Origin of the sequence: Paenibacillus paridis (genome assembly GCF_006345825.1) — a bacterium.
Classification (GTDB): Bacteria; Bacillota; Bacilli; order Paenibacillales; family Paenibacillaceae; genus Pristimantibacillus; species Pristimantibacillus paridis.
Map to the genome: position 1 here is coordinate 1,554,420 of NZ_VCIX01000092.1, position 115,343 is coordinate 1,669,762.

General features: G+C 45.6%; 95 protein-coding genes and 1 pseudogene (2 of these 96 cut by a window edge). 21 read left to right on the forward strand and 75 right to left on the reverse strand.

Annotated elements, in window-relative coordinates; translation table 11 throughout:
- From FJQ58_RS28845 to FJQ58_RS28900, 12 genes and pseudogenes are all read right to left on the reverse strand, one after another.
- Positions 1-320, reverse strand: the beginning of a protein-coding gene (locus tag FJQ58_RS28845; RefSeq protein WP_139998777.1) for a response regulator. The gene continues 1,291 nt to the left of window position 1, outside the view; the window shows 320 of its 1,611 coding nt (coding positions 1-320); its start codon is at positions 318-320; its stop codon lies off the left edge, out of view.
- Positions 313-2,136 carry a cache domain-containing sensor histidine kinase gene (locus FJQ58_RS28850; RefSeq protein ID WP_162341829.1) on the reverse strand — a complete coding sequence of 608 codons (1,824 nt, stop codon included), beginning with the start codon at positions 2,134-2,136 and terminating at the stop codon, positions 313-315. Before FJQ58_RS28850 ends, FJQ58_RS28845 begins: the two co-directional genes overlap by 8 nt.
- Positions 2,137-2,228: 92 nt before the next feature.
- Positions 2,229-4,697 carry a family 43 glycosylhydrolase gene (locus tag FJQ58_RS28855; RefSeq protein WP_238404380.1) on the reverse strand — a complete coding sequence of 823 codons (2,469 nt, stop codon included), beginning with the start codon at positions 4,695-4,697 and terminating at the stop codon, positions 2,229-2,231.
- A 77-nt stretch (positions 4,698-4,774) separates the two neighbouring features.
- Positions 4,775-5,842, reverse strand: a complete 1,068-nt coding sequence (locus FJQ58_RS28860) for a GntR family transcriptional regulator (RefSeq protein WP_139998783.1) — start codon at positions 5,840-5,842, stop codon at positions 4,775-4,777.
- 333 nt (positions 5,843-6,175) lie between these two features.
- Entirely contained in the window at positions 6,176-6,664 is a 489-nt protein-coding gene (locus FJQ58_RS28865) for an imm68 putative immunity domain-containing protein (RefSeq protein ID WP_139998786.1), read from the reverse strand.
- 218 nt (positions 6,665-6,882) lie between these two features.
- A complete protein-coding gene (locus tag FJQ58_RS28870; protein ID WP_139998787.1) occupies positions 6,883-7,353 on the reverse strand; it encodes a hypothetical protein in 471 nt (156 codons plus the stop codon).
- A gap of 644 nt (positions 7,354-7,997) precedes the next feature.
- Positions 7,998-8,765, reverse strand: coding sequence for an ABC transporter permease (locus FJQ58_RS28875; protein WP_139998789.1), 768 nt, complete (start codon positions 8,763-8,765; stop codon positions 7,998-8,000).
- Positions 8,766-9,527: an ABC transporter ATP-binding protein gene (locus FJQ58_RS28880; RefSeq protein WP_139998791.1), complete on the reverse strand. Its 762-nt coding sequence runs from the start codon at positions 9,525-9,527 to the stop codon at positions 8,766-8,768. It abuts the gene before it with no gap.
- A gap of 85 nt (positions 9,528-9,612) precedes the next feature.
- Positions 9,613-9,877, reverse strand: a pseudogene (locus tag FJQ58_RS28885) (DUF1048 domain-containing protein); the annotation flags it as partial.
- A 2-nt stretch (positions 9,878-9,879) separates the two neighbouring features.
- Positions 9,880-10,251, reverse strand: coding sequence for a DUF1048 domain-containing protein (locus tag FJQ58_RS28890; RefSeq protein WP_139998795.1), 372 nt, complete (start codon positions 10,249-10,251; stop codon positions 9,880-9,882).
- A 2-nt stretch (positions 10,252-10,253) separates the two neighbouring features.
- Positions 10,254-10,559, reverse strand: a complete 306-nt coding sequence (locus tag FJQ58_RS28895) for a PadR family transcriptional regulator (protein WP_140000190.1) — start codon at positions 10,557-10,559, stop codon at positions 10,254-10,256.
- 340 nt (positions 10,560-10,899) lie between these two features.
- Positions 10,900-11,610, reverse strand: coding sequence for an SDR family NAD(P)-dependent oxidoreductase (locus FJQ58_RS28900; RefSeq protein WP_139998797.1), 711 nt, complete (start codon positions 11,608-11,610; stop codon positions 10,900-10,902).
- A gap of 103 nt (positions 11,611-11,713) precedes the next feature.
- On the opposite strand from FJQ58_RS28900, the gene FJQ58_RS28905 reads away from it, so the two are divergent.
- The 3 genes from FJQ58_RS28905 (at position 11,714) to FJQ58_RS28915 (ending at position 13,876) form a co-directional block, all read left to right on the forward strand.
- Positions 11,714-12,073: a MerR family transcriptional regulator gene (locus tag FJQ58_RS28905; protein ID WP_139998799.1), complete on the forward strand. Its 360-nt coding sequence runs from the start codon at positions 11,714-11,716 to the stop codon at positions 12,071-12,073.
- Positions 12,074-12,232: 159 nt separating this feature from the next.
- Positions 12,233-12,634 carry a MerR family transcriptional regulator gene (locus FJQ58_RS28910; RefSeq protein WP_139998801.1) on the forward strand — a complete coding sequence of 134 codons (402 nt, stop codon included), beginning with the start codon at positions 12,233-12,235 and terminating at the stop codon, positions 12,632-12,634.
- Between the two features lie 180 nt (positions 12,635-12,814).
- Complete coding sequence (locus FJQ58_RS28915) at positions 12,815-13,876, forward strand: NAD(P)-dependent alcohol dehydrogenase (protein WP_140000192.1); 1,062 nt, start codon at positions 12,815-12,817, stop codon at positions 13,874-13,876.
- Between the two features lie 107 nt (positions 13,877-13,983).
- Here FJQ58_RS28915 and ndk read toward each other — a convergent pair whose 3' ends face one another.
- From ndk to ppsA, 4 genes are all read right to left on the reverse strand, one after another.
- Positions 13,984-14,403, reverse strand: a complete 420-nt coding sequence (gene ndk, locus FJQ58_RS28920) for a nucleoside-diphosphate kinase (protein ID WP_139998803.1) — start codon at positions 14,401-14,403, stop codon at positions 13,984-13,986.
- 24 nt (positions 14,404-14,427) lie between these two features.
- Entirely contained in the window at positions 14,428-17,184 is a 2,757-nt protein-coding gene (gene ppdK, locus FJQ58_RS28925; protein WP_139998805.1) for a pyruvate, phosphate dikinase, read from the reverse strand.
- Positions 17,126-17,314 (reverse strand): GapA-binding peptide SR1P, encoded by a 189-nt coding sequence (locus tag FJQ58_RS28930; RefSeq protein ID WP_238404381.1) that lies wholly within the window; start codon positions 17,312-17,314, stop codon positions 17,126-17,128. The genes ppdK and FJQ58_RS28930 overlap by 59 nt, the downstream gene beginning before the upstream one ends.
- Before the next feature lie 390 nt (positions 17,315-17,704).
- Positions 17,705-20,305 (reverse strand): phosphoenolpyruvate synthase, encoded by a 2,601-nt coding sequence (ppsA, locus tag FJQ58_RS28935; protein WP_139998807.1) that lies wholly within the window; start codon positions 20,303-20,305, stop codon positions 17,705-17,707.
- A gap of 370 nt (positions 20,306-20,675) precedes the next feature.
- Here ppsA and FJQ58_RS28940 point away from each other — a divergent pair, with 370 nt between their 5' ends.
- Positions 20,676-21,131: a GNAT family N-acetyltransferase gene (locus FJQ58_RS28940; RefSeq protein ID WP_139998809.1), complete on the forward strand. Its 456-nt coding sequence runs from the start codon at positions 20,676-20,678 to the stop codon at positions 21,129-21,131.
- A 187-nt stretch (positions 21,132-21,318) separates the two neighbouring features.
- Here the strand turns inward: FJQ58_RS28940 and FJQ58_RS28945 are convergent, their stop codons facing one another.
- On the reverse strand, positions 21,319-25,542 hold the full coding sequence (locus FJQ58_RS28945; RefSeq protein WP_139998811.1) for an ankyrin repeat domain-containing protein: 4,224 nt from the start codon (positions 25,540-25,542) through the stop codon (positions 21,319-21,321).
- Positions 25,543-25,829: 287 nt separating this feature from the next.
- On the opposite strand from FJQ58_RS28945, the gene FJQ58_RS28950 reads away from it, so the two are divergent.
- The gene (locus FJQ58_RS28950; RefSeq protein WP_139998813.1) at positions 25,830-26,201 is read left to right on the forward strand and encodes a DUF6713 family protein; all 372 of its coding nucleotides are present in this window, start codon (positions 25,830-25,832) and stop codon (positions 26,199-26,201) included.
- 88 nt (positions 26,202-26,289) lie between these two features.
- Here FJQ58_RS28950 and FJQ58_RS28955 read toward each other — a convergent pair whose 3' ends face one another.
- Positions 26,290-27,177: a LysR family transcriptional regulator gene (locus FJQ58_RS28955; protein ID WP_139998815.1), complete on the reverse strand. Its 888-nt coding sequence runs from the start codon at positions 27,175-27,177 to the stop codon at positions 26,290-26,292.
- Positions 27,178-27,291: 114 nt separating this feature from the next.
- Here FJQ58_RS28955 and FJQ58_RS28960 point away from each other — a divergent pair, with 114 nt between their 5' ends.
- Positions 27,292-28,677, forward strand: coding sequence for an MFS transporter (locus FJQ58_RS28960; protein ID WP_139998817.1), 1,386 nt, complete (start codon positions 27,292-27,294; stop codon positions 28,675-28,677).
- A gap of 123 nt (positions 28,678-28,800) precedes the next feature.
- On the opposite strand, the gene FJQ58_RS28965 is transcribed toward FJQ58_RS28960, so the two are convergent.
- The 3 genes from FJQ58_RS28965 to FJQ58_RS28975 form a co-directional block, all read right to left on the reverse strand.
- Positions 28,801-29,823, reverse strand: coding sequence for a leucine-rich repeat domain-containing protein (locus FJQ58_RS28965; protein WP_140000196.1), 1,023 nt, complete (start codon positions 29,821-29,823; stop codon positions 28,801-28,803).
- Between the two features lie 962 nt (positions 29,824-30,785).
- Positions 30,786-31,043: a CPCC family cysteine-rich protein gene (locus FJQ58_RS28970; RefSeq protein WP_139998819.1), complete on the reverse strand. Its 258-nt coding sequence runs from the start codon at positions 31,041-31,043 to the stop codon at positions 30,786-30,788.
- A 42-nt stretch (positions 31,044-31,085) separates the two neighbouring features.
- Positions 31,086-31,670 (reverse strand): GNAT family N-acetyltransferase, encoded by a 585-nt coding sequence (locus tag FJQ58_RS28975; protein ID WP_202915346.1) that lies wholly within the window; start codon positions 31,668-31,670, stop codon positions 31,086-31,088.
- A gap of 171 nt (positions 31,671-31,841) precedes the next feature.
- Between FJQ58_RS28975 and pdxR the strand changes: the two genes are divergently transcribed.
- Positions 31,842-33,308: a MocR-like pyridoxine biosynthesis transcription factor PdxR gene (gene pdxR / locus FJQ58_RS28980; protein WP_238404382.1), complete on the forward strand. Its 1,467-nt coding sequence runs from the start codon at positions 31,842-31,844 to the stop codon at positions 33,306-33,308.
- 164 nt (positions 33,309-33,472) lie between these two features.
- Here the strand turns inward: pdxR and FJQ58_RS28985 are convergent, their stop codons facing one another.
- From FJQ58_RS28985 to FJQ58_RS29000, 4 genes are all read right to left on the reverse strand, one after another.
- Complete coding sequence (locus FJQ58_RS28985; RefSeq protein WP_139998823.1) at positions 33,473-36,679, reverse strand: bifunctional cytochrome P450/NADPH--P450 reductase; 3,207 nt, start codon at positions 36,677-36,679, stop codon at positions 33,473-33,475.
- Between the two features lie 29 nt (positions 36,680-36,708).
- Entirely contained in the window at positions 36,709-37,272 is a 564-nt protein-coding gene (locus tag FJQ58_RS28990; protein WP_139998825.1) for a TetR/AcrR family transcriptional regulator, read from the reverse strand.
- A gap of 258 nt (positions 37,273-37,530) precedes the next feature.
- On the reverse strand, positions 37,531-38,499 hold the full coding sequence (locus tag FJQ58_RS28995) for a copper amine oxidase N-terminal domain-containing protein (RefSeq protein ID WP_139998827.1): 969 nt from the start codon (positions 38,497-38,499) through the stop codon (positions 37,531-37,533).
- Positions 38,500-38,674: 175 nt separating this feature from the next.
- A complete protein-coding gene (locus FJQ58_RS29000) occupies positions 38,675-39,418 on the reverse strand; it encodes an SDR family oxidoreductase (RefSeq protein WP_139998829.1) in 744 nt (247 codons plus the stop codon).
- 183 nt (positions 39,419-39,601) lie between these two features.
- On the opposite strand from FJQ58_RS29000, the gene FJQ58_RS29005 reads away from it, so the two are divergent.
- On the forward strand, positions 39,602-40,177 hold the full coding sequence (locus tag FJQ58_RS29005) for a TetR/AcrR family transcriptional regulator (protein WP_139998831.1): 576 nt from the start codon (positions 39,602-39,604) through the stop codon (positions 40,175-40,177).
- A 163-nt stretch (positions 40,178-40,340) separates the two neighbouring features.
- On the opposite strand, the gene FJQ58_RS29010 is transcribed toward FJQ58_RS29005, so the two are convergent.
- The 4 genes from FJQ58_RS29010 to uvrA all read right to left on the reverse strand — a co-directional run bounded on the left by FJQ58_RS29010 (position 40,341) and on the right by uvrA (position 47,963).
- Complete coding sequence (locus FJQ58_RS29010; protein ID WP_139998833.1) at positions 40,341-41,819, reverse strand: Lsa family ABC-F type ribosomal protection protein; 1,479 nt, start codon at positions 41,817-41,819, stop codon at positions 40,341-40,343.
- Positions 41,820-42,174: 355 nt separating this feature from the next.
- Positions 42,175-43,647 (reverse strand): protein adenylyltransferase SelO, encoded by a 1,473-nt coding sequence (locus FJQ58_RS29015; protein ID WP_139998835.1) that lies wholly within the window; start codon positions 43,645-43,647, stop codon positions 42,175-42,177.
- Positions 43,648-43,874: 227 nt separating this feature from the next.
- Positions 43,875-45,401 carry an MDR family MFS transporter gene (locus tag FJQ58_RS29020; protein WP_202915347.1) on the reverse strand — a complete coding sequence of 509 codons (1,527 nt, stop codon included), beginning with the start codon at positions 45,399-45,401 and terminating at the stop codon, positions 43,875-43,877.
- 57 nt (positions 45,402-45,458) lie between these two features.
- A complete protein-coding gene (gene uvrA, locus FJQ58_RS29025) occupies positions 45,459-47,963 on the reverse strand; it encodes an excinuclease ABC subunit UvrA (RefSeq protein ID WP_139998837.1) in 2,505 nt (834 codons plus the stop codon).
- Between the two features lie 209 nt (positions 47,964-48,172).
- On the opposite strand from uvrA, the gene FJQ58_RS29030 reads away from it, so the two are divergent.
- Positions 48,173-48,670, forward strand: coding sequence for a MarR family winged helix-turn-helix transcriptional regulator (locus tag FJQ58_RS29030; RefSeq protein WP_420799866.1), 498 nt, complete (start codon positions 48,173-48,175; stop codon positions 48,668-48,670).
- A gap of 109 nt (positions 48,671-48,779) precedes the next feature.
- Here the strand turns inward: FJQ58_RS29030 and FJQ58_RS29035 are convergent, their stop codons facing one another.
- The gene (locus FJQ58_RS29035) at positions 48,780-52,667 is read right to left on the reverse strand and encodes a discoidin domain-containing protein (RefSeq protein ID WP_139998839.1); all 3,888 of its coding nucleotides are present in this window, start codon (positions 52,665-52,667) and stop codon (positions 48,780-48,782) included.
- A gap of 674 nt (positions 52,668-53,341) precedes the next feature.
- Between FJQ58_RS29035 and FJQ58_RS29040 the strand changes: the two genes are divergently transcribed.
- The 3 genes from FJQ58_RS29040 to cydS are packed head-to-tail and all read left to right on the forward strand — an operon-like array spanning position 53,342 to position 55,838.
- The gene (locus FJQ58_RS29040) at positions 53,342-54,694 is read left to right on the forward strand and encodes a cytochrome ubiquinol oxidase subunit I (RefSeq protein WP_139998841.1); all 1,353 of its coding nucleotides are present in this window, start codon (positions 53,342-53,344) and stop codon (positions 54,692-54,694) included.
- A complete protein-coding gene (locus FJQ58_RS29045) occupies positions 54,691-55,704 on the forward strand; it encodes a cytochrome d ubiquinol oxidase subunit II (RefSeq protein ID WP_139998843.1) in 1,014 nt (337 codons plus the stop codon). The genes FJQ58_RS29040 and FJQ58_RS29045 overlap by 4 nt, the downstream gene beginning before the upstream one ends.
- 29 nt (positions 55,705-55,733) lie before the next feature.
- Entirely contained in the window at positions 55,734-55,838 is a 105-nt protein-coding gene (gene cydS / locus FJQ58_RS33455; protein ID WP_420799867.1) for a cytochrome bd oxidase small subunit CydS family protein, read from the forward strand.
- A gap of 49 nt (positions 55,839-55,887) precedes the next feature.
- Here the strand turns inward: cydS and FJQ58_RS29050 are convergent, their stop codons facing one another.
- Positions 55,888-56,241 carry a c-type cytochrome gene (locus FJQ58_RS29050; protein ID WP_139998845.1) on the reverse strand — a complete coding sequence of 118 codons (354 nt, stop codon included), beginning with the start codon at positions 56,239-56,241 and terminating at the stop codon, positions 55,888-55,890.
- 285 nt (positions 56,242-56,526) lie between these two features.
- Between FJQ58_RS29050 and FJQ58_RS29055 the strand changes: the two genes are divergently transcribed.
- On the forward strand, positions 56,527-58,296 hold the full coding sequence (locus FJQ58_RS29055; RefSeq protein ID WP_274382345.1) for a glycoside hydrolase family 2 protein: 1,770 nt from the start codon (positions 56,527-56,529) through the stop codon (positions 58,294-58,296).
- A 68-nt stretch (positions 58,297-58,364) separates the two neighbouring features.
- On the opposite strand, the gene FJQ58_RS29060 is transcribed toward FJQ58_RS29055, so the two are convergent.
- The 7 genes from FJQ58_RS29060 to FJQ58_RS29090 form a co-directional block, all read right to left on the reverse strand.
- On the reverse strand, positions 58,365-58,886 hold the full coding sequence (locus FJQ58_RS29060; RefSeq protein ID WP_139998847.1) for an ABC transporter permease: 522 nt from the start codon (positions 58,884-58,886) through the stop codon (positions 58,365-58,367).
- A gap of 148 nt (positions 58,887-59,034) precedes the next feature.
- Positions 59,035-60,132 carry a tetratricopeptide repeat-containing glycosyltransferase family 2 protein gene (locus FJQ58_RS29065; RefSeq protein WP_139998849.1) on the reverse strand — a complete coding sequence of 366 codons (1,098 nt, stop codon included), beginning with the start codon at positions 60,130-60,132 and terminating at the stop codon, positions 59,035-59,037.
- 233 nt (positions 60,133-60,365) lie between these two features.
- On the reverse strand, positions 60,366-61,499 hold the full coding sequence (locus tag FJQ58_RS29070) for a WD40/YVTN/BNR-like repeat-containing protein (protein WP_139998852.1): 1,134 nt from the start codon (positions 61,497-61,499) through the stop codon (positions 60,366-60,368).
- Between the two features lie 154 nt (positions 61,500-61,653).
- Complete coding sequence (locus tag FJQ58_RS29075) at positions 61,654-62,220, reverse strand: hypothetical protein (protein WP_139998855.1); 567 nt, start codon at positions 62,218-62,220, stop codon at positions 61,654-61,656.
- An 18-nt stretch (positions 62,221-62,238) separates the two neighbouring features.
- Positions 62,239-63,156 (reverse strand): MBL fold metallo-hydrolase, encoded by a 918-nt coding sequence (locus FJQ58_RS29080; protein ID WP_238404383.1) that lies wholly within the window; start codon positions 63,154-63,156, stop codon positions 62,239-62,241.
- 65 nt (positions 63,157-63,221) lie between these two features.
- Positions 63,222-63,911: a Crp/Fnr family transcriptional regulator gene (locus FJQ58_RS29085; protein WP_139998859.1), complete on the reverse strand. Its 690-nt coding sequence runs from the start codon at positions 63,909-63,911 to the stop codon at positions 63,222-63,224.
- Between the two features lie 204 nt (positions 63,912-64,115).
- Entirely contained in the window at positions 64,116-66,356 is a 2,241-nt protein-coding gene (locus tag FJQ58_RS29090) for a family 14 glycosylhydrolase (RefSeq protein WP_420799872.1), read from the reverse strand.
- 309 nt (positions 66,357-66,665) lie between these two features.
- Here FJQ58_RS29090 and FJQ58_RS29095 point away from each other — a divergent pair, with 309 nt between their 5' ends.
- Complete coding sequence (locus FJQ58_RS29095; RefSeq protein WP_139998863.1) at positions 66,666-67,079, forward strand: hypothetical protein; 414 nt, start codon at positions 66,666-66,668, stop codon at positions 67,077-67,079.
- Positions 67,080-67,156: 77 nt separating this feature from the next.
- Here the strand turns inward: FJQ58_RS29095 and FJQ58_RS29100 are convergent, their stop codons facing one another.
- The gene (locus FJQ58_RS29100; RefSeq protein WP_139998865.1) at positions 67,157-68,953 is read right to left on the reverse strand and encodes an SgrR family transcriptional regulator; all 1,797 of its coding nucleotides are present in this window, start codon (positions 68,951-68,953) and stop codon (positions 67,157-67,159) included.
- Between the two features lie 126 nt (positions 68,954-69,079).
- Between FJQ58_RS29100 and FJQ58_RS29105 the strand changes: the two genes are divergently transcribed.
- On the forward strand, positions 69,080-69,262 hold the full coding sequence (locus tag FJQ58_RS29105) for a hypothetical protein (protein WP_139998867.1): 183 nt from the start codon (positions 69,080-69,082) through the stop codon (positions 69,260-69,262).
- Between the two features lie 42 nt (positions 69,263-69,304).
- Here the strand turns inward: FJQ58_RS29105 and FJQ58_RS29110 are convergent, their stop codons facing one another.
- The 3 genes from FJQ58_RS29110 to FJQ58_RS29120 all read right to left on the reverse strand — a co-directional run bounded on the left by FJQ58_RS29110 (position 69,305) and on the right by FJQ58_RS29120 (position 71,338).
- Positions 69,305-69,946 (reverse strand): Bax inhibitor-1/YccA family protein, encoded by a 642-nt coding sequence (locus FJQ58_RS29110; protein WP_139998869.1) that lies wholly within the window; start codon positions 69,944-69,946, stop codon positions 69,305-69,307.
- A gap of 127 nt (positions 69,947-70,073) precedes the next feature.
- Positions 70,074-70,889 (reverse strand): N-acetyltransferase, encoded by an 816-nt coding sequence (locus tag FJQ58_RS29115; RefSeq protein ID WP_139998871.1) that lies wholly within the window; start codon positions 70,887-70,889, stop codon positions 70,074-70,076.
- Between the two features lie 41 nt (positions 70,890-70,930).
- Positions 70,931-71,338 (reverse strand): TerB family tellurite resistance protein, encoded by a 408-nt coding sequence (locus FJQ58_RS29120; RefSeq protein ID WP_139998873.1) that lies wholly within the window; start codon positions 71,336-71,338, stop codon positions 70,931-70,933.
- A 145-nt stretch (positions 71,339-71,483) separates the two neighbouring features.
- On the opposite strand from FJQ58_RS29120, the gene FJQ58_RS29125 reads away from it, so the two are divergent.
- A complete protein-coding gene (locus tag FJQ58_RS29125; protein WP_139998875.1) occupies positions 71,484-72,389 on the forward strand; it encodes a YihY/virulence factor BrkB family protein in 906 nt (301 codons plus the stop codon).
- Between the two features lie 101 nt (positions 72,390-72,490).
- Positions 72,491-73,315 (forward strand): alpha/beta hydrolase, encoded by an 825-nt coding sequence (locus FJQ58_RS29130; protein ID WP_238404384.1) that lies wholly within the window; start codon positions 72,491-72,493, stop codon positions 73,313-73,315.
- A gap of 66 nt (positions 73,316-73,381) precedes the next feature.
- Here the strand turns inward: FJQ58_RS29130 and FJQ58_RS29135 are convergent, their stop codons facing one another.
- The 16 genes from FJQ58_RS29135 to FJQ58_RS29210 form a co-directional block, all read right to left on the reverse strand.
- Positions 73,382-74,641 (reverse strand): MFS transporter, encoded by a 1,260-nt coding sequence (locus tag FJQ58_RS29135; RefSeq protein WP_139998877.1) that lies wholly within the window; start codon positions 74,639-74,641, stop codon positions 73,382-73,384.
- A gap of 54 nt (positions 74,642-74,695) precedes the next feature.
- The gene (locus FJQ58_RS29140; protein ID WP_139998879.1) at positions 74,696-75,136 is read right to left on the reverse strand and encodes an Rrf2 family transcriptional regulator; all 441 of its coding nucleotides are present in this window, start codon (positions 75,134-75,136) and stop codon (positions 74,696-74,698) included.
- A gap of 112 nt (positions 75,137-75,248) precedes the next feature.
- Entirely contained in the window at positions 75,249-75,758 is a 510-nt protein-coding gene (locus FJQ58_RS29145) for a hypothetical protein (protein WP_139998881.1), read from the reverse strand.
- 248 nt (positions 75,759-76,006) lie between these two features.
- The gene (locus FJQ58_RS29150; RefSeq protein WP_139998883.1) at positions 76,007-77,449 is read right to left on the reverse strand and encodes a bifunctional 2-methylcitrate dehydratase/aconitate hydratase; all 1,443 of its coding nucleotides are present in this window, start codon (positions 77,447-77,449) and stop codon (positions 76,007-76,009) included.
- A gap of 23 nt (positions 77,450-77,472) precedes the next feature.
- Entirely contained in the window at positions 77,473-78,594 is a 1,122-nt protein-coding gene (prpC, locus tag FJQ58_RS29155; protein WP_139998885.1) for a bifunctional 2-methylcitrate synthase/citrate synthase, read from the reverse strand.
- A complete protein-coding gene (prpB, locus tag FJQ58_RS29160; RefSeq protein WP_139998887.1) occupies positions 78,584-79,483 on the reverse strand; it encodes a methylisocitrate lyase in 900 nt (299 codons plus the stop codon). Before prpB ends, prpC begins: the two co-directional genes overlap by 11 nt.
- Before the next feature lie 27 nt (positions 79,484-79,510).
- The gene (locus FJQ58_RS29165; RefSeq protein WP_139998889.1) at positions 79,511-80,653 is read right to left on the reverse strand and encodes an acyl-CoA dehydrogenase family protein; all 1,143 of its coding nucleotides are present in this window, start codon (positions 80,651-80,653) and stop codon (positions 79,511-79,513) included.
- Positions 80,654-80,678: 25 nt separating this feature from the next.
- On the reverse strand, positions 80,679-81,554 hold the full coding sequence (locus tag FJQ58_RS29170; RefSeq protein ID WP_238404385.1) for a 3-hydroxybutyryl-CoA dehydrogenase: 876 nt from the start codon (positions 81,552-81,554) through the stop codon (positions 80,679-80,681).
- Positions 81,555-81,570: 16 nt separating this feature from the next.
- Positions 81,571-82,743, reverse strand: a complete 1,173-nt coding sequence (locus tag FJQ58_RS29175; protein WP_139998891.1) for an acetyl-CoA C-acetyltransferase — start codon at positions 82,741-82,743, stop codon at positions 81,571-81,573.
- Positions 82,744-82,757: 14 nt separating this feature from the next.
- Entirely contained in the window at positions 82,758-83,912 is a 1,155-nt protein-coding gene (locus tag FJQ58_RS29180) for an acyl-CoA dehydrogenase family protein (protein WP_139998893.1), read from the reverse strand.
- A gap of 183 nt (positions 83,913-84,095) precedes the next feature.
- Complete coding sequence (locus tag FJQ58_RS29185) at positions 84,096-85,052, reverse strand: TIGR03943 family putative permease subunit (protein ID WP_139998895.1); 957 nt, start codon at positions 85,050-85,052, stop codon at positions 84,096-84,098.
- Complete coding sequence (locus FJQ58_RS29190; RefSeq protein ID WP_238404449.1) at positions 85,049-85,918, reverse strand: permease; 870 nt, start codon at positions 85,916-85,918, stop codon at positions 85,049-85,051. Before FJQ58_RS29190 ends, FJQ58_RS29185 begins: the two co-directional genes overlap by 4 nt.
- Before the next feature lie 81 nt (positions 85,919-85,999).
- On the reverse strand, positions 86,000-87,571 hold the full coding sequence (locus tag FJQ58_RS29195; RefSeq protein ID WP_140000210.1) for an ATP-binding cassette domain-containing protein: 1,572 nt from the start codon (positions 87,569-87,571) through the stop codon (positions 86,000-86,002).
- 129 nt (positions 87,572-87,700) lie between these two features.
- The gene (nasC, locus tag FJQ58_RS29200) at positions 87,701-89,848 is read right to left on the reverse strand and encodes an assimilatory nitrate reductase catalytic subunit NasC (protein ID WP_139998899.1); all 2,148 of its coding nucleotides are present in this window, start codon (positions 89,846-89,848) and stop codon (positions 87,701-87,703) included.
- On the reverse strand, positions 89,836-91,965 hold the full coding sequence (nirB, locus tag FJQ58_RS29205; protein ID WP_139998901.1) for a nitrite reductase large subunit NirB: 2,130 nt from the start codon (positions 91,963-91,965) through the stop codon (positions 89,836-89,838). The genes nasC and nirB overlap by 13 nt, the downstream gene beginning before the upstream one ends.
- A 27-nt stretch (positions 91,966-91,992) precedes the next feature.
- On the reverse strand, positions 91,993-93,294 hold the full coding sequence (locus FJQ58_RS29210; protein ID WP_139998903.1) for a molybdopterin molybdotransferase MoeA: 1,302 nt from the start codon (positions 93,292-93,294) through the stop codon (positions 91,993-91,995).
- A 388-nt stretch (positions 93,295-93,682) separates the two neighbouring features.
- Here FJQ58_RS29210 and FJQ58_RS29215 point away from each other — a divergent pair, with 388 nt between their 5' ends.
- Positions 93,683-94,924, forward strand: coding sequence for a nitrate/nitrite transporter (locus FJQ58_RS29215; RefSeq protein ID WP_139998905.1), 1,242 nt, complete (start codon positions 93,683-93,685; stop codon positions 94,922-94,924).
- A gap of 70 nt (positions 94,925-94,994) precedes the next feature.
- Here FJQ58_RS29215 and FJQ58_RS29220 read toward each other — a convergent pair whose 3' ends face one another.
- The 9 genes from FJQ58_RS29220 to FJQ58_RS29260 form a co-directional block, all read right to left on the reverse strand.
- The gene (locus FJQ58_RS29220; RefSeq protein ID WP_139998907.1) at positions 94,995-97,256 is read right to left on the reverse strand and encodes a M56 family metallopeptidase; all 2,262 of its coding nucleotides are present in this window, start codon (positions 97,254-97,256) and stop codon (positions 94,995-94,997) included.
- Positions 97,253-97,630 (reverse strand): BlaI/MecI/CopY family transcriptional regulator, encoded by a 378-nt coding sequence (locus FJQ58_RS29225; RefSeq protein ID WP_139998909.1) that lies wholly within the window; start codon positions 97,628-97,630, stop codon positions 97,253-97,255. Before FJQ58_RS29225 ends, FJQ58_RS29220 begins: the two co-directional genes overlap by 4 nt.
- Positions 97,631-97,757: 127 nt before the next feature.
- The gene (locus FJQ58_RS29230; protein ID WP_139998911.1) at positions 97,758-97,961 is read right to left on the reverse strand and encodes a CLC_0170 family protein; all 204 of its coding nucleotides are present in this window, start codon (positions 97,959-97,961) and stop codon (positions 97,758-97,760) included.
- A gap of 34 nt (positions 97,962-97,995) precedes the next feature.
- Complete coding sequence (locus FJQ58_RS29235; protein ID WP_238404387.1) at positions 97,996-99,234, reverse strand: Ger(x)C family spore germination protein; 1,239 nt, start codon at positions 99,232-99,234, stop codon at positions 97,996-97,998.
- Positions 99,203-100,321: a GerAB/ArcD/ProY family transporter gene (locus tag FJQ58_RS29240; RefSeq protein WP_139998913.1), complete on the reverse strand. Its 1,119-nt coding sequence runs from the start codon at positions 100,319-100,321 to the stop codon at positions 99,203-99,205. Before FJQ58_RS29240 ends, FJQ58_RS29235 begins: the two co-directional genes overlap by 32 nt.
- Positions 100,322-100,327: 6 nt before the next feature.
- A complete protein-coding gene (locus tag FJQ58_RS29245) occupies positions 100,328-101,953 on the reverse strand; it encodes a spore germination protein (protein WP_139998915.1) in 1,626 nt (541 codons plus the stop codon).
- Between the two features lie 186 nt (positions 101,954-102,139).
- Complete coding sequence (gene rpiA / locus FJQ58_RS29250; protein ID WP_139998917.1) at positions 102,140-102,811, reverse strand: ribose-5-phosphate isomerase RpiA; 672 nt, start codon at positions 102,809-102,811, stop codon at positions 102,140-102,142.
- A 35-nt stretch (positions 102,812-102,846) separates the two neighbouring features.
- Complete coding sequence (locus FJQ58_RS29255) at positions 102,847-103,458, reverse strand: DUF1349 domain-containing protein (protein WP_139998919.1); 612 nt, start codon at positions 103,456-103,458, stop codon at positions 102,847-102,849.
- A gap of 67 nt (positions 103,459-103,525) precedes the next feature.
- On the reverse strand, positions 103,526-104,149 hold the full coding sequence (locus FJQ58_RS29260; RefSeq protein WP_202915348.1) for a pyridoxamine 5'-phosphate oxidase family protein: 624 nt from the start codon (positions 104,147-104,149) through the stop codon (positions 103,526-103,528).
- 351 nt (positions 104,150-104,500) lie between these two features.
- Between FJQ58_RS29260 and FJQ58_RS29265 the strand changes: the two genes are divergently transcribed.
- Positions 104,501-104,791: a hypothetical protein gene (locus FJQ58_RS29265; RefSeq protein WP_139998923.1), complete on the forward strand. Its 291-nt coding sequence runs from the start codon at positions 104,501-104,503 to the stop codon at positions 104,789-104,791.
- A gap of 136 nt (positions 104,792-104,927) precedes the next feature.
- On the opposite strand, the gene FJQ58_RS29270 is transcribed toward FJQ58_RS29265, so the two are convergent.
- The 4 genes from FJQ58_RS29270 to FJQ58_RS29285 all read right to left on the reverse strand — a co-directional run bounded on the left by FJQ58_RS29270 (position 104,928) and on the right by FJQ58_RS29285 (position 110,212).
- On the reverse strand, positions 104,928-106,565 hold the full coding sequence (locus FJQ58_RS29270; RefSeq protein WP_162341831.1) for a GGDEF domain-containing response regulator: 1,638 nt from the start codon (positions 106,563-106,565) through the stop codon (positions 104,928-104,930).
- A gap of 18 nt (positions 106,566-106,583) precedes the next feature.
- Complete coding sequence (locus tag FJQ58_RS29275) at positions 106,584-109,421, reverse strand: ATP-binding protein (protein ID WP_139998927.1); 2,838 nt, start codon at positions 109,419-109,421, stop codon at positions 106,584-106,586.
- Positions 109,414-109,779 (reverse strand): response regulator transcription factor, encoded by a 366-nt coding sequence (locus tag FJQ58_RS29280; protein ID WP_139998928.1) that lies wholly within the window; start codon positions 109,777-109,779, stop codon positions 109,414-109,416. Before FJQ58_RS29280 ends, FJQ58_RS29275 begins: the two co-directional genes overlap by 8 nt.
- 166 nt (positions 109,780-109,945) lie before the next feature.
- Entirely contained in the window at positions 109,946-110,212 is a 267-nt protein-coding gene (locus tag FJQ58_RS29285; RefSeq protein ID WP_175598030.1) for a CD3324 family protein, read from the reverse strand.
- Between the two features lie 604 nt (positions 110,213-110,816).
- On the opposite strand from FJQ58_RS29285, the gene FJQ58_RS29290 reads away from it, so the two are divergent.
- Entirely contained in the window at positions 110,817-111,317 is a 501-nt protein-coding gene (locus FJQ58_RS29290) for a C40 family peptidase (protein WP_139998932.1), read from the forward strand.
- Positions 111,318-111,385: 68 nt separating this feature from the next.
- Here the strand turns inward: FJQ58_RS29290 and FJQ58_RS29295 are convergent, their stop codons facing one another.
- A complete protein-coding gene (locus tag FJQ58_RS29295; protein WP_139998934.1) occupies positions 111,386-112,165 on the reverse strand; it encodes a Cof-type HAD-IIB family hydrolase in 780 nt (259 codons plus the stop codon).
- A 137-nt stretch (positions 112,166-112,302) separates the two neighbouring features.
- Positions 112,303-113,010 (reverse strand): RNA polymerase sigma factor, encoded by a 708-nt coding sequence (locus FJQ58_RS29300; RefSeq protein ID WP_139998936.1) that lies wholly within the window; start codon positions 113,008-113,010, stop codon positions 112,303-112,305.
- Between the two features lie 182 nt (positions 113,011-113,192).
- Between FJQ58_RS29300 and FJQ58_RS29305 the strand changes: the two genes are divergently transcribed.
- Positions 113,193-113,777, forward strand: coding sequence for an ATP-dependent Clp protease proteolytic subunit (locus tag FJQ58_RS29305; RefSeq protein WP_139998938.1), 585 nt, complete (start codon positions 113,193-113,195; stop codon positions 113,775-113,777).
- On the opposite strand, the gene FJQ58_RS29310 is transcribed toward FJQ58_RS29305, so the two are convergent.
- Positions 113,770-114,666, reverse strand: a complete 897-nt coding sequence (locus tag FJQ58_RS29310) for an NAD(P)/FAD-dependent oxidoreductase (protein WP_139998940.1) — start codon at positions 114,664-114,666, stop codon at positions 113,770-113,772. The two genes, FJQ58_RS29305 and FJQ58_RS29310, sit on opposite strands and share 8 nt — an antisense overlap.
- Before the next feature lie 143 nt (positions 114,667-114,809).
- On the reverse strand, positions 114,810-115,343 hold the 3' portion of the coding sequence (locus FJQ58_RS29315) for an EamA family transporter (protein WP_139998942.1). Its footprint extends 411 nt past the window's final position; the window shows 534 of its 945 coding nt (coding positions 412-945); its start codon lies off the right edge, out of view; its stop codon occupies positions 114,810-114,812.

Sequence of the window (115,343 nt, forward strand, 5' to 3'; positions counted from 1 at the left end):
TTGGATTTGATCAGATAATCGGTTGTGCCGAGCCTGAGCGCTTTCTGCGCATATTCGAAGTCTTGCAGACAGGTAAGCAGGATCAGCTTTGCCTCCCGGTCAATCGTACGTACCTGCGCAATCAGCTCCATACCGTCCATGACGGGCATCTTAATATCCGTGATCAGCACGTCGGGAGTTAACTCCTGGAATGCTTGCAGCCCCTCTTTGCCATTGCTGGCTTCCCCCACAACCTGAAAACCGATGCTCTCCCAATCGATCATGGCTTTAATCCCGTAGCGGACCAAGTGCTCGTCATCGACAATGAGTACCTTATACATGGCTGCTTTCCTCCTTCATGATGGGCAGTGTGATTGTCACCGTGGTGCCGAAGCCTACCTTGCTCGTAATGTTTAGACCGAACTCTTTGCCGCAAATCAGCTTAATTCGCTCCTCGACGTTGGAGAGGCCGACACCTAGAAACGATGCGCTCTTCGTCAGCTCTTCAGCCTGATCATCGTACAGCTCCGGCATATCTGCCTCGAAGCCATGGCCATTATCCTCGATTATGAACATCAATCGGCTATCTAAGAGACAGCAGCGGATATGAATGACAGCGCCCTCGCTGCGGTCCGCGAAGCCGTGGAGAACGGCGTTTTCCACAATTGGCTGCAAAATGACTTTCGGTAAGCGGTATGATTTTACTTGCTCCTCGATGTCATAGACGACCTCAATCCGGCCAGCTGCGCGCAAATTTTGGATGCCCATATAACATTCCACATGCTCTAGCTCCTCCTGCACCATCACCGTGTCACTGCCCTTGCCGATGCTGATATGGAGCAGCCTGGACAGAAGGCGCGCCATCTCTGCCGCTTGGTTCGCTTTCTGGAACAAAGCGGTCCACTTGATCGCATCGAGCGTATTGTACAGAAAATGAGGATTGATTTGCGCTTCCAGCGCTTTCACCTCGGCGATCCGTTTGTTGTTCTGCTCCTGATAGACCGCCTGCAGCAATTCCTCGATCCGGCCGACCATATCGTTGAAGTGGTATTCCAGACTGCCAATTTCATCAATACGCTTCTCATCTCGCTGGATTCGCGTCGCCATATTGCCGATGTGGACCTGCTTCATCGCTTTCACCATCCGTTTCAGCGGGCTGGAAACCGAACTGGCCATTGCATATGCCGCAACGATGGAGAACAAGGCGCATACGGCAAGCAAAATCGCAATGACCTGAATAACCTGGTCCGAATCTTTATAAAGACTGGAGCGCTCGATCACATGCACGACCCGCCAATCATTACTTTTGAGCTGCTGATAGTTGACGAGCACTTCCTTCCCTTTGTAGTGGGCAACGAAGCTGTCTTCTCTTCCATCGCGCAGCAGCATGGCAGCTTCTTCCGCATTGAACCAGTTCTCCAAAGGAGTAAACAGCATCTCTTTGTCGCCATGGGACAAGATAAGACCGTTTTCATTCATGACGAAGCTTTCCGTTCGAAGATCGCTTGCAGCATTGTTGCGCAAAATCTCGCTTAGCATCTCCTCGCGGATGTCCAGCACGACGGCCATGCCTAGTTGGCGGCCATCATGAATATTGAACACTTGCTTGGAGACGGAGAATACGATTTCCTTATGACTGTCCGCTGTATCGGAGTAATAACCCTGCCGGGTTGGAAACCAAACAAAGTCGTTTCCAGCGCCCATCGTCTTGCTATAGAAATTTTTTTTCAGCTCAGCCTGGTCATCCCAACGAAAAATACCTTTGATATACATGGAATCGGTGACGAAGGAGACCGACTTGAACTCCGGGGAAACGGCAGTGAAATACGCGAGCTTGGATGTCAGCGAAATATGCTCGGCAACCGCCTCGTCCCGCTGGTTGATACGGTGCAGCAGCGACATGATCTCCGAATTGGTAATCATCTGCATGACGATATCCTTATAGCCTGAGAAGCGGATATCGATGTTCTCCGCGGTCTGCCTGATCAGTTGCCTGGACGCATCCGTCACTTTTTTGTCGATTGCATTTTTAGTTATGGAATACGAGACTGCACCCAGTACCAAGAGCGGAATCAGTGTAATAGCTGCGAGCAGCAGCAGCCATTTGTACATAATGCTGGATCGTAATTGTATTCTGCCTTTCCCCAAAGCCCCCATGTTTACCATCTCCGTATCTGTTCTATCGAACAAAGAAAGACCCGGCCGCAAGGCAGGATCCGTCTTTGGTCGTTCTCTTCTTTCCTATGTTTCTATGGGTACAAGATGACGTTATCGAACGATGTACTCTTGTATGCCGTTCTCAAGCCGATCTTCCCGTGGGTGAACGCCGTTGGCGAATGGTCATTGTAATCCAGTTTCGGCGTCGTCATATCGCCCACGTATACCTTAATATTCGTACCGTTCACGACGACCTTCATCTTATGCCAAGTATTTATGGCAAGCGGTGTTGTGAATCCGGCCAAATTGCTCCAGTTGTAATTTTGCTTGCCAAGGTAGACACCGTCTGTCTTGATGTAGGCGTAGTAGCCCTGTAAGAAGTCGGCATTGCCTTGTCCTCTCTCCAGCCCGTTCGCCGGATTTTTCCCTCTGACGATGATGCCAGCATCTCCACCGCTTTCATTCATGCGAATATCGGATTCAATCGTGTAATTCGCCCAGTTGTCATTGCCGATTGTCGTTTTGGCGAACGTGCCGCTTGCCGAATGATATTGACCGCCGCTGACCGACCAACTGCCTTCCCAGCGCTTCCAGCCTTCGCTGTTGTTGTCGTCGAAGTTATCGTTCATGCTCGGAACGGCCTCATACTTGTGGAACTTCATGCTGGCAAAATCTGCTTCTCCCGTCACGAATTCCACTCTGAGCTCCTTCAGCCCTTGCGTCATCGGGATGTTCGTTACGGTGGTTGAACGCCATGTATCCCAGCCGCCGGTATTCGGGATGGAGACCACACCTGTCAGGGCAGTCGAACCGTCCCAGAGGCGAATGCCTACACCGTTCATTGTTGTCGCCATTCGAAACGTGACATCATACGCGCCTGTTGCCGCGACATTCACCCGGTATTTCAGCCACTCTCCGGTTTGGTTCCAGCCCACGTTGTAACCGCCCTCTGGATTGGCGCGAATATCTACCGCATCGCTGCGGTACTGACCGCCGAGATTAGCTGGCGTTAAGTCATGGTAACCGACTCCTTCGCCGCCGCTCATGTAGTGGACAGCCTCGATTTTACCAGGAATCGGTTTGTACGCATCCCAATCGCTGCTTCCCCCTGCCTGGTTGCTATAGGCGACATAAGCGAAATCCGCATGGGTGTCTTCGGATACATAACCAACTTTCCCGCCTCCCAAATTGGCGGAACTGGTCACTTTCAACATATTGTCTACGTAAATTTTGAACGTGCTCCCAAATTTATCCACTCGAATGTTATGCCACTTACTGTAATCAAAGCCGGCGGGCAGAGCTGCATTCACCCAGCCTTGGGAAACGCCGCCAACGACCATATGCGTCTCTAGTCTGTTGTTTTTGGAGCTTAGCATGGCTACGCCGTAATTGTTCTCATCCACGTAAGAGAAGGTTGCGCCATATCTTGGAGAAGCGCTTGTCCCTCTCCCCATCTGCTTTGCATGAAATTCAGCTGTATAATTGCTAGCTGCAGCCGCATTCGTAATTTGTTTGTAAGCTGTTGTAGTACCGATAGTATCCTGCCACATGAGCTCTTGATTGTAAATTCCCCATGTTCCGCCGTTGACATTGGTCCAGCTTGTTCCAATCGTCGTCCTGTTGAATCGATCCTGGAAAGCCGGCAGCGCCGGATCAGGCTGTGAAGTCGTCGTAGGTCCCAGCACGTTCATCTTGTCCCCGTTCCAGACGACCCGGTCCATATTAATACTGCGAATCGGCCAACCTTCAGGGGTAAAGCCTCTCCAGTCATGGTAGAACATGTACATGGAATCCAGATCCGGACCTGTCACCAAGCCGTTATGCCCAAGGCCGATGGTTGGACCCTCTGTCGAGATGAGCACCGGATTTTGGTTTTGCACGGGCACGAAGCCGGTCAACGGATTGTCGCTTACCGCATAGTCGACCCGATAAGCTGGGCTATGGACATGATTGCCGGTATAGGTCATATAATATTTTCCGTTTCGCTTGACGACGGTTGCTCCCTCCGTCCATCCGCCATTCACAGAGGCGCCAGTGTTGAAACCAGGGCCGAACGTATACGGGTCGCTCATGCGATGCGCAACCATCTGTCCAAGCTCTGCGCGATAGAAGTACCACTGGCCGTCATCGTCAATGAAGACGTGGCCGTCAATAGTCAGCCCTTTATTGGGAGTCTGGACGATAAATGGCCCTGTCGGGCTTTCGCTTCTCAGCACATAATGGCCGCCGCCTCCTGGTGAGGTATACATATAGAAGTAGCCGTTCCAGTAGATGACCTCCGGAGCATAAGCCGCTTTCGTGAGCAGGTCTGTCGCCACCAATCCAGCATAGGTCCAATTGACCAGATCGGTAGAGCTCCAGGCTTTGATGCCAATCTCGGAATCCTTGGTGCTGACATACAAATAATAGACGCCTTTGAATTTTAGAATGTACGGATCGCCGGAGCCATAGGTCGGCCATTCATTGCTGAGCGGCCTTGGGTTCTGGTACGCAGTTGCCAGCGAAGCAGGAAGCATAAGACATAAAACGAGGAGCGCTAACAGAAGCTTTGATTTGTTCATAATGTTCTCCCTTTCCATCGGTTGATGTAATCGTTTTCATATTACGCCTACATCGTACCACCATGGCTCCTCCGGTTTTATATCTTATTAAGTATATTTTTGTGAAAAAGCGTAACGGGCACCGCCACTCTTCTTGGCTTGTAAATGCCTTGAACTTGCTCAAGCAGAAGCTCGATCGTCACTCTGCACATCTCCTCCACATTTTGCTTCACGTAGCTTACATCCACCCATTCGGACTGGTCGAAGCTTACGAGCTCCACCCTTCTGCCAGCGTGCGGATTCATCGCATCCATTGCGCGGCGGGTATGGCCTGTAAGCTCCGCATTGCAGGTGAATACCGCTGTTATGTCGGGATTATCCTGAAGGAATTCCTGAATGATAGAGACGCTTCTCCCAGTTGTAATGTCCTTAATATTAAGCGTGCACCATAAAGTTTTGTGGATGGGCAGATTGCGTTCCAGAAATGCTTTCTCGAAACCGGCAGCCCGGTCTGCCGTAGCGGAATTGGTCACTTTAACGGTCACAAACGCGATGTGCTCGTGGCCTTTGCCAAGCAAATAGCCGACCGCTCGGCAAGCTCCGTCCAAATTGTCTGCGGCAACGCTGTACGTCTCAATTTCCTTCATATAGCGGTCAATCATTACAAGTGGGAATCGATTCAGCGTTAACCGCAATAGATCATTACTGTACATTTCTTGTTCGATAGGGAAGATAATAAGACCCTTCACCCGAAGCAGCAGTAAATCATCAATTGCCTTGCTCTCTTCAAGCGGGGATTCCTGTGTAATCTTTACGAGCAAATAATAGCCGCTTTCTCTTACATATTGTTCAATTGCATTCATAATGCGCTGGTCGACCTTGGTTTTCATGCTAGGCAAAATCAGCCCGATGAAACCTTTATGGCGGCTCATGGCAGACAGATCCTCATGAGTCGCGTTGACGAATGTGCCTTTGCCACGATGCCGGATGAGAATGCCTTCCTCGGCCAGACCATTTATCGCGTTTTTGGATGTAATTTGGCTGACATGATAGTGCTCGGCCAGATCCTTCTCCGATGGAATCCGGTCCCCCGGCCTAAGTTGTCCCGTGCGAATCTGAAACCGGATATCTTCTTGTATTTTCTTATAAAGTGGAAGCGATTTCATATTAACCCCTCGTTACGCTCTTGTTATCTTGCAGAATCAGTGTGATCAAGTGTTGCTCCGGTAGAATTATAACATGATCTTTGTCCATTTCCGCTGCAATGGCGTAAGCAAGAACCGTTTTTGCCTTGAAAAACTCAACGCCTGTTTCTTGAGTGAGCGAGGAGAATAGGACTGAACACCGGACACAATCGCCGACTGCTTTTCCTTTACAAATAACACGCACTAAAGCTTTATTGCTATCGAGGATAGGTTTGACTTATCGGGTCTATCTGTAAATCATCCGGGGTTGTGCTAAATACCCGAATTTCCCCATACTCAAAAGCTAAGCGCAATTTATAACAGCTCATCTGCGATTAATTTTGCCATTTCCGCAAGCTCCCTCATATCATCGGACGGAACAAGTTCAGCTAAATCGTAAGACAGCGGATGACGGGAAAACTTGTTCAATTCATCTTGAAGCAGCCTTCTTTTTTCTTCAGAGGCATCAATGTAAAGTTTGCGCGGCTGCCTAGCCTTATCCAAATCATGCAAATCGACATAACCTGACTTAAGACTCTCCAACACAATGGCTGACAGGTCGATTAGTGCGCCGCAGGCAATATCAAGTTCCACCCGAAACTTGCCGTTAGCACTTTTCATATCAAATCCAATAGTTCCACCGCTTTGCAAGTCCCCTTCAGAAAGCAGAGTATCGAAACCCAAGTCCTTTAAAATATGATCAAGCGACACCTCTGTTGGCTCCAATTGTTCCAAATAATCTAGTAATGCCAGCGAATCATCGGAACCGCCAATTAAATCTCCCCACCATTTGCTTATGTACATGTTTATCTCCACTTTCTTTTGAGGATGAATTAGTAGTTTAATCTAGATATCGTTTCCTTAGAAATCTTTTCACTGTATAAAACCTTCATTTTGTTTCCAATATAGTAATGTCTATTTCATAATTTAGAAAATGCTTATTTCGTGGTATATGGAGAGAGGAAAGACGATACAATTCATGCCGGTCAGTTCATGCTGAAGCTTACGACCTAAGGTTACATTCATTTTGAAAGATAAAAGTCTTCCCAATGATCTCTTGTGTTCTGTGATTGTGGATTAGCAGGAATGATATTTTTTTCCGTTGGCAAGTAAAAATAATTGTTCTGGCTATGCTTTTGCAAACCTGAAATTTTCTTTAAATCCTTTTGAAATGATCGATAAAAAGATTGTATCTGTTTGTTGGGATTCTTGGATATCATACGCATTTGTATAAGTTCTCGACTTTTGGATGTTTCCCTGCCGCCTTTAACTTCAATAGAATAAAAGCTTGGTAAATCGTAAAAATATCCAAATTCATCGATTTGTGATAGATCTTGTATGTCGTAGCAGGAGAAGAAAAAAGAGTTATAGGCAGTATTGTTAAAATAACTGGCGAACAAATCGATTTTTTCATTTTCAAAAGATAAATATTGACGGTCACCCTGTGCGTTAACAAATAGCTCGGCATATAGAGTAACTCCATGACTCAACATTGCGTTATGACTTTCAGTAAGAAAATCTATAACAGGCATTGAAATATTAAAATAGATAGCTATGCAAGTTTCCTCCTCATCCAAAATATAAATTAATAATGCGTTATTGAAATTAAAATCCCACTATACCAAACGAATCTTAAACAGAATAAATTTACTCTGCCTCTTTTCGTATATATGATCGTAACTATCAGACCTATCCAGCGTAAATCAACAATCATCATTTTGCAAATTAAGGATATTGTATTGATGCTAATCATGTTTAATTTCAAATTTACTTAAATCATTTTCACCTCTTTTTTCATCGCTCCTTTCTTTCATAACCATAAAAAAAAGCCCCCCATTTTAGAGAGGGAAATTAGTCTTAACTTACCGCTTAGTTAGTTATATTTTGAAATTCGGTGTTCATCTTCTCACCATTTCAAATAGCCAATTAGTCCTTCTATACTATCGTTATTTACCTTTCAAATTCGTTCCGATATCGCGAACCGCATTGGCCTATTCCTGCAGGCGGTAGTCCGCACCGTGTATGAAGGTTGTATCCTATCTGACCTTATCCCACTAAAGCGATCTGTCTGCATTTACGGTCTCCCCGTAGTCGCGGTCTCCACCCGCTGACAGCGCGATTTACCAAATTCCCCAAATTACATCCGCTTCTTATACGCCTTCATCGCAAAGATATATGCCACGACCATGATACCGATGCACCATGCGAGAGCGACCCATATATCATTGCCCACCAGCTGACCTGACAGCAGCGCACGAATGGCTTCCACGATCGAAGTGACCGGTTGGTTTTCAGCAAAGACGCGAACGACAGTCGGCATCGACTCAGTCGGAACAAACGCAGAGCTGATAAACGGCAGGAAGATAAGTGGGTACGAAAACGCGCTTGCGCCTTCCACCGATTTTGCGGTTAGTCCGGCAATCGCCGCGACCCAAGTCAAAGCCAGTGTAAACAGCACGAGTATACCGGCTACAGCGAGCCAAGGCAGCACCCCTGACGATGATCGAAAGCCCATGATGAGCGCTACAATAATAATGACGATCACAGAAATGACGTTGGATACCACCGAGGTCAGCACATGCCCCCATAGCACGGCGGAACGCGAGATCGGCATGGAGTGGAACCGCTCGATTATGCCACGTTGCTTATCCAGAAATAGGCGGTAAGCTGTATAAGATATGCCGCTTGCAATCGCAATCAGCAGGATACCAGGCAACAGGTAGTTCACATAATTCTCCGTACCGGTTTGGATTGCACCGCCAAACACATAGACGAACAGCAGCATCATCGCAATTGGAGTGATACACACCGTGATGATAGTGTCCAAGCTGCGGGAGATATGGCGCATCGAGCGCCCAAGCATAACGCCTAAATCGCTGAAAAAATGTTTTTTAATCGTCTCCATTTACATGGCCTCCTTCTTGCCGATGATTGCGAGGAAGATATCCTCTAATGACGGCTGTTTTTCAACATACTCTACCTTCGCTTGCGGGAACAGCTTTTTCAGCTCCGCGAGCGTGCCGTTCGCAATAATTCTGCCTTCGTGCAGAATAGCAATACGGTCAGCAAGCTGTTCCGCCTCCTCCAAATACTGCGTGGTGAGGAATATCGTCGTACCTCCAGCGGCAAGCTCTTTGACCATCTTCCATACCTCCAGGCGTGCCTCGGGGTCAAGTCCGGTTGTCGGCTCGTCAAGGAAAACGATCTGTGGTGTTCCCACGAGGCTCAGGGCGATATCGAGCCTACGGCGCATACCACCTGAATAAGTGGAGGCCTTGCGGTCGGCAGCCTCTGTCAGACCAAAGCGCTTAAGCAAGTCTTCTGCAACCTGACGCGGATTTTTGAGGTATCTTAGCTTTGCAATCATGATTAGATTTTCCCGTCCGGTCAATATTTCATCCACTGCGGCAAATTGCCCGGTCAGACTGATCGCTTGTCGTACATGATCGGGGTTGGAAGTAACATCGAATCCATTTACTTTTATGGTTCCGCTGTCCGGCTTGAGCAGCGTGGTGAGGATTTTGACCGCGGTTGTCTTGCCGGCGCCATTGGAGCCGAGCAAGGCAAAAATACTGCCCTGCTCCACCTCGAAATTAACACCCTTTAGGACTTGATGCTGCTTGTAAGACTTTTGCAGCCCCTTTACTTGGATTGCAAGGTTTTTCATATAGTATCGCTCCCCCCTCCGATTTTGTTCTTCATATCGTGGTTTAATTTTTTGCGGAAGTTATCGGTCCATTTTCTCGTATCGCGCAAAAGCTCATCGCAGAAGTGGGCAACATCTTGGCCCGTCACGTCAAGAACGTGCTTGCCGTCTGCCGCGCTGGCTTCAAACAACTCAATCAAATCGCGCTGAATTTTCAACATGTCGGAGCCGTCTCCTACTGCAAAACCCCACATGTATCCATGGATTTTTTCAAATACAAACCGATAGTCTTCAGGCAGCGCTTTTACCCTTTCCATTTGCTCCCTATAATCTTTCTTATCTCCAATCATTTTTTTGATAAGCTCCAGCATCGTTAGTTCTCCTCCTTATTAAATTTTTTCATTATCTCTTTGTTTAGTTTTTCTCGCAGTGATTCCGTATTGGTAACCGATGCGCGCATAAACTCGTCACTAAATTTGCCGACATCACTGCCTATAACATCAAGAACCTGTCTGCCCTCTGCCGCGCTTTCTTCAAAAAAATCGACTAAGTTTCTGAACATCGTTAAATCAGTAAATATCGTCATGTCACCGCCTGGGGGGCCAACGCTGAACATATAATGTTGAATTTTGCTGAACGCAAATCGATAATCTTTCGGAAGGGCGTCAACTCGCTTCATGAATTGCTTATAAACCCGTTTTTCTTCCAAGTCGCCAATTAACAATTTAATAATAGAATCCAGCATTGTTATTGCTCCTCCTTTAATTGATTCATTTTCGATGAAACAAATTCCCATTTTCCCCAGAACCTTTGAAGTTCCTCGCGTCCCGCGTCGTTGAGCGTGAAAAATTTTCGCGGCGGCCCCATGTCCGAGGGCTTTTTGGTGATCTCTACCAGCTTGTTTTTTTCAATTCGGATTAGGATGGTGTACACCGTTCCCTCCACAACATCTGTGAAGCCAAGGGCATTCAGCTGCCGCGTGATTTCGTAGCCGTAGGTTTCGTTGCGGCTTATAATTTCAAGTACGCAGCCCTCAAGCACACCTTTGAGCATTTCAGTTAAGTTTTCCAGCGCAATCACTCCTAGCTACTCTGTATGACTGGTATTTCGTGTTACTTAGTACCTCTACATAGTATAACGTAGTAGTGCGTTTGTCAACACGTTTGCTCTGAAATTTAATTTTATCTAAAATGCAAGATGCTTACTGGCAACCAGCCCAAGTTCGGCCACTTTGGGCTAGCTTTGTCCGAAATCATGCACACCCTAATTCAGCTAAGGATATATTTTATCGTCTTTCGCGTTGTACAAGAACATATATTCATTAAAAAACCGCGCAAAAGCGCGGCTTTTTAATGAATATATGTTTTAGTTCTCCGACCACGGCAGCTGTGGATTACCAGGCGTACACGCCCTTCTCATCCAAGAATTCGCCATTATGATTTTTGCCATCTGTCGCATAACCTACAATAATCGCGGCAGCGGCTTCTTTCGATTTGCCGCCTTCCGCATTGCCGTTAAGATCTGTTGATGTGAAACCAGGCGTTACAGCAAATACTTGAGCTCTTTTGTTTCTGAGTTCATAAGCCATCGAAACGGTCATGGCATTGTTGGCCGTTTTGGATGAGTTATAGTCGAATGCGTTTAAAGCAAATCCTGCGTTTTTCATATGATCCAGTGAAGCCATATCGGTTGATACATTGACGATTGTGCCTTCGTTATCTTTGATGAACGGAAATAAACGCTGGTTCAAACGGAACATACCGAAAAAATTGACTTCAAAGGCGTTTCTCAGATCCTCTTCATTGGTTTCCGTAAAAGAGCTGGAGAAAGCGCCAGGCATACCAGCATTATTGATCAGAAGATTTAAGTCCTGATAATTCTTAGTAATCGTATTGGTTGCGCGTTCGATGCTTTTCAAGTCACCCATGTCGATTTGTACAAATGCTATGTCCAGCCCCTTGGAGGTTAACTCGGAAACGGCAGCTTCGCCCCGTTCGGCGCTGCGTGCGCCAAGGATGACTTTCCAGCCTGCTTCACCTAACTGCTTAACAATTTCGTATCCAATTCCTTTATTTGCTCCAGTAACAAAAGCGGTCTTTTTCATGCGAATCCTTCTTTCTCTCATTTATTTATGATTTAACAATTTATAAGATACAATGCTACACTTAGTGTAGGTCAACTATAAATTTATTAAAAAGAGGGATAGCATGTTAACGATTGGAGAAGTAGCGAAGAAAGTCGAGATCGCTATTGGAGCGATCCGCTTTTATGAAAGAAAAGGGTTGTTGAAGCCTGCAGCGCGAAGCGATCAAAATAACCGCCTGTATTCGGATGATGATTTGAATTGGCTGGTTTTTATCAAATGCCTTCGCGAAACCGGGATGAGTGTGGAGGATATCAAAAAGTATTACGATAAGGTAAATGAAGGAACCTCCACCCTGCCGGAAAGAATTAAACTGATTCAAGATCAAAGGCAAAAGCTGCTGAAGGATATCGAGGAGAAGGAAGCGCAGCTCGTTCATTTGGATAACAAACTGCAGCGCTATTACCGGGGTGAAAATTATTAATCTAAGCCGTGTCCTATAGACTAAGCTCCGAAACTCACTGGATATTCTATAGCACAAGATAAAAAAGTGGTGTTGCATTAAAGTGGACTTTAAGGTCTATAATAAATAGGATTCTTAAGGAAATGGATCAAAATTATCAATAAGATTTTGGAGGATACTATGGAATTTCATATAAAAGAAGCAGCAGATAAGATTGGTTTGCCAGCACATACACTGCGATATTATGAACAAGAGGGCCTTCTCCCTTTTATCAAAAGAGATGAACATGGTAACCGTATTTTTAACGATTCCGATTTATTATGGTTAGAACTTATTGTATGTTTGCGAAAAACGGACATCCCTCTCTCCGAATTACGTGAAATTGTGGAACTAACGAAAGAGGGAGACGGAACTGCTTTGCAACGAAAACTGATATTTGAGAAACATAAAGCGAAAATGATGGAGAAAAAAAGAGATATGGATAACGCTTTTGCCAAGATTGAATTGAAAATAGAATATTACGACGAATTGGAAAAGAAATACGATGAAGAAAATGTTAATGAAGAACGATATGCAAAATGAAATGCAATGAACACTGCTCTCTTTTCTCGCCCATCATTTTTTCAAAAAATGCTTGCCTTAAAGTTGACTTTAACGATTAAGCTATTCTTGTAGCTTTTAAATCTATGAAAAAAAAGTTGATGGATGCGGATCATATCTTCAATTAACTTTTTTTATCGACAGAAAGGTTTGTGTAATTATATGTGCATTAATCACAAAGGCGAGATTACGACACGTGTTTTGAGTGTTCCAAGTGCAAAAGCATCATTTGTAAAGACTACGATTGAACGGAGAGAATTGCGTCCGCACGATATCTTAATTGATATAAAGTTTAGTGGCATTTGCCATTCTGATCTTCACAGCGCATACGGCGAGTGGGGAGGCGGAATCTTCCCGATGGTTCCTGGACATGAGATCGCCGGTGTCGTAGCAGCTGTTGGAACAGATGTGAGTAAATTTGTTGTTGGCGACCGTGTAGGCGTTGGTTGCTTTGTTGATTCCTGTGGAGAATGCGAATACTGTCTGAGCGGCGAGGAGCAATTTTGCACGAAAGGCGTTATCAATACCTATAACAGTTTAGACTTTGATGGAAATCCAACATATGGCGGATATAGTCAAAAAATCGTTGTAACGGAAGGTTTCGTTGTCCGGATTCCAGACAGTCTGAATATGGATGTAGCAAGCCCGTTATTATGCGCCGGTATTACCACATATTCTCCTCTAAAGCATTGGAACGCTGGTCCTGGCAAGAAGGTTGCCATCTTGGGAATGGGCGGTCTCGGGCACGTAGCCATCCAATTTGCTCATGCTTTGGGTGCGGAAGTAACCGTATTGAGTCGCTCTAATGATAAGAAAGATGAAGCATTGAAATTTGGCGCAGATCACTTCTACGCGACGAGTGATTCTGATACATTTAGACAATTAGCAGGTTGTTTTGATCTAATCTTAAACACAGTGTCTGCAAATCTGGATGTTGATGCGTATTTGTCGCTCCTTCGAATTGATGGAACGCTTGTAAATGTTGGAGCACCTTCCGAATCGGACAACTTTCATGTATTTTCATTAATTATGGGTCGTCGCAGCATAGCTGGCTCGCTGGTAGGTGGGATTCGTGAGACACAAGAAATGCTCGATTTTGCAGCTGAACACGGCATTGCCCCTATGATTGAAGTGATCAATGCCGATCAAGTGGGAGAATCGTATGAGCGTATCCTCAAAAGTGATGTACGGTATCGGTTCGTAATTGACATTTCTACTCTGTAACAGGAGATGATGCTTGCTGCCATTATAAATCTGAACCGATAAAAAGAATAAAACCATCGTTTTGAACAAAGCTTGTTCAAAACGATGGTTTTTGTTATTAAAATGCATCAAGATACCAATACCGGCTGCTTACCAAAAAATAGTTGAATCTCCCTTTCTGCACTCTCAATGGAATCAGATCCATGAATGATATTACTGGCAATGTCGGTCGCAAAGTCTCCCCGAATCGTTCCTACATCAGCGTCAACAGGATTTGTTGCACCAATCAAAACTCTTGATTGTTTTACGGCATTTCTGCCTTCCCAAACCATAGCGAATACTGGACCGACAGAAATAAAATCCACCAATTCCTGAAAAAACGGTTTTTCTTTTAAATCCGAATAATGTTCTTCTGCTTTCTCTTTCGGTACCGTCATTAATTTGGCATCGGTCAAAATGAAGCCCTTCCGCTCAAACCTTATAACAATTTCGCCAATAAGACCTCTGCTGACTCCATCCGGTTTAACCATAATAAATGTTTGTTCCATGTGTATTCCTCCATTAATAGTTAGTTATACGGCAGGCAAAACATTGTTCTCATCTTTAAACTGTATAACTGCTTGAGCTGCTGCAATTCGAGCTAAAGGAATTCGATATGGCGAGCAGCTCACATAATCCAAACCCGCGTTATGGCAGAACATGATGGACTGGCGATCGCCGCCATGCTCCCCACAGATGCCTGTTTTGATACGAGGCTTTACGCTGCGCCCCGAAGCAACGGCCATTTCAATCAGTTGTCCGACGCCTTCGTGATCCAGCACTTCAAAAGGATTATGTGGCAAAATGTTATGATCAAGATAATGGGCAAGGAATTTATGCTCTGCATCATCACGACTGTATCCATAAGTCATTTGAGTTAAATCATTGGTGCCGAAAGAAAAGAAATCGGCTTGCGCAGCTATCTTTTTAGCCGTCAATGCCGCGCGCGGCACTTCAATCATGGTACCTACTTTATACGGGCAGGCCTGTATTTTTTCTTTGCCAAGCACTTGCAGCGCTACTTTATCAACGAGTTCCCGCATCGCTCTTAATTCAGCCACATCTCCTACCAATGGAATCATTAGTTCAGGGATGACTTCTACCCCTTCGTCCAAACAACGGGAGAATGCCTTGAATATAGCTTCGATCTGCATATCATAGATTTCCGGATATACGATGCCGACTCTGCATCCGCGCTGTCCCAGCATAGGATTTTTTTCTTGCAATGCCTCCGTCTTCAGAATGAATGCGCTTAACTGTTGTTGTTTCAGCCGTGATGCCTCTTTATCTTCAGTAAGTACAGCTAACTGTTCTTCACGCTCTAGCTGGAGCATTTGTTCGCGTAGTTCATCGAGATTAGGCAAAAATTCATGAAGCGGTGGATCCAATAGCCGAATCGTCACGGGAAGCCCTGACATCTCCTTGAACAGTTCAAGAAAATCGGATAGCTGCATCGGGAGAATTTCTTCCAGTACCGCCTTTCGTTCATCAATTGAATCCGCAAGTATCATCCGCTGCACTACCGGCAGCCTAAAGGGTGAAAAGAACATATGCTCTGTTCGGCATAAGCCGATCCCTTCAGCTCCAAGTTTCCTGGCCACGGCTGCATCATGGGGAGTATCTGCATTAGCTAATACCTTTAACTTTCGAATTTCATCGCTCCAACGAAGTATTTCTTCAAGCTCGATCGACATTTCCGCTTCATGCAAGGATACTTTGCCTTCGATAATTCGGCCTGTACCGCCGTCCAGTGTAATCCAATCTCCTTCATGGATAACTGAAGAAGCAACATACATCGCCTTGGTTACCGGATCAATTCGGACAGCCTCGCATCCGCACACACAAGACTTCCCCATTCCGCGAGCCACTACCGCTGCATGGCTTGTCAATCCTCCTCTGCTGGTTAACACCCCTTCCGAAACGAGCATGCCTTGGATATCCTCGGGAGTCGTTTCCTGTCTTGCCAGAATCACTTTTTTACCGGCTTTGCTCCATGCCACGGCTTGGTCGGTATCGAATACAAGTTGGCCTGTCGACGCTCCCGGAGAAGCTGCCAAACCAACAGCTAAAACATTTTGAATTTGGGATTCATTTAAACCTCTGTGCAGGAGTTGATCGAGATGTGAGGGCTCAATCCGCAGGATGGCCTCTTCCTTCGTTATCACTTGTTCGTGCACGAATTCTACTGCTAATCTTACAGCCGCTTGGGCATTTCGTTTACCGCTTCTAGTTTGGAGTATGTACAGCTTACCCTGCTCAATCGTAAACTCGATATCTTGCATATCTTTAAAATGCCGTTCTAGACGTTTAGCGACTTCGACTAGCTGTTCAAATGCTTCAGGCATGGCTGCTTCTAATCGAAGGATGGGAAGAGGGGTTCTAATTCCGGCTACCACATCTTCGCCTTGCGCGTTAAAGAGAAACTCGCCATATAATTCGTTAGCGCCAGTAGAAGGATTTCTGGAGAAAAGCACGCCGGTTCCGCTCGTTTCGCCTGTATTTCCAAAAACCATGTTTTGAATAGTAACAGCCGTCCCTTGCTTATCTGATATGTGGTTTATTTTCCGATAGTATTTTGCTCTAGGATTGTGCCAAGACTTGAACACCGCTTCAATCGCAAGCAGCAATTGTTCGTGTGGATCTTGAGGAAAAGGCCGTCCAGCCTGCTCGATCACACATTTCTTATACCGGTCGACGATCTGTCGTAATGCCGCTTCCGTTAGGTCTTGTTCATGATCAAGCCCTTCTTCCCGGAGAAGCGCTGTGAGCTGATATTCAAAAAAATGATGTCCGATGCCAAATACGACGTTGCCAAACATTTGAATTAACCTTCTATAGCAATCGTAAGCAAATCGAGGATTTTTCGTTATGGCGGCAAGTCCTCGAACCGTTTCATCATTCAATCCTAAATTTAGAATGGTGTCCATCATACCGGGCATAGAGGTCACTGAGCCTGAACGAACCGATACTAGCAACGGGGAAAGGGGATCACCCAACCGTTGTCCTTTTTGCTTCTCTAATCTTCCCAACGCTTCAAATAGTTGATCTTTTAATAAATCATCGATCTTATATCCGCGATTGAAAAATCGTAAACAAGCTTCTGTCGTTATCGTAAATCCTGGCGGAACAGGCATACCGGCTCTAGTCATCTCTGCAAGGTTTGCCCCTTTGCCTCCTAGCAGCGAACGCATTTTGCCGTCACCCTCGTTAAAATCAAAAACCCATTTTGCACTAGTCAAATTCTCTCGCTCCTTCAATTTCGCTTTTGCAGCCTTCAGAGCATTCACCATAGAAACGCTTTACGCGATTTGTTGGAAGAGTCGCGATTAACGAGTCGCATCTTTTACAAATTACGTAACCAAGCTCCAAACCGTCTTTCTTTTTGTTACTGCCGTTCATTTCAACGCTTTGGTATTCCATTAGTACTCCGCCTCCTGAAGACCGTTTAATTTCTTGCAAAATGCGCCAAGGAGCATTCAAGCCATGGGGGTAATTCATGACTCTTCGTTTAATGTGATTATCATTTGACGCCTCTCACCCATATAATACAACACAATTATTAATTAGTACACACTATATAATTAAAAATATACGAAACAGACGAATTTTTGACTTTTGGATTCAAATGTTCGTCACAATAGAAGATAAGTCCATATCAAAAAACTTATTTGGCTATATCCCAACGTCAAAACGATATTCGTATGGGCAACCTATAAAGTCGCTTGACAAAAAAAAGCAGCCCTTCGGCTGCTGCATTTTGAGGTACATATAAAGAAATCAAATTTTGATAGAAGATTTAATATTCATTCATTACAATATTTCGATATAGCCATCTGTTCCATGTACTCGAATTCGCTGCCCATCTTTTATTAGCTTGGTAGCATTCTCCACTCCAACAACTGCTGGCAGACCATATTCTCGCGCGATCACTGCTCCATGAGTCATCAGTCCGCCCACTTCGGTGACTAGTCCTTTAATGGATACAAACAATGGTGTCCAGCCTGGATCTGTAAAGGAGGTTATTAAAATATCTCCATCTTCTAGATCTGTATCTTCCATACTTAAGATGACACGTGCGCGTCCCTCAACCACGCCGGCGGAAACAGGTAGCCCTACAATAGCGTCGGCTGGAAGATTTTCTCGTGCGTACTTCCCGGCGATGATCTCACCATCGGACGTCATAACGCGTGGAGGAGTTAATTTTTCGAATAATTTGTACTCGCTTTTTCGTCTGTTGATGATTTGGTTATCCAATATATTCGTGCGTACGACATCACGAAGTTCATCAAACGAGAGATAGTAAATATCTTCTCTGTCATGAATGATGCCCGCATGTACGAGTTGTTCGGCTTCTCTCAGTAAAGCCTGTTTATAAACGAAGTAGCGATTAATCATACCGTATTTGGGATACTCACGATATCCGATGTACGTTCGTATGATGCTGATCATCCGTTTGGTCTCTTCTGCTTTTTGTACACCGCCTGGCAGTTGATTTAATCGATGCAATAACTCTTGTTCTTTTTCTAACGCTTCCTGCCGCCCCTGCTCAAATTTACGTTTGCCGGTATTAGGCTCAAGGTTTTTAATGTTACCTAGAATCATCGGGACAAGCGTAAGCGGTTTTTCGGACCAACGTGCTTTAGAGATATCGATTTCTCCAGCACATCGCATACCGTATTTATGAAGATAAGCATTGATCGCGTCCTTCGATTCTTGTCCGCCGTCAAACTTAACGAGTTCATCCAGAAAACGATCATCTTTAACTTGCTGTAAATAATCAATGACTTCTGGATAAGGACGAATCTTATCTGCAACATCCAATAGCGCCAATCCCATTTCCGAAGTAATATTGTTTGGTACGGATTGAGAAAGCTTGTCTGCTGCGTTTTTTTCACCAAGCCACTCGTTCATTTTTTCATTGATCCACGATGAGGCATTCATAGCAGCCATAAATACGCTTGTACTTTGCGGGTCAAATAAAAGCTTCTTTAATTCAAGGATGTCTTCTTGAATAAAATCAATTAAATCCGATCCTGATTTCGTTTGGATATTTTGTTTTAATTTCTCTATCGATGTTTGATTACTCTTAATTAAATCAGTAACGATTGAAGGATCGATTTCGACTTGCGCCAACTTTGTTGTATTGCCTCTGCTGCGCTTCGGTGCTTTTTCGTCATCCGGTAACGATTTAATAAAATCTCCTCTCTCTAAAACGGTCGTGAGTGCGTCTTTTATGAGCGGATCGGATTGTCCCACGTTATCAAATAACATTACTCTGTTGGTAGGCGAAGCCAGCATAGGCGTAACATCAACAAACAACCTTCCACCGGCTTTACGCATAGGTGCAGGAGTTATTAATAAGTAGAAAGATAACCCCAGAGGTGTGATGGGGTCGGTCATCATTTGTTGATGACCCACAGATAAATAAACGTGATTATCTTGATCATTCGCTTCCGGAATCGGATATAATGTCGTGATTGGCCGACTTTGGACAATATAAAATGAATGATCGACTAGACACCATTCGATATCTTGCGGGCAGCCAAAATAAGCTTCGATCTGTCTACCCATTCGTGCAAGCTGTAAAATTTGTTGTTCGGTGAGCGTTTGAGCCTTTTGCTGTGGGGGATTGATTTGCTGAATCTCTGTTCCGCCTTCTTTTAGTCCGTAGATAGCTAATTTTTTGGTTGCGATTATCTTACTGACGATGACCTCATCCTGAACTTTATAACTATCAGCAGAGACCAAACCAGAGACCAGTGCTTCTCCAAGTCCAAAACTAGCATCGATGGATAACAGCTTTCGGTTAGACGTAATCGGATCAGCAGTAAATAAAATTCCAGAAGCCTGTGGGAAAACCATCCTTTGAATGATTACGGAGATAAAAACTTCCCTGTGGTCAAATCCATTTTGCATCCGGTAAATGACTGCTCGATCCGTAAATAGAGATGCCCAACATTTGCTAATATGCTGCATGATTGCTTCGTGGCCAAGGATGTTTAAGTATGTGTCTTGTTGGCCAGCAAAAGAGGCATGTGGCAGATCTTCAGCAGTTGCACTAGACCGCACGGCATAAGCATGTTCATGGCCAACGTGTGAGAGATAATGAGTAACTGCTTCCATAACATCTGAAGGAATCTCTATATTCATAATGAGTTGTCGAATCTTTTGGCTGATTTCATTAATTTGATCTCGATCTTTTACTTTTAGCATGGATAATTGAACCAACAAAGCATGATACGTTTCATTTTGTTCAATGGCTTTTTGATATCCTACAGTCGTAACACAAAATCCTTCGGGAACTGCTATTCCTTTAATTTTAGATAACGTCCCTAAATTCAACCCTTTTCCGCCGACGAGCGAAAGCTGCGTTTTATCCATTTCTTGAAAACCGATAACCAAAGTATTCATTTAACATCGCTCCTTATTATAAAACTGAAAAAAGGTTTGACAAAAACGTACCGGCGTGATAAATTAAATATATAAGATAGATAATTTATGTCTAAACACATTAATTTAATCGCGTCCTTATTATATCATCGTGTATTTTTATATGCAATATGAAAGAACCTGATGAATGAATCAGGTTCTTTTTTTGATTTCTATGATCAGTACACTCGTTTATTACTCTTTTTATGAAATCCCCTTCTCTCTTTTCAATAAAGCATCTCCTTCATCCACTCATCCGAGAACTCTATTTTCATTGCATTTACAACAATAATAATTTTGTGTATGCTTGAACTGTATTGAATTATTGAAGAAAGCATTGGGAGTGAATCGTATGGATATAAAAATCGATGATTTAACAGGAACCGAAATCATAGCATTGATCAAGGAGCATCTACAGAACATGTTTGAAAATTCTCCTCCTGAGAGTGTGCATGCATTAAATTTGGATGAATTAACATCGCCTGAAATTACTTTCTTCAGCATTTGGGAACAAAACGAGCTTTTGGGCTGTGGCGCTATTAAAGAATTGGATAAACAACATGGTGAAATTAAGTCCATGCGTACTTCTACCAAGTATCTAAGGAAGGGCGTCGCATCAAATATGCTCGCCCATATTATTGAGGAATCCAAACGGAGAGGCTATCGGCGATTAAGCTTGGAGACCGGATCCATGGCGTCTTTCGAACCAGCTATAAAATTATATAAACAATTTGGATTTGAACAATGTAGTCCGTTTGCGAATTACACCGAAGACCCCTACAGCGTCTTTATGACAAAAGAATTATAAGTGTAACAATGGTTCTATTGGTAATGGATAATGATAGTTACTTTCTCGAACTTATTTGAAGATGTACAGAGGGTAAAATAAGCCCCGGACTACTGACCGGGGCTAATTCAACCAATCTTCTCACCATGTTGGAATAGCAAGCACTGAATTGGAGAAAAAGCTGGAATATTTGCATCTTATTTAAAAATTAACTTCGCTTTATGATTTCGGTTATTTTGAGTGGATTAAGATGGTCTACCGTCAGACTGACTTCTTCTTGATGCACGATAATCAAGTCCATGGTAGCCTTCTTCAGGAGATTAATCAATGTCTCCATTATTTCGGAATCATCGTTAGAATTAGGCGTGAGCTTGAATGTGATTTGTCCAAAATGGGCTTGAGGAACCTTATATTTCACCATATAGGACATATTGTTCACCAAAGTTTCCAACTTGCAGGTTGAGTCTATCGATACGTGAATATTACTAAACATTGTTTTCGATAACTGATTCTGCAATTGAACCTGTTCCCATCTTAAAATATCCTCAAGCGGCATCACTTCGCGAAATTTCCTTCCGCGCATTTCATGGTGGGCTAGAATTTCTTCACTAAACAAAGCAAACTCACTTTCTTCTGCTTTGAACGGTACAGTCAGCTTCTTGGGATAATGCCTCTCATTATAAAGCTGTTGGTGTTTTTTGCCTTCCTCCATCGGCTCGTAAGCATCATAAGGCAGAGCAATCACCGCGACATCCTGGTACGTTCCCGTTCGGGAAACCATCAAATCATCACTAAGCGGATAATCCTTTTTCAGCTTTAGTGCGTTTTCCTCCTCTAGTTCCGTCATTGCCCCTGAGAATGGATGATAATTGTTCGAGTTATGTCCACCGCTTGTGCTTAATCCCATCATCCCGCGCCCTTCGCCTTGCCGCTCGGCTAACAGCATATTGCCGTCCTCGTCAAACGGGACAACGCCCTGATAATTAATCTTGGCGCTCAGCATTCGCTGAAGCAATTCCCGCACAGGCACTTTAATTGTTAAAGTGTTGCCCGATGCCTCGCAATGCTGTTTATCCAAGTTCAATGACCGTGACAATGTGCTTGAAACAAGTTCGAGCTTATCCTTCTCGTTTGATTGATCATTAACTTTAATTTGAACGTAATCTTCATCAATCGTTCTTACCTCGATACTGTATTCCTGGAGCTTATTCTTATTATTGAGTACAGAGCTCTCTGTAGCCCCTTTACCAGTAACGGGATGGATCGCTCCATTCTTTAAGAAAAAGTCTTCGTTCTGTGCAGAAGTGAGCAGCGTTTCCATTTCATGCTTGAGCAGCGCATCCCGAACTTCCTTTACATTGTTAAATGATCCGTGCCCTTGAGGGGAATCCGGAGCATGTTCCTGACCGTCAAGCATTACTTTGAAATCAGATAACGGGTCCAGTTCGTCCATGGACATTTCGAGGCTGTCTTTATCCACATAGTGCGTATTGCCCAAAGCCCCCGCTAGTGCGGTAATTGCGGCGGAATGCGTGCCATCAGCACGGCGGTTATGGTTCAGCCTGGTTTTTAATGTAAGCTCATCCTTGGAAAGAAGCGCCGTCGTATATTCGCTCTTGTTTTCCAAAATAAGCTTTTGCAGCAAATTGATATCCGTCACTTCTCTTGGAATAACGGCAATGCCTTTATGCGGAACGATATTGTTGGTATACATCACATTCAGCAGCTCAACGATCTCTGATTTTTCGCTGTTTCTCGCAATATCAAGTGCACTCTTCACAATAAAAGGCACTTTTGCCGCTTCAGGATGTTCCATGAAAAAGTTCTCAACTGCCAGCAAATCTCCTTCTATTATGCTTTTCTTCAACTCCGCCAACTTCATGGTGACATTCTCCGATTGCTGATTAGAATCGTGGGGTTTGCGAATGGTGTCCATATAGCGGATATCCAGTGGCAATGATCCTCCAATGGAAGCTTCCATGAAATAAAACTTTTGAAAAATGTTGGCTACAGCCTGCTTGGACTTTAATTCCTGCTCCATTGGTATGTTTAGTTCCTTCGCCTGCTTCAGCGGTTCCAAGATCTGCAGCTGCGCCTTTTCCGGCAATTGATCGAAATGACGCATAATGAAGCTAGCTGTGGCTTTTTTGAAGTTTTTCCCTACCGCTACTTCATCCGAAAGGTTAAAAGAATATTTTTTTATTTCGCCGCTCGACTTATCGCTATAGGTATAGTGAATTTTCGAATCCTGCGTGTGTACCTTTTCAGGTTTGCCGCTTTCGAACTCGATCATGATTTTCATATCTGAATCTAGCTCAATCGTACGTTCGTGCTGCGCCCCCCAGTCCTCGCCCTTCACGACCAAATGCTTTGCATGGAGCGGCTCGGCTTCCATGAAATCATCCACGTTCATAATAAATTCTGGATTGGTGGTGCTATTCAGCGATTTTGGCGTTGGAAGCTTGTCCTTGATTGTGCCCGTACTGTGATAATTATAATAATGCGATTGGTTCGCTTGGTCGGACTCGGTATTCAACCCTTTGCTTTTGATCCCTTTGACATTTTGTACGCGATCCTGCGACATAAGACTTCCATCTTGCATAATAACATCATAAATAGCAGGATCGGTTAAGGCATGCTTCATGTAATAAGGTATCTGCTGCGCTAGCTTGAAGAACTCCGCTCTCAACTGTTGAAGCTCAGGGTGGTCGTGCAGCTCTTTAGCTGCGCTTCGTTCTCCGTAGGCTGCATTGCGTTCGGAGGCTTCGACTAAATCAATGCCTACATGTTTTTTTACTTTTTTAATCGCATGACGGCCGCCGATGATTTTCTGTAAAGTGGTAATCAACTTTAGTGATTTATCTTCCAATAGTTCTTCGCGTATTTTAGGCTTGCGAACGGCCTTTCCATCGCCAAGATTTTCAATCTCGTACATCGTGTCGGAGGATTCAAATAACCCCACTAAATCCCCATGCCCATTTTCCTGTAGAAACTGTTTCAGGCTCATCTCTAAGCTTTTGGCTTTTGCATGCTTGTGAAGCTCAACGTATACCTTACCGACGGCGACAACATTTTGTTCAGGAACTAGTGCTAGAAAATCCCGAAACGCATCCTTCTGTTCCGTTAGGCAACCAAGCATGTGAGCCACGTTCGATGCGGTTTCTTCCTCGTTATCCCATGTAAGTTCAGAAATGAGTTGTTTTGACTGCTTCAGTACATTCTGGTGGCCTTCTTTCACGCTGCGGCGAATGGCCGTTCCTAACGTCACGGCATTGCTGCTGTTCAACGTGGTGAAATCTAATTTTTTGACGATGGTTCTACTCTCGACAGGATGGCCTAGCAGCAATTCTACTACGTCGGTATACTTACGGTCAGCTGCCGCATCCAATGCTGTCCTCCATTGCATCTTCGGTATTTCCGGGTACTCCGTATCTTCATCATTTTGTCCGTTAGATTCCGTGATTTGAGGGACAGCCAACTCTTCTTTGCTTTCTTCGAATTGACCATCGTCGGAAATTTCGAAATCTTGCACATCAACGTCTTCATCATTCTGTTCACTATCCGTATCCGTATCCGTTTCATTGCCCCCATTCGACGACAGGTAGGCGAGGTTCGGATTGGCATGCATGGATAATAAATATTCAACGACATCGATATGGCCTTCTAACGCAGCGTTTATTAGTGCAGAACCTGAATGACCATCGGTTCCAGAAACAGCGTCTATCTTAGCGCCATGGATCACCAATAATTTGACAAGCTCGAGCTTCCCTTCGCCCGCTGCTTCATATAAGGGCAGTTGATCAAGAAAGCCAGGTCCGTTAACATCGGCTCCAGCGTCAATCAATGCCTTAACCATCCCTATGCTGCTCTCATATATTGCGTGGCTAAGCATGGTGTTCATTCCCAACTTCGCGTTTAAATCCACACCGCTTTTCAATAGCTCCGTCAGCATATCTTCACGATCCGCTTCAATACATCGAAAGGCTAAAATAACCTTGTTTTTCGGTGCAACAATCATCAATAGATTCCGATTAACAATTATTTTCAGCAACAAATCGATTAAGTTAAGATGATTGCTCACGTAACTAATTACTGATGTCAAATAGTTGTCGGTTACATCATCAGAATAGTTTTGGAGGATTTCTTGTACTACTGCAAACTTACCCTCCTTAACAGCTGCAACTAAAGCAATATCCTTGTTTATCAACTGATTGACAGGGGAGGAGCTGTTCTCTGATTTTCCGGCTTGCTGTTTCATCAGCTTCATTACAGCATGATTGCCGATTGTCTGTTGCAAATGATTTATCTGTTCATCGGTTAGATTTGACGGTGGTTTACTCTCGTTTATTGGAGTTTCACTTTTGTTGACAAGATCGGAATCCTTATTTTCTGCTTGCTTCGTTGAATGGGAGACCTGAGGCGATGGTTTCATCGTGGATTCCCCTTTCTAAAAACCAAATTTAAAAGCAAAGGAATTTTTCTATCCAGAAAAAGAGCATGTACACCCATGTTTTACCATAGATTACCATAGTTTAAAAAGGAAGAACACCAAAATTGTTTCATGTCGTAATCCAATACATCATTCTCACAAGGAATGATGCTGTAGGTGATTTGAAGTTACCTTTCTGAATGCTTTTCGTATTACCATATGGATTTAATTTGCTTTGTTCTTCGATTAACCGTAATAAAAGTTTGTTATATAATTTTAGGAGGTCTGTGATGCCTGATTTGTTGCTGTTGCTATTCTTGTTTAATTTATCTCTATTTCTCCTGCATGAAATGGATGCAATCCGACGTTCGGAGTGGAAACTGTTTATGGTTTTAAAACAAATGGATGATGCAAAAGCCTATAAAGTGTTCACCCTTATCCATCTCCCGTTATACACTATCATTCTTGCTTTTCTATTTAGCCAATATCAAATGATTATGTTTTGGTTTCTAGACATCTTTTTTATAATTCATGCGATCCTGCATTTGTTTTTCGAAAAGCATTCCAGTAATGAATTTAAAAATACATTCTCTCGATTTATCATCTATCCAATGGGAATCATTGCTGCCATCCATTTATTCTTGTTGATTACGGATATATGATATGTTACTTTTAGCAACGCTCAAATAACCAAAGAATCATCGTCAATGCTGAATAACGATGGTTCTTTGGTTTGAATTCGTTTTTTATTTAAATGGTTTGTTTGGAAATTGTCTCGAAATATTCGATAACGATCTCTCGGAACTCCTGAGCTGCCCGTGAAATGTAACGACTCTTGTGCCAAAGCAAAGCGATTTCCCTTACCAATTCGTGATTCTCTATTTGGAGATATGTGATATTTACCGTTGTAAGTCTTGCCGTACTCGGAATAAAGGCTATGCCGATTTCTGCTTCCACAAGCGAGCTTAACCTTGCCGGTTCATCTCCCTCGTACACATAATTGGGAACAAATCCAACCGATTTGCAAATAGAGTCCACTAGATCACGAGTACCATAGCCCCTCTTTACACCGACAAACCATTCATCTCTAAGTTCTGATAGGGATACGCTCTTTCGTTCTGCTAACCGATGCCCCTTTGGTACGGCTACAAGGATAGGGTCGATATATACGATTTGACACTCTATATCATCCCCTTGAATAGGTGGAGAAGACAAACAGAAATCGATCTCTCCTCTATATAGAAGCGTAACCATTTCAAGCGTGGTCAGCATTTGTACATGATAATGGATATATGGCCATTTTTTCCGAAACTCACGAAGGATATTGGGCAACGCGCTTGCTGTGGTCACAGCCAGTTCAAGCTTGCCATGTTCGGGGCTGGTTAAATCGCTAATTTCCTGCTTTCCCTGTTCCAATTCAAACAAAGCCTTTTCTGCACGGCGAAGGAATTTGCTTCCAAACTCATTTAATCGCAGCTTCCTTCCAATTCGATCGAATAATGGGACTCCTACATCCTCTTCTAAGCGTTGAATCGTTTTGCTTAAAGACGATTGAGTGACATGTAGACTTCGCGCAGCTTCAGTCACATGTTCCAAGCGTGCAACCGCTAAAAAATATTTTAATTGAAGTAATTCCATATCAATATCCTCCACTCATTCCTTTAAATCAATGAAATCATAACATAAAATGCGTTGGAATAAATATATGATTTCAATTACCATGACATTAATAAGCTATTGGGGGAATCATACATGAGTGTTAAAAACAGATGGTTAATGATTTCAGTCGGGCTCGGGATATTATTGAATCCTTTGAACTCTTCTATGATTGCTGTTGCTATTGCAAGACTGCAAACGGTATATCAGCTGGATTTTACCGTTGTTTCTTGGATTATATTTTCTTTTTATATTGCCAGTGCTGTCGCTCAGCCTGTAATGGGAAAAGCCAGTGATTTATTCGGTCGCAAGAAAATATTTCTAATCGGACTTGTTGTTGCCTTTGCTGCATCATTACTAGCACCGTTATCGCCAAACTTTGGATGGCTTATCGTGTTTCGGATTGTTCAGTCCATCGGAACAAGCATGATGGTTTCAGTTGGAATGGCCATTGTTCGGATTCACGTTACGGAGAAACAAGCGAGTGCGCTGTCCATTTTGTCCATATTCCTCTCTGGAGCGGCAGCTATTGGTCCATTTGTTGGTGGGGTTTTGATTCACTGGTGGGATTGGCCTGCGATCTTTTTAGTGAATATTCCGTTTGCATTGTTGAGCTTTATATTAGGCTGGAGGAATATCCCCAAGGACAAGCCTTCATCCTCTATTGCCTCCAACATGACATTTCACAAATGGCTTAATTTAGTCGATGCGCCAGGTGTTATGCTTTTCACTGTAGGTCTGGTTGCTTTGCTTGTTGGATTACTGTCAGCAAAATCATCGGGGTATGTCTCATACGGACATGTCATGGTCGGCTTGTTTGGCCTTCTTTCTCTATGGGCATTTATACGGCATGAGTTAAAAGCGGCATCACCGTTTATACCTTTACGCACCTTTGCTAAGCATCCTGCGCTGACTTGGGTCAATATCGAATTCATACTCGTTAACATACTTTATTACTCGCTTTTTTTTGGACTTCCTTCCTACTTGCAGACGGTACGTCATGTCAGCGAAATCCATACCGGAATTCTCATGCTAAGCTTAGGTTTGTGCTCGCTTATTGTTTCTCCGGTAGCAGGACGCTGGATTGATAAATCCGGAGCTCGACCGGCATTGATGCTATCTGGAATATTGATGGCATTTGGGTCAATATGGATCATGACTTTAAATCAAGCTTCACCGGTAATCAGTGTTTGTTTGGCGTTAGCTGCATTCGGTATTAGCAACGGATTAAACAATGTCGGTATGCAAGCTGCGTTGTTCAAAAGTGCACCGAAAGAGATGATTGGAGTAGCATCTGGCGTATTTATGACCTCGAGATACTTGGGAACGATCCTATCTTCCTTGTTGTTAAGCATTTTAATGGGAAACCAGTTCACTGCTGGGGGATTTCGACTGCTTGGTGCTATCCTCACTGTAATTGCATTGTCCTTGGTATACATGAGCTGGCGGCGCCGGGAGTCAGCGCAATTGGAAGTGTCATAAGCTCTAGAACAATGGAATATTCGGGTCCATTTTTACCCTAAGGAGGACAATAATGGAGATCCATTTATTGTCCTCCTTTCTCATATCTAACAGGAAAAGCGAAGATAGGATTACGCGGAATAGCTATCTTAATATGCGTGAAAGATGGAGGATGTCCATCGATTGTTTTCTTTTTTCTATAGGGATATTTTCAAGGAGGATATGTTCTTTACCTGCTTCAATCATGATTTTGCGCAAGGCGGCAATACGTCCCTTATTAAAATCTATAAACTGAAAATCCAATTGCTTTAATTCAGGCATTGTTGCCAGCCACGCAAACGCCTCAGCCTTTAAAGCCGGGTTAATCTCCGATAATACTAAATGTTCCAAATGAGTGGCCTTTTGCAATGAATGAATCTCTTGCAAGGATTTCATGGATTCGAGCTCAAGTTCTTTGAGCTTCTCCATGTGGGAGAAATCGCACAGCTGTTTCACTCTGGATAAAGCAAGGCCAAGGAAATGCAATTGCTTAAATTCACCGATCGATGAGATGTCCTCCAATTTGTTAATGGCCGATAGCTTTAGCATCTTCAGCATGGGGAAGTTACGTGCGTCTATCTCACAATTGATGCTGCAGTTGTTGATTAGCATATATTCAAGTGGAAGGCGCTCGGCAAAATTCAGTTGATGGATTGTCGCTTTTAGAATCAAACTTCTCAAATGATAACATTCTGAGAGCGGCGACAAGTCTTTGAACTTTCCATCCAGTTCCAAATAGCTTAGCTGTTTGAACGCGGTCAAAAACGCAAGAGATATTGACTTTGCAGCTCTTATCCTCAGAAAGTCCAGGTTATGGAGGGCTTGCAGCTTGCTTAGATTTTGGCTCTGCATGATGTTCAAATGCAAGGCTTTGATATGCTTTAATCCTGCTAATGTGTCAATCCATTCCTCGGTATACTCTCCTTTACTGGCCGTACTCCCGATATTCAGAATTAAATCCGGTCGTTTAGCAAAAAGCAACTCATCTAGCTCAATCAGATCAGACAGCTTGTCTGCACCAAATACAAAACCGATGGAAGCTCTCCGCCGCAACAATAAGGCAGCTTCCTGCATCTTCGGAATTGTCCAAGGAACGCCATTCATGGAATGAATCCATGGTTCACTCATCAATCTACCCCCTCAATCAAGTGTTCATGATTATCGCTTATTTGTGTCATTTCATCATACGCCTCAGTTTTTCATATAATTTATGATTTAAGTAAGCATACAACCTAGGGAGCCAGTAGAAAATGCCAATGACCAAGGCTGTTATTAGCGTTGTTAGCACACCCATTCGAACAGTTAAAGTCCCCTTAGAAATAAAGATAGACATCAAAATAAAATAAATTATGCTGACAATCCAAATGCCGGTCTTAAAAAATAGCTGAATCCCAACCATCCTTCCTCTTGTTATTTAACCAAAAACCGTGCTGCAGCTAGCAGTACGGTTTTTGATTGGCTTTTCGCTGAATTCATTATAAAATTTTAAGAGAAAAAGGTCTGCGGCCTTTTTACCTAATTGTGACAAACAGTCCTAGTGGCATCTACTGCTGTTCGACTTCGATGGTCATTTTACTTATTTCGTAAATTTGGCAGAAATAGCAAAAACGGATGAATATAGATTGATTGATCAAAAAATAGATTTAATCTATCCCAAGGCCCCAATTGACCTGGATATGGCTAGGTTTTGGAGAAGTAGATCTATTTTTTAGATCTATTCAGGCGGAAATCGCCAATTGGGATGAAATAGGTCTAAAAAATAGACCTAATTCAGCTCAACGGCTTCAAATGGGTAGCTTATGGCTGATTTCTGTAAAAATAGATCTATTTTTTAGATCTAATCTGGCGGAAATCGCCAATTGGGATGAAATAGGTCTAAAAAATAGACCTAATCTAGCCCTGTGGCTTCAAATGAGTAGCTTATGGCTAGGTTATAAGATATGAGAAGCGGTAAGATCGATCGGGAGAAATGAAGGGTTAGGCTTAGTCTCGAGAGTCTTACCTTTACAAGTCTTAGTCTATCTAAGAATCTGGCTGCAACAGCGACTTCATAGAATGATCTACTCAAACAGCGCCTAAAACGAGAAACATTAATTCTGATTATATTGTTGTTCAATATCCAATGGTTCTCGGACCATAGCTTTGAATTTCTGCTTACATACCCCATACTCTTTGTAGTTCTTTCTTGCTTGTGTCAATGAAATATGGTTTGCGCCAATATTTCTATCAGGTTGATCATGGGCGACAGCATCATACTGCCAAAAACAAACATCACAAATATCCACGATTACCTCATCATTGCTTTCAACAGTGAAATATTCACAGCAAGGGCACTGTAATCTCTTCATCTTCAACTGCTCCTATCAAATGGATTGGATCTGGCCACATCGTTATTGAGAGATAAATGCTTCCAACTTTACTTTGACCGAAGGCCACTCCTGATTGGTAATGCTGTAGATCACCGTATCGCGAATGTATCCGTCATTCAGCACGCGATGATTGCGCAGCACCCCTTCTTTTACGGCGCCGATGCGTTCAATAGCTGCTTGGGACCTTGTATTGCGAAGATCTGCTTTTAGCTGCACTCTAATCATTCCCCGTTGTTCAAATGCTTCGCGCAGCAGCAAATACTTGCACTCCGTATTTATCTTTGTCCGCCAAACGCTCGGATTCATCCACGTATAGCCGATTTCCAAGCCACGATTCTCATCAGATATATCGAAAAACCGGGTGCTCCCTACGATTTTATCCTGCTCCAAATCCCAGATAGCATAAGGGATACAGGTTCCCGCTGCCTCTTCTTTTTTTGCATGTTCAATATACTGCTCGGCGTCAGCTAACGTAGAAATCCCTTTTAAGGGTACGCCCCAAATCGGGGTATCCTTTGCAGCTTTTAGCAGCAGCTCAGCATGATGCTTCTCCAACAAGATCAGTTTGGCGCGAGCTCCTTGCAATACGAATGGCTCAGTTGTCATGATGGGTGTCCTCCTATTTAGTATTTGATTCTTTCGAGGTTTTGTGAGATTGTTGTCATTATATGACGAGTATTGGCTCACTGGTAGATCCAATTTCACTAAATTTGATTAGACCACTTCATCATCCGAAAGGAAACAGACATGTTTATTTATATTGCTTTGGAGCCCTATATGGCACAATACTCTACCAAGTATGAGATGTTATACCATGCCCTGAAAAATACAATCGTACAAGGCAAATTGGCCAATGGGGTTAGGCTGCCTTCCAGTCGGGAATTAGCGCGGATGTATGGATTTTCACGTGGTACGGTCTCCAATGTGCTTGAAGCGCTCACGGCCGAAGGGTATGTTACTGCTGTGGTCGGCAGCGGTACTTTCGTCAATTTTCAGTCCGCCAGTGCGCCAGTGCTCCCTCCCATCAAAAAAAAGGTTCGCTTATCTGAATGGGGAGAGCGGCTTAGAACTCCAACAATTAAGGAATGGGAAGCAGCAAACTCTACGCAGAGTCCAAAAACCTCTCATCACGCATCAAAAGTAGATACATGGAGTACAAAAAGAAACGGGACGGTTTCTTTTCAACTGGGGATAACCGAGATGAGCCCTTTTTCAAAGGAAGCTTGGAATCGTTGCTTGCATGAAGAAGCAAGATCGATGACTGAGAAAGCTACCGTCGATGCGCATCAGCCGCTTGGCGTAATGGTGCTGCGGGAAGCTATCGCCAAACATTTGCAGCGTAACCGTGGGATTGTGGCGAATGCTGATCAGATTGCGATCGTAAACGGATCGATGCAAGCCATTGCCCTTTTGACGCAGCTTTTAACAGGTTCTGGGGATGCAGTCGTTGCTGAATGTCCCGGGTATCGCGGGATAAAGACAGCTGTACTTGCTTCAGGAGCAAAGCTGATTGAAGGCGAAGTCGATAACCAGGGACTTATTCCACAATCCTGGGATGCCAGGATGCTATTCGTCACACCGAATCGGCAATACCCGACCGGAGCGGTGCTGAGCTTGGAGCGAAGGCAACAATTGCTCTCATGGGCTGCCGAACAAAGTGCATTTATTATCGAGGATGAATATGACAGCGAATTCCGTCATCGAGGCAAGCCGATCGAGACGTTTAAAAGCTTGGACAAATCGACCGAACTCGTAATCTATACAGGCACCTTTTCCAAAACAATGATGACGGATATAAGGCTTGGCTTTGTCGTGCTCCCGACTGTTTTAGTCGAGCCTTTTACCAGCGCGAAGTCGTTATATGAACCGCATCCAAGCGCTATTCTAGAGCAACGAGCATTGGCCGCGTTTATGGGCAGCGGGCTATATGAACGCCATTTGCGAAGAATGAAGCGAATATACAGCCATAAATTTTCGCTTTTGCGCGACATGTTGAAACGTAAGCCCGTTCCGATTCGTTGGATCGATGGGGACGCTGGCTTGCATATTTTCGGATGGTGGTCAGGAACGAAGGAGCAATATGAGACTTATGAAAAAGATTGCCGGGAAGCAGGCGTTGAGTGGGTGCGAGATCGAACAAGCCACGATAAAATAGGCATAAGCCTAGGTTTTTCGCATCTCCAGGACGAGGAGCTGATCTTAGGAATAGGAAGAATGATCGAGGTTTGGGAGCGAATGAGCTGAGACTTTAAGTCAACGATAGATAAAATAAAGCCTGCGCACTTCGATTCACAATCGATGTGCGCAGGTCGCGTTTGGCCATAGGCACGGATCGTTTTAAACAGAAAAACTGTACCAGAAGATAATGGCATTTTTCAATAAAATGATTTGGTTACGCATAGCTCTGATTACCCTGCCCACACGTCTTTGGCATAACGCCCTTCTGCTTGGAGTTCGTTTAACCATGAATTCGCCTCATTCTGCCCTGCTCCGTGTACATGCTGGTAAGCTTGCATGAGGGTCTTTTCTACATCAGGCGCCATTTTGCTACCGTCACCGCATATATAAAGCCGTCCCTCATCGGTTAAAATCCTAATCAGCTCGATGCTGTTTTGCTCCATTAAATGCTGGACATAACAGTTAGAGGATTCATCGACACGGGAGAAAGCGATATGGAGCGTGACAATGCCATCCTTTTCATATTGCTTTAATTCTTCGCGGTAGAGAAAATCAGATTCATTCCTGCAGCCGAAATAAAGATGGGCTTCGCCAAGCTCTACTCCTTGCTTCTTGAGGGCTGCTCTTGCCTGCAAGAACCCCCTGAACGGAGCAACGCCTGTTCCCGGTCCGACCATGACAATTGGTACGGCTGCATCGGCCGGCAGCTGAAAACCGGATTCCGGTGTGCGAATAAACATAAGAAGCTGTTCGCCTACCCTTTGATTGGCCAGATAGGTGGACGCCACACCGTGATATTGTCCATTGCCGCTCCATGCGGGTGCATTCAAAACAGCGACCGTCATGCTTGCTTGATCTTGGTGATGCCGAGGTGAGCTTGAGATAGAATAATATCTGGGCTTAAGCGCAGGCAGCAACTCTAAGAATGTCCCAAATGGTAGTTCACAGGCTTCGTATTTTTCTAGCAGATCGAGCATGGTCACGCGTTGTCTCAAAACCTGTTGTCGATAGCTATCCTCTTCTAGCATCGCCTCCAATTCGCGTTTGTGCGGCGGGCATACCGTATAAGCGGCGAGAACACGCAGCTGCGCACGTGTGGCGGGTTCCTGCAGCTCTATGCTGTTCTTCAATATTTCTCGAAGATTTACAGGCTGCTCTAACGGAAGGTGCACCGGATGGCGTCCGTTTGCCGACAAAATCAACTGATCGTTTCCGTCAAGCTTGAACCGGCGTAGGATTCGATTGACATTTGAAATATTGTTGCTCGGAAGCACTCCGATGTGATCCCCTTCTTGATAATTCATTCCAGCTGGCAATGCCATTTCAATATGGCGCGTGCTTCGTCCGCTGTCTTCCGACTGAAGCTCACGGTTTGCCACAATTGCAGCATAAGCTGCACCGTATGTTCGTGCCAGCGGTAAGGTAGGGACGCCATCTACAAATTGAACGGACAATGAAGCCTGTGTTTTTTCTGCCTTTGCCTCTTTGTCCATTTTCAGGTCAAAAGCAGTCAAAATATCCTTCCATAGCCGTTCTTGCCAATCGTCAACCTCCTTCTCAAAATCACCGCCAGCGTCAGCTTCTCCCCGAGCGGATAGCCTAGTCGCCCCCTTCTGATCAAGCTGTTCATCCATCCATTTGGGAATGTTTTGATAAGTATTCGACCAATTGCGGTCTCCACAGCCCAATACCGCATAGCTAACACCGTTCAAATCGCCAGGCTGAGTCTGTTCCAGCCAATTAACGAAATTCGCAGCATTTTGTGGAGGCTTTCCGTTATAGGTTGCAGTGATGATCAGAAGAGCGCCTTCCTTCGGAAGCCTGCCCATCCAGTCATTTAAAGGACCGACCTCGCTCTGCACGCCATACATGCGTGCTGTATCGGCAAGCTCCCTCGCAATTCGCTCAGCCGTTCCTAAATTCGAGCCATAAAGCACGAGCAGAGGCAAACGTTCTGCACCTATGATTGTGCTTTCGTAAGATGATGGTTTTTTCTGTAATTCCTTTACCACGTTTTCTCTCTTAATTGGCATCTCTTGCTGTAGTATGCTTGCTGCCTGTTTATTTGGCCGCATTTTCACTTGGATATTGAAATCGCCTGGTTTAAGGGTTAGTGTCTGCTTTACATCCAACTGGTAGTTTTGAAAGTCGATGAGCTCAAAATGCTGCAAAACCATCCCCAGTACCAGTGTCGCTTCATAAAGCGCAAACTGCATTCCAATGCAGGCCCGTTCACCGTTACCAAACGGTTTGTACGCATGATTCGGCACTTTGGAGGGATCGGCGAACCGTTCGGGTCGGAACTCGTCCGCGTCTTCTCCCCATGCGTCTTTATCCCGATGAAGCTGTGGCAGAAGAACACTGACGGTCTCCCCTTTTTTCATAGGGTACTGCCCTCCAATCACGGTATCTTCTTTCGCATAGAGATCAAATCCCGGCGCAGTGGGCCACAGACGCAAGGATTCGTTCAGAATCATTCGGACGTATTTGAGCTGGAGGACCTCTTCATAGGAAGGAGTGGATTGAGTCAGCACTCGATCCACTTCCTCATAGGCCTGCTTTAGGGATTCTGGATTTTTCAACAAGAAGTACAGGGCGAAAGACAATAAACCGCTTGTTGTTTCATGTCCGGCTATGAGAAAGGTAATGATTTGATAACGGATGTTCTCGTCATCGAGCTTCTCTCCCGTATCTGGGTCTACTCCGCTTAACATGCGGGCGAGTAAGTCGTTCTCGCCATCAATACCGCTCGCCTTGCGTTCATCAATGATTTGGTCTACCAATGAAAACATGGTCTGAATATCCTTTTGGAACTGCTTTTTCGTTTTCACCATCAACAGATTTTGTATGCCAAGTCGTGAGCTTTTTAGCATTGCTTCATTGAGCGCGCGTACCATGCTTACGATAAACGGGCTGTGATTCTCTCTGTAGAAGCTGTTAAAACGGTAATTAAATCCACAGAGCCCAATGGTGTCCAGCGTAAGCCTGGTCATGTCATCAGGCACGTCAATGCTCTCCTTCGGATTTAGGCGGCTCCATTTCTGGATTAACTGCTGAGCAATGTCCACCATCATCGAATGATATCCCTTCATCGCATGCTGGCTGAAGGTTGGCAATAGAATATTATGGGCCTTTCGCCAGTTAGGCTCGGCCGTTCTGCTCGTGAACAAGCCATCTCCGCCAAAAGCGCGCACATTCTCCAGTTCGTTATACACGTACTTGTCAAAGCGCGTAACATCGCAAACTTCTGCTACCAGCTGATGCCCTGAAATGACGAGACTGGAGAAGCCTGGACCCGTTAAACGATATATTGGACCCAATTCTTCAGCCAGCTTGCCAAGGGACAGAGTCGGTTTTTCCTTATCAATTAGAGGCAAGTTGCCAAGCGGTCCGTAGGTTTTGGGCTGCGGAACGTTGCTTATTCCAGCTTCTTTCATTGTTTACCTCCTCTGAATGAATCATCAATTTAAGTTTTAACCCCGTGAAAGAGCGTATCGATCACCAGCTTGGCAGCGGAATTTTTGGCGATATTGCCTTGCTGCACTTGCTGCCAGGTCAGAATAAGCAGTGAATACAAAACATTTAAAATCCATTCCGTGTCCAGATCCTGCCGCAGGGTTCCTGCTTGCTGCAAGGACCGGATGGCATTTCGAATCGGTTCCAATATTTTATTTTCGGCTGCAAGCATTTCCTCGTTGTAGTACAACGAAGCATCGTGAGTAAGGAAATGAATCTTATCTCCTAGTGGAATTAATGCTTCTATGAGAGCCGGAATGTAGCTGTTCCCATCCTTTTCATCTTGCGATAGGCAGCTCATCGTGTCTCCCACGACTTGAACAGCTCTTAAGCCAAGCTGAAGCATAAGCTGATCTCTGCTCTCCACATACCGGTGTAATGTTGCAATACCGATACCGGCATGCTCGGCAATCTCATTCAATGAAGCCGTCGGCTTCTCGACAAGCAGCTCTGTTGCTGAATCTAGAATGGCATGAAGCTTGGCTTCTTTTGCCGTAATTCTCGGTTTATCCATTGGGCATTCCTTCTTTCATTACTTTAAAAATGATAGATAAAACTATCATTTAATAGAATTATAAACCATTAATGAACGGATTTCAAATCTTGAGCTTCCGATCTACTTCTTAACAATAGAATAATGCAGATAATTGTTAACAAACAAAAAAACTAGGACCCCTAAAGTGGTCCTAGTTTTTTAAAGTGTTAATCATGAACAACACAATAGATTAAGTTAGCAGTGATTTGAAGTCCTATTGAAAACAGAATTTAAGTGTTATTTAGATTCAATGAGTCCAGTTGTTGTTAGATCTTCAATGTTCAGATACATGGTACCTTTATATTTTTTTACACGAATGTCACTTAAAGTAAAGTCGCCATCCTTGGCCTTCTTGTACTCCGCCGTTAAATTAATATCCAATCTGACAATTTCGAAGCCGACATATTTGCCGATCGTAATGATGTTGGCACTGCTATTGCCAAGATTGCTCACGCCTTCGATTTCAGACAGCATAGATAATGAAATCCATCCCTTGCTCATCAGCGGCGGCAATGCTTCTTTCTTCTCTGCTGCAGCAACATAATTGGCGTCAAAATAATCCGGATATCCTTTATATCCTGGTTCTTTGGATTCCTTCTCTGTTGGTGGCACTCCAACAATACGGAAACTAGGGAAATTTGCAATCGTCTTGGTAATGGAATCGATCTCGGCTAATTCTCTTTGGGTATTCAAGGCGTTCGATGCAGCGGGACCTATCGATATTACTCCGTCGGCACTGAAATATAACGGGATACCGTCAATAGTATATGAAGCCCCTTTAAAGGATGGACTATTAATTTGAATCACATTCGCTTCTGCTGACCAATAAACGGAGTTACCTGTTGCTTCCCCAACGATCCGAATTGGGATGTACGTGTTACCATTTTGCGTGAAAGGTTCTGCTTGCAATGCTTTCTTCTGGCCGTTCACATAGGCTGTTTTGCTACCAAGCGTAAATGTTATCTTTAAATCATCTTTTTTTCCCGTTACTTGTTTAAGTTTTGCATCATAAATGATTTCCATTTTCAAATTTCCAAACAATTCTCTGAAGGGAACGAAGGAAACACCATTCTTGCTTACTGATTTAGATTTGAGTGGGACTCCATCTACAAAAATATAAGCTCCTTTATTTGCAGCTGATACAGGAATAATACCTAAACTGAACAATAAAACGAAAATCATAGCAGTAATCGACAATCTCTTCAAAAAAACGCCTCCAGAACTAGATTTAATTTCCACTATTTACTATCTTACTATGATTTGGAACTCTGTCAATAAAATAGTTAGTTATTTTGTCGAAATGCGTCTCAATTATTCAATACACTTCTGAATTCCCCCAAAAAAGAGGTTAACCCAACTGCAGGTTAACCTCATCAATCGTTTACATACTCTGTGCTGTCGGCCTGATCACGATCTCGTTAATTCCGGTATCTTCCGGCTCATGAATGGCGTATGCGATCGCTCCGGCGATCCGATATGGCGAAATGCTTAGGCTACTGAAATGTGAAGCCATTGCTTGAACTTCAGGACTTTTGACGGTATTTATTAGCTCAGAATCGGTAATTCCCGGGGATATGATCGTTGAGCGAATATTAGAGGTTGGGGATTCTTCCTGGCGCAGTCCTTCCGAAATGGCTCTAACGGCAAATTTGGTAGCACTATAGACAGCTGATGTCGGACTTACCGAATGTCCGGCAACCGATGAAACGTTGATGATATGCCCGTTTTGCTGTTCCCTCATAGCTGGCAGAACCGCAGCAATGCCATACAGCACGCCTTTTATATTCACGTCAATCATATGCTCCCATTCCTCAACTCTTAATTCATTTAGACGTGAAACGGGCATGACTCCGGCATTATTCACAAGCACATCAATGCGGCCATATTGCTTTAAAGTAAACTGTGCCAGCTCTTGCATATCTTGTTGCGAGGTTACGTCTGTCGTGAAATAAACCGCTTCTCCGCCTTCTTGTTTAATATCGTTGACGATAGCTTGCAGACGGTCCTCTCTTCTTGCCGCCAACACGATTTTCGCTCCCTGCTTGGCCAGTAATTTAGCTGTGGCTTCCCCAATTCCACTGGATGCTCCCGTGATGATGACTACTTTAGCTGTCGTGTTTTCCAATGTTATCTGCCCCTTCGAAATCAATATTCGAACGAAATTTATTCAACAATTGTTGTATAATTGGCGTTCGTTGATTATCATTATATCGAGACGGACAGGATATTCAATCGCTAAACGGATCGTATATGTTCCATACTCAACATCATGAACCAAACTGTTGAGTAACTAGGGAGGAAAATATAGATGAGAACCACTACTAAAATAGATCGACGTATCGTAAAGACGAAAGAAGCGATCAACAAGGCATTTTTGGAGCTTTTTTCCGAAAAAGACTTTCAGCACCTTACGATTAATGATATCTCGGAACGAGCGAATGTAAATCGGGGTACTGTTTATCTCCACTACACGGATAAATACGACCTGCTTGATAAATGCATTGAAGATCATTTAAATCAACTGATTGCTTTCTGCAGCCTCGATGAGAACAACCCGGGCAACACAACGCTAAATAGCGATTTAACCCCTATTTTTATTTATTTCGAGGGAAATTTCACTTTCTTCTCTTCGTTGTTCGCGCACCAAAGAACGTTTGTTTTCCGCGAGCGCCTACTAGCGTTTATCACATTGAACGTTAAAAAGAAACTTGAAATGCAAAACTTAGATTCGAAAATCGATCATGAGCTTAATGCCCATTTTATGGCTTCGGCCTTTGTTGGAATCGTGGAATGGTGGATACAGCATGCGATGCCGCACCCTCCTTCCTTTATGGCGGATCAGTTACGGAGATTGTTTGAGAAAAATGACATTTATGCGGAATAAAATATTAGCGAGCCATTTGCTAGTCGCCTAGATATCAATAAAGTAACCTATGGAACATCCGGTTTTGAGGCTTTCAACGTAATAGCGCTGGAGGTCATCTTTAAGATGACTTCCAGACTGCCGTTTCACAACCACGGGATTGCTTCCCAATGTTAAATAAAAATTACAGCTTAACAATCTTTGTTGCGATGTTATTGCAAAATTCCCTGTCATGCTCCACAAACAAAATGGTAGGTGCGTATTCCAGCAGCAGCTCTTCAATTTGCATGCGCGAAATAATGTCAATAAAGTTGAGCGGTTCGTCCCAAATATGCAAATGAACTTGTTCGCTTAAACTTTTTGCAATAAGCACCTTCTTCTTTTGGCCTCCGCTGAAGGCGGAAATATCTTTTTCGAACTGAGTTCTGGAAAAATCAAGCTTTCTTAAAATCGATTTAAAAAGGCTCTCGTCAATTCCGCTGCTGGCAGCATAGTCGGACAAACTGCCTTGAAGATGGGAGGTATCCTGTGACACATAGGATATCTTCAACAGGCTATCCTTCCGGCAGGTGCCCGTATAGCTTAGCTCCTCCCCGCAAAGTAGCTTGATTATGCTTGATTTGCCAGAGCCGTTCTGGCCGGAAAGAGCAATGCGCTCACCTAGCTCAATCGTAAAACTCACATCGGTACATACTTTTCGTTCGCCGTAAAAAATCGAAACCTGATCCAGTTCAGCAAGCTGGCTTTTATGAAAAGCAAGCTGTGAAATCTCGAGTCCTTCCGCATTTTCGATATTTTTAAGGAGCTTAGACTTTTCATCGATAGCCGATTGCTGCCGCTGCTCAATGTTTTTGGAACGTTTCATCATTTTAGCGGCCTTATGGCCAATATAGCCTTTATCAACCTTAGAGCCGGAGTTTCTTGTACCGTTTTTTGTTTTTTCCACTTCGTGTGACCAGTTCCCTGTCCGCCTAGCGGAATTCGACAAGCGTTTAATGTCTTTTCTAAGTTTTTCGTTCTCGGCAAGCTCAAAGTTGTCTTGTCTTTGTTTGTTTTCCCACCAACTTGAAAAATTCCCTTTTTGAATTTCAATGTTTGTTTTATTGATAGATATAATATGGTCTACGCAGTTATCTAGAAATGACCTGTCATGAGAAACCAAAATATAGCCGCTTTTTGAATTGAGATAATCGCTGACCAGTTTTCTGGCATTCATGTCCAGATGATTAGTCGGTTCATCAATCAGCAGAAAGCTATTTTCCTTGATGAATAATGCAGCCAGCAGCACTTTCGTTTGTTCTCCGTTCGACAATGAAACAAAGGGCCGATACAACACATCTTCAGAAACCTTAAGCAAAGAAAGCTCTCGCATAAGCTGCCAGTGGATATAATCGGGGAAAATGTCAGTGATCACATCAATCGTATTGTTTTCCTTATTCTCTACTGGGAAAGGAAAATACTCAAAGGTGACCTTAGCCGAAATAGTGCCGCTGTATTCGTATTTGCCAAGCAGCAGCTGGAGAAAGGTCGTTTTCCCTCTGCCGTTTCTTCCTGTAAATCCTAATTTCCAATCGGTATCGATTTGAAAATTCACGTTTTCAAATATGTTATCGTAGCTGCCCTCATAGGCGAACGTAAGGTTTGTAACATTAATTAATGACATGAAATCATCCTCCTGTATAGAAAATAAAAGAGCTACAAGAAAGTTACTTTCTTGTAGCTCAAATAAATACAGCAAATCCAACCCATTATAGGGTCAGAAAAGGATATCGTTTGAGTGAAAAGAAGTAGTAACTTTCTTGCATATAAACAATAAAACAAACGAAATAAACCAATCGCTTTTGTTGTTTTATTTTTTATATTGATCGCAAGAAAATTTCTACATTATTCTTTTCAGCTCCATTCATTAAATTAGGAGTAGTCTATCATATCTTTTTTTCAATATCAAGTTCCCCATTGCATGGATATTGTTATACATATGGCCTGCTTCTGTTTGGTGCTTGAAGCTGCTGCAACAATCAGGTGCCGCAATAGGTTTGGTAATTTTGGTTGGAGTCCACTGGCAATGTGGCATATTCAGCCTGCTCAGCCGTGTGTGCGTATGGATTCGCAAGAGCCGCAAGCAGCCGTTCCATCACGCTAAAATCTCCTAGCACAGCTGCTTCCAGCGCCTCTTCGACTCTATGGTTGCGCGGGATCAGAGCGGGATTGCTCTTGCGCATCAATTGAAGCGACGATTCTTTTGATTGCTGCTGCTTCCCAAGTCTTTCTTGCCATAACGCATACCAGTTTACAAACTCCGACGTTTCGAATAAAGCCTCTCCTGACAGCTTATCAAATGTTAATGCTCGGAAGGTATTGGTGTAGTCCGCACCATGCTGCTGCATGATCGTAAGCAAGCGTTCAATCAGCGTTTTATCTTCGGAATCCTCATTGAAAAGGCCCAGTTTCGCCTTCATTCCCGTCAGCCATTTAAGCTGATACAAATCAATAAATTCGGAAAGCGCCTCTTCGGCCAAGGCTATAGCCTGCTGCTCATTGTCATGCAGCAAAGGCAACAGTGCTTCGGCAAGTCTTGCCAAATTCCAAGCAGCAATTGGAGGTTGATTCCCATAAGCGTAACGGCCATGAGAGTCAATGGAACTGAATACCGTTGCAGGGTCATAAGCATCCATGAAGGCACAAGGCCCATAATCAATGGTTTCTCCGCTCAGTGCCATGTTGTCGGTGTTCATGACACCGTGAATAAAGCCAACGAGCTGCCATTTGGCAATCAGTGCAGCTTGGCGCTTAATCACCTTTTGCAATAGGGCTAGATAGCGGTTCTGATCAGGGTCTACGTCCGGGAAATGCCGCTGCAAGGTGTAATCTGCCAGTGCCTGAAGCTCTTCTGTCGTCCCCCATTGGGCTGCAAATTGAAAGGTGCCAACGCGAATATGACTAGAAGCCACCCTTGTTAAAATGGCACCGGGCTCCTCGGTTCCACGGTAAATGGATTCACCGGTAGTCACGACCGCAAGACTTCGCGTTGTCGCAATGCCAAGCGCATGCATAGCTTCGCTAATGATGTACTCGCGAAGCATGGGTCCCAGTGCCGCACGCCCATCGCCACCACGGGAGTATGGCGTTTTGCCTGAGCCCTTCAGCTGAATGTCAAACCGCTCGCCTATCGGCGTGATCTGCTCACCTAGCAACAAAGCCCGGCCGTCGCCTAACCGATTAAAATGACCGAATTGATGTCCCGCATAGGCTTGAGCAAGCGGCATGGCTCCTTCCGGCGTTTGGTTTCCAGCGAGCGAAGCTATGCCTTCCTTGCTTTGCAACGCTTCAGCGTTCAATCCAAGTGATGCTGCCAGCGTATCATTAAAAATGATTAGCTTTGGTGAACGTACGGGATTTAAGTCGAGGCTTGTGTAAAGGGTTTGCGGCAGACGTGCATAGCTATTGTCAAAGTTCCATCCCGAATCTATGATTGCATTAGTATCTGTCATTGGATCTCCTTTTATAGGCAAATGAAATGTAGTGATTTACGATTAATATCACAGCCTGTTAGCTTGTATAGTGTATACTTTGATTGTTTTATTATACCCTTTTCATGCTGAGTTTACAGATTTTATTCTATGAATGCTAGTAGATTTCACTTTAAAGACTAATCGCACAAAAACAACCCTCATCTCATGAAGAAGACGAGGGTTGGCCGTTTTTGTCGCGTTTCGATTTAATGAGAAGCGGTGTATTCTTCCAACTCGGAAGCCGGGTCGAATTTTTCTTTGCTCATGGCCAAAGCAGCAATGAGAGCAATGACAGACGGTATGAGTGCCCAAGCAAAAGTATGGACAAGCGATGAGGACAAGGCCTCTGTTATTTTATCAAGAATCTGAGGAGGAATGTTATCGCGCGTATCCGGTGTTAAAATTTGACTCGGATCGCTTAGGTCAATGCTTCCATTTGCTTGTTCTCCACTGTCGAACATGGAAGAGAGTTTATTCGTAAATACATGACTTTGAATTATGCCGAATACGGTAATGCCAAGCGTCATTCCAAGCTCACGCGTAAAGCTTAGGGTCGAACTGGCAGACCCCCGCTGCCTTGCTGCAAACCCATGAATGGCTGCATTGCTGAGTACTGAAAATGACGAACCGATGCCTAGACCGACCAAGACCATATAAATAGTAACTAATAGCCGTGAAGAATCGGTTGTCAGCGTGGCTAGCAATGCAATCCCAACAACAAGCAGCGCTAAGGTGGATATCATGATAGTACGGTAATTAAACTTGGCAAGTAAAAATCCGCCGCCAGCAGCCGTAACTACGGAACCGAGCATCATTGGAAGTAGGACAAGTGCTGAGCTCGTTGCCGAGCCTCCAAAAACACCCTGGATAAAGATTGGGATATAGACGGAAGCGGTAATAAAGGCAGCTCCACTGAATAAAGCCATCAGATTGCTTGTGGTGTAAAGCCGGTTCTTGAACATGCCGAAGGTAATGATCGGTTCTTGCGCACGGCGTTCGATAAATATAAAACCAACGATAAGCACTGCGAATGCAAAGAACAATCCAATGATCATACTGGAGTTCCAAGCATACTCCTTGCCGCCAAGTTCAATGGCAAACATAAGGCAAAGGATAGAGGCGACAAGCGCAAATGCACCAAGATAGTCGATTTTTTGCTTGGAATGTACGATTGATTCTTTGTAGAAGAAAACAATCATCCCAAATGCGATAAGTCCAATGGGCAGGTTGATATAGAATATCCAAGACCAATGAACATAATCCGTAATATAGCCGCCGATTAGGGGGCCGAAAATGCTGGAAATGCCATAGGCGGTACCAAATAAACCGCCGATCTTGCCCCGTTTTTCCGGAGCGACTACATCGAACATGATCGTAAATGCGATCGGAACGAGCGCACCGCCCCCAATGCCCTGGATCGCGCGATAAATGCTGAGTTGCACGATTGATTCTGCTGTACCGCATAAAGCAGAACCAAGCATAAATACAATAATTCCGAAGATGAAAAAGCGCTTGCGGCCATACATATCGGAAAGTTTACCGAAGATGGGCATGCCAGCCATTTCTGCTACCATATATGCAGACGTTACCCACATTAATTTGTCAAAGCCGCCTAAGTCGCCGACGATGGTTCCGATTGCAGTTGCTGTTATCGTATTATCCATCGAAGCCATAAGCGTGGCCAGCAGCAAAGCCACGATAATTACTGCTACATTATTTTTTTTAGCCAACATCCATTTGTAACCTCCACATTCCTCTGCTTGCTTAACCAATGTTAAATTAGCCAGTCATTAAAGCCCTTCTGCCAAAATCCGTCTCAGGAACATGCCCGTATAAGAAGCAGAAACTTCCGCTACCTGTTCTGGCGTGCCTGTGGCTACCAGCTTACCGCCGGCTGCTCCGCCTTCTGGGCCGATATCGATCACCCAATCCGACTCTCGGATTAGTTCCAAGCTATGCTCGACAATAACGACTGTATTTCCTGAATCGACCAGCTTATTTAGCAATACTTGAAGCTGTTTAATATCTGAGGGATGGAGTCCGGTCGTCGGTTCATCCAGCAGATAGAGGGTGTGATTTTTGGAAGGCTTGCTAAGCTCTTTCGCCAATCTGATTCGCTGCCCTTCACCGCCGGATAAGGTTTTGACCGACTGTCCCCACTTCAAATAACCAAGCCCAACCTCGCACAGCATCGAGATCAGACCGGATATTTTGCTCTCCGATTGCAAGATAGGCAGGCTTTCCTGAACCGACATGTTCAAAAGGTCCGAAATGGAGAAGCCTTCGTACTGTACCTCCAGCACTTCGTCCGTAAACCTGCGACCTTTGCAATCATGGCACTTCACCTCTAAATCGGGCAAGAAATTCATATCAATGGAAAGCACGCCGAGGCCCTGGCATGTCTCGCATCGTCCGCCAGGCGTATTAAAAGAAAAATGCTTTGAGGTCAGCTTACGTCTCTTCGCTTCCGGCAATCCAGCAAACAGCTGTCGCAAATGGGTAAATACCTCCGTATAGGTCGCGACATTCGAGCGCTGCATTCTGCCCATTGGCGTCTGGTCAAAGATGACGATATGGCCGACATGCTCTAAGCCTGCGATCTGATTGAAGCCTTTTGGTTCCTTTTTCATTGTATTTCCTTGCGCTAAAACATCGAATACAAGCGTAGATTTACCTGATCCCGATACTCCGGTTACGGACACCAAGCTGCCTAACGGAAAAGCTACCAAGGGGATATCGATATTTCTAATTTGCGCTCCCTGAATCGTAATTTGCTTTCCATTTCCCTCACGTCGCAAGCGTGTTGGAATTTCCCGTCCTTCTTCGCGTAAATAAGCTCCTGTCACCGATTCCGAGCTCGCCATCAAATCCTCCACGCTGCCTTCACCTACAACGGTTCCTCCATAAACGCCTGCACCCGGACCTATATCGATGATATGATCGGCAGCACGCATCATTTCGATATCATGCTCGATCACAAGCACGGTATTGCCGAGATCACGCAGCTCCTGAAGCACGCGAATGAGCCCAACAGTATCCCGGGGATGAAGACCGGTCGTTGGTTCGTCAAGAATATAGAGTACGCCTGTCAGTCCCGAGCCAAGAAGCGAAGCAAGCCGCAGGCGCTGTGCTTCTCCGCCGGACAACGTAACGGTTTGGCGGTTCAGGGACAGATAGCCGAGCCCGACATCCATAATTCTTTTGAGCCTTATGGGCATGTCTTGAAGGATCGGTTCAAGCAGATGAAGACCTTCAGCGGGCAATTCAGCCTCCAGTCCTCTTGTCCATGCGTATACCTCGCCAAGAGACCACCCGGATACATCAGAGATCGTTGCGTCAGCCACTTGAACAAGGCGAATTTCTAGCTTCAGGCGCGCTCCAAGGCAATCCGGGCAAAGCTGCTCATGAAAGAAACCTCCGTCTTTTTCTTGGGCGCCAGCCTCCCCTTCTTTCTCCTTGTAACGCCGCCATAATCCGGGTATGACGCCTTCGAATTTCGTGCCTTGAACCGGTTTGACATTCGGATAATGACGTTTGAACGCCTCGCTCTCGACTCCGTAGTACAGCAAATCCCGTTGAATTTCACCGAACTCCTTCAAAGGTTGATCAGGATCAAGGTCAAAGCCGTAATGCTTGGCTGCCGCCAGGAGTATTCGGATTTGAATATCGCGATGGACGCCGTTCAGCGAAGCAACTCCCCCGCCGCGCAAACTAAGCTCCGGATGAAAAACAGCTGCTTTATTGATGCTTGCCACATGTCCAAGTCCGCTGCAGGAGCCGCATGCTCCCTCCGGTTTATTAAAGGAGAAGTGCGACATTCCAAGCTTTTCAAGCTCTGCATGGCAATGAGGACATTTTATGGTCTGACGACCCATACTCTCGTCTTCTTCAGCCATTAGACCCGCAGGTTCAAAGGTTGGCGGAATGCTGCCGCTGCAGGATAAGCAAATTCGCGCTCCGAGCCTCGAGAAGATAAAACGGACGTACGTATAAATATCTGTTACAGTGCCAACTGTCGAGCGCGGATTACGGTTCGTTACATGCTGCCCGACGCTAATGGACGGAGACAAGCCTTCAATCGACTCGACTTTAGGCTTACGAATGGAATCTGACGCCAAGCCCATGGACTCCATATACTGTCTTTGGCATTCTCTCTGGAGGGTATCCATCGCCAACGTCGATTTGCCTGAGCCTGATGGGCCTGTCAGAACAACAAGCTTGTATTTCGGAATCGATAGCGAGATACTCTTCAGGTTGTTTTCCCGCGCACCTTTAATCACAATCGTGTCTTTCACAATAACGCCTCCTCGTGTATCTTTTCGAATGGATCCATTTCGAAACTAGCGGTACAACTGCTTTTTTACTAAGTAAAAGCTTAGTAACTTTGCATTTCAGTCCTGTTTTCGTTAAAATTAATTTGATTAAACAAATGAATGTCTAGTATCTTGAATACAAAGTATCTCGATGGTCGAGATAAATTATATCTTAAAAGGAGGGTTGTTATTTGTCAAGCCATGGAGGACAAGATCAACCAACAGAGCTGCAAGAAAATTTCACTCTGCGCATGCGGGGATTGGGCTCTCGCACGGTCTTATATCAGCAAAACGTAGCGGCTTCCCTAGGTTTATACAATAATGATTTTTTATCCGTCGATATTTTGCGTGAGAAAGGCCCGATTACCGCTGGCGAGCTCTCCAAGCTAACCGGGCTAGCTACGGGAAGCGTAACCTCATTAATCGATAGATTGGAAAAGAACGGCTTTGTCCGCAGGGAGAATGATCCCAACGACCGTCGCAAAGTCATCATTGTCCCTATGTATGAGAATAGAGAAGAAATCAGCAATACGTACCTGCCCCTTCATGCCGAAATGGTCAAGCTTGCTTCCTCTTATAGCGACGAAGAACTTTTGCTCATTACGCAATTTTTAGACCGGGCAAGTGCGGTCCTTGAGGATCAAATTCAATACCTTAGCTCCAAGACAAACGGCAAGTCTTCTTCTTGAAGCTTGCTATCATCAACAAAAAGGACGGTACGCCGATCAGTCAAATGACCTCGGGTATCGTCCTTCTTACCAGTATGCTTTAATGTTAGTCTACCTATTAGGAATTCACTTAATTAATGATTAGGCCAAAACCATTTTGAATGTAGTTTACGTTAGGATGTGCGATATTGCTGGTCGTCAAATTGTTGAACGTGGCTGAACCATTGCCTGTATAGGTATAGATAGCCGCGCCTGGATGTGGCGAGGTAAACCGGGAAGTTAGAATTCCGTCACGTCCAGTTCCATTAATGTTAATGTTGTTAAATACGATATTTTCAAAGCCGCCGCCATAACCAAACTGGATAGCACTGCGCTGCGTGTTGATAATATCGATATTGGTGAACGTTACATTTTTGATGGAATCGTTGGATGCCTCCAAATCGATGGCCCCTCGCTCCCCGTTATAAAGGTCTTTACTGGTTCCGCTGTTAATAATCGTCGTATCCGAGAAAAGAATGCCTGTGTTGTTCTGGAAATGATAACCCGGGAACACCGTGTTCATTCTAATGCCGGAACCGCCGACGGTATCGATGATCAGGTTATTTGTAGCTTTATGCCCGCCTCCTCCGAAAAATGCAATGCCTGCTGCACGCCAGTTATTCTCAATCGTATTGAATGAGAAGGTATTGTTGACGCCTGCCCTTGCACCATTGACGTTACTCGTCCAGACAGCAAGGCCGTCATCTCCGTTATTTCGTACGCTGCTGTTGCGTACGGTCGAATTGCTCGTTCCCTGGGCGAAATTCACCCCATCCGCAAGGTTGTTCCGAATCCGGCTGTTTTCAATGATGAGTCCATCGGCATAAATGGCAGGTGTATGCGCGTAATCCCCTACCCAGAACCCGCACTCAAAATGTTCAACCCAGACGTTGTGCACCTTTGAATTTTTACCGAAATTGTCCATAAATCCTTTGTAAATCGCATTCTCATGATAACGCGACCGTAGTTTCGAATTCATATAGATATGGCTAAAATCAAGCTTGCCCTCAACCCGGAAGGAAATGCCTCCCGATGCCGAATTTGGATTGGTAAACTGGATGTTTGTATGCCATATGCCAGCACCTACGATTGTAATGTCATTGATCATATTGCTGACAGAGCCTATCTTCCACATGTTTCCAAGATGGAATGTTCCTTCAGGAATATACAAGGTTTTGCTTCCTGCGACAGCGGCAGTTACCGCAGCTTCAAAGGCTGCAAGATCATCTAAGCTATCATTAGCGATTGCTCCGAAATCGGTAACAGAAACCGAATTGGCCGGACGTGCGATTGCTGCAGGCACGGGTTCGATTTCGATGAAATCGACGCCATATTCAAGGTTATCCGCATTGCTCTTCTGGATTCGGATCGTATCGCCAGGCTGGAGCGGTGTGTCCATTTTAAAATGTACCTCGTCAAATCGGAAGAGCGGACGTCCACCGGCAGGCGTATCTGCAGGCTGATCGCTCGAGAAATACTGCCAGTTGTAATACGATGTCAAAGGCACGGTCTTGGCTTTCACTCCATTGACATATACGTCAAGCGAGCCGTTTAGACCCATGCCATCTGCCGAGTCTGGCATCGTGAATCTCATCGTTACGCCGGCGCCTCCCTCTCCTTGTCTAACAGACCACTCGAGATAGGAACCACTCCCAGGCAGTGCTACATAGCGCTGCCCGGAAGCCTCCGATGCAATGAAGGCTTGATCGAATGTAGGCGCAGATTGCAGCGTTGCGCCTCCGCCTCTAGTTGCATCGTCGGTATCATACCTGGTATAAGGCATGCTCGCCCCACGGGCAGAATAAACGACCAATGCCGTTGAGCTCACATTATTGGGTTGCTTGATGGCGAGTTCATTGGCATCTGCTGCAACTGTCGTGGTAACCGTATAGCTGCCAGTGGCTGCTGTCCATGCTCCGGGAATGGAGAGGTTGACAGAAGCTCCGGCTGCTAAAGCGCCATTATATGAGCCATTAAAGGTTTGGATCGTCGAGCCTGCTGAATTTTTCAGAGCAACAGCAACGCCATGTGAACCGCTTGCTGTTGCAATGTTTCCGATATTTTTCAAGCTCACGTTAAAAGCTACAGAATTATTAGCTACAGGATTGCTTGGAGTCCACGAAACCTCTCCGACTAGATCGGCACTTGCGACAGGAGCGACAATTAGCGGCGTTGCGTTCGTGTAGCTGTTATTCGCTTCGTTTTGCTCGATAATCAAATTGTTCTCATCGACCTTAGCGTTGACCGAATAGGTGGCAGCTGCTTTCGTGCCGGCATTCAGATTTACAGATGCCGAAGCGCCAGCAGCCAGAGCGCCTACGTTTGCAGAGCCCGCAAGTTCGTTGTTTAAGTAGAAGTTCACGGTCGTTGCAGCGGAGCTGGCATTTCCGTTATTTTTAACGGTTGCGTTGAGCGTGATCGTGTTAGTCTCAATGGGAGAAACAGGCGACCAGGTCATTCCTGTAATCTGGAGATCAGGGTTCGTTCCTGGCGAGCCGAATACTTGGAACTCAGCAATTTGGCCAGCCGAAGCGCCTGTATTCGCCGTTATGCTCAATTGTAATCGTTTAACCGTTGCACTTACTGGTATCGTCACCGTATTGCCAGTGGATGGATTAAACGTGTACGTTTGCGATGAGACTAGGTTACTGAAGGTAGTTGTATTCTGATTGTGGCCAAGCACTTGAATCGTTTGTGTGCGAGCAGCCCATGAGGAGGATGGATTTAACTTTAGCACAATAGACGTAATATCATGGTTGGCACCCAGATCAAGCGTGAGCGTGCTTGATGCTGCACCACCTTCCCAATAAGTTGTGTTGTTGTTGTCATTAGCGTTTGCTGCCACGAAGGAAAGCGTGGTTGAAGATGCAGTAATGGGTTTGCCCACGGCAAGGTTATCACCTGGGAGCGGTGTAACTGTAGGTGCAACCGTAGGAGTTGGGGTTGGAGCTATTGTCGGAACTGGCGTTGCCGTAGATGTTGGTGTTGGAGTAGGTGCAACTGTAGGTGTCGGAGTCACAGTTGGACTAGGCGTTACAGTAGTCGTGGAAATGGTGATTTGATCAAGGTTAATGTTGCCGGTATCACCGGCGTCGTATTTATATGCGATGGTGTTGCTGCCTGCATTCAGATTTAGTGCCTCTACTTTATTGCCCCATGTATCCCAGTTCGCTAGATTAGGCAGCGAGGACTGGCGAATTTTCGTGCCGTTAACGTAGACGCTGATTGTGCTGGCACTGCCATTTGCATTGGCGTATTTAAGCGTTACATCACGGTTTCCTGCGGAGGCTACGTTTACCGTGAAGGTTGTTGTCGCCCCTTGCGTCCAGTAGCCGTCAACAAAGCCTGTTCCGGAGTAACCGGTATGGTCCGTGTTTACTTTCGCCCCGCCCGAGAGCGCAGCAGATTCAGCTTGGTAGGTGCCGGAAGGCGTTGGTGTCGTTGTTGGAGAAGGAGTTGGGCCGTTCGTACCGTAAATCTCGAATTCGGATAGCTGAGCAGCCGGCCACTCCGTGTTCCCGGTTACGTTCAGGCGAACATAGCGCGTGTTTGCTGCTGCAAAATTAATGGTAACGGAATTTCCGGCTATCGAAGGATTGAACGTGTAACCGGCTGCGCCGACAATCGTTGTAAATGTGGAGCCGTTCGTGCTGCCTTGCACAGCAATGGTTTGTGTGCGCGTTTCCCAGCCTGCCGGCAGCTTAAGCACAATCTGGTCAATGCTGGCAGTTGCGCCTAAATCGACTTGAATCCATTGGGGAAAGGCGTTATTCGCACTCTCCCAATACGTTGCTGCATTGCTGTCCTTCACATTAGCCGGTGCATATGTTTGTGATTGGCCGCTCGCGGTAACATCTTTGCCCAGTGTCAGGTTGGGACCGCCTGCTGCAGATACAGGTGAAAAAGGACCAGCAGACAGTAACAGAGTTGAAATCAGCATGGTTACGATCAGCGACCATGCCACATACTTGTTACGCATTATATTCCTCCTCAATATTGGTAGTCTGCGATAAAATGTATGAATTTATGATATCTACGGATGATAGCGCTTGCAAAATTGCTTGTTTTAAGTATTATTCATACTCGTATTACTTCCTTTCCGGCCCACCTTTCTTTAACGGACATAAAACAGCCACTAGCCCTCCTTTCCATGTCATACCCTTTTATTATAGAGACAGTGCCGCCAAAGCTATAAGATGCAATCCTACGCAATATGTATGTAATTCCAAGATCATTTTGAATTTTTTAGTGAATGATTCGGTCTAGTATGCTCTCGCCCAACTGGCGGAACCGTTCTTGCTGGCATGGCTAATTTTTTTACCACTCATTTTTTTCCTCTTTCCATTGTTCAATAATTCGTTGCAATTGACATCGGACTTAGCCCTAACGAGTTATTTTATATCCTCATGGTTAAGGGCATAATGAGCCAAGGCCCCCATATAGTAAAACCTACTTAATACCCTTGTGAATGAAATCACATTAAAGGAAGGCGAGTGAAATCATGAAATCAGGCTCTGAAGACCGTACCCGCCAGCAAGAGAAAAAATTAATTATATTGTGCGCGGTCGTAGCGCTGCTCATGCTATTGGCGATCATCCGCAAGCTGGTTAGTTAGCAATTACAAAAGAATGAATCATCTAAGGAGTGAACGCTATGCTATTAACCGGATATGATCCTGTCATGTTCAGCCGCATTTTGACCTCTTTGACTCTCGGTTTTCATATCATTTACGCGACGATCGGTGTCGGCGTGCCGCTTATGATTGCATTGGCTGAATGGATCGGCATTAGGCGAAATGATTTTCATTACCTGCTGCTTGCCAGGCGTTGGGCACGCGGCTTCGTCATTACGGTTGCCGTTGGGGTGGTAACGGGGACCGCAATCGGGCTTCAGTTAAGTTTACTATGGCCAAGCTTTATGCAGGTCGCGGGTCAATCGATTTCGCTGCCGCTGTTTCTTGAAACGTTTGCTTTCTTTTTTGAAGCTATATTTCTAGGCATTTATCTTTATACATGGGACCGTTTCAAAAGCCGGATGACGCATTTCTGGCTGCTTATTCCCGTCGTTATTGGCTCTTCCGCATCAGCTTTTTTCATTACCATTGTTAATGCGTTTATGAATTATCCTGTCGGCTTCACGTTGAAGGCTGGGGAGATCTCCGAGGTGAATCCGATTGCAGCTATGCTAAGTCCGGCCATGCCCACCAAGGTTGCCCATGTTCTCTCTTCTGCTTACTTAACTTGTGCTTTTGTGCTTGCAGCGATTACAGCATGGTCATTATTAAAAGGCAAAAATCACGTGTATTACAAAAAAGCATTAAAGCTAACGATGGTGTGCGCGTTTGTTTTTATGGTATCTACGGCACTCATTGGTGACTTATCCGGCAAGTATTTGGCCAAGTATCAGCCGGAGAAGCTGGCGGCAACCGAATGGCATTTCGAAACGATGGGCAAAGCGCCGCTTGTGCTTGGCGGGGTGCTGACCGAAGACAATCAGGTTCGCTTTGGGCTGGAGATCCCCTTTGGACTCAGCATCCTTGCTCATAGCAATCCCTTCGCGGAGGTGATCGGACTGAACGATTTCCCGGAAGATGAACGGCCGCCGCTTTGGATTCATTATTTGTTTGATATCAAAATGGGCTATGTCGCATTTATGGTATTCGTCTCCCTGCTCTTCCTTGTAGAGATGATTCGAAAGAAAGGGAATACGTATCGCCGGTGGCTTCTTCGCGCCATTGTAGTTGCTGCCCCTGTTGCTATACTCACGATTGAGCATGGCTGGATATTTTCCGAGGTTGGGAGACAGCCTTGGATCTTGCGAGGCATCATGCGGACATCGGAAGGGGCAACAACTTCAGGACATGTAGACTTGATGCTTTGGCTATTTGCATTGTTGTACCTTGTACTGGGGGTTTCATCAGCAAGGGTGCTAGTGAAAATGTTCCGAAACAATCAGGCTGAGGATGAACTGGCCAAATACGATAAGGAGGCTCGCGACCTGCTATGAGCTATGAGGTGATTGGCATTACCGTACTTTGGACGTTTCTGTTTGGTTATCTGATCGTAGCTTCGATTGACTTTGGTGCTGGTTTTTTCAGTTATTACAGCTCCATTACAGGAACGAGGCATCTGATTCATTCCATTATCGACCGTTATCTGTCGCCGGTGTGGGAGGTTACGAATGTTTTTCTCGTTTTCTTTTTTGTCGGGTTTATCGGTTTTTTTCCGGATACGGCATATTATTACGGTACAGCATTGCTTATACCGGGAAGCATAGCCATCGTATTGCTAGCCATACGTGGTGCTTATTATGCCTTTAATCATTATGGCTCGCGCAGCCGGAAGATATATACGCTTATGTATGGAGCCAGCGGACTGCTTATTCCAGCGGCGCTATCTACCGTATTGACCATCTCTGAAGGTGGATATATTGAAGTAACCGCGGATGGCAAAGTAGTGTTTCTGGTAAAAGAATTGTTTCAAAGCAGCTATTCCTGGTCCGTCGTACTGCTTGCGCTTGTGAGCGTCCTTTACATATCGGCTATGTTTTTAAGCTTTTATGCACATAAAGCAGGCGATCTTCCGGCATTTCACATTGTTCGAAAATATGCGCTTGCGTGGAGCTTACCGACCATTCTGAGCAGCCTTCTCGTCTTTTTTGCCATCCATGGCCATAATCGGGAGCATTTTGAGAAGATGCTTGACCGATCATGGATGTTCGCCTTTTCCTTTTTGTTTTTTATGCTAGCTGTCTATTTCGTTTGGAAAAAGAAAAATCTTGGTTTATCGTTTATTTTCGTAATGCTGCAATTTGCCTTCGCTTTTTATGGATACGGCTCCGCGCATTTGCCTTACATTTTGTATCCCTACTTAACCATCCATGATAACTTTACGAATGAGTCCATGGCTATTGCGTTAATCGTGGCGTTTGTACTAGGTTTATTGCTCCTGATCCCTTCACTCTATCTGTTGATGCGATTGTTTTTGTTTAACACTCCTTATGTTAAAGGGAAATAAAAGGAAAAACGAAAGGCGGTATTCTTCGCATGGAGTTTTTGTTAATTATGGTTGCCCCCTTGCTTATTGTGTTCTGCGCAGTGGCTTTCTTATTTCTATGGGGCGCAAAAGGTCAAACGCAGCCCAAAGAATAATCTGCAAACCAACAAACCCAACCCTGCTTTCGAGCGGGGTTGGGTTCTTTTATTTAAGCTCTGATAACCAGTCAGCCAACTGCTGGATTTCTTCAGCTGTAATGCTTTTGCCAAACTTTGGCATGCCCTTGCGCCCATTCGTCACCACTTCAACGATTTGTTCATTTGAGAGTCTGGCGCCAACGTTCTGTAGATTAGGGCCGGCTCTTCCTTGCAGCTCCGCTCCATGGCACGAAATACACATTTTTTTGTAGAGAATGGCTGCTTCGCCGGTTCCTACAACTTCCCCGTAGCTATCGCTGTTTTCCACCCGATCATTCGTTGCTGTGCTGCCGCAAGCGGTTAACATAACCGTGAGTGCGATGACCCCCATGACGGTGACCTGCTTTAATTTTTGCTTCATTAGCGTCCCTCCTATTCATTTAAAATTTATCATAACGAATTTGCCGTTTTATTGAATGACTAAAAGGAGCTATTTAAGGCTTCCGATTATGAATTTAAACCAACATGTTCCAATGGATATAAAATATATAATTAACTTTAATGTTACTTATAAGAGATAATCTCATTAAGTATTTCTTATTGACAATACGTTACTGCTTTAAATATACTGTTCTTGTGAACGGGAACAATAACATTAGTATTTATGATTAACTTTTAAATTAACTTAATTTAGAGGAGGATTTTTGTGACAGCAACTAATCATGCCATTCCGCGCCCGGAATATCCCCGCCCCCAAATGGTTCGCTCCAAGTGGCTTAACCTGAATGGCGAGTGGGAGTTTGAAATTGATAATGGTCAAAGCGGTAAACAGCGCCAGCTGTTCGAGACTAAAGCTTTAGCAGATAAAATCAAGGTTCCTTTCTGTCCAGAGAGCAAGCTGTCAGGCGTTGAAAACAAAGATTTTATGGCTGCCGTTTGGTACCGCAAAGAAATGACGATACCTACAGACTGGAATGACGAGCGCATTCTTCTTCATTTCGGTGCCGTTGATTATGAAACCGAGGTATGGGTGAACGGGAAATCTGCAGGTACGCATCGAGGCGGTTATGCCTCATTTTCGCTTGATATCACTCACCTGCTTATTGCTGGAACGAATGTGTTAACCGTATGTGCGGAGGACGATGTCCGCTCAGGTCTTCAACCGCGAGGCAAGCAATCGGCTTTATTTCATTCGCATGGCTGTGATTATACGAGAACAACAGGAATTTGGCAGACGGTATGGCTAGAAGCTGTCCCTCAGCACTATCTCCAAGGATTCAAATTAACGCCTGATCCCGATAATCATTCTCTGCATGTCGAAGGTGAGTTCGTTGCTTCTGATAGCTTCACTTTTACAGTAGAAGCCGAGTTTGATGGGAAAACGGTAGGCTCTCAATCCGCAATCATCAACGGCAACCAAAGCCGCCTGTCTGTTAAGCTCTCGGAGAGCCATTTATGGGAGATTGGCTCCCCTAAGCTCTACGACTTGAAATTATCGATACAGCAAAACGGGAAAACCATTGATGAGGTAGATAGCTACTTTGGACTTCGTTCAGTGAAATGGGATAACAATGCGATATTGATTAACGGCAAGCCTGTGTTTCAGCGTTTAGTGCTGGATCAAGGCTTTTATCCGGACGGAATTTATACAGCGCCTACCGATGCAGATTTGAAGCGCGATATCGAATTGTCAATGAGCCTGGGCTTTAACGGCGCTCGCTTGCACGAGAAAGTTTTTGAAGCACGTTTCTTGTATTGGGCAGACCAACTCGGCTACATCGTTTGGGGAGAGCATGCCAACTGGGGACTTGATATTACAACGGCTCAAGGGCTTCAGCAGTTTTTGCCAGAGTGGATTGAAATTGTGAAACGTGACTACAATAGCCCGGCATTAGTGGGCTGGTGCCCATTTAATGAAACCTGGGACGGGCCGCAGGGTACCCGCCAAAATGATGAGGTGCTGCGGATTACTTACCAAGTAACCAAATCATTGGATGCTACCCGTCCAGTCATAGACACAAGCGGAAACTTCCATGTGGTTACCGATATTTTTGATATACATGATTATGAGCAAAATCCGGAGAAGTTTGCTGAGAAATACGAGGCCATGCGAAGCGGCGGCGAACGGTATGTAACCTTCCCAGATCGGCAAAAATACGAAGAGCAGCCTTACTTTGTCAGTGAATATGGCGGAATTTGGTGGAATCCGGGGCAAGCCGACCAGAAGAGCTGGGGTTACGGCGACCGTCCGAAGACGGAGCAGGAATTCATTAGCCGTTATGAGGGCCTAACTTTGTCGCTGCTTGAAAACCCGTATATTTGTGCCTTCTGCTATACGCAGCTTTATGATGTCGAACAGGAAGTTAATGGTCTGCTGACTTACGATCGAAATCACAAATTTGATCCTGAAATCATCCGCCGTATTAATGCTACCGTTGCGGCTATCGAGAAGATAGCCGCAAATACAGCAAAGTAATTGTTCAAAGGGGAACAAGCCATTTCCTCAGGAAATGGCTTGTTTTGTTAGCTTAGATTCAGCCTTGCTTAGCTTATTCTAGCGCCTTCAAAACGTGTGGCTAAGCCGCTTTGTATATCTCCATTTTCCCCGGTTGCCCTTGCAAATACCTCTACCCGATCACGTGCATGTAATTGGATAATGCCTGCTGCATCTATCAGCCCTGTTCTCGGGGTGAAGTTTTCTTGATCAGATATTCGGGGAACGCCATTGATTCTAATCTGCAGATCCATAACTACAGGTGTAAGTGTGATGGTTTCAAAAGAAACACTTGCAAACAGAGAATAGATGCCATTCTGCTTGGGACGGAAGGTGGATGTCGCTGAATTATATTCATTGTTCAAATCCAATTCTTCCACTTGGTATCTCACTTTGGTAAAAACGCCATCTAGGATCGTTTGATCCGCACCGGATACCGCTCTAAACGCTGATTTCCGGATTCTAATCGGTTTACATACCCGCTTTCTGCTTACCGCTTTTTTGCAAACCGTTTTTTTACAGACGATTGTTGTACAAGTGCTCTTTGCTACCTTGGATCTTCTAATTGTCATGCATTCTCCTCCTTGTAGTGTGCTAATTCTAGCATTTACTATCATATGGAAGAGAGATTCTAATAGAAACGATATCAGCCCGTCCTTGCTTTAAAAAGGCTTCTATCAGCTAAATGGTTGTAACCGCTGCTTACAGCAGCCAGGCTTGTTAATTCCGTCCCTTGGAATCTATCTTTTGGCTAATATGCTTTTCTAGCAATTGTTTGTTTTCCAATAGATTAGAATCATTTGGAGAATACGAAAGTGCAATTTCATTATGTTTATAAGCCTGTTCTAAATCTCCGAGCTTCCCATAGCATGCGGTAAGCTGCAGGTGAGGGAACCAAGTCCAAGCCATGTTGTTCAATCCTAACAGCCTTTCTTGTGGTTTATCGAGCTTGAGTGCCAGCTGATACCAGTGAACGGCTTTGTTAAAATCATGGTTTTCTTGAAAATAGTAACCAATTCGGCAAACGTAATCCGCACGCGGAATATCGTAATGAAATGTCATCATTAAAGCTTGCAGCTCTTGCTCTTTCTGACCAAGCTCATGATAACAATGGGCCATCCGGTCACATGCTTGCAATTTATACTCAAAATAAATGGAAGGTTCATTGAGGATGGATGTAAAGATCTTGACAGCTTTACCGTAATGACGATTAGCTGACAACTCCATGGCATAATGCAATAATTGCCGATCTGAAAGTCGCTCTCCTTGACCTGCCATCTCCTCAAAAATACGTAAATTCCGATCTTGGTGATGATGCACCCGGTCGTGACTTACCGCAATATCGGAGAGGATGATATTCCCGCTGACCAATAGATACTCATGCACCGGATCCTGCCATTGAAAATTCATGGTACGCTTTACGAGTCTGTTTCTCTTTACAACGGTAATGGGCTGTCCATGCGGGTCGAAAGCGATGTTGTAGTCCATGCAAACGGAATCTATTTGAGGATCGAGAGTCTGCTTCAAGGCCTTGAATTTGGTCAGCTCGTTAGCCAGCAGCACGTCGTCCGCATCTAACCATAAAATATAGTCCTGTGTAGCTTGACGAAAAGAAAAATTTCGTGCAGCCGAGAAATCATGGTTCCATTCAAAATGAAACAGGCGATCGGTATACCTCGCGGCTATGTCTTTCGTGGCGTCGGTCGATCCCGTGTCCACGATAACGATCTCATCCACGAGCTCTTTGACCGAATCCAAGCATCGCTTCAGCACTTGCTCTTCGTCTTTTACAATCATGCACAAACTAATCGTAATCACTTCATATCCCCTCCATTACCAGTTACAGTAACCAGCCTGCTCGCTATCCATATCTTTGATAGGACAGCACTGACTGGAACGTTTCTTTATAGTACGTACAGACTATCGTTATTGCATGCACATATCGCCAATTTCCCCATCGTGAAGAAAGTTACAGTTCTATGTAAAAACCAAAAAGCCGCTCCTCGATGAGGAGCGGCTTACTTAATTTAACCGCTATTGTTATTTTGTTATTACTCCGCTTTTGCGGGAATGCTAATTGTTTTGGACCAGGTTTTTCCGCCATCCGTAGTTTTGTATACGGACGGACTTGTCAGGCTTGTATCCGCCATCCAACCGCTATTTTTGCTTGTAAACGAAATGACGCTCTCGTAACCTTTGATCGGTTTGAAATTGGTCCATGTTTTTCCAGCATCTAATGAACGGCCCACGCCAATGGCTTCTCCTGCAGGCGAGTATCCGGCGAGTATAGCCGCTCCGTCTACGAGCTGAAAATTGCTTGGATGGCCGCCTGGCGAAGCTGGGCCTTCCGTCACAATTCCTACAGCACCGCCTGGAGCAGGACCTCCGCCTGCGGTGTCTTGGCTAATCACTTTGCGCCAGCTCGCACCGCTGTCCGATGAAGCATACAGGGAATAAGATTGCTGGGACATCCCTGCTCCTCCATAAAATTCGGCCCATATCTCATTGCCTTTCGTGAAGATCTCTCCGCCGCTAACCTCATCCGATTTCACATTAAGCTTGACGGCCCACTTCGCTCCGCCATCAATAGTTCGGTAAAGTTTATAGCCGTAACCTGGGACGACAACAAGTGCCCAGCCATGCTTTGCATCTTCAAATTCCGCGTAGCGTGTATTTGCCGGCGTCGAGATTTTGGTCCAGCTCTTGCCGCTATTGGATGTTTTATAAGCAAAAGCTTTCGTGTAACCAAATCCATTTGCTGCATCCGTAAAATGGATTCGCTCCAAAGCGATAGCTCCGGTTGGGTATTTCGTAAAAGTGCTTCCGCCATCCGTTGTATGAATAAGGGCATTAGGCCCAGTAACGGATGATTTGGCTAACGCCCAGCCTGTCGTGTTGGATATAAAGTCTAACTGGGTAAATTGCCAAGTCCCTTTATAAATGGATTGCCAAGAAGCTCCTGCGTCCGAGGTGCCGATAAGGAATCCGTTTCCAGCAGCGCGGCCGGTCGTATTGTTCAGAAACTGAATTTCGCTGAACCGATATTCGGAAGCTCCTGCTGGCGTACCTTTGAAAAGTTCCTTGCCAGCGGTACCTTCTTCTGCTTGTACTAGCGGACTGATGGTTGCAAATCCAATGACCAAAGCAGCAGCTAAAACACCATGTTTGAACTTGAATTTTTTCATGTGACTCCTCCTTCATTCTCTTAGCAGTAGGATTAGCTTATCAATGGCAATATACCCGTTTTACCTATAAACGAATCTAAGGGAGAAGTCTGCTTTAGAATTAAAACGAAACAGAAGGACGAAAGCCCACTACGGCTAGTGGGCTTTCGTCCTTCTAATTTTCAGTCAAGTTGTAGGTTAGGTCAGTTTTAGTTTGGTCCATAAAGTAAACATGGGAGAGCAGCAGGCTGCTCCCAGCTCGTTCCTTTACTTTAAGGCCATCCCAATGATAGAAATAGCTATCTCTGATATCGAGCGTTCTATAGATCTCCAGCTTATCTTTGTCCAGCAATACATCTGCCAAACGTGTCGCTTTGTTAGTTTTACGATCAATTAACGTAAGCCAACCTGTATCATGCGGCCGAACTACCATATACTCCTCATCGTACAGCTCTACTTGAAAAGAAGAAGCATCCAAACCAGTTAGCGTTTTTAAATCATGAGTCTCTTTAACGCTACCTTCACGATTGACTTCGATTAATTGTGTTCCATTCATGAGGAGCGCATTTTTTCCTGTAGACCAATCTATGTTTTGAATCGGGTGGATTCCCCAATAATGCACCTTCGTTTCCAGTTTGAGCTTTTCATCTACAATGAGAAATTTAAAAATAGCATCGTTTAGATGAGGTTCGCCTTCCTGCTTATCAGGACTGCTGTAAATAAAAAAAACCGTGCTTGGCACGGAGAAATTATGAATATCCTAAAGCTCGAAAGCCATCAAATCCCGGCCCATGGTGATCTTGTTGGAGTAGATATCGCTCATGCCTTGCATGTACTCGGCTTCTGCTTCATCCGTTGCTGCAGGCGCGGGAATATGATGGGTAAGCACGAGATGAGCCACTTCCGCCTGCTTGGCCATTTGAGCCACCTGCAGCGTAGTTGAATGGTATTTGGCGGGATTGGAAAGCGACTGCGCTTGCTCTGGGAATTTTGCAATTAGCGCATCCAGCCACGCTTTGTTATAGGATTCATGGATAAGGAGGTCAGCGCCTTGACTATATTTAATCATATTAGGAACAGGAATCGTATCTCCAGAGATGACAACCGTTTTGCCGTTGTATTCAATTTTGTAGGCGAGCGCCGGATAGACCGGACGATGGTCAACCTCGAAAGCTGTAATTTTTAGACCTGCTCTGTCATAGACGACACCTTCATTATTTTCGATATAGTTGATTTTCGAGCCTTCGTCAGCGGATAAGTTATAATTGACTCTTAGATTGGCATCGAAATCAAATGATTCTCGCATTTTCCCAATGATTTCTTTTGTCGTTGTCGGTCCATACACGTTCATAGGCACTGATCGTCCTTCAAACACCCTCTCCGGTATGACATGCGTGCGCCAACTGGATATAAACAAATCAAAAAAACCGGAATTATGGTCGCTGTGATGATGGGTGAAAAATACATCGGCTATTCGCTGCGGCATGATGCCTGCTTTGATCAACTGATCGACTACGGCGCCTCCACAATCAATAAGGATGACTTTATCTCCTGCTAATATGGCGACGCTTGATTTGGCTCTTCCACTGTAAGCACGTGGTGTGCCAGTGCCAAGCAGTATGACTTTCAAATGTTCATGGAAATCGGGAAGCAGTGTTTCTTGTGATTGAATTTGCATAGATAAACCCTCCATCGTATCGGATTGATTTTGTGAATTGCTCCAGCTCAGACGTGTTCCGCGCGTTAAATATCATCAAAAAAGCGATTAGGATGAAAAATGCTTATTTTTTTCTTCGTATACGTAATCATCTCGTTCTCTTTCCATTTATTCAACGTCTCAGTTATCGTTTGTCTGCTGCAGCCTATGACATAGGAAATCTCTTCGTGGCTGAGCTGCAAATTAACCTCAAGAGTGCCCTCTCTTCGCTTGCCTATTTGATAGAGGAACCAACCAAGGCGCCATGCAGCAGGACGGCTGATCAGCGATTCTACCCTTTGCTGGGTTTGAAGCAATCTGCGGGCTGTTATCACGGCCAATGAATAGGAAAACTCAGCGTCCTGCATGGCAAGCTCGTGATACTGCCTGGACTCCATCGACATGATTTGACTGGCTGTTAAGCATTTGGCATAGCGTCTGCGATTCACATGGGCAAGCAGCTCTGCATTCCCGAAGACCTCGCCGGGGTAACGCAGAAACAACGTTATTCCCTGTCCTTCCTGTGTGGATTGGGAAATTTTCACCAGTCCATTCTCCACTAAATAAACGGCAGTGGCAGGATCATTTTCTTGGAAAAGGAACTCGTTTTTCTTATATGTCCTGCTCGTCCCAAATTTGTTAAAGGCATCGAGAATGATTTGATTATGATGATCGGAATGATGTGCATCGATCGCATGACTGGTTTCTATTTTTATTTCTATTTCAGTTCCGCTCATAGCTGCCCTTCCTTCTCCGCAAATCCAACTATTCTTATGCGTTATAGCTAGAGTACCACAATTTCAATAGTAAAAATGTCGGTTAACTGACAAAATCTTATCTTTGGCACTTTACCGGCTGCACTCATAGGGTCATCTTCTGTGAAATGTATGAAAAAAAACCTGATCATACCGATCAGGTTCGTGATTACCACTCTTGTTAACTTAGGGAAAGGTTAGTGGCCGCGTGATAGCGCCGACTGTGCCATTCGCTCCTGGCGTAAAGACGTTCAGGCCGGCAGTGAACATATAATTTTGAGAATTGTTATTATCCCATGTGCCGCTGCCGTTATTAAAGACCGCCTCCAGCTGCGTGGCAGTGCCTAGATCAATGATGACCTTTGCATAGCCGCTAACCTCGGAGTCTGCCATCGGCTTGCCTGGAACGGTCGTCCAAGTTCCGCCAGCTGGTCGATAGTGAATATAAGGTGATGAATATCCTTTCTTATAATAAATCGTTACCTGGTTTGAACTGGATAGTGGATTAGTCGTGACACTCAGGATTGCGCTTGCTTCAGAAATATTTCCAGCACCGTCATACGCCTTGATAAAATAGCTATAAGCGGTATTAGAGGTTAACCCTGTGTTTGTATAGCTCGCAGTAACCGAGTTCGCGATTTTGACACCATTGCGCCAGATTTCATAACCAGCTACCCCGGTCATATCGGTCGATGCCGTCCAACTTAAGGAAATCGAGCTGTCGGTCTTAGTTGTTGAAATTAAGCCTGACGGTACGGTTGGTGCGGTTGTGTCCACGCTTTGCGGCGCACTTGCCGTAATTGTGCCCGCCGCTCCGTTGATACCTGGTGTATAGGTGTTTATGCCTTTATTAAATCTGTAGTTCTGCATGTTGTTGCTGTCCCAAGTGCCGTTTCCATTGTTGAAGCAGGCTTCAAGTTGAGCAGCAGATGCGATGGCGATCGTTATTTTGCTGTAACCGTTTATTTCAGAGTCTGCCATTTGCGCTCCAGGGGCGGTCGTCCATGTCCCTCCAGCCGGGCGATAATGAATATACGGAGTTGCATAACCTTTCTTGTAATAAATGGTGACCTGATTATCACTTGGCTGAGCAATCGGCTGCGCATGGCTGATTACATATTGCTTATAGCCGGCCATACTGCCGCTAGCCGAGCCGTCTCCATTCACTACGTTAGCCAAACGCAGAAGAGTAAAGCCGTTATAGCTCCATTTGGTTATTTGCTCTTCGATTTTTTGGAAGCTTCCTGTAGGAAGCGCATTTTCGCCATTCAACCTAACCCCTTTGGCATTGGCTATCGAAGAAACGGTATCGACAAGCGTGGAGGGCAGCGAAAAAGCAGGTGAACTTCCGCTATCGTACATTTCAAGTGCGGTAAAGGTTAAGTCAAGATTACTATTTTTAAATTTCTGAATCAATTCATTGTAATTGTAGTAGCCAGCTGCATGCTCGGCGCTGTGCGGCGCACTCGGGTTGTTCATTTGCCAGTGGATTCCGGAGATTTTAGCGCCAATTCTCACGCCGAATACAGAATCGAATTGTTGATGGGCTGCCGCTGCAATAACGCCCAAATGATTTTCGAGTACGCTTTGATTCCAAGCCAGAAAATCCTTTCCATATGCCGTGTTGTAGCCTCCGTTAGCGTAGAAGGCATCTCCATCGCTAGGCGGATTGATTTGGCCTGTGTTTGTTAACTGCAATCCCCACGCTTGGTTGACTCCGTTTAACGAGCTGTATTTACTGAGCATTGCTGAACGGAAAGCATTTTTGGCAGAGTCCGTATAGACTTGAAATTTGCCTCGTGACGGATAACTCCAGCCTGCCGACTGGTAATAGGATGGATAGCGAAGCTCACCGGATGGACCGGCGCTCAAGTAAATTTTTGCTATCATAGGCTTGTAGGAAGAGAAGGTTTGGGCGAAGGAAGAATATAGCTCATTATATTGCTGTTCAATGCCACTCCAAAAAGGTGAAATGGCTTCATTGTTGACATAACCAGTCTCGCTTTTATATTTCATTTCGTCAGCAGTGCCTTTGCTCCAGAGCCAGGAAGGAATCGGAATATTGCAGTCATCGCCGGGGTTTCCGCCACAGGTATGCGTAGAGAGGATGGGTACCCATTTTAAGCCGGATTCTAATACAGCGTTAGCATAGTTCTTATAGTAAGTCCAATCAAACTGGTTGTCCCCTGCTGCTTCCACATCGCCCCACCATACATCGGTAGTCAGTGCATAGACGCCATTGTTTTTCAACGTATTCAGCTGATTTTTGAATGCATTCCAGTCCGTAATCTTCGTAAGCGGTGCCATAACCGAAGCTTGAAAATCGTTTGCAACATTCGCGCTAGCTGATCCTGGAAAAGAACCGAAGAAGGTTGAAATAAACACCATGGCACCTAATAAAAGTAAACGGCCCTTCTTCCAAATCATTTTTCTGAAATACAAATTGATCATCCTCCCATGTTTTAAAATAAGTAAGCCATCTTTTGTTCCATAATAAGAAAACGCTTACAAATTTAGTTTAAAATCTTTTCCTTCATTTGAACACGCAAATCCTTGTACTAGGAGGTGGAATATTTTGTCTTGCTTTTAATGTTCGGTTGACTGAAATAGAAGTCCAAATAACGATGTACGATCATCTCCACCTTTGTTCCATGCAACAAATTGTAGACCCGTCACGTTAAAGAAGGTAAGCAGATGTAAAATATACCATTACTGAGAAAAGGAGTTTCCCGTATTTTGAAAGCGAAAAAAATAGGATTACTATTCATTGTACCTGTCGTTTCCATCTTTTTTGCCGTCTACTTCGGAATATATGTCAGCAAAGCCTATTACCCTAACCTTCCTTTCGAAGGCGGATCAAAAAAAAATGTCGTTGAAAAGCTGGAGAATAGCAATCAAGAGCTGGTGACATTAGCAAAGGTAAACGGCTATTATTGGCTAGGTTTTGAAGGGAACCAAAAAGAAGGAAAAGATAAAATCATTAACGAAATGGAAAGCAAAGGATTGAAATACAATTATTACGAAGGGTCCGGCATTTTTTTCGGAGAAACGGATCGCGTTGTCGTAACTGGGCAGGTTTGGACCCGAAAATATATTCTGTACAAAATTCCGGAAGAAAGCTTTTTGGGAAATGAAAATATAGTAAAGTAATGAAAAACGAGAAACGGCGGTACATGACCTAATATTCGAGTCATGTACCGCCGTTTTATATCTATTTGCGATTTTGCTTAATAGGACGCCGTCGACTGCTCCAGCCAAATGTCTTTAAAATCGATCCAGCCGAGCGAGTTTACGCCTACGCCTTTGATATTCGGATTGTAAAACGTGTTTAGCTTCTTATGGAGCAGAAATAAGACAAACGTTTCCTCACGGAGCTTATTTTCAATTGCGAGCAGATGCTTCCTTCGGTCCTCTTCGCGTTTGCAAGCTAGAGCAGCATCGATCTGTTCCTTTACCCAAACAAGCAAGCGCGAGTCCAAATGTTCCCGCAGAAAATTTCCGGTTTGTTCATAAAGCTCAATTAAGCAAACCTCGTCCTCTGCGAACACGACACAATAAAGAAGGCAATCTGCGTTTTGCAAAATGTCCTCCTCCCTGATACTCTCCCACGTTTCCACTTGAACAGTTACATGGATGCCATAAGAAAACAAATGCTGCTGCAGCCACTTAGCATCCTGCTCGTGAATACCATAGGTGCAGATGCTGATCGTTTCGCCGTTATAACCGGACTCCTTGAGCAAGCGGAGCGCAGGCTCGGATTCACAGCGATCCTGCCAGTTTGCCGATGAATCGTCCGGATGAAAACCGCGGGCCGGATACATTCGATCCTCGCCTAGCTCTCGGATCATCCGCGAACGATCCACTAGCAAATCCACAGCTTTGCGGAATGAAGCGGATTGCTGGGCTCCTTCCTTTCCCATGTTCCAAGTAAGCAGACTGCAGCCATTGCAGACCGACTCGATTTTTTGCCATCCTTCTTCGGTTTGGATATCTCTTAGATCATGGTCAACGAGCAGCTGCTCCCAGCTTTTGGAGAAGGCAATCGTATTCTCCGGCATAATGACGATAACGACACTGTCCAAATGGGCTCTCCCTTGAAAGTAACCAGCATTCGCTTTCATAGTGAATCGATCTGCTGTCCATTCCACAAATCGAAACGGTCCCGTACCTACGGGATGACTCCAAAATTGTTCATCCTGTTCCACCAGTTCATGAGGCACGATGGAAAGGCCGGCAGAGCATAAAAACCGGAGAAATAGCCAATTGGGCTTGGCCAGCGTAATTCTAACGGTTCTAAGCCCAACCTCCTCCGCCTGGACAACCGATCTAACAAACCACCCCGAAGCGCTGCTGCCATGTAAACGGTTTAAAGTGTAGGTAACGTCTTTCGCAACCAGCTCGCGACCATGATGGAATTGGACGCCTTTGCGAAGATGAAAGGTCCATATGGTTCCGCTCTCGTCATGCTCCCAGGCATGGGCGATCGCCGGAACGATCTTGCCCGTTGAACGGTCATATCGTACCAAGCAGTCAAATAGCTGCTTAATCATATGCGCGCTGAACGAGTAGTATAGCTCTTTAGGATCAAGCGTCAAAATAGGCCTATAAACAGGAAGCCGAAGGATATCAGCTTCACCGTCATCGATTTGAACCGTTTGATAACCAAAATGGCCGTTTAACCATTCGATAAATAGGCTTCTCGCAGTCGTCCCCTCGCCAAAGCTGTCAATCAACTCAAACGCACGCTTATACTCGCCTTTCGTGCCAAGCAGCCGTGCAAGCTCAAGGAGTTGTTTTTCTTTATCTATCCGGAAGGTGATATGGGAGCGGTTCCCGCGTCCGCGCCCACCTCTCCAGTGGATGAAGCCCTCCTCCTCCAGCTTCCGAAGAATGATTTTTACGTTGCGTGAAGTACAATACAAGGCTTTGGACAACTGATCCAAGCTGACTTCTATTTCCTTGTCGATGCCATCCATGGAGGCGAATTTTGTGAATAAGATGAGATATCGCTCTGTCGTTTGCACCTGTCCGTCCTCCTTGCCTTAACTAAAAGGGGAAATATATGAATGAGATTATACTCTTTTTATCCTCTTTTTGCGACTGCATAATAAACGTAACAAGTTCATGCGATTGCAAGGAGATGATTCATCATGCTGCCAACCGATTATGAAGCGGAAAAATTATATCAAGCCAAGGAGCGGGAATGGGAACGCCGCGCCAGATGGGGAGATTTCATTTCAAGCGAGATACCGAAGTTGCCTTTTTACCGAAAGCTGCTCTCCGCTATGGGCAATAGGAGAAAAAACCGCAAGCAAGCCAATAAAAAAGGCTAATCCCCTATTGAGGATTAACCTGGTCGTTTTATGGGATAAAGCTTAATCGTCAAGCAGCGACTTAACAAAACGTAGCGCGTAAAGAATTAAGTTGATTAGATCTAAGTATATATTAACGACCATAAGCGGAATATCGCTCTCATCAAAGCCTTCCTTGGACATCCGGTTGAAGTCATACAAGGTGTAGCCAATGAAGATCAACAAGCCAAAACCGGCATAGATCGTTTCCATCATGCCTCTAAAGGGAATGAAAAATTGCATTAAGCCCATTACGACAAGCCCAATGAGCGAGGCGAACAGAAAACCACCGAGAAAGCGGAAATCCTCCTTTGTGTAGGTCGCATAAATAGCAAGTCCCGCATAGATGAGGACTGCAACGGCTACCGTTTGGATGACAATGGATGCCCCCATTGATGCGATGTAATAGCTTAAGGCAAACTGGAGCGTCGCACCGGATACGACCATAAAAGCGTACATTAAAGAATACCCAATGACCTTTGACTTGCGAAGAAACATGATAGCAATGATTAAGCCAATCTCCACTACGAACAGTGGAATTCTCGCTGCGTTAGGAAGCATTGTACCGATCAGCATGCCGCCGACTGAGACGAGCATGGCGAAAAAAAAGGTCAGCATCAGCTTTTGCATCGGTTTGCCATAACTTCCTGATTGAATAATACTCATCTTCCATTTCTCCCCAGTAACGATTTTTATAGACCCAATAATAGCATGAAATATGACTATTAAAAAGAGATATAAAAAAAGAGCATTGAATATGCTGCTGTCGGGGTTTGGGAAGAAGCGGTGAGGACTAATACAAACGTGTGAAGGTCGATCTCGTCCAAGCCAGCTTTAGGCCCGCACGTTCCATGTTCCGTTGGCTGCTGGAACCGAAGCTTGCTTGCGCTGCGACGAGCTCACAGCCATCCTCATAGGCGTCATGCAATCTTCTTTGAAGGAGCGCATATTGCAGCCCACGTTGTCTGAACGCTGGGGCCGTTGCCGCTAGCGTACAGGAAGCGATGCCCTTGCTGATATGCATCACAGCCACCGCAGCAGGAATGCCATTCCAATAGGCTAAATAGATGCTCCAGCCTGCACGGTTCAATAAACCAATATTGTTATTTACAAAATGGTGCTTGTCCGATAAAGGCATGCCCGATCCAAGACAATGAATTTCGGCATAATGCTCAAATTGTTCAGGCTGTTCGATTTTTATGATGCTGATTTGATTTGGCAGCTCGGGCTTCTCCGACACTGGCAGTCCGTACAAGACGGAATGAAAGCCGCTTTGGCGCAAGCCATGTTCGGCAAGCTTCTGGAATAGCGGAGTACTCACTCCAACGGGATTCAAATCCAGCTGAAAGTTTCTGTCTCTGGCTTCGTAGAACTGAAGGATATCCTCAAGGCTTCCGCTGTCTTCATCGGATAAACCCTTTACGGAATTGAAAATCCCCCAGGGCATCGTTCTGATATAACAAGCGGTCGTTCTGCCGAAGGTTTCGATCTCCACGCCCTCGGGATTCCCATCCCGCTCGCCAATCGATTGAATTCTAGATGTTATAAAATCGATTTCCGATTGCTGCAAACGCAAGGCAAGCTCTTCATTCATGATTGGAAGCTTCATCAGCTACCTCCTTATTCGATGATGAAACGATCGTTCATCGCCTAAGTATTCAAAATCAGCTTTAAGCCTTCAACCTTTAATTGCTCCATGCGGACAACCCAGTTTCTGAGCGCTTCAAAGGTTTCGTCCGAAAAGCCGAATACCTGTTTCATTTCATTCGTGATCTTCTTCTCATCGTCGTTAAAATCACCATCGGCATAAATCAGCAGCAAGATCTCGGCGAAAAAAATATTTTTAATATGCTCGTCTTTTAGACCGCCTATAATATCCCCAAGCTGTTTTTCCTTAGAAAAACTGATGTCCGTATGTTTAATTTCCATTTCTTCCATAAACGATTGCAAATAATCTCTTTCTTTCTTATGTACGAAGCCATCAGCGCTTGCCACAAGATGAGCTAATTCCAGAAAAGCCTCTTTATGCTCTTTAGTTTGAAGAAAATGTAAAAACAAACGGTCCACTCCCTAGTTTCAAATATGACTGACATTACAGTAATTCGACATCTGCTTATCGTTTCCTACTAGTTTTCTATTTTATTAGATGTTTAAGGTTCCCTAGTTTTTGTTTACTTCTAATAAAAAAGGAAGGTGACCGCAAATGACGCAAAAGTCACAGACGATCCAATTTTTCAAATGTCTTTACAGTCGCTTTAAGGATGATGATGTTCCTGCGCTGGGAGCTCAGCTTACATACTATTTGATCCTTGCTTTCTTCCCGTTCCTCATCTTTATGGTTAGCTTACTGAGCTTTATCGAGCTGTCTGGTGACAGCGTCGTGGCAGAACTTATCCGTCTGCTCCCAGCGGCTGCGAGTGATTCGATAAGCGGAATTTTAACAGAGGTAGTGGATAACAGCAGAGGCACTCTGCTCTCCTTTGGTATGATTGCAACCCTATGGTCGGCTTCCAACGGAATTAATGCTATTCTCAAAGGTTTAAATAAAGCTTATGATACCGAGGAGGTTCGTCCATTTTGGAAGGTTAGGGGCATTTCCCTTATTGCAACGGTATTCCTCGTCGTTGTCATCATGTTGGTGATGATCATGCTCATTTTCGGAAAAAGCATCGGACAATATTTATTTGAATGGATGAATTATCCAAACGGATTTGAATGGATTTGGAATGTACTGAAATATGCGATTCCAGTCGCGGCGATGATTGGGGCCTTTACCCTGCTCTATTGGATCGCACCTAGCCGAAAAATAGGCTTAAAAGAAGTACTGCCAGGCGCGGTGTTTGTCACCTTCGGCTGGATTGTTACATCCCTGCTATTCCAATTTTATATTAACAACTTCGGTAATTATTCGAAAACCTACGGCAGTCTCGGTGGCATGATCGTATTGTTAATTTGGCTTTATATTAGCTCCATTCTCATTATGCTTGGCGGCGAGATCAACGCAACGCTGGCTTCGGCTAAATCTAATCCTCCTCGTGATCATTCCGCTCGTCATAGCTTCCGATTGTCCCATAAGAAAAATAACGGCGTGAATACGATTCATTCCTAAACAACAAAAACCTGATAGCTGCGGCCATCAGGTTTTGTTTGAGAACCTTGCACCTCTTTGGGCATATGCTGAATAATCAGCTTTCCAAGGGGGAATTACGTTTGTTAGCTTATGATCACAATGGATTATTTGCTCATTATCCTTATTATAATACGTATCCGTACTCGTTTCGCACGCAGCTAGCCTATCAGCCGCTTACGTTTGTGCTTGTCCATGGCTCTTGGGCGGATGCAAGCTTTTGGGATGAAACGGCGTTTGAGCTGCGCAAGCTGGGTCATCATGTTTATACGCCGGAATATGCTGGCCATGGCGCCGACCCCAACAAAAATGTCACACATGCTATGATTGTCAAATCCGTCACCGATTTTATTGTGGCGCATCAGCTTCAGCAGATTATTTTGGTGGGGCACAGCTTTGGAGGAACGGTTGTCCAGAAGGTGGCGGAGGTGGTTCCTAACCGTATCAAGCGTCTCGTTTTTTGGGATGCATTTGTACTGAAGGACGGGGAAGCGGCAGCAAATGAGTTTCCAGCAGCCGCTTTGGCCGCTTTCCAGCAGCTAAGGAAAAGCTCCAAGGATGACACGATTATGCTCCCATTTCCCTATTTTCGGGATGCATTCGTCAATATTGCGCCACTAGAGACGGCGCTGCAAATTTATAATAAAATTACGCCAGAGCCGGCGAAACCACTCTTTGAGAAGCTGGATCTCAAAGCATTTTACAGACTCAATATCCCAAGAAGCTACATCTTTTTCACTCAGGACAACGTGCTCCCGCAATACAATGCCGAGTACGGTTGGCATCCGCATATGTCCAGCAGACTGGGGATGTTCCGTTACATTCAAGGTGATAGCGATCATATGTCCGCGACTAAGCTGAATCCGGATATGCTGGCTTGGAAAATATACGAGGCAGGACGAGATTAGAGCTTTAAGAAGGGAGGGCGCCTGCAACAGGCCCTTCCCTTCCTTGTCTGTTTGAAAAAGATGAAATTATATTGCTGCTTTGCTAACCCTTCTAATTCTAAGGGACATGATTGCCGCAAACAGGCATAAGAACCCGGCTATGACAAATGGAACAGTGTAGTTGCCAAGCAAATCGCGCAGTATGCCTGCACCATAAGCAGCTAAGGAAGCTCCTGCTTGATGTGCCACCACAATCCATCCAAATACCATGCCTGCCTTCTCTTTGCCGAACGCATCGGAGGTGAGCTTGGCGGTAGGCGGTACAGTGGCAATCCAATCCAGACCATAAAAGACGGAGAAAATAAGCAGCTGCGTATATCCAGCGCCGAGCGCATAAGGCAAGAATATAAGGGAAAGCCCGCGCAAACCGTAATACCAAAGCAGGAGCCATCTGCTGTCAAAGCGGTCAGTCAGCCAGCCCGACATCGTCGTGCCCACTAAATCAAACAAACCCATTAGCGATAATAATCCCGCTGCAATAACGATTGGAATTTGAAAATCACCGCATGCCGGTATGAGATGCGTACCGATAAGACCATTGGTGGAAAAACCGCATAAGAAAAACGTGCCTGTCAGCAGCCAGAAGGTTCCGCTCTTGCTTGCTGAAACCAAAGCCAAAATCGGGGTCAAAAAGAGATTGCCTGCAAAGGGAACAGGTTTAGCCAGCTCTGTTTCTCCCAAGGGAGCGATGCCAACGTCATAGGGATGGTTCCTCATCCAGATGGCAACGACCGGAAGAAGCAAAGCGAGTAAAGCAACAACTGAAAATATCGAATATCTCCATCCAATTTCACTTGTTATTTTCGCGATTAGCGGGAGGAACAGCAATTGGCCAGTAGCGGCGCTGGCCGTCAGCAAGCCAATGACAAGCCCCTTATGCTTCACGAACCAACGATTGGCAACGGATACGCCGAGTACATTGGCGAGAGCGCCTGTGCATAGACCGACCACGATCCCCCATAACAACACAAACTGCCAGATTTGTGTGATAAGCGGCGTGAGTGAAATGCTTGCAATTAATAAGATAATCGCAAAAACCATTATTTTGCGAGTGCCATATCTGGCCATTAGTGCTGCGGAGAACGGCCCCATTAAGCCGTATAATAGAATTCGGATTGAGACCGCTCCGGAGATCGCGCTGCGATCCCAGCCAAATTCATTTTCCAGTGAAAGCATCAGTACGCTGGGGACTGAGCCGATGGCAGCGGACACAAGCAGCGTGAAAAATACGATGGCAACGATGATCCAGCCGTAGTAAAAAGGATGTTTTGGCGAAACGTTTTGCATGCTAATCCTCCTCATATGTAACTGGAATAGTTGTATTCAATTGCAAAAAATAAGTTAAGGACCTGCATGGGAAAGTGTGTCTTGCACGAGCATAGTTAGCGTCGTCTTAGACAACTCCTTCCGGAAAGCTGCCTCCGCTGACTCGTAATAATGAGTTAGAGCAGGTTGTATCCCTCTCCCGATAGGGCAAGCGTAATTGGGGGCACTGTAGTGCAGTTCTTTCAGCGGCTTTTCTTCTACGGCTTCATATACGTCAAGCAAGGTCACTAGATCTGCGCTTTTAGCGAGACTCCACCCGCCATTTACGCCTCCACGCCTCACGCTCACCAAGCCTGCTCTGTTAAGCGCCCCAAGAATACGACGGATAAATACGGCATGGCTGTTCACACTTCTCGCAATGAGCGCTGAAGAGACGAATGGCTGGTTCTTATCCTTGTCTAAATAAATTCTGGATAAAATATGAAGGGCTACTGTGAAATGACTGTTCGATGCCATAGGACCACTCCTTAATGTAACTATATTAGTTTCATTTGATTATGCTGTCAATCGTCATTTGTACAGACATAGAAAAGCCGCGCGATGCGCGGCTTTGAATGTAGCATTCATGTTAAGGCACGAATTGCTGGACGATGCGAATGATCTCTCCATCCTTCACAGTTAAATGATATGGAAAGCCCTTGATATCCAAATCATCCTCTGTGCTCAGCAGCTCGATAAACTTATCGACCGAAATCGGCTCATTCCATACGATGTCTGCTTCTAATACATTGCCTGTGCGGTTATAAATTTGCATAAGCACCTCGGCATCGCTCGCGATGGGCAAATCATGAAGCGTCTCGTCATCATTAATGATGTAATAATCGTCCGGTGGGCCATCGAGCCCTGAATCTGCTTCTCGCTCAAGAAATTTCTGAACGGCTGCTTCGCCTTCATACCAGTCGACTTGATCAATGGATAGCAGATAGTGATCGTTCTTCTTATGAACGTTTTCAATGTAGCCCGTTTCCATGTCTGGGGTCTGTTCTACTGGCACATATTCACGGCCTCCCGTCGGCGCAAAGCTAAAGGCCGTGAGACAAGCTATCGCAACTACTGCGATGATTGCATATTTTTTCATAGCGCAGACGCTCCTTCTATTTGGTCTATATTCTTATTCAGCTTACTTATAGAATATAACGAGTTGGGGGCACAATAAGTTACAGAAAAGCTACAAAAAAATTTAAAGCAAGAAGAAACGGCTTCTCCGTCCCCTGAAAGAGGACGTAACCCGTTTCTCGCAAAATGATAAGGCTTCTTTATCGTTTCAAACATATAAAGCCTTACATTTTTAAAAAGCGAATGCCTGCATATGGCGCAGGCATTCGCTTAGATGACAAACAGATCCATGAATCGCTGGACCGAAGTCTGCTCTAACGTCTTCTGGTCATTACAAAGCTCTAAGATCGCTTGTGTTTGCTTGGCGGGAAATCGGCTTCTTACATTCATTTCGAATTTTTGAAGCAAGAGCGGGATCGCTTCCTTCCTCCTTCTGCGGTGACCGATCGGGTATTCCACTGCAATCCGGTCAGAGGTCGTTCCATCTTGGAAGTAAAGTTGGATGGCATTGGCAATGGAGCGTTTGTTTTCATCCCTATAATCCAAGGTATAGGACGGTTCTTCGACAACAGTCATTTTTTGGCGCAGCTCATCGATACGCGGATCAAGTGCCGAAGCATCCTCATAATGGTCAGCAGTCAGAGTCCCATGAAGAAGTGCAATGGCTGTCATATATTGAAGGCAATGATCACGGTCAGCGGGATTATGAAGCGGACCTGTTTTGTCAATGATTCGAATGGCAGATTCATGGGTGGTCAGCACGATTTTATCAATCTCATGAAGCCTGCTTATGATTAAAGGATGAAGCTGGATGGCGCATTCCACCGCGGTTTGCCCATGAAACTCAGCAGGGAAGGAAATTTTAAACAAAATGTTTTCCATGACGTACGAGCCAAACGGCCGTTGCACGGAGAAAGGTTTTCTTCCAAACAACACATCATAAAAACCCCAACCAGGCGCGGTAAGCGCGGATGGATAGCCCATCTCCCCTTTTAACGCCAGAAGGGATAGCCGAACGGCCCTGCTTGTCGCATCTCCGGCAGCCCAAGACTTGCGGGGACCGGTATTGGGTGAATGACGGTAGGCACGAAGTGCGTGGCCATCGATCCAAGCATGCGAAACGGCAGCTTTGATTTCTTCGAGCGTTCCACCGAGCAGCGCAGTCACAACGGCGGTTGAAGCGACTTTTACCAGTATGACATGATCGAGCCCTACCCGGTTAAAACTATTCTCAAGCGCGAGAATTCCTTGAATTTCATGCGCTTTAACCATGGCGGCAAGCACATCTCGCATAGTTAGCGGCAGCTCTCCATTAGCTAAATTGGTACGGCTTCGATAATCTGCAGCAGCGAGTATTCCACCTAAATTATCAGACGGGTGCCCCCACTCTGCCGCCAGCCACGTATCGTTATAATCGAGCCAGCGAATCATGCAGCCGATATTAAAAGCCGCTGTGACAGGGTCCAATTGAAGCGATGTGCCAGGCACACGTACACCATTCGAGGTAAATGTACCAGGTACAATTGGACCTAGCAGCTTGGTGCATTCGGGGTAACGCAGAGCAAGCAAGCCGCATCCCAAGGTGTCCATAAGGCAATAGCGAGCCGTAACAAGAGCTTCTTCGCTTCCTGACGAACTGCTGGCGGCATAGGCGGCAATGTCTTCAATCAATTGGTCATAGGCAGGTCTGCTATTGTCAACTGTTGAGCCCATCTGCGATTCTCCTCCTCTAACCTTTACGGGCGTTGATCGATAGGGAGCCACGATCTGCGATCAGGTCCAATGTAGTCCGCATTTGGCCGAATGATCCTGTTGCTTGCCCTCTGTTCTATAATATGAGACGACCAGCCGCTAATTCTCGAGATTACGAAGATTGGCGTAAAAAAAGCGGTAGGTATACCCAATCTCCGGTATGCCGATGCGCTATAGAAATCCAAATTCGCAAATAGACCTTTTTCTCTCTGCATAACGCCTTCAATCCGCTCCGATATATCGAATAAAGCCATATCGCCGGCTTCTTCATTTATCTTTCTAGACCAATTTTTAATGATATCCGATCTCGGGTCTCGGTTGGAATAGACCCGATGGCCAAATCCCATAATTAATTGCTTATTGCCAAGCTTATTCAGGATTCCGGCTTCGGCCTCGTCTGGACACGTGAATTGCTCGATTAAAGACATAGCTGCCTCATTGGCTCCGCCATGAAGAGATCCGCGTAACGTGCCAATCCCGGTTGTCACAGCCGAGTAAAAATCGGACAACGTTGAAGCGGTTACCCTCGCCGCGAAAGTGGACGCATTAAATTCGTGTTCTGCGTACAAAACGAGAGAAGCATCTAGCGCCTTCTCATAAAGCTCGATAGGCTCTGAGCCGTGAAGGAGTTGGAGAAAGTGGCCTGCAATGCTTGAATTGCTCGTGGCGGTATCGATTCGAATGCCGCTCGTATGATAATGATGCCAGTATAGCAAGATTGAGGCGCTGCATGCCATGAGCCGATCTGCAATCGATAAAGGCCCGTACTCTCCATCTTCTGGCTCGTAAGCGCCGAGTGCAGATATGCCTGTTCGCAAGACATCCATGGGATGAGTCTTCGGCGGCAGCTGTTCTAAAATAACGGTTAATCCGGCAGGCAGGTGCCGCAGGGAGATAAGCTTTTTTTTATACAGCTGCAGTTCGGCATCATTAGGCAGATTTCCGCGAAGGAGCAAATAAGCCGTTTCTTCAAAGGAGCCATGTTCTGCAAGATCCTCAATGGTAAACCCTCTGTACGTTAGGCCCTTACCTTCCTTTCCGACCGTGGAAATGGCCGTTTGACCGGCAATGACATCAGCGAGGCCCCCTGCTTTTTTAGTCGTCATCGCTGTTTACCTCCTCTTGGCTGGAGTATAGCCGATCCAGCTTCTCCTCATAGCTGTAATAGCCTAGAAAGTCATAAAGCTCCGCTCGGGTTTGCATGTGAGCGATCACATTTTGTTGCGTTCCTTCATGCCGAATAGCCTGAAATACTTGAAGCGCAGCTGCATTCATAGCTCGGAAGGCGGATAGCGGATAAAGAGCCATGCTGACCCCCGCTTGGCTAAGCTGCTGGAGCGTAAAGAGCGGGGTTTGCCCGAACTCCGTAATGTTGGCCAGCACGGGTACGTTTACGGCCTCCGCAAAGGCTTGATAATCTTCCAGCTGCATAACAGCCTCGGGAAAAATCATATCGGCGCCAGCTTCTACAAAAGCGCATGCCCTATCAATCGCAGAAGGCAGCCCTTCCACTGCAAGGGCGTCCGTGCGAGCCATAATGACGAATTGGCGATCCTCTCTGGCGTCGGTCGCCGCTTTAAGCCGGTCAACCATTTCCGACTTGCTGACGATGGCTTTATTCGGGCGATGGCCGCAGCGCTTGCTTGCGATCTGGTCCTCGATATGAACGCCTGCCGCTCCTGCACGCTCCATCATCTTGATCGTACGCGCGATTTGAAGGGCACCGCCAAAGCCCGTATCGACGTCAACAAGGAGAGGAAGCTCTGTAACGCTCGTGATTCGACTGACCTCCTCGAGAACATCCTGCAGCGTTGTCATGCCCAGGTCAGGAAGTCCATGAGCCGCATTAGCAACGCCGGCACCGGAGAGGTACACTGCGCGAAAACCGACTTTTTCGGCCATAATGGCTGAGTACGCATTAATCGTTCCTGCAATTTGCAGAGGCTTCTCGATTGTTATTGCTTCACGAAAACGATCACCAGCTGAAGGGCCCATTCCGTCACCGCCTTTTCCACATAACGTTTATTTAAGTAACTTCCCGCTAATGACGATCCGATGGATTTCATTTGTCCCTTCATAGATTTGTGTCGCCTTGGCGTCACGGAATAATCGCTCAAGCGGAAAATCCTTTGAGCAGCCAATGAGACCGCATAGCCGGACACCTTCACCCGTCACTGAAACGGCTGTATCGGAGGCGAACATTTTGGCAGTCGACGCTTCCTTGGTACACGGGAGGCCCGACTGGTATAAATAAGCAGCGTGGTAGACGAGCAAACGCGCAGCTTCTACCTGGGCCGTCATTTGGGCTAACGCCTCATAGGGCTGAATTCGCTTCATTTGAGATGGAAACGGATGATTGTTGCGAATCGAGAAATGCCGTTCAATCAGTTGAAGCGCTGCTTGAGCAATGCCGAGCGCTTGCGCTGCAATGCCAATCCGCCCCCCATCCAGCGTCCCTTTGGCTATGGCGAAGCCTTCCCCTTCTAATCCGAGGCGCTGTTCTGCGGACACTTTTACCTGATCGAATACAAGCTCGCAGGTGTTTGAGCCATGGAGGCCCATCTTATTTTCGCTTCTGCTTACCTTCAGCCCCTCTGCGTCGCTCTCCACTATAAATGCCGTAATTCCCCGAGTGCCCTGCATACGATCCGTTACTGCGAAGGTGATGTACGTATTTGCTGCGCCTGCATTAGTAATAAACTGCTTTACGCCGTTTAAAATGTAAAAATTTCCGTCAAATTGGGCTGACATACGGATCGAAGCGGCATCGGAGCCGGCATGCGATTCCGTTAATGCGAACGCGCCTAACCATTCCCCTGCTGCTAGCTTTGGCACATAGTAATCGATTTGTTCTATTGTGCCGTAACGGAGGATGGGGAAAGTGCCAACTGAGGTATGAACAGATAGAATGACGCCAACGGCAGCGCTGACCTTGGCTATTTCATGGATGGCAATGACGTACGAAATGAAATCGGCCTCCGCCCCGCCCCATTTCTTCGGTATCGGAATGCCCATCAAACCGAGCTCAGCCATCCTTTTTAATACATGTGCAGGGAACATATGGTGCAATTCCATCTGATCGATGGCTCCGGCAACCTCCGTTTCCGCAAACAGCCTGACGGCTTGCAGATATTCCATTTGCTCCTTCGTAAATTGGAGATCCAAGGTACAGCACCCCTTCCCGAATGCGCTAGCCCTGTTGTCCGTTGTATAGGAAAAAGCCTCTTCCGGCCTTTCGTCCCAGCCATCCGGCTTGCACGTATTTGCGCAGCAAAGGGCAAGGTCTATATTTGGAATCGCCAAAGCCCTGCTGGAGCGTCTCCATAATGGCTAAGCAGGTATCCAGGCCAATAAAATCGGCTAATTCAAGCGGTCCCATCGGATACTTCATTCCAAGCCTCATAATCTGATCGACCGACTCTGGCTCGGCAACGCCTTCATACACGGTAAAAATGGCTTCGTTAATCATTGGCATTAAGAGGCGGTTCGAAATAAAACCGGGGAAGTCCTTGACCTCAACGGGGGTTTTACCGATCGCCAGCGCAAGGCGATTGATGTGCTCGAACGCCTCCTCCGAGGTGGCAAGTCCGCGAATGATTTCAACTAATGGCATAATGGGTACAGGGTTCATGAAATGCATGCCGATCACGAGCTGAGGCCGCTTTGTTGCTGTTGCCATATCCGTTATCGATAAGGATGAAGTATTCGACGCAAATAGCGTATTCGGCTTGCAAATAAGGTCCAAGCGGGCAAATAATGCTTTTTTGATTTCCATTTGTTCAGGAGCCGCTTCAATGACAAGGTCTACATCCTTCGCGTCTTCTAGGTTCAGGGATGTAGTGAGGTTTGCCAAAATTAGGTCACGCTCCTGAACGTTTAGATTTCCCTTGATTACTAGACGGTTTAATCCAGCAGCGATTGCTGCCTGCCCGCGGTCAAGGACATCTTGGCCAAGGTCATAAAGCGTAACGGACAAATCGTTCTGGGCGAGGGTCTGAGCGATGCCGCTACCCATTTGGCCGGCTCCGATAATCATGATCTTCTGGATTGCCTTTGTCATCTTCATCGTTATCCCTCCGGTGTCAGGCATTGACCTGTATCATGACAGCATCACCCTGCGCACCTCCGCTGCAGATCGCTGCGATGCCAATGCCCCCGCCTCTCCTATGCAGCTCATGCTGCAGAGTTAGCAGGATACGTGCTCCGCTTGCACCGATCGGATGGCCTAGCGCGATGGCTCCCCCGTTTACGTTCACTTTTCCTTCATCCCAGCCCAGCTGCTTGCCGCATGCCAAGATGACAGATGCAAAGGCTTCGTTTACTTCGAATAGATCAATATCACCGATGGAAGCGCCTGTCTTCCTTAAAAGCTTTTCGATGGCAAGAGCAGGAGCAGCGCCAAGCTTGCCAGGGCTCGTGCCTATCGTACTGTGTCCAAGTATTTTTGCGAGCGGCACCGTACCCGTCCGTTTTGCTTCTTCATTAGACATCAGCACAAATGCGGCAGCTCCATCGTTGAGGCTTGGTGCATTTCCCGCAGTAATCGTGCTGTGAGTATCGTAAAGGGGTTTCAATCTAGCTAACTGATCGGCGTTGGTGCCTGGCCGCGGACCTTCATCTGTATCATTGGTAGCGCTTCCCGAAGTAGGGAAAGGCACGATTTCTTCCTTGAATAGTCCATTGCGGATCGCAGAAGCAGCGCGTGTATGGCTTCGCAACGCCCATTCATCCTGATTGAATCGGGTTAATCCGTATTCAGCCGCAACCTGATTGCCGTGCACTGCCATCAAAACATCTTCGAAGGGACAAAGCAGACCGTCGTGGAGAAGCAGGTCGATCAGCTCCGTATGGCCAAGCCGATTCCCCCATCGCCCGGTTTGCACAGCAAACGGAGCTTGGCTCATGCTCTCCATCCCACCTGCAACGATGGTTTCCGCGTCACCGGTCCGAATAGCCTGATCAGCGATCGTAATAGCCCGCATGCCGGAAGCACACACTTTATTGATCGTTTCCGCTGGTACCTGCCAATCAAGTCCTGCTAGCCTTGCCGCTTGCCTTGCCGGGTTTTGGCCGCTGCCCGCTTGAAGGACCATGCCCATCATGACAGCGTCGATTTGAATCGGATGGATTCCGCTTTCCGACAGAGCGCCTCGGATGGCGGCTGCACCTAGCTCAACAGCCTTAGCTTCCTTAAATATCCCGCCTAATTTACCAAAAGCCGTTCGCCGTCCGCCCACAATGACTGTATGACGCATACTGAGCTCACCTCCTAATCCGACAAGATTGCGAGGCTGCAGTTCGTGCTCATGCCTCCGGTTCCCATTTCCGTTTGAATGCATTTCGCATCGCGCATCAAGCGCTCCATTCGATATTCCTGCATATAGCCGTTGCCGCCAAAAATTTGAACAGCCTCTTTGGTCGCAAATACCGCCATATCGGCGGCATACTTGCGGGCGATAGCAGCTGCTCTGCCATAGTGCAAGCCCTGGTCCTTGCGCCAAGCGGCCTGATAAACAAGGAGCCGAGCAGCATCCAGGCTCGCGGACATGTCCGCGATTTTAAATGAAATGCCCTGCTGTTTGCTGATGCTCGTGCCAAATTGCTTCCGCGTCTTGGCATAGGTTGCCGCAGCTTCCAACGCGCCTTGAGCCACCCCGACCGATTGTGCGGCAGCACCTAAATAACCGAGGTTAGTTAAGGAAGAATGAATTTCCTTGCTTTGGACATTGCTGCCTATTTTATGATTTTCCGGAATGCTGCATTGTTTGAAAGAGGCGCTCGTAATCATAAGGGAGCGCAAGCCAAGCGTCCGGAATTTCTTTCCGAATTGAAGTCCCCTCGAACTGCCCTCCATAAGAAAAGCTCCCGTACCAGAAGAATGCTCGCGATCCCCTTTATCCTGCTTGCCAGCCCTAGCATATATTACGTACCAATCTGCATTTCCCCCATGTAAGACGTAGGGATGCCTGCCGTTAAGTTGCCACTGGGTTTCGCTTGTGTGTACTGAAAGTTTTCTCATTTGCTTTGCTTTCCCTATATTCACATCAGGTAGGGCACTGCCTCCCAGGCAGCTTCCGCTTGCCAGCCGCGGCAAAATGAGCCTTTTTGTGGATTCGCTGCCATAAGCATAAAGCGGCCATGCCGCAAAAACGGTATGCGCGTGCAGCGCAGCCGCAGTAGATGCACATACTCTCGCAATCTCTTCCAAAACGATGGAGTATGCCAACCAATTACCCCCAGCACCACCATAACGTTCTCCGATTGGAATGCCGGTTAAGCCGAGCTCAGCCATCTTCTGGAAAAGCGGTCGGTCAAACCGTTCGGAAGCATCCCGATCCGCAGCGCCTGCTCCAATTTCGTTCTCCGCAAACTCCCTAATGGCTGAGCGGGTAAGTGCCAGTTCCTCGGATAGGGCAAACTGCATCTCCCTCCCCCCTCTTCTCGTTGCTGTTCCAACCAGGTGGACAAAGTTCGACGGGTTCCGCACGTATCGTAGTATATGAGTGCTCCTTCCGTAAAAATGCCTTGTGCTTCGCCTTGGCGCAGCCTATCCTTTACACAAAAAAACCAGTCTCGAGTGAGACTGGCTTTGGTGCTGCGAAAATCATCAAGTCGTACGATATACATAAGGATCTTCCGGCGTTTCAATCGGTTCCCACTCGCTAACCTTCAAGACTGGTATCGTTTGCTTAAACGGCTGATAGAGCTCCCATGTTAGTTTACCAGTCACGTGCACCCAAGCATCGTCCTTCATTTGGGTGTTTTTTGGGAATTCAACTAGCATGCCAAAAACCCCAGAATCGGCAACGCAATGAATGAACCCAAACCGGAAAATAAAATAATGGTTTCCATCCACTTGCTGACCCTTGTAGGCAAAGCCGTCGAACCCAATGGTTTTGCCCATGAAAGCCTCTGGCGAGTTATAAATAACCTCCATGCCTTTTAAATAATCCGCATCGGTCAGAAGAATCTCAGTTCGCTTGATATACTCGGCAAGCTCTTTGTTTTTAACAAGGTCATAGTCATCTTTGCGGTAGTAAACGCTGGAATCCGGCTTCAAAAATTGATGGGCACCTGGATTTTTTTCGATATTCTCTTCAAAGCTCGGAAAGGAAAAGCCTTTGGCTTTAACAAAGCTGGAATCCAGCGCGTAGGCGGGCAGAAATAATCCCGTTACAATCGGTACAAATAATATCGAGTAGCTTATCAAGCGCTTTAGCTTGCTTTCATTGCCATGGGAATGTCCGTGATCGTATTCATGCTCATGATCGTGGTCATGACTATGTGCGTGATCATGAGACAAGCCAGTATGATCCTGCGAAGGCTGATCGCAGTCACAGCGGCCTGCTTGTTCAACACTTTCAGCAGCTTCCCGTTGCTTCTCTTCAGCTATTTGTTTTCGCGAAACCCGCACAAACTCGAATACGCTTAACAATCCCATAATGACTACGGCACTCAGTGATAAATAGGAATATTTCATATTAATATATTTTTTAATGTCACCCGTATAATGCAGCATGAAAAACATGAATGAAAATCCGAACAAAATAAAAAAGCGTATCATCCGAATATCCTCCCTACAATCAACGAACCCGCCAGGGTGAAAACCGTGACTAGCGCGATCAATACGAATACAAATTTACTGCGATAGGTGCCGAGCAGCATCAGCGTATTTTTAATATCAATCATAGGGCCAAACACAAGAAAGGCGGATAAGGAACCAACGCTAAATGTGCTTCTGAACGATGCAGCAATGAAAGCATCGGCTTCCGAGCACAATGAGATTAGGAAAGCCAGAGCGATCATGACTAGCGACGAAGTGACAGGATTACTGCCTAAATGCAGCAAATAGGACGTTGGCACAAAGGTTTGCATACAAGCGGCAAGGAAAGCCCCGAAGACCAAATATTTCCCGACAGAGAAAAATTCTTCAATGGCATGAACGATGACTTCGTACATTTTTTTGCCGATTGGCACTGATCGCCCTCTTCGAACAGAAACTTGCTCAGTCCCGGCTGCGGCTTGTCCGTCTTGCACTCGGAAAGGCAGCTCCTTGAACGTCAAGGAGACAATTAAGGCTACGCAAAAAGCAACCGCAACGGCTAGCCCTGCCCGAATACCAACCATCTCCCAATCATTTCCGAAAGCAATATAGGTTGAAAATAATACGATCGGATTGATAATCGGTCCGGTCAGCATAAAGGCAATGCCCGCGTGCAGCGGCATGCCTTTGTTAATAAGCCTCTTCGTTATCGGAACGATCCCGCACTCGCAGGAAGGGAAGAACATGCCGATGCCGCAGCCAAAAAGAATGGCCAAGACCCGATTCTTAGGCATAATGCGGGCAATCCAGTTATCTTTGACGAAGGCTTGAATGAAGCCCGAGATGAGGACGCCGACCAGCACGAATGGGATGGCTTCCATCACCATGCTAATAAAAATGGTATTTAATTGATAAAGGGTTGTCACATTGTCTCATCTCCGGCGAACAGGCTTTTCTTGCTTCACTTGCTATACCGATTGCTGGCTAACGGTACCTCCAGGCTCGAAGGTTAGCAGCTTCGTTGCGATTTTATCGATAAAGAAGCGGTCATGACTGACCGTCACTACGGCTCCGGGAAAATGGATCAAGGCCTGCTCCATCACTTGTATGCTCGTCAAATCCAAATGATTCGTTGGTTCATCCAAGATAATGACCTCTGCACCGGACAACAGGCATTTAGCTAAAGCTACTCGTGCCTGCTGGCCGCCGGAGAGCGTACCAATGACTTTCTGCAAATCGGCCTCAGAGAACTGAAGCATGGACAAAAACTTGTTCACCTTTTTTCTAGGCGCATTCAGGCCAAGCCCGAATATATTAACGGCGTGGCTTACCGTGTCCTTCGGATCAAGCTCGTCCCACATCCGATTGAAGAAAGCATAATTGACGCCTTTGTTCCATTGTACCTTGCCGGAATTGGCAGGCTCCTGTCCCGTTAATACTTTAATGAGCGTTGATTTACCGCTGCCGTTGGAGCCGATGATGGCTATCCGATCTTCCTTTTGGATATCAAAGCTGACATTTTCAAAAATAGTCCGGTCCGCATACGTTTTGCTAATCGCCTCTACCGAGCATAGGTTATCCGGAAATCGCAGATTTTCATAAATATCCGTAATCAGTACATTGACCGGATGGGGCTCTACTCGCTTCTTCAAATCTGCGAGCTTGCGCGAGAGGCGATCTTTGGAAGATTTTCGTTTGGAGCGGTCATCGATCTCTTCTGCTTCCATCAGGAGCAGCTCCTCTTCCCATTCGAATTGGCGATCAAGCTCTTTTTTGCGCAGCTTCTTTTTCCGGATATAATCTGTATAATTGCCATCGTACTCCTGAAAATGATAATTTTCAATTTCGATCGTACGCGTAACCACGCGGTCAATAAATTGGCGGTCATGGGAGATAAGCACCATCGTACCGCTGAAGCGATGCAGCCATTGCTCCAGCCAGGCTAGACCCTCCAGATCCAAAAAGTTCGTCGGCTCGTCGAGCAGAACGATGTCGGGCACTTCTATGAGCATTTTGGCAAGCGCTGCCCGATTGCGCCACCCGCCAGAGAGCTGGTCGACAGGCTGTTGGCGCGATTGGTCATTGAAGCCTAGCTTCGTTAGCACCGTGTCGATCTCAACAGCGGCATTCCAGCCGTCATGGTGCTCCATTTGCTCGAACAGTTCCGCTTGGCGATCCAGCAGTGCATTCATCTCTTTGTCATCTGCAACACTGCCTAACTTCTCGCCGATTTCAGCAAGCTCACGCTCAATGCTCCATACATGCTCATAACATAGTTCCAGCTCCTCCTTGACGGAGCGCGTACCGCTCAGCTCGGAGAATTGCGAGAAGTAGCTGAGCTTTAGCTGCGGGTCTCTCTCTACTTTTCCGGCAGTCGGTTCTTCCTGCCCAAGAATGAGCTTGAATACGGTTGATTTTCCAGCTCCGTTTCGGCCAATTAGCCCAATTCTCTCGCCCTTGCTAATGCGAAAATAAATATCTCGGAATATGAGCGTGTCCCCATATTTTTTGGTTACGTTTTCTAATCGAATAATGCTAATGACAATCACCTCTGTATATGGTTTTAAACCACGGGAGACCTTTGTGTCAAGCAAACGCCAAGAAAGGACCACATGGCCCTTTGCTGGCAGCTCATCGTGGTCCTTCGGAATAGGTAGCAATTCTGGCAGCTATTCTGATTTGTAAGATTTTAAGCGCAGCGGCGCAATATGAACGGCCGAGGTTTTAAAGCCAGGCATTTTGCAATCGGGATCGAGCTCGGGACTCGTCGCTTTGTTTACGTTTTGCAATCCGCCCCAGTGCATGGGAACGAAGACGGTGTCCTCTCTTATCTTATCCGTTATCCGGCTTCGAACACTGAAGCTGCCTCTGCGCGAGGTTACTTCTACCCACTCCCCGTCCTCAATCCGGTGCTTTCTTGCCGTAGCGGAGTGCATTTCCACATAGTTTTCAAGGCTGCGGGCAGCAAGCGAAGGACTTTTATGGGTTTGAACGCCAGTCAAATAATGAGCAAGCACTCTTCCATTTGTCATAATCAATGGATACCGTTCATCTGGTATTTCCTGCGGGAGTTTGCTGTTAACGGGAAAAAAAATAGCTTTGCCGTCTGGATGGGCGAACTTGTGCTCGAACATCATGCCTTGGTTTCCATCCTCATCTGTGGAGGGGCATGGCCAGTATACGCTGCCCTCACGCCGCAAACGCTCATACGTAATGCCGTAATAATCCGCAAGCCCTCCGCGGCTGGCAAGCCGAAGCTCATCAAATATATCTTGAGCGGAATCGTATTTGAAGTAGTGCTGCTTACCAAGCTTCTCAGCTAATTGGCATAATATGGCCCAATCATGAAGGGACTCTCCTGGAGCAGCGGCAGTGGATTCGCGAAGCAGCACCCGCCCTTCCAAATTCGTCAACGTTCCGGTATTTTCAAGGTAAGCCGTAATGGGAAGAATAATATGAGCCATCCGGGCGGTTTCCGACATAAACATGTCTGCCACGACCAGGAGTTCAAGGCTTTCCAAAGCTTCCTCTACCAGATTGGCATTGGGATTCGAGACGACCGGGTTAGACCCCATTACGAATAGGGAACGGATCTCTTGCCGATGGACAAACTCCATCATTTCGTAGGCGGATACTCCCTTGCGCGGAAGTTCATCTGGCTCAATTCCCCATACACCTGCGACATAACGTCGATCTTCTTCTTTCTCAATGCTCCGATAGCCGGGCAATTGATCGCTCTTTTGACCATGCTCCCGCCCGCCCTGCCCATTTCCTTGCCCCGTAATGGCGCCATAGCCGCAGCCCACCTTGCCAATCTTCCCGGTGGCAAGCACCATATTCAAGAAGTTGCGTACGGCCACATGCCCGTCGGTTTGCTGTTCAACGCCTCGAGCGGTGAAAATAATGCCAGTCTCCGCTAGTCCATAGGCAAGCGCAGCTTTACGGATAATAGCCTCCTTGAGGCCGGTTAGCTCAGCCACTTCTTCCAACAGCACGCTAGCCATGTGTGCCTTCAATTGTTCATAGCCGCTTGTGCGATTGGCGATAAACGAGTGATCGAGAAGATTTTCTTCGAAGAGAACCTTTAGGAGACCATTGGCAAGCGCAGCGTCAGTGCCTGGTTTCACTTGCAGATGGATGTCGGCCATATCGGCAGTTGCCGTAATTCTAGGATCAATGACGATAATGATAGCCCCGTTTTCTTTTGCTTTCGTAAAATAAGGCATCAAGGTCGGTTGGCATTCCGCGATGTTGGTGCCTGCCAGTATGATGCAGCGAGCCAGCGGAATATCCGAGAGTCTACAGGTCAATCCACGGTCTACGCCAAAGGTTTTATTGCCCGCAGACGCAGCGGCCGACATGCAGAAACGGCCATTATAGTCTACATAGCGTGTACCAAGCGCGACTCTGGAAAATTTGCCGAGCAAATAGGCGGTTTCATTCGTTAAGGACCCCCCGCCATATACGCCGAGAGCATCCGCCCCGTGCGCTTGGGTAATGGTTTGGAAACTGCTCGCAATCGTGTTCAAGGCTTCTTCCCAGGTGACAGGGACGTGCTGGCCATTCTTCTTCATTAGCGGTTGAAGAATGCGGTCGCGGCTAACCGCGTGCTGATGTGCGTTTCTGCCCTTTACGCACAAACGGCCTTCTGAAGCGGCATTGGGAAGCCCTTCAATCGAATAAGTAAAACGATTCGCTCCCGTGGCATCCGGTTCCTTAACCACGCGCATCTTACACTGTACGCTGCAAAACGGGCACTGCGTGTCCAGTACAACAAGCGCATCCTTTACCGCAGAGCTTTTTCTTATTGGCTGCATATGTGTTCACCGAGCCTTTCACTAGTTAGATAAGTGGCAGCAGCTTCCGCACGGCTCATAAGGTCCATGCGATGCTCAACGTGCAATACTAATTCCCTGATCTCATCGATTGATGTCCGCTCCAACCACTTCCAAACCCTTTCCCCGTATTCTGCTTGCTCCCGATAAAGTTGTAAAATAGCTATAGCAAGTTCTTTCGCTAATGAATCAGACTCAGCAATTCCGATCAACTGACCTTGCTTCACCGGATGCTCCGCATGGCCTCCGGCATAAATCTCCCACCCTGCAGGAGAACCGGCAATTCCGATATCATGGACTAGCACGCCTGCTGGACTATGAATTCCAGAGGAGATCGCCCCTTTCACAGGAGATGGTAACGTTAGATATTGGCAAGCTTGGTGTAGATGTTTCGCTAACAAAGTCGTATTAAATCCGCTGATGGCTGGTGAAGGGACATGCAGGATTAGGTTACGGGAATCTCTGTTCCTGTCTTGAGCTGAAGCTTCTTTCGTTAGTTGTGGATAATAAAGCGTCCAATAATAGGCCAACGCATCAGAACAAGTAGGGCAGCCTGATGGGTTCAGCCAGCCCAGCGTCGCCATCACTTCCTGTATATTCATAAATACGCCACTTTTCATCGCAGATTTGACCATGTCATGACTGTAGGCAGTACAGCTGCAAATTGCGGCAACCTCAGGCGCCAACGATTCCTTATCGTACCGAAGGGCATAACGGACGATTGCCTCTACCATCGGCCTGCAGCCTCCGCAGGAGCTTGAAGCCTTTGTACGGTCGCGCACTTGCTCAGCGGTTTGTAAACCATCCTCCATAACCGCACATATGATGGACGATTTGGTGACTGCGTTGCAAGCACAGACCGTCTCATGCCCTGACATGCTAACGGCTATGCTATCCTCGTCCGATTGATCCTCCTTCGGCTTTGCAGCAAGCTCAGCTATGGGAGCTCCCCTCTTTACTAAGCCGAGCAAGGTTGTTCCTTCTGCCGTACTGCCGAACAAAATAGCTCCGCTTACTTTGCCATCCTTCATTGTTATTTTCTTATAGGTTCCTTGAATGCCGTCATAGACCTGCAAGGCGGTATCCGCCTCTCCTTGTTGAATACTGCCTACGGAAAATACTTCGACCCCGGATACCTTCAACTGTGCATAAGGCACGGAGCCTTCATAGCCAGCCGCTTGGGTACCGCACAAGCTTCCCGCAAGCACCTTCCCTTGCTCATAAAGAGGTGCAACAAGGCCGTAGGCGACCCCGCGATGCTCCGCACATTCGCCGACTGCGTAAATGTGGGGATCGCTCGTTCGCATAAAGTCATCCACGACGATGGCCCGATTCGTGGTTAGTCCACTTTCCTTGGCAAGAGTAATGTTTGGCCTTATTCCGACTGAAATAACGATTAAGTCCGCTTCAAGCGTAGTTCCGTTAGAGAACCTTATGCCTTTCGCACGATTAAGTCCTGTAATGCTTTCTGTTTCCTTGCTAAGCCAAAATCTCATGCCCTGCTGCTCCAGCTCTCTGCGCAGCATGTCGGCAGCCATGGCGTCAAGCTGGCGATTCATTAAATAAGAGGCATTATGGATGACTTCCGTTTGCATACCTAGATTCAAGAGACCGCGCGCGGCTTCAAGACCGAGCAGGCCGCCTCCAATCACGGCTGCTTTTTTATATTTTTTCGAATAATCGATCATGGTGGCACAATCCTCCATGCTCCGGAAAGCAATAACGCCAGGCTTGTGAATGCCGGCAATTGGGGGAATAAAAGCGGAAGACCCTGTTGCTATAATTAGAAAATCATAATTCGCGCGGATGCCGGATAAAGTTGTCACCTGCCTTGCTTGGATATCCAAATGAACGACCGTCTCTCCCGTATAAAGCTTGATCTCCCTCTCTTCGTACCATGACCAGTCGTTGATAACGATACTGTCGATGGTCGAGTCTCCTTGCAGCACCTTGGACAATAGGATCCGATTATAATTAGGATGCGGCTCTCTTCCAAATACTGTAATATGAAACCGATGAGGCTCCAGCTTTAAAATTTCCTCGACACATTTCATGCCAGCCATGCCATTTCCGATCACAACAAGCTTTTCTCTCTTCATCTATGCTCACATCCACTCGCGAATTTACTATAGCATCAGCGATACCCATCGAACCTCTTGCCCTGCATCGGCACCGGAGCCGCCTGCTTGAATAAGAGCCAATGCATTAGCCCTTGCGAAAGCGGCCACATTTCCGGATTTATCATTGCGAAGCGGCTCGATCATCCACTCTTTTCCATTACGGTATACGAACGCTCTTATATAACGGGGATATGGCGATGGTTTGTCGATCGGATCGGTCAGTTTGCCCTCCAGCCATTCTGAACGATAATCGTTTCTGCCAGTCGCTTTCATGACGATTGGACGCAGCAGCAGCTCGGTTCCAGTGAAGCAAGCAGACGGATTGCCGGATAAACAGAGCAGCAGCTTGTTTCCGATTCGATAGGCAGAGGCAGGTGTTCCCGGTCTCATAAGAACCTTAGTAAACAAGGGTTCACCGCCAATAGCGATTGAAGCCTGTTTGACAAAATCGTATTCTCCGACGGAGACGCCGCCTATCGTAACCACAATATCAGCTAGATGAAGCGCATCTGATAGTGTGGTCTCAATCGTTTCCTGGCAATCAGCAATGGGGTTGTAGCGCTGTACTTCCGAACCGAGCTCACGCAGCCTCGCTCCAACCATAAAACTGTTAGCATCAAAGATTTGACTAGGGCGAAGCTCGCAGCCGGGCACAGCCAGCTCATCACCAACTGGAATAACCGCAACCTTGGGTTTCTTGTACACGTGGACCTTGCTTTGTCCAAACGATGCAAGCACGGCAATTTCCTTTGCTTTTATCGCCGTACCCCGAAATAAAATATTCAGCCCTTGTGGAACATCCTCGCCTTTTTCCGCGATATGCTGCCCCTTATGGCTAGTACGGTCAATTTGTATGGAAGGAAGACCTAGTAAATCATTTCTTACGACTGCAGCTTCCTGCATAACGATCGCATCATATCCCGCAGGCACGGGGGCACCCGTAAAGATTCGGACAGCCTCCATTAGCTGTGGCGTCGCTTCTTTCTCTTCTTTCTCTTCTTTCTCTTCTTTCTCTTCTGTCGCATCTTGTAGCTGGCCTGCACGAATCTCATGGCTTACCTTCAGTCGAACGGGATGTTCCCTTGAAGCGCCCAGCGTAGCATTAGATACAACGGCATATCCGTCCATAGCCGCTCTGCGGAATGGCGGCAAGGAAAACGGGCTTTGAAAGTCCGCGGCAAGCACGCGTGATAATGAAGCTTCTAACGAGACTGCTTCCGATAGGGGGGCCTGAACAACTTTAACCATTTTCATAACGGCGATGGATACAGCTGCAGTAAGCGAATCCGGTACAGTGATGGTAGACATGAAATTCCTCCCCCGAAATTAGGTATAACGGTAAATGAACAGAAAAAGCCCTCTCCCGCATATGGGGAAAAGGGCATCGTTGCCGTAGGAGCGTGCACGCCACTGTGCTCAACTCGTTTATATAGTAAGATTAAACGACTCTTGATTCCATGTCAATATACATTACGCAACATTAGCGAATTCGTTAATATAAAAATATGTGTAATATATATTGACATACATATTACGTGACCATATAATTCGAATTGGGATTACATTATCGTCATCTCTTAAATGTGAGGCAGCACAAAGACGTGCAGCCAGTGGCAATGAAGCCGCATTTCGTTCCTTGAAAAGGGATGAATTGCGGCTTTTTAGGTTGATTACAAGAGATAAGGGAGAGATTGGGATGGAGAGAAAAGGATTTTGGCAGAGCGGTCACAAGCCCACATTGTTCAGCGCATTTTTGTATTTTGACATGAGTTTTATGATTTGGGTATTAATTGGTCCTCTAAGCGTGATCATTGCGGCAGATTATCCGATGGACCCTGTGCAAAAAGCGAATCTGGTCGCCCTTCCTATTTTAGGAGGTTCTATTTTGAGGTTGGTATTAGGCTTTATGACGGATTATATCGGGCCCAAACGGACCGCCCAATTCGGAATGCTCTTTACGCTTATTCCTCTGATTATGGGCTGGAAGTTTGTTGATTCCTTAGACCAGCTGTATGTCGTTGCTCTATTGCTTGGCGTCGCTGGCGCATCGTTCGCCGCCGCTTTGCCCTTGGCGAGCCAGTGGTACTCCAAGGAGCATCAAGGTCTAGCTATGGGCATCGCTGGAGCCGGAAATAGCGGGACGGTAATTTCCACGTTGTTCGCTAACCGTCTTGCCCAACATTACGGCAGCTGGGAGCTTGTCTTCGGACTAGCTATTATTCCGATCGTCCTCGTATTTATTATATTCACTATTTTTGCGAAAAACAGTCCGAACCGCCCTGCTCCGAAGAAGCTGTCGCAATACGCACAGGTGTTGAAGCAAGGCGACGCATGGGTATTTTGCGCCTTTTATTGCGTGACCTTCGGAGGGTTCGTGGGACTCTCTAATTATTTAACGATTTTCTTCAACACGCAATATGGGCTTTCCCCCGTGAGAGCGGCAGATTTCACAACCTTCTGCGTCATCGCGGGCAGCTTCTTCAGACCGGTTGGCGGCTACTTGTCCGATCGGATCGGCGGCGCCAAAATGCTGACGATTTTGTATGCTGGAGCGGGACTTATGCTTGCTGCTGTAGCTTCCATGCCCGCCTTGCCTGTCGTAATTACGATGTTGTTCATTGGCATGATGTGTCTAGGAGCTGGGAACGGTTCGGTATTTCAATTGGTGCCGCAGCGTTTCGGCAGCGAACTTGGATTAATGACAGGCATCATAGGAGCTGCCGGTGGCCTAGGCGGATATGCGCTCCCGCTTATCCTCGGCAAGCTTTATCAATCAAGCGGTTCTTACACGCCAGGATTTCTGATTTTAAGCTTGGTCACGCTCGCCTCCCTTATACTTCTTACCGTCATGCAAATGAAGTGGAAGCAAAAGTGGATGGCCAAAGGCGGCAAAGCAAGAATAGACCATATCTCCGACGCATCCCAAGTTAACGCTTAGCTACTCGCACTAAGCTCAAGTAAGTCCCTCTAGACTGGGTAATGATCAGTCTAGGGGGATTTTTTCCTGGTTATTGGACAGGAGCGAGTACGAAAGCTTCAAGATTTTCTTTCTGGTGTTTGTCCACCCCAAGGAAAAAAGCCGTATAATAAATGCCGTCTTGCTTCCACATATAATACGTTTGAGTTTTGAACTTCAACGGATTGTTATTCGAATGGATAGGCTCCCAATAGATATGATCCTTATCTGCATATGCCGATATTTCGATACCGTTTATTTCCCATATGTGTAAGAACGACAACTTGCTCGCATCCACACTAGGCGCTTTGCTCTGATAAAACTCAATCGTGTCATTTATTTCATAAATGGAAGAATTGTATGGAACGCGATAAGTATTCTTCAAGGCGTCTTTGTCCGGTCTAATGTAGTACCCGGTGTTCTGATCGTCAGCCTGCTGCATAACCGAATCGGATAGTTTAAGGCCAAAGTCTGAGAGGGCAAACGGGAATTTAACAGGAAAGCCAAGAAGATGTTTGGCTTCCTGCAAATCCGTCTCATCATATAAAGGGAATGAATTGCCCTCACCCTTATAATCGACATATTGAACTTGTTCAGGCAATGAAAATGACTGAACGACTTTCATGAGCTCTTCTTGGGTCAGATCAGCGCTAAAATAATTGATCGCATACGTTAAACCATTTTCCTGCCACACAAAACTTTTGGCCGTTGCTGGTTTTTGCTTGTACCTGGGCATTTTACCCGTGTACAAAACACCTTTAACATCGCCTACGATCAGGTCTTCCTGCTTGTAGGAAAGCACGCGACCCGGCTCTTGTGTATTTTGAAAATGAGAAGAAGAAGCGCCCCATAACAAATTATGCTCCAGTAAGGTGCCCTTTCCTTTAGAAGCGTACACCACGATATTCTGCTCGTCTGTATGGCCAAAGTTCGATACGAAAGTGATCGTTACGAATTCAATCAAGTCTGCTTTATGCGCACTGCTGAAATTTTCATTCAATTCCACATCTTGCAGGTGATAACCTTCGGGCAGATAGTCAGGTACTTTAAAGTCAAACTTTGAGAAAGCGAGCGCCCGGTTCAGATTATTAAACCATTTGAACGAGGGTATGAGCCTGTCGATTTGAAAAGAGGAAACCGTATTTTCCGGCTTGGAATACGCTGCCTGGGAGGCATTCGATTCGACATTCGCGTTGGTCAGCACAACTGCGCCTAAGACTAGAATCAATAAAATAGCGACCGCAGACAGCCGGTACGAACCTTGTTTAAACTTCGTAATCATGGTAATTCTCCGTTTCGTCTCATTCTTGTTGTTGAAGAAATAGGAAAGATAAAACCGTGAAGATGAACTCCGCGAAAATAAACGCGACAGCATAAGAAGTGTCAAGCCGTACGACGAAGATTCCCGCTCTCCCAGCGCCTCAAGCACAACCGCATCACAGGCTATTTCCCGATCGGAGGCCATTTTTTGCCGCGCTAGCCAAACCAAAGGATTAAACCAATGTAGCCATACCGCTATCGTCCATAAGGAATTGAACCATAAATCTTTGCGTTTATAATGTGCCAGCTCGTGTAGAAGAACATGTCTCAATTGCCGGGAATCTGCGATGACAACCATATCTTCCGGCAAATAAATTTTTGGCTTTAACATTCCGTAGATCCATGGGCTGTGAAAACCGCTAATCTCATAAACCGGAATGTTACGTTTAATACCCAGTTGTTCACTGCACGCTTTAAGAACAGAAAGTACCTCTACATGGTTGATCCGGCGGGCGAATCGGAGTTGTTTTCTGAATCTTAGTGTTACAACCAGGTAATAAATACCGAAGAATACTAATCCTCCAAGCCATATCCATAAGCCGATTTTAAGTATATTGGACCTACCTCGATTTTCCTCGCTGCTTTGAGTGAGAGGATTTGCGGTTGCCAAATCAGAATCCTCAAGCCGAGATGCCGATAAATCGGAAGGCAGAGTTTCTTCTGCTCGTTGTTGTATGGCTGCCTTCGTTTCGCCGCCGGATTTGAAAGTGTCCTCGCTTTGCTTCACGGAGCCGGAATTGTCAACAGGATGGCTTTGATCGGTTGTCCATTTATCTGCTATTGCGTGCGGAACCAGATTAAACAAACTGATAGAACTCGAAGGAACAACAGGTACAAGCAGTTTTATTAATACAAGAAACCACAGGACATGAATGAATCTAGGTGTAAGCCGCAGATAAAACAACTTCCGAATGGCAACTAGCAACAAGATGATTGCCGCCGACGCTAACGATGCATTCAAAATAAGGGAGAACATCGTCTTCATGAATATCATGAGTTCTTCTTCTTTTCCAGTAGTTGTTGAAGCTCCTCGATATCTTTCTCAGACAGAGTCTCTTCCTCAAGAAATTTCGTACAAAGCATGCCTACAGCCCCGTTATAAACTCTGTCTAGAAAGGATCGGTTCTCTGCTTTTAAGTATTCTTCATGTGAAACCAACGAATAATAGAGATAATTTCTGCCAGTCTTTTCGAAACGGATCGCATTCTTCTTGTGCAGGCGGTTAAGGAAGGTTTTGATCGTCTGATCCGTCCAGCTCATCTGATCCGACAACTTCGAAATGATCTCATTAGCAGACAAAGGTTCCTTCTGCCATAGAAGCTTCATTACTTGGCTTTCGGCTTCGGTTATGTTGGGAGAGTTGCTCATCTTCTTCACCTTTTTGTTATACAATTCGTTTACAAGCGTAAACGTTGTTTATAGATTACGCTTGTAAACGAATTAAGTCAAGCGGAAACTATCACCAGCAGCGTAGTATACAGATCTTTGCTGTTCATCATTGCAGGGCCAGCTCTCCTACCCATAACAAAACAGCAGCAATGATATTAAACCATCCGATAAACCTTGATACTTTGCTTTCTTTCATTAATCCAGCTAGCTTAAAGCCCTTAACATCAATCTGCAAAATGAGAATTCCGCTCAAAAGCCATAGAAATATGGCGTAATTGAGATAACTTGTCGTATAGCCTTCGACAACCATCGGCCTACTCTCCTTCGTCTTTGGAAACGCTCTTCTATTTCGCTTTCATTCCAATTCGTCGCAGCTTCATGGACACTTTAATGTCAAAGGTGCTGTCCTTGTACATCTTCTGCCAGCCTTCAGCCGATTTGACATTCTTGTTCCAAAATGACGGTTTTTTACCCCGGACATATTCGCCAAAGCCGAAGATATCCGAGCCCTTTTCCTGTGTTTTCTTGATGATATCCGTGTAAAACTTGAGGGATACCTCTTCCTGCTTCTTCTCGTATTGCTTTAAGATAGCGGGATTATTAAACTGGATATTCTCGCTCAATTTCTCTTCAATATTTAATTCAACCGATATGGTAATCGTAAAATGAGGGACATTGTCTTTGATCTGTACCTTGGTAGTCGCTTTTCGATGAGTGGTATTCGTCATGATGGCCGTGGAAGCGTCGCCAGGCTGAATGAATACGCGGTAACCTGCAGGATTAACCCCCTTGATTCCCAAATACCCAGCAATTTCAAGCGGTTTGGTTATGCCCACCAAATGATCACCCCGAAAGTAAGCTAAACCTTTAATTTCGATGTTTTGTTCTTTTTTCAATTCGACGTAAGGCAAAAATCCCTCTTGTCCCTTCTTGGATAAATTACTCCAGAAAATGCCGATGTAATCCTTGGGGAACTTACCCATGCGGCTTCCTTCGTCCAAGGTTGACATCAAATAAAGGGTCGGCACCCTCTCCAGCTTCGGAGTTGCATCCATAAAACGTATGGCTCTCCCCTTTGAGATCATCATCCAAGCCATTCTGCGCACTTCCGGGTTTCTGCGGAAATAATCATTTATATTTTCGAGTCCTTTTTTGGCAACGGATTCGGATACGACTATAACGCGCAGATGACCAAAGAAAAGCCGGCTTGACACCTGCTGCTGCAAATTCATAAAGGCATCGTCAATGCTATGACCAACCACATCGATAACCCAAACGGTTTTTTCGGCTGGCCCGTTCCCTCCCCCGCTCTCGCCGGGACCTAGAGGTATTCTGCCCGGTAGTGCAATTTGAACAGCAACTCGTATTAGTGATTTATTTGGTGCTGGGATGGAATTATTGAGATGGGATACCTCCCCTTCTTCCTCTTGGGAATGATCTGATTTTACCGAGTCAATCGATACACCTAAGACAACGGCTCTCTCTTCGATTTCAAGCCGATCCCAGCAGCCAGTCAGCATAGGCGTAATGATGCAAAGACAGCAGAATAGGTTAACGGTTCTGATCCACTTTTTTCTTCTCAACCGAATTACCTCTCTTCTTGCGAAGGATGGAAATGAGCAATAACAAGCCGGGATAAACAATCGTAATGCAAAGGCCAATCTGGCCCACGTTAACAATAATTTCGTACATTTCTACAATGTTTTGCGGCAGCATCGCCATCGTAAACACAAATGGCAATATAAAATACGAGAATAGCTTGTGGTCCTTTAAACGAAATAGCTTGCTAATCGAATGTATCGTTAAGAAGTAACTGGATAAAAGGGTCGTAAAAACGGCAGTTACCCATACGGCCAAAAATGCGGCATCAAGCCGCTCCAAAATGTTAGCAGGCAAGGATGTGGCTTTAGCTAATTCAAGAGTTGGCCACAGTAATTGCTTGATTTCTTCTGCGCCAAATACGCTTACCGCTGCTGCAACAATAATGACATATAGTCCACCAGCAATCAGCATTCCACCGATACTTGCTTTCATCGCATTCTGAGGCTTATTCATCGAAGGGATTACCGCACTTAAAACAAACGTACCCTGAAACAATGCGGCTATCGTCAACGTACCTTTCATCATCCCTTTTGATTCGTTCCCCCACACTGGAAGTAAATTAATCGCCTCTGCGTTTTTGAGCGACAAGGCTACGATTAATAAGACGGGGACTAACAGTAGCGGAAAATAAAAGGTGTGGATATAAGCAATGGTCGTAATTTCATTGCGCGTGGAAATGGCTGCAAGCAGCAGCATAACGATAACGGTTACCTCAACCGGTGTAGATCTCAGGACTGACGTGACGACAACCTCGCCGAATTCCCTTGCAGTCAAAGAGGTAAGTACCGCAAAAAAAACAATAATGAGCACACTTCCGAAGCTTGCGAGACCTTTTCCGATAATATCTTGGCTGTATTCGATGACTGATTTGTCGGGAAACCTCATTCCTAACACCGTAATCAAAAAAAGCCCGACAAAAGCGAGCAGCATTCCGAGAAAAGTAACTAAGGGCGCTCCGGACTCTGCCGCTTTAACTGCAAATAACGGGAGGGCAAGCACCCCTACTCCAATAATGGAACTGACCAGAATAGCGGCTGCTTGTATGACGGTAATTTGGCGGTCCTGCATGACTGGTCATCCCTCCTGTTGATTGATATCGTTTTTCGGATCAAGTGCATTTGAGGCCTGATCGGTGCTATTGTCTAATTCATTTGCCGCCATCTTCGAAGCGTCCATAGGCTGCAGGAAGGAAGGACGCTTGTTCATCGCCCATAACGGTCCACGTATGATTAAATCCTTTACCCCTTGAAATTCTGTTGGGACAAGCGGACTAAGGTAAGGAACGCCAAACGACTTTAACGACAGGAGATGATTGGCGATGAGGATTAGCCCGATCATGACCCCATACAAACCGAAGGTTCCGGCCAGGATAATGAGCGGGAATCGGAGCAGACGCAAAGCAAGAGCCGCATTGTATGCGGGTGTCGCAAAGGAGCCGATTGTCGTCAAAGCAATGATAACGATCGTGATTGGGCTTGCAAATCCTGCGGAAACCGCTGCTTGACCGATAACCAGAACCCCTACGATGGAAAGGGCTCCGCCAACCTGTTGTGGCAGCCGGATCGTCGCCTCGCGCAACACTTCCATGGAGATTTCAATGATCAGCACTTCAATAATTGCCGGAAATGGAACTCCCGCGCGCCCGCCTGCAACTGCAACCGCAAATTCCGTAGGAATGAGCTCGGGGTTGAAGGAGATGATGGATACGTAAATCGACGGGAAAATTAACGAGAACATCAAAGCAATTAATCTGGCCAGCCGGATAGAGCTCATCAGAAGATAACGCTCGGTATAGTCTTCTACCGTCTGATAAAACTGGCTGAACACCGTTGGAACGACAAGTGCCAGCGGAGAACCGTCTACGAGGATCGACACGCGTCCCTCCAGTAAATTCGCAACGACCTTATCCGGCCTTTCCGTATACTGCACTTGAGGAAAAGGGGAATAATGATTGTCTTCTATAAACTGCTCGAGATAACCTGAGTCCAGCACACCGTCAATGTCGATTTTGGAGAGCCTGCGGTTGACCTCCTTCACCAGCTTCGGATTCGTAATGCCATCCATATAACATATGGCTACCTTGGATTTTGTCCGACGTCCAATTCCCATCGTTTCGACTCGCAAATCCGGTGACTGAAGGCGATATCTTATTAATGAGATATTGGTACCTAAAGGTTCAATGAAGCCTTCACGCGGACCCCGAATAACCTGTTCCGTTGCCGGTTGATCAATCGCACGCTTGTCGATATTTCTCGTCCCTAGCAGAAATGCCTTATCCAACCCGTCTACAACGACTACCGTTTCACCTCTTAAAATACTCTCAATCAAAGTTGTAAGCTCAGACTCTAGTTCGCTTTCTCCGTGATACAAGGTATCATTTTGCAATACATCGATTAATTGACCTATTTCGATGGAGCAGCCAATCAGATGGTTCGGAACATACATTAACGGCTTGACAATATCGACATTAATCGTGCTCTGATTAACCATGTTCGAGAAATAAATGATGACTGCCGGATGCTGGCCAAAAACATGAAAGCGCCGTATCGTTAAATCTTCATTGACACCTAAAATATTTTGTATAAAAGAAATGGTTTGTTCCATTTGTGTACTGATCTGTTCGCCCTTATGACGTTCAAGGACGCTGCTAGGGCCGACCGCTATCGCTTTTGTTTTTGACTTCTTTTTGTTTATAGGCATTTCATCACTTCCCGTCGACACGAAATGGCGCTTCTAATCGAATTTTGGAAATATTGCTCACTTTTTAGCTTTTACATGTCGAGGGTAATTTAATCATTGATGAATATTCCGTAACATGGATAACAAAAAAAGCCTTGAAAAACCCTTGGTGGGTCTTTCAAGGCAATCGCTAAGCAGCAATGCTGCTTATGATAGAGAAAGCTCACGGACGGAGCCATCCATGTAGCCGACAATGACATGTGTAGCCATTTCGACAAAGAGGCCATTGTCTACTACTCCCGTAATGAGGTTTAAGGCTTGGTTAAGCTCATTTGGATTTGCTATTTGACCAAAGCGGCAATCAGCAATATAGTTACCGTTATCCGTTTTGTAGACGTGGTCGCCAGTTTTTCTTAATACGGGTTCTGCACCGAGCTTTTGGAGCTTTTTGATCGTCATTTCGTAACCAAACGGAATGATTTCTACCGGTAAAGGAAAAGCCCCCAATTGTTCGACGATTTTACTCTCATCTACAATTATGATTAGCTCCTTACTTGCTGAAGCTACTATCTTCTCGCGTAATAGCGCCCCACCGCCGCCTTTTGTTAAATTCCAGTGGGAATCGACTTCATCTGCCCCATCTATGGTCACGTCGATGGTATCGATATCTGCAAAGGACAACAAAGGAATACCACACTCCTGCGCTAACTCCTCCGAGGCGGCTGATGTTGCGATCGCATGAATGTTAAGGCCTTCCTTCACTCGTTGACCGATTTTTTGAATGGCCCAATAAGCGGTTGAGCCGGTTCCCAATCCGACAATCATGCCATCCTTCACATATTCCACGGCTCTCTCTGCGGCTATTCTTTTTGACTCCATCCCTTCAACTCCATTTCATTTATTTCCGACACTCGTTACTTGGTTACTTCACGCACATCTCCGGTCACGCCAGGAGTCAGCAGCAGGTAATCAAACTTGACCTTACTGCCCTCGCCAATAGGTGATTGTGCGACTACTCCTACTTTAAGCTCTTGTGGAGCATCCATTCCGAAGTACCTCACTAGCTTCCATTGTTCACCGTCTAGCGAGTAATGAAATGCGAAGCAATGGCCTACTCTTGCTATCCTTAAGTAAGGATGTTGTGTTGCTGCTTCTCCTGATACGCAATCATCTGAGCTATTTTGAGTAACGACGCTTAGAATAGACGGTTTGTGGTCGAAAAACTCAAAACAAAGCTTTGCCCAGTTCAATTTGTCGGCCATAATCATTAAACAGCCTGAATCGTATTGCCGAATCATCTCTACGCTCACTCTAGTCTCCAAGCTAAAATCGCCATTGATCGTCGTATAAAGAAACGGCGCAGAATCCTTTATCGAAATGCCAGCGGGATCTCGAAAAAAATCAGCCATTGCGGGTGCAGACACCGTTAGCGCATGCTTGTCATCAAATGACCATTCTTTCGGTTCATTCATCCATTTAAGCTCTGAAGATGGGCTTTGCTCCGAACCGTTTATAAATAAATTCATGATCTTCAACTCCTATTGAGTACATTAATTTGAATTAAAAAATGGATATGCTGGTCATATTCTACCATTAATATAATCTTTTCTCATAGGTTTCCTTTAGCGAAGCAGCAATATCTTCTTCCTGGGATGCGGTGTGCGCTGCTAATATTTTTGCGGCGTTTGGCAAGTGCTCGCTTGAAGGCCAACTATCCGGTTGCCATAGCTTTGATCGTTTGAAAGCTTTGGCGCAATGAATATAACACTCTTCGACCTCAACTCCGATTGCGACAAGCGGTTCTTTGTCAAACGCCTTCATGCGTTCCAATATCGCTTTATCCTTGATAACGGTGGCTATTCCGTTGATCCGTAACGTTTCTTCAAGCTGAGGGATAACAAATAAAATTCCTATGTGAGGATTCTCAAGTATATTTAAAATAGAATCGAGTTTGCGATTTCCTGGCCGTTCCGGAATAACGAGATGCTTGTCGCCAAGGATTTGGACGAAGCCGCTCTGATCGCCGCGAGGTGAAACGTCGCACGCACCCAAACGATCTGCGGTAGAGATAAACAGCATAGGCGAACTTTCTATGAATCTTTTACAATGCTCATCGAGATAGGTAATCGTTTTCTTCATCACGAGCGGGCTAGGATAACCAAGCAACTCTCTTAACTGCTCCTCGCTCTGAATCGAATCTTTAAATATAGGATTCATAGCTATATCTCCTTCTCTCTATTCACCATGAAGTGTTTTTATAAATAGACTCTTAATGCCATTATAACGATCTTTATTAGGGATGAATACCCATATTCAGGGAAATGCCTATTCCACTTTCAGCCAACTCAAGTTTTTTAGGGTTCCTCGTTTATGTCGTTAATGAATTGGTTATATACATTAGGCATATATTGAGTTCGTTGTCCCAGAGCCAGCAAAAAGCTAGATCGAATGAACGCTATTTATGTCGTTAATTTTTTTATTTTCCTTCCCATCAAGCGACAAACATCCCGTCTTGTATCTGATAATATTTTTACTAGGTTGTCCCACCACAGAATAGGAGCGCTGATTATGAATACAATAGCGAATGAACATTTTACAAACGAAACGATTGCTTTTGACGGATTTAGCTTTATTGGCTGTACCTTTACGAATTGCGTTATTATTATTACTACGCTTGAATTTAACTTTGAAAGATGCTCGTTCTTTGAGTCCTCCCTGCATGTCAATCCGAAACTTTCCATCTTTGAAATTTCGCACAAGCTCTCTCAGTCCACGTATGATTCGGATACCAATTGCTACCGTAATGATTATAAATACCCTCAGACTGTCGTTGATTTGCCGGTTGCAACGGTTCGTTAATAGAAGATTGCTTTAATAGATTCTAAATAATAATGCAGTTAACGGTATCCCATACAGAAATGCAAGAAGAAGCTATCCCGCTGTCATATGACAGAAGGATAGCTTCTTCTTTTCGCCCCCAAAGGTTCTGCGGTAGCTATAACATCCGATTAGCTAAACGCTCAATGCGCAGGACAAGCTCCTGCATATGAAATGGTTTGACTACATAATCATCGGCACCGATTTGCAATGCCTGAACAATATCAGCCGTATTGTTGCGGGCAGTCAGCATTACGATTAAAAGCTGTTGCTCCGGATATTTCATACGAAGCTGCCGAAGCACCTCTAAGCCGTCTAGATCGGGCATGGAACCGTCTAGCAAGATGATATATTTTTCACTTTCATTATACCAGGCAGATTCCAAAAAAACGTTGCCGCTGGCATACTCTGAAGCTGTCACCTTAATATGGCTGGCTGGCTTCCAATTATAGAAACGCTGGATGACAATTTCCCTGATAAGAGGATCATCATCGACAATGATAACATTAAGGGAAGTTTGGCGGCTCTTCTCGATTAATTCCTTCGAATAGACCACGGTTTGGTTTCTGCCAGATCGCTTGCCGCTATACAATGCCTGATCTGCTTCCGCAATTAACAGCTCAACATGACTGTTAGGCAGGCAGATTTCCGTTATGCCTGAGGAGAATGTGACCTGAAAAGCTTCACTATTTGTTTGAAACTTAATGGCGTTAAACACTTGCCGAAAACGCTCAATTAAGACGGCAGCTTGCACCGCATCGGTTTTTGGCAAAATCATAGCAAACTCTTCTCCGCCATAGCGGCACAAAATATCCGTTGGCCGAATATTCTCTAGAGCAGTTGCCACAAAGGCCCGCAGCACTTCGTCTCCCATCAAATGTCCGTAAGTATCATTTACATGCTTGAAGTAATCCAAATCGAGCATAACAAGCGAGAATACTTCGTTCGATCGTTTGAAGCTGTCAATGTGCAGTTGGATGGATTGATTAAAATGTTTTCGATTATAGGCGCCAGTCAGCTCATCAATAATAATGGAACGCTCCCAATCCTGTTTCATAGCAAAGCGGTTATCGATAAGAGCCGTCAGAAGCTCTACGTCGAACGGCTTTGCGAGAAAATCCATCGCACCTGAACGGTAGGCATTAATTTGATTTTCAGTGGAGAAGTTTCCGCTGACCATAATGATGGGAATATGCTCTTGTTTTGCTTTATCAACAATTTGATGTAGGACTTCCATGCCGCTTTGGTCCGGGAGTACGATATCGAGCAAAATGAGGCCGGGCTTCCATTCATAAAATAGCTTGAGCCCTCGCTCGGCATTTAGCGCAATGGTAACCGGATAGTTTTGCTTTTCTAAAACTTCCTTTACATACGTAACGAAATGGACATCGTCATCAATAACAAGCACACGTTTTTGTATGTTATCTGGATTATCCAGTGCAGCAGATTCATTAAGAGCCGTTGTTTCAGAAGCTTTATTCTCCAAATCTGCATATGGCAAAAGATGCGTTAACGGGAGCAAATGCTCTGACCATTCCTTGCGTAAGAACGCTTTAGTACTTTTCTCAGCAAAGATCTTCTCTTTCTCTTCTGAAAACTTCTCAATTTCCAGTAATCCGATTGTTCCGCTTGTTCCCTTGAGATTATGGAAAAATCGATAAATTTCTTGTTCTTCGACAAGGTCTTGACCGGACCAAGTATCAATGGTTTCCAGTATTCGTTGTTGAATGAGCTTTTTATATTTTTCGGTTTTCATTGCCATGGACTCCCTCGATTATCGCAGCATGTGCGTAATGGCTGCACTTAGTCTGCCGGGTAAATAGGGTTTTACTAGAAAGGCATTGATTCCCCATTGTGCAGCCTTCTCTTTCTCCTCAAATGCACTGGAGATGATGATCGGTTTGTTATGCAGAACTTCTGATTTTTTGATTTTGCTAATAATATCCCAACCGGTGATGTCTGGCTCCAGCATAAGGTCAATAACGACAATATCGGGATTGAGCGTTTCGATCTCATTAATGGCCTTCATACCCTCCGTAAACAAATGGACATGAAATCCGCTGGATTGCAGCTCATCTCGTAACAATATCGATAGGTTGTGATCATTTTCGATTAACATGACTTGAATAGTCGTCTCGGTCCCTACAAATACCCGTTGCTCATCCTCTTCTAAAGGATGAGGGCTCGCTGATGGCAGCGTAACGGTGAAGGTACTGCCGTGCCCAAACTCCGACTCCACTTCAATTGACCCTTCATGCCTGGTAATAATTTCTTTAACGATTGCAAGTCCCAAACCGGTGCCGCCAATCTCTCTGCGATCTGAATTATCTACTCTGTAAAACTTTTTAAATAGATTAGGTAGAGCATCCTTCGGAATGCCAAGCCCCTGATCTTCCATGCGTACTATGATTTTATCATCTTTCATGCCGCAATAGAGCTTTATTTGTCCGCCATTCGGAGAGTATTTAATTGCGTTGCTAAGCAAATTGATAAAAACCTGCTGGAGTTTGTCGCGGTCTGCCAGAAGGGTTGCCTCAGGAGCATCGTTTTGCCATACGATTTGATGATTGCCTGAAGACAATTGCTGCATCTCAATAACTTCATTAATTAATGACGTTAACGAGATGGATTTGATTTCATACGTTTGCTTTCCGGACTCCATCCGCTGCAAATCAAGAAAATCATTTATTAACGTCGTTAACCTTCGGGCTTCTTGATGAATGGTTGTGATGTACTTTCGCTGCCGTTCGGGTTTAAGCTCCCGATGCAGCAGCAGCTCCGCAAACCCAAGGACACTGGCAAGCGGAGTACGCAGCTCATGGCTAACTGTGCTGACAAACTCTGATTTCATCCGGTCCACTTCATACTCTTTCGTAATATCCCGGTGAACAAGAAGCAATCCGAATTTTTGGCCGTTCCGATATAGCGGCTCACCATAAATTTGAATGAATTTCCGTTCCGGTTCCGTAATTTCGTAATTCATGCTTCGAAGACCGTTCAAATGCCCAGTCGTCACAAGTGCCTCCATAAATTGAAGGAATGGCTCTGCTTCAACAACGGTGGATTGCACAGCGAATTTAAATTGCTCAAGCGGCAAATGAATCGAACCATCCGATTGTTGAAATAACCCGAAGATGTCAGACATCTTGCGGTTAACTTGTAGGGTGGTTCCATCGAGGTCCAGTAGTTGTATGCCTTCTTGTACCGTATTTAACATGTCACTTGTCATCAGACGCTGCTTTTCTGACTGCTCGTACAAATACAATTTATCGAACGCCAATGAAATCTGCTTCACCATGCTTACAATTTCTATCTCTTCTTGCTTTGTAATGCCGCGGTTTACTTTGGTGATGACAATGCAAGCGACCATTTCCTCGTTAGCGTTCAATATAGGCAGAATAAGGTCGGTGGCTCTAGCGGCTTGCTCATGATAGCCTTGCTCTGGTGCTGTACAATCGCGTGTAATGGAGTAAGCTTGTTTCGTCTGAAGGGCCCGAAGTAAAATTCCTTCGTCTATCGTTTCGATAAACTGGGCAGCCGCGTGTTCAGAAATGCCGATTGAAGCATAAGAATGCTCACGGTTCATCATCACGATGAATCCTTTATCCGAATCCGTAATAGCAACCATATTGCTTATTATGCTTTCCAGCAGCTCATGCTGCTCTAGCGTATTGGATAACGATTGCACTAGCAAATTCCGTTTCTCCAAATACTGTTCATTTTTTTCCATACGCTCAAGCGCCTGCTGTAGTTCTTCTTGCTGTGCTTGCAGTTCATCCTGTTGGGCGAACAGCTCTTCATTTTGAGCGACTAGCTCTTCCTCTTTATTTTGAATTTGGGCCATCATGCTCTGGAATGTTCGGGCCAGCTCGCCAAGCTCATCCTCACGGGTTATGTGTTCAACCTCAATGAACTCCCCCTCCGCAAACCGCCGGGCATATCCGGTTAACTTCTGAAGCGGTACCCCAACATCCTTCGCCACTTTTCTTGTAATAACGGAAGAAACAACTAGTATTAAAAGGATATAAGCAATAAACAGCAAAGCTTGAAAGGATAAACTCTGAATAAGCTGAGCGTTTTTGTTTTCCGCAATGGTCTGAACTTGATGCTCAAAATCGCGCGAATAACTGATCAGTTTATTCACAGGATTATCTTCTCCAGCAGAGACCAGCACCCGAAGGGCATCATAATTTTGCACTTTGGAGTATTCGATGGCTTTGGGAAGAATTTGATCGAAATAATCTATGAAAAAAGATTCGATATTTTGCATGACCTCTTGCTCTGAAGCACTGAGCTTCAATACTTTAATTTCGGCAAGCGCCTGATCCAGTGAGGTTTTTTCGATAAAAATTTGATTATATTCAAAATCCGATAAATAAACATAGTAGCCGCGAGCGCGCAAAATAATTTCGTTAGAATGGTCGGCAATTTGGGACACCAGTTCTTGTTTCTCCCTCAGCTCGGTCGTTTCTTCTTCATAATCCTTTAATATGAACACGGTGCTGAGCAGCACAAAAACAGCACCAACCAAAATCAAGGTTAGCGCTAGTATCATCATTGATGTGAACTGCCGCGTTATGCTTTTCTTATAATAGTGCTGCAGCTTACCCACGAAGCATCTCCTCTACCTTATCGATAAGCTCCAACGGACTAAACGGTTTTGACATAAATCCGTCAGCACCCGCTTGAATAACCTTATCCTGCTCAGCTTGCTGGCTCTTGGCTGAGAGCATTAAAATCTTGGATTGCTGGCGGCTCTCCAGCTGCCTTGCCTTCTCGATCACTTCTATACCCGTCATCTTAGGCATCATGTAATCGAGAATAACCAAATCAAAATCAATTTCTTTTATTTTCTCCAATGCTTCTTCTCCATCGGCGGCCTCTTCCAGTGCATAACCTTCATCTTCCAGCGTATCCATAATCAGCATACGCAAGATTGGTTCGTCTTCGGCAATTAATAGTGTTTTCATGTTGATATCCTCCACTGCGTTGTTCGTTAGCTCTTCTCGACATAGAATGCCATAAAACTACATAATAGGAGTTCGACATTCGACAAACAATCCCTTTAAGTGCGGATGAATTTGTATGCAAAAAAAAGCAGATGCCTCAAGGCATCTGCTTTTTTGTCAGGCTGGATTACCGTGCTTTAACGATAATTTTGCGGATGCTCTCCCCTGACAAATGATATTTCCGCTCCAGATCCGCTACGGTCCAGCCGCTCGTGTAGTAGAGATAAATTTCCTTGTTTCGTTCCGCCAGCAGTTTCCGCGTTCCGCTGACCTCACCCCAATGCGCCCGTTGATCAGCGGCTTTAGGAACGTAAATTAGATCTCCCTGAATGTATTTCTGCAATTCCTTCAACAAACTAGGGGGAAGCACATCTCTCCCATTTTTGTAGTTCACAATAAACGTCCTCCTCGAACAAACTCAGCTTAGTCATATCATTCATAGTCGTAACTCTTAACATCTTTACTGCCTCCCTTCGATTATTTGTAAACCATTCGCGTCTCGAAATAAAAAAAGCCATGGTTGCCAGATCTCCCATAGTAACTTCTTTTGTATAAGTACTTTATAAGTATATTGTAAGCCTTTACAGTTGACAAGAAATGTTTGACATGATTTCCAGTTATTTTTCGGCCTGTCATATGAGAATGAAAAGGAGGCCTCGCGGCCTCCTTCCTATGGGTGATCTCCGCTTAAACGGAGATCACCTCCAAGTTGTTAATCAAATCGATCAGCTCCTTTCCTATTGATTCGTCGGCCCGACTTCATCATTATATAGCCTCGGAGCAAATACAAGAAAGTGTAAAAACAGCTATAACTGAACTTTACCAACTCTAGTAATGTCAAGAAATAAAAATGAGATTTTTATTATGACTTTTTAATAAATGCCAATTTATATAGTCGTATCAAGGCTTTTTTTCCTCATAGGTAATTTGTGGGTAATTAATCTATGTTATGGTATTTCTAGCGGATTTACAAACTACATAATACTAGGAGGAATATCATGATTAACTCAAAGAAAACACGCTTTAGCAAAGTAATAGCAGGAATTGGCATTAGCCTATCCATTGCCATTTCCGCAGGCTCGTTCGCGCTGCCTCAAGAGGCGCAAGCGGCAACAAGCTCATCAACAGCATCGAAAGTAATCGCCACAGGCAAGAAGTATGTCGGCGTGCCTTATAAATTCGGAGCATCCTCCGGTATTACTAGTGCTTTTGACTGCTCTTCCTTCACTCAATACGTATACAAAAAAAATGGAATCAGTCTTCCGAGATCATCCAAGCAGCAAGCAAAGTCAGGTTATTACGTATCAAGAAGCAATCTTAAAGCGGGCGATCTCATTTTCTCCGACACGAACCGTGATGGCATCATTAACCATGTAAGCATTTATATCGGCAATGGCAAGCTGCTTCATACGTATAGAGTAGGCGTTGGCGTTACAATCTCTACTTTTGCCGGCAGCACTTGGGACAAGACTTACGTCACTGCACGCCGCGTAATTTAATGATAATCAAGAGGCTTATCTTCTGTAGACGAAGATAAGCCTCTTTTTGTTGCACCCTGCATCTGCTTCTAGTCTCCTAACAAACCTAGCATCTTCAACCCATACCGAATGCCGTCCTCCGCTACATCCTTCGTGACATAACGGGCTGTTTTCTTCACGACATCAGGTGAATTCCCCATCGCTACGCTATGATGGACATATTGAAGCATCTCCAGATCATTTAATCCATCGCCAAAAGCATAAATATCTTGATGATTCACACCTGTCCGCTCAATTAGCGCTTGGATGCCTTTTGCCTTAGAACCGCCTGGCGGAAGGATGTCGCTACCATACCTATGCCAACGGTTGTATCCGAATTCAGAAAAGTTTGTTTTGTAGTATCCTTCGTCTTCTTCTTTACAATAGAGCAAGCATTGATAGATCTCTTTTCCAATGTGATAATCAGGCTCTAACGGCGGAAGCCGCAGCTTTAATGGCTCGTCTGCAGCCTCCGCGTAGGCGGTTTGCAGCGAATTCGAACGCATGCCGTCCGGCGTCATATACACCAGTGGATGCTTATTCGTGATTGTTATTTGGGCTAGCTCAAGTAGACGCTTAGCATCAATCGGGTGGCTATAAATCACTTCCCCGTTGTATACGACATAGGAACCATTAAAGCTAACATAGGATTCGATTTGCAATGCTTCGCTTACAGGTTTTAACATGAAAGGCCCTCTGCCTGTGGCGATGACTACCTCGTGCCCTTCTTTTTTCAATTCCGCGATGGCTTCCTTCGTTGATTCAGGAATTTTTTTGTCGTGATCCACCAGCGTTCCGTCAATATCGAAAAATAATAGTTTTTTTGTCATGTTCAGTGCCCTCAATCCTTCGTATCATAAGCTTCATTATACCCTATTTCTTGTGTTCTCGGGCGTGGCCTGAATATAGACAAATAAACGGATGCCGCTCACGGCATCCGTTTATTATCGAACCTAGACGACAAGACTTAAGCAGCCATTTGGAGTGTGGAATGGATATATGCTGCTCGGCTGTTCGTTTTCACGCGTGTTTTTCTGGTGAATCGGATTGCGGCGAAAGCTTCGTCCAGCATGGCTAGTTCTATAAGCTTATTCAAATCTCCGTTTCGATAAGCGTTAGTTATTGCGTTGAACAACATTTGCTGATCGTCGCTTAGCGGCTGTATTGACGCATCCGCTTCAAGGCTGCTTCTTACCTCCTGCAATCTTTCTCTTGCTCGATAAAGAGCTGCTTTAACCGCTCCCGTAGACAAATGCAGCAGCTCCGAAGTGTCTGCAATGGAAAGCCCCAATCCCTCGCGAAGAAGAAAAACCGTTCGCTGTAGCGGCGACAGATGCTTCAATATTGCAAGCATGGATTCTTCTAATTCTATAGAATCTGTTTCTGGCTCGGCTGGAGTAGGTTTTTCTAGCATAAGGATGCGGGAGTACTGGTTACGTCGCCTCGTCTCGTCAATCCATGTGTTTTTGGCGATACGCAGCAGCAGTGCTTCCGGATTATTGTGATTGCCCTTTTCTGCTGCCCGAATTGCCTTTAGCCAAGTCTCTTGCGCCAAATCCTCGGCATCCCATTTGGATTTCGTTAAGGACAAACAATATTTTTGAACCGTACCATGCAAGTGCTCGATTTTTTCGTCCATGTTAAAAGTATGAATTCCCATTGGCTTATTTGCCATCCTTCTGCCTCCTCAAGCTCTATCCTGACTCACGCCAGGTAAAGGGAGTTATCCTTATTGAAATAAACGAATGAACTCACCAAAAAGATACGCATAAAAAGAATTTTCTTTTCCGTATCCTTTGCCATCGTTTAATCGTTTTCAAATCGAAAGCAATCAAATGTTATTGGAGGCAAACAAACATGAGCCCATTTGTACCTTATGTCGTTGAGCAAACGAGCCGCGGCGAAAGATCCTATGATATTTATTCCAGACTACTCAAAGATCGCATTATCTTTCTTGGTTCCGCCATCGATGATCAAGTATCCAACAGCATCATTGCGCAGCTGCTGCTATTAGCTGCAGAAGAACCGGATAAACCGATTTTTATGTACATCAACAGTCCTGGCGGCTCCACGTCAGCTGGTTTTGCCATACTGGATACGATGAATTACGTGAAGCCGCCCATACACACCATATGCACAGGGCTTGCCGCTTCTTTTGGCGCTATTTTGCTGCTGGCAGGTGAGAAAGGACACCGTGGCGCGCTGCCGAATAGTGAGATTATGATCCATCAGCCTCATGGCGGTGTCCAAGGCCAGGCTAGTGACATCGCAATCAGCGCCAAACGCGTACTGAATATTCGTGCAAAGATAAATCAAATCTCAGCAGAGAATACGGGACAGCCCATCGAAAAAATCGAAAGGGATATGGATCGAGATTATTATATGTCATCTCAAGAGGCATTGGAATACGGAATTATCGACAAGATCATTACGTCTATGTAGAGATTAGGCTTTTGTGCATCCAGATCGCCGCTTGGCTGCCATCACCCATCGCAATGGTCACCATCTCCGAATGGGCGGTTACGTCTCCCGCCGCCCATACATAGGGGGCGCTTGTTTGCTTGGTACGCGGATTAACAATGATATGATTGTTATCCGCTACTTTTGCCTGAAGTTGTATCGCGAGATCAGATTGCACATGATTCCCTCCCATTGCAACAAAGCAGTGTTTACGGAGTATCGTTAAGCCATCCTCCATATGGATACCGAGAAATTGTGATTGATCAGTCAAAACCGAGCGGATCGGTTCGCTAACATAGCTAATCTTCTTGCTAGTTAGCTGACTGTGGACATCTTCACTAAGTGGTGACTGTTCGTGATTGATGTAAATAAGCTCGGACGTCCAGTGCGTTAAGGTTAAAGCCATTCTCGCACCAGCGTCACCAGAACCAATCACCAGTGTCGGTTGATTTGTGATTTCATAACCATCGCAATCCGGACAAATGAAGACGCTGATGCCCATGCATGGATAAAGTTCCGGGAAATCAGGAAGCCGGTCCTTGACCCCTGTTGCAATTAACAGCCTTTTCCCGTAATAGCTTTGCTTATCGGTTGAGACAATATGAAAACCATCTGCCGTAGGCTGTGCTTGACTGGCTGTTGCCTTAATAAAACGAACGCCAAGCTGCTCTGCTTGCAGTTGGCCTGCGGCAAGGAGCTCCGAGCCGCTAATGCCGTTTGGGAATCCGATTAGATTATGATAGCTCCTGCAAATGGTGGATCGTCCTTCTGCGGCATCGATAACTGCCACGCTATGGCGATAACGTCCCAATTGGATTGCCGCTTGAAGGCCTGCAAATCCCCCGCCAACAATCAGGCAGTCGTAACGCATTGTCTTCCCTCCGTAAGCTAATTTCATATTGCCTGCCATGGTTGAATCTTTAGTATTGATGAAATGAATGTCGGGTATGCAGCAAGATATAACAAAACAAGCCAGCGGTCTCGACGGAGACAGCTGGCTTGTTAACTTGCAATTTACTGTAAACTTAATCTTCTTCGCTTCATAAGCTTCATAAGCTCCGGAAGCGCAATTCCAATGAGTACGACCGCAACGCCTGCCCATTGCAGTGCGCTCACATGCTCGTTAAGAACGAGTGATGACAGCATTACCGCTACCGGAAGCTCCGATGCACCAAGAACGCCGGCCATGCCTTCTCCAATATGCGGTACGCCAACCGCGAACAGTACGGGTGGAATAAAAGCGCCGAACATGCCCAGCAAGAAGCCGTATAGCATCAGATCGCCCCAAATGAGACCATTGAACAAAAAGGCCGGCGGGAACAAAATAAAGACGAGCACTAGGCCGCCCGTTATCATCCATGCGCTGCGATAAACAGGATGTACGGATGGTACGGCTTTTCCGCTGAATAAAATAAATAACGAATAGCTTACCGCTGAAAGAAGCCCAAGCACAACACCCATGATGTTGAATTGGCCTGTGCCCTGCTCCATGATGCCGGCAGCAAGCATCGTCCCGCCGAACAAAATTGCGATCGTAAACAACATAAT

What these genes read in the sequence shown, in the direction of transcription:
- FJQ58_RS29170 (WP_238404385.1), bottom strand. Translation starts at nt 81,554, where the DNA reads ATGAAGATGACAAAGGCAATCCAGAAGATCATGATTATCGGAGCCGGC.
- FJQ58_RS28865 (WP_139998786.1), bottom strand. Translation starts at nt 6,664, where the DNA reads ATGTACATAAGCAAATGGTGGGGAGATTTAATTGGCGGTTCCGATGAT.
- FJQ58_RS29180 (WP_139998893.1), bottom strand. Translation starts at nt 83,912, where the DNA reads ATGCAGTTTGCCCTATCCGAGGAACTGGCACTTACCCGCTCAGCCATT.
- FJQ58_RS29300 (WP_139998936.1), bottom strand. Translation starts at nt 113,010, where the DNA reads ATGGCAAATAAGCCAATGGGAATTCATACTTTTAACATGGACGAAAAA.
- FJQ58_RS28945 (WP_139998811.1), bottom strand. Translation starts at nt 25,542, where the DNA reads ATGAAACCATCGCCTCAGGTCTCCCATTCAACGAAGCAAGCAGAAAAT.
- FJQ58_RS29035 (WP_139998839.1), bottom strand. Translation starts at nt 52,667, where the DNA reads ATGCGTAACAAGTATGTGGCATGGTCGCTGATCGTAACCATGCTGATT.
- FJQ58_RS28985 (WP_139998823.1), bottom strand. Translation starts at nt 36,679, where the DNA reads ATGAAAGAAGCTGGAATAAGCAACGTTCCGCAGCCCAAAACCTACGGA.
- FJQ58_RS29040 (WP_139998841.1), top strand. Translation starts at nt 53,342, where the DNA reads ATGCTATTAACCGGATATGATCCTGTCATGTTCAGCCGCATTTTGACC.
- FJQ58_RS28975 (WP_202915346.1), bottom strand. Translation starts at nt 31,670, where the DNA reads ATGACAACTGAGCCATTCGTATTGCAAGGAGCTCGCGCCAAACTGATC.
- FJQ58_RS29270 (WP_162341831.1), bottom strand. Translation starts at nt 106,565, where the DNA reads ATGAAAACCGAAAAATATAAAAAGCTCATTCAACAACGAATACTGGAA.
- cydS (WP_420799867.1), top strand. Translation starts at nt 55,734, where the DNA reads ATGGAGTTTTTGTTAATTATGGTTGCCCCCTTGCTTATTGTGTTCTGC.
- FJQ58_RS29060 (WP_139998847.1), bottom strand. Translation starts at nt 58,886, where the DNA reads ATGACAATTAGAAGATCCAAGGTAGCAAAGAGCACTTGTACAACAATC.
- FJQ58_RS29135 (WP_139998877.1), bottom strand. Translation starts at nt 74,641, where the DNA reads ATGCAAAACGTTTCGCCAAAACATCCTTTTTACTACGGCTGGATCATC.
- FJQ58_RS28890 (WP_139998795.1), bottom strand. Translation starts at nt 10,251, where the DNA reads ATGCTGGATTCTATTATTAAATTGTTAATTGGCGACTTGGAAGAAAAA.
- FJQ58_RS29280 (WP_139998928.1), bottom strand. Translation starts at nt 109,779, where the DNA reads ATGAAAACACTATTAATTGCCGAAGACGAACCAATCTTGCGTATGCTG.
- FJQ58_RS29220 (WP_139998907.1), bottom strand. Translation starts at nt 97,256, where the DNA reads ATGATATTCATGAAGACGATGTTCTCCCTTATTTTGAATGCATCGTTA.
- FJQ58_RS28905 (WP_139998799.1), top strand. Translation starts at nt 11,714, where the DNA reads ATGTTAACGATTGGAGAAGTAGCGAAGAAAGTCGAGATCGCTATTGGA.
- FJQ58_RS29175 (WP_139998891.1), bottom strand. Translation starts at nt 82,743, where the DNA reads ATGCGTCATACAGTCATTGTGGGCGGACGGCGAACGGCTTTTGGTAAA.
- FJQ58_RS29185 (WP_139998895.1), bottom strand. Translation starts at nt 85,052, where the DNA reads ATGATACGCTTTTTTATTTTGTTCGGATTTTCATTCATGTTTTTCATG.
- nasC (WP_139998899.1), bottom strand. Translation starts at nt 89,848, where the DNA reads ATGCAGCCAATAAGAAAAAGCTCTGCGGTAAAGGATGCGCTTGTTGTA.
- FJQ58_RS29070 (WP_139998852.1), bottom strand. Translation starts at nt 61,499, where the DNA reads ATGAAAAAATTCAAGTTCAAACATGGTGTTTTAGCTGCTGCTTTGGTC.
- FJQ58_RS29105 (WP_139998867.1), top strand. Translation starts at nt 69,080, where the DNA reads ATGCTGCCAACCGATTATGAAGCGGAAAAATTATATCAAGCCAAGGAG.
- FJQ58_RS29240 (WP_139998913.1), bottom strand. Translation starts at nt 100,321, where the DNA reads ATGCAGGACCGCCAAATTACCGTCATACAAGCAGCCGCTATTCTGGTC.
- FJQ58_RS29265 (WP_139998923.1), top strand. Translation starts at nt 104,501, where the DNA reads ATGAATACAATAGCGAATGAACATTTTACAAACGAAACGATTGCTTTT.
- FJQ58_RS28955 (WP_139998815.1), bottom strand. Translation starts at nt 27,177, where the DNA reads ATGGAATTACTTCAATTAAAATATTTTTTAGCGGTTGCACGCTTGGAA.
- FJQ58_RS29005 (WP_139998831.1), top strand. Translation starts at nt 39,602, where the DNA reads ATGAGAACCACTACTAAAATAGATCGACGTATCGTAAAGACGAAAGAA.
- FJQ58_RS29110 (WP_139998869.1), bottom strand. Translation starts at nt 69,946, where the DNA reads ATGAGTATTATTCAATCAGGAAGTTATGGCAAACCGATGCAAAAGCTG.
- FJQ58_RS29210 (WP_139998903.1), bottom strand. Translation starts at nt 93,294, where the DNA reads ATGTCTACCATCACTGTACCGGATTCGCTTACTGCAGCTGTATCCATC.
- FJQ58_RS29290 (WP_139998932.1), top strand. Translation starts at nt 110,817, where the DNA reads ATGATTAACTCAAAGAAAACACGCTTTAGCAAAGTAATAGCAGGAATT.
- FJQ58_RS29115 (WP_139998871.1), bottom strand. Translation starts at nt 70,889, where the DNA reads ATGAAGCTTCCAATCATGAATGAAGAGCTTGCCTTGCGTTTGCAGCAA.
- FJQ58_RS28960 (WP_139998817.1), top strand. Translation starts at nt 27,292, where the DNA reads ATGAGTGTTAAAAACAGATGGTTAATGATTTCAGTCGGGCTCGGGATA.
- FJQ58_RS28915 (WP_140000192.1), top strand. Translation starts at nt 12,815, where the DNA reads ATGTGCATTAATCACAAAGGCGAGATTACGACACGTGTTTTGAGTGTT.
- FJQ58_RS29020 (WP_202915347.1), bottom strand. Translation starts at nt 45,401, where the DNA reads ATGTTGGCTAAAAAAAATAATGTAGCAGTAATTATCGTGGCTTTGCTG.
- FJQ58_RS29255 (WP_139998919.1), bottom strand. Translation starts at nt 103,458, where the DNA reads ATGAATTTATTTATAAACGGTTCGGAGCAAAGCCCATCTTCAGAGCTT.
- FJQ58_RS28895 (WP_140000190.1), bottom strand. Translation starts at nt 10,559, where the DNA reads ATGCTCAAAGGTGTGCTTGAGGGCTGCGTACTTGAAATTATAAGCCGC.
- FJQ58_RS29045 (WP_139998843.1), top strand. Translation starts at nt 54,691, where the DNA reads ATGAGCTATGAGGTGATTGGCATTACCGTACTTTGGACGTTTCTGTTT.
- FJQ58_RS29140 (WP_139998879.1), bottom strand. Translation starts at nt 75,136, where the DNA reads ATGGCATCGAACAGTCATTTCACAGTAGCCCTTCATATTTTATCCAGA.
- ndk (WP_139998803.1), bottom strand. Translation starts at nt 14,403, where the DNA reads ATGGAACAAACATTTATTATGGTTAAACCGGATGGAGTCAGCAGAGGT.
- pdxR (WP_238404382.1), top strand. Translation starts at nt 31,842, where the DNA reads ATGGCACAATACTCTACCAAGTATGAGATGTTATACCATGCCCTGAAA.
- ppdK (WP_139998805.1), bottom strand. Translation starts at nt 17,184, where the DNA reads ATGGTGAATGCTCTGAAGGCTGCAAAAGCGAAATTGAAGGAGCGAGAG.
- FJQ58_RS29225 (WP_139998909.1), bottom strand. Translation starts at nt 97,630, where the DNA reads ATGAGCAACTCTCCCAACATAACCGAAGCCGAAAGCCAAGTAATGAAG.
- FJQ58_RS28910 (WP_139998801.1), top strand. Translation starts at nt 12,233, where the DNA reads ATGGAATTTCATATAAAAGAAGCAGCAGATAAGATTGGTTTGCCAGCA.
- FJQ58_RS29150 (WP_139998883.1), bottom strand. Translation starts at nt 77,449, where the DNA reads ATGGGCTCAACAGTTGACAATAGCAGACCTGCCTATGACCAATTGATT.
- FJQ58_RS29260 (WP_202915348.1), bottom strand. Translation starts at nt 104,149, where the DNA reads ATGAATCCTATATTTAAAGATTCGATTCAGAGCGAGGAGCAGTTAAGA.
- FJQ58_RS29090 (WP_420799872.1), bottom strand. Translation starts at nt 66,356, where the DNA reads ATGATTTGGAAGAAGGGCCGTTTACTTTTATTAGGTGCCATGGTGTTT.
- FJQ58_RS29080 (WP_238404383.1), bottom strand. Translation starts at nt 63,156, where the DNA reads ATGCAAATTCAATCACAAGAAACACTGCTTCCCGATTTCCATGAACAT.
- FJQ58_RS29215 (WP_139998905.1), top strand. Translation starts at nt 93,683, where the DNA reads ATGGAGAGAAAAGGATTTTGGCAGAGCGGTCACAAGCCCACATTGTTC.
- FJQ58_RS29015 (WP_139998835.1), bottom strand. Translation starts at nt 43,647, where the DNA reads ATGACAGATACTAATGCAATCATAGATTCGGGATGGAACTTTGACAAT.
- FJQ58_RS28930 (WP_238404381.1), bottom strand. Translation starts at nt 17,314, where the DNA reads ATGGAATACCAAAGCGTTGAAATGAACGGCAGTAACAAAAAGAAAGAC.
- FJQ58_RS29145 (WP_139998881.1), bottom strand. Translation starts at nt 75,758, where the DNA reads ATGAAAAAATATGCAATCATCGCAGTAGTTGCGATAGCTTGTCTCACG.
- prpC (WP_139998885.1), bottom strand. Translation starts at nt 78,594, where the DNA reads ATGACGACTAAAAAAGCAGGGGGCCTCGCTGATGTCATTGCCGGTCAA.
- FJQ58_RS29305 (WP_139998938.1), top strand. Translation starts at nt 113,193, where the DNA reads ATGAGCCCATTTGTACCTTATGTCGTTGAGCAAACGAGCCGCGGCGAA.
- FJQ58_RS29310 (WP_139998940.1), bottom strand. Translation starts at nt 114,666, where the DNA reads ATGCGTTACGACTGCCTGATTGTTGGCGGGGGATTTGCAGGCCTTCAA.
- FJQ58_RS29230 (WP_139998911.1), bottom strand. Translation starts at nt 97,961, where the DNA reads ATGGTTGTCGAAGGCTATACGACAAGTTATCTCAATTACGCCATATTT.
- FJQ58_RS28880 (WP_139998791.1), bottom strand. Translation starts at nt 9,527, where the DNA reads ATGAAAAACCTTGCAATCCAAGTAAAGGGGCTGCAAAAGTCTTACAAG.
- FJQ58_RS28900 (WP_139998797.1), bottom strand. Translation starts at nt 11,610, where the DNA reads ATGAAAAAGACCGCTTTTGTTACTGGAGCAAATAAAGGAATTGGATAC.
- FJQ58_RS28965 (WP_140000196.1), bottom strand. Translation starts at nt 29,823, where the DNA reads ATGAGTGAACCATGGATTCATTCCATGAATGGCGTTCCTTGGACAATT.
- FJQ58_RS29190 (WP_238404449.1), bottom strand. Translation starts at nt 85,918, where the DNA reads ATGGTGATGGAAGCCATCCCATTCGTGCTGGTCGGCGTCCTCATCTCG.
- FJQ58_RS29010 (WP_139998833.1), bottom strand. Translation starts at nt 41,819, where the DNA reads ATGTCATTAATTAATGTTACAAACCTTACGTTCGCCTATGAGGGCAGC.
- FJQ58_RS28860 (WP_139998783.1), bottom strand. Translation starts at nt 5,842, where the DNA reads ATGAAATCGCTTCCACTTTATAAGAAAATACAAGAAGATATCCGGTTT.
- FJQ58_RS28875 (WP_139998789.1), bottom strand. Translation starts at nt 8,765, where the DNA reads ATGGAGACGATTAAAAAACATTTTTTCAGCGATTTAGGCGTTATGCTT.
- FJQ58_RS28950 (WP_139998813.1), top strand. Translation starts at nt 25,830, where the DNA reads ATGCCTGATTTGTTGCTGTTGCTATTCTTGTTTAATTTATCTCTATTT.
- rpiA (WP_139998917.1), bottom strand. Translation starts at nt 102,811, where the DNA reads ATGGAGTCAAAAAGAATAGCCGCAGAGAGAGCCGTGGAATATGTGAAG.
- FJQ58_RS29295 (WP_139998934.1), bottom strand. Translation starts at nt 112,165, where the DNA reads ATGACAAAAAAACTATTATTTTTCGATATTGACGGAACGCTGGTGGAT.
- FJQ58_RS28970 (WP_139998819.1), bottom strand. Translation starts at nt 31,043, where the DNA reads ATGAAGAGATTACAGTGCCCTTGCTGTGAATATTTCACTGTTGAAAGC.
- nirB (WP_139998901.1), bottom strand. Translation starts at nt 91,965, where the DNA reads ATGAAGAGAGAAAAGCTTGTTGTGATCGGAAATGGCATGGCTGGCATG.
- FJQ58_RS29085 (WP_139998859.1), bottom strand. Translation starts at nt 63,911, where the DNA reads ATGAGCGGAACTGAAATAGAAATAAAAATAGAAACCAGTCATGCGATC.
- FJQ58_RS29125 (WP_139998875.1), top strand. Translation starts at nt 71,484, where the DNA reads ATGACGCAAAAGTCACAGACGATCCAATTTTTCAAATGTCTTTACAGT.
- FJQ58_RS28940 (WP_139998809.1), top strand. Translation starts at nt 20,676, where the DNA reads ATGGATATAAAAATCGATGATTTAACAGGAACCGAAATCATAGCATTG.
- FJQ58_RS28990 (WP_139998825.1), bottom strand. Translation starts at nt 37,272, where the DNA reads ATGGATAAACCGAGAATTACGGCAAAAGAAGCCAAGCTTCATGCCATT.
- FJQ58_RS29245 (WP_139998915.1), bottom strand. Translation starts at nt 101,953, where the DNA reads ATGCCTATAAACAAAAAGAAGTCAAAAACAAAAGCGATAGCGGTCGGC.
- FJQ58_RS28850 (WP_162341829.1), bottom strand. Translation starts at nt 2,136, where the DNA reads ATGGGGGCTTTGGGGAAAGGCAGAATACAATTACGATCCAGCATTATG.
- FJQ58_RS29050 (WP_139998845.1), bottom strand. Translation starts at nt 56,241, where the DNA reads ATGAAGCAAAAATTAAAGCAGGTCACCGTCATGGGGGTCATCGCACTC.
- prpB (WP_139998887.1), bottom strand. Translation starts at nt 79,483, where the DNA reads ATGGGCCCTTCAGCTGGTGATCGTTTTCGTGAAGCAATAACAATCGAG.
- ppsA (WP_139998807.1), bottom strand. Translation starts at nt 20,305, where the DNA reads ATGAATACTTTGGTTATCGGTTTTCAAGAAATGGATAAAACGCAGCTT.
- FJQ58_RS28870 (WP_139998787.1), bottom strand. Translation starts at nt 7,353, where the DNA reads ATGTTGAGTCATGGAGTTACTCTATATGCCGAGCTATTTGTTAACGCA.
- FJQ58_RS28855 (WP_238404380.1), bottom strand. Translation starts at nt 4,697, where the DNA reads ATGAACAAATCAAAGCTTCTGTTAGCGCTCCTCGTTTTATGTCTTATG.